The sequence below is a fragment of the Anoxynatronum buryatiense genome, assembly GCF_900182905.1.
In the GTDB taxonomy this organism is placed as follows: domain Bacteria; phylum Bacillota; class Clostridia; order Peptostreptococcales; family Tindalliaceae; genus Anoxynatronum; species Anoxynatronum buryatiense.
Genome location: NZ_FXUF01000004.1, coordinates 173,014 through 288,356, shown reverse-complemented (window position 1 = coordinate 288,356; position 115,343 = coordinate 173,014). Strand labels below are relative to the sequence as shown.

The 115,343-nt window shown below is 50.2% G+C and carries 104 protein-coding genes and 2 riboswitches (2 of these 106 only partly in view); of the genes, 24 read left to right on the top strand and 80 right to left on the bottom strand.

Translation table 11 applies throughout. The features are described 5' to 3' along the window. From QOL74_RS07950 to QOL74_RS07710, 49 genes are all read right to left on the bottom strand, one after another. Window positions 1-665 carry the 5' portion of an LbetaH domain-containing protein gene (locus QOL74_RS07950; protein ID WP_283408924.1) on the bottom strand. 4 nt of this gene lie to the left of the window's left edge, so 665 of the gene's 669 nt are visible here — the first part of the coding sequence; it begins with the start codon at window positions 663-665; its stop codon lies off the left edge, out of view. Window positions 666-677: 12 nt separating this feature from the next. Next, on the bottom strand, window positions 678-1,562 hold the full coding sequence (locus QOL74_RS07945; RefSeq protein WP_283408923.1) for an HpcH/HpaI aldolase/citrate lyase family protein: 885 nt from the start codon (window positions 1,560-1,562) through the stop codon (window positions 678-680). Window positions 1,563-1,564: 2 nt separating this feature from the next. Then, window positions 1,565-2,023, bottom strand: a complete 459-nt coding sequence (locus tag QOL74_RS07940; protein WP_283408922.1) for a MaoC family dehydratase — start codon at window positions 2,021-2,023, stop codon at window positions 1,565-1,567. A 127-nt stretch (window positions 2,024-2,150) separates the two neighbouring features. Beyond that, window positions 2,151-3,176: a hypothetical protein gene (locus QOL74_RS07935; protein WP_283408921.1), complete on the bottom strand. Its 1,026-nt coding sequence runs from the start codon at window positions 3,174-3,176 to the stop codon at window positions 2,151-2,153. Continuing rightward, the gene (locus QOL74_RS07930; RefSeq protein WP_283408920.1) at window positions 3,173-3,871 is read right to left on the bottom strand and encodes a WbqC family protein; all 699 of its coding nucleotides are present in this window, start codon (window positions 3,869-3,871) and stop codon (window positions 3,173-3,175) included. The genes QOL74_RS07935 and QOL74_RS07930 overlap by 4 nt, the downstream gene beginning before the upstream one ends. A gap of 29 nt (window positions 3,872-3,900) precedes the next feature. Further along, on the bottom strand, window positions 3,901-4,953 hold the full coding sequence (gene rfbB, locus QOL74_RS07925) for a dTDP-glucose 4,6-dehydratase (protein WP_283408936.1): 1,053 nt from the start codon (window positions 4,951-4,953) through the stop codon (window positions 3,901-3,903). 21 nt (window positions 4,954-4,974) lie between these two features. Beyond that, on the bottom strand, window positions 4,975-5,844 hold the full coding sequence (rfbA, locus tag QOL74_RS07920; protein WP_283408919.1) for a glucose-1-phosphate thymidylyltransferase RfbA: 870 nt from the start codon (window positions 5,842-5,844) through the stop codon (window positions 4,975-4,977). Between the two features lie 184 nt (window positions 5,845-6,028). Continuing rightward, window positions 6,029-7,027: a class I SAM-dependent methyltransferase gene (locus QOL74_RS07915; RefSeq protein ID WP_283408918.1), complete on the bottom strand. Its 999-nt coding sequence runs from the start codon at window positions 7,025-7,027 to the stop codon at window positions 6,029-6,031. 54 nt (window positions 7,028-7,081) lie between these two features. Further along, window positions 7,082-8,167: a TDP-N-acetylfucosamine:lipid II N-acetylfucosaminyltransferase family protein gene (locus tag QOL74_RS07910; protein WP_283408917.1), complete on the bottom strand. Its 1,086-nt coding sequence runs from the start codon at window positions 8,165-8,167 to the stop codon at window positions 7,082-7,084. Between the two features lie 321 nt (window positions 8,168-8,488). After that, complete coding sequence (locus QOL74_RS07905; RefSeq protein ID WP_283408916.1) at window positions 8,489-8,989, bottom strand: hypothetical protein; 501 nt, start codon at window positions 8,987-8,989, stop codon at window positions 8,489-8,491. A 131-nt stretch (window positions 8,990-9,120) separates the two neighbouring features. Further along, window positions 9,121-10,209: a DegT/DnrJ/EryC1/StrS family aminotransferase gene (locus tag QOL74_RS07900; protein ID WP_283408915.1), complete on the bottom strand. Its 1,089-nt coding sequence runs from the start codon at window positions 10,207-10,209 to the stop codon at window positions 9,121-9,123. A 344-nt stretch (window positions 10,210-10,553) separates the two neighbouring features. Continuing rightward, window positions 10,554-12,461: a hypothetical protein gene (locus QOL74_RS07895; protein WP_283408914.1), complete on the bottom strand. Its 1,908-nt coding sequence runs from the start codon at window positions 12,459-12,461 to the stop codon at window positions 10,554-10,556. A 63-nt stretch (window positions 12,462-12,524) separates the two neighbouring features. After that, window positions 12,525-13,529, bottom strand: a complete 1,005-nt coding sequence (locus QOL74_RS07890; protein ID WP_283408913.1) for a UDP-N-acetylglucosamine 4,6-dehydratase family protein — start codon at window positions 13,527-13,529, stop codon at window positions 12,525-12,527. Between the two features lie 12 nt (window positions 13,530-13,541). Beyond that, window positions 13,542-15,437 (bottom strand): motility associated factor glycosyltransferase family protein, encoded by a 1,896-nt coding sequence (locus QOL74_RS07885; RefSeq protein WP_283408912.1) that lies wholly within the window; start codon window positions 15,435-15,437, stop codon window positions 13,542-13,544. Continuing rightward, window positions 15,424-16,050, bottom strand: a complete 627-nt coding sequence (locus QOL74_RS07880; RefSeq protein ID WP_283408911.1) for a DUF8042 domain-containing protein — start codon at window positions 16,048-16,050, stop codon at window positions 15,424-15,426. Before QOL74_RS07880 ends, QOL74_RS07885 begins: the two co-directional genes overlap by 14 nt. Window positions 16,051-16,085: 35 nt before the next feature. Continuing rightward, a complete protein-coding gene (locus tag QOL74_RS07875; RefSeq protein WP_283408910.1) occupies window positions 16,086-17,585 on the bottom strand; it encodes a motility associated factor glycosyltransferase family protein in 1,500 nt (499 codons plus the stop codon). Between the two features lie 83 nt (window positions 17,586-17,668). Continuing rightward, entirely contained in the window at window positions 17,669-18,496 is an 828-nt protein-coding gene (locus QOL74_RS07870; protein WP_283408909.1) for a flagellin N-terminal helical domain-containing protein, read from the bottom strand. Window positions 18,497-18,743: 247 nt separating this feature from the next. After that, the gene (csrA, locus tag QOL74_RS07865; RefSeq protein ID WP_283408908.1) at window positions 18,744-18,971 is read right to left on the bottom strand and encodes a carbon storage regulator CsrA; all 228 of its coding nucleotides are present in this window, start codon (window positions 18,969-18,971) and stop codon (window positions 18,744-18,746) included. A 2-nt stretch (window positions 18,972-18,973) separates the two neighbouring features. Continuing rightward, the gene (gene fliW / locus QOL74_RS07860) at window positions 18,974-19,507 is read right to left on the bottom strand and encodes a flagellar assembly protein FliW (RefSeq protein WP_283408907.1); all 534 of its coding nucleotides are present in this window, start codon (window positions 19,505-19,507) and stop codon (window positions 18,974-18,976) included. A gap of 78 nt (window positions 19,508-19,585) precedes the next feature. Next, window positions 19,586-21,313 (bottom strand): flagellar hook-associated protein FlgL, encoded by a 1,728-nt coding sequence (flgL, locus tag QOL74_RS07855; protein WP_283408906.1) that lies wholly within the window; start codon window positions 21,311-21,313, stop codon window positions 19,586-19,588. A gap of 12 nt (window positions 21,314-21,325) precedes the next feature. Next, entirely contained in the window at window positions 21,326-22,900 is a 1,575-nt protein-coding gene (gene flgK, locus QOL74_RS07850; RefSeq protein ID WP_283408905.1) for a flagellar hook-associated protein FlgK, read from the bottom strand. A 29-nt stretch (window positions 22,901-22,929) separates the two neighbouring features. Then, window positions 22,930-23,427 carry a flagellar protein FlgN gene (locus tag QOL74_RS07845; RefSeq protein ID WP_283408904.1) on the bottom strand — a complete coding sequence of 166 codons (498 nt, stop codon included), beginning with the start codon at window positions 23,425-23,427 and terminating at the stop codon, window positions 22,930-22,932. Between the two features lie 31 nt (window positions 23,428-23,458). Next, window positions 23,459-23,749 carry a flagellar biosynthesis anti-sigma factor FlgM gene (locus QOL74_RS07840; protein WP_283408903.1) on the bottom strand — a complete coding sequence of 97 codons (291 nt, stop codon included), beginning with the start codon at window positions 23,747-23,749 and terminating at the stop codon, window positions 23,459-23,461. Between the two features lie 119 nt (window positions 23,750-23,868). Beyond that, window positions 23,869-24,291, bottom strand: a complete 423-nt coding sequence (locus QOL74_RS07835) for a TIGR03826 family flagellar region protein (protein ID WP_283408902.1) — start codon at window positions 24,289-24,291, stop codon at window positions 23,869-23,871. Between the two features lie 54 nt (window positions 24,292-24,345). Then, window positions 24,346-25,107 carry a ComF family protein gene (locus tag QOL74_RS07830; RefSeq protein WP_283408901.1) on the bottom strand — a complete coding sequence of 254 codons (762 nt, stop codon included), beginning with the start codon at window positions 25,105-25,107 and terminating at the stop codon, window positions 24,346-24,348. Window positions 25,108-25,136: 29 nt separating this feature from the next. Then, window positions 25,137-27,398, bottom strand: a complete 2,262-nt coding sequence (gene recD2 / locus QOL74_RS07825) for an SF1B family DNA helicase RecD2 (RefSeq protein WP_283408900.1) — start codon at window positions 27,396-27,398, stop codon at window positions 25,137-25,139. A gap of 196 nt (window positions 27,399-27,594) precedes the next feature. Continuing rightward, window positions 27,595-29,991, bottom strand: a complete 2,397-nt coding sequence (locus QOL74_RS07820; protein WP_283408899.1) for a methyl-accepting chemotaxis protein — start codon at window positions 29,989-29,991, stop codon at window positions 27,595-27,597. Window positions 29,992-30,188: 197 nt separating this feature from the next. Then, complete coding sequence (gene metK / locus QOL74_RS07815; protein WP_283408898.1) at window positions 30,189-31,379, bottom strand: methionine adenosyltransferase; 1,191 nt, start codon at window positions 31,377-31,379, stop codon at window positions 30,189-30,191. 179 nt (window positions 31,380-31,558) lie between these two features. Then, a riboswitch (SAM riboswitch) is annotated at window positions 31,559-31,663 on the bottom strand. A 110-nt stretch (window positions 31,664-31,773) separates the two neighbouring features. Then, window positions 31,774-33,573, bottom strand: coding sequence for an S-layer homology domain-containing protein (locus QOL74_RS07810; RefSeq protein WP_283408897.1), 1,800 nt, complete (start codon window positions 33,571-33,573; stop codon window positions 31,774-31,776). A gap of 75 nt (window positions 33,574-33,648) precedes the next feature. After that, complete coding sequence (locus QOL74_RS07805) at window positions 33,649-34,581, bottom strand: AEC family transporter (RefSeq protein WP_283408896.1); 933 nt, start codon at window positions 34,579-34,581, stop codon at window positions 33,649-33,651. A gap of 373 nt (window positions 34,582-34,954) precedes the next feature. Then, a complete protein-coding gene (locus tag QOL74_RS07800) occupies window positions 34,955-36,652 on the bottom strand; it encodes a phospho-sugar mutase (RefSeq protein ID WP_283408895.1) in 1,698 nt (565 codons plus the stop codon). Window positions 36,653-36,981: 329 nt separating this feature from the next. Further along, complete coding sequence (locus QOL74_RS07795) at window positions 36,982-37,338, bottom strand: rod-binding protein (protein ID WP_283408894.1); 357 nt, start codon at window positions 37,336-37,338, stop codon at window positions 36,982-36,984. Between the two features lie 51 nt (window positions 37,339-37,389). Beyond that, on the bottom strand, window positions 37,390-38,184 hold the full coding sequence (gene flgG, locus QOL74_RS07790) for a flagellar basal-body rod protein FlgG (protein ID WP_283408893.1): 795 nt from the start codon (window positions 38,182-38,184) through the stop codon (window positions 37,390-37,392). A 73-nt stretch (window positions 38,185-38,257) separates the two neighbouring features. Continuing rightward, the gene (locus tag QOL74_RS07785; RefSeq protein ID WP_283408892.1) at window positions 38,258-39,343 is read right to left on the bottom strand and encodes a flagellar hook-basal body protein; all 1,086 of its coding nucleotides are present in this window, start codon (window positions 39,341-39,343) and stop codon (window positions 38,258-38,260) included. Window positions 39,344-39,617: 274 nt separating this feature from the next. After that, window positions 39,618-40,643 carry a rod shape-determining protein gene (mreB, locus tag QOL74_RS07780; RefSeq protein WP_283408891.1) on the bottom strand — a complete coding sequence of 342 codons (1,026 nt, stop codon included), beginning with the start codon at window positions 40,641-40,643 and terminating at the stop codon, window positions 39,618-39,620. A 190-nt stretch (window positions 40,644-40,833) separates the two neighbouring features. Continuing rightward, window positions 40,834-41,280, bottom strand: a complete 447-nt coding sequence (locus QOL74_RS07775) for a NusG domain II-containing protein (protein ID WP_283408890.1) — start codon at window positions 41,278-41,280, stop codon at window positions 40,834-40,836. A 163-nt stretch (window positions 41,281-41,443) separates the two neighbouring features. Then, entirely contained in the window at window positions 41,444-41,854 is a 411-nt protein-coding gene (gene atpC / locus QOL74_RS07770; protein WP_283408889.1) for an ATP synthase F1 subunit epsilon, read from the bottom strand. 8 nt (window positions 41,855-41,862) lie between these two features. After that, window positions 41,863-43,260 (bottom strand): F0F1 ATP synthase subunit beta, encoded by a 1,398-nt coding sequence (gene atpD / locus QOL74_RS07765; protein WP_283408888.1) that lies wholly within the window; start codon window positions 43,258-43,260, stop codon window positions 41,863-41,865. A gap of 36 nt (window positions 43,261-43,296) precedes the next feature. Beyond that, entirely contained in the window at window positions 43,297-44,217 is a 921-nt protein-coding gene (atpG, locus tag QOL74_RS07760; protein ID WP_283408887.1) for an ATP synthase F1 subunit gamma, read from the bottom strand. An 18-nt stretch (window positions 44,218-44,235) separates the two neighbouring features. Beyond that, a complete protein-coding gene (gene atpA, locus QOL74_RS07755) occupies window positions 44,236-45,753 on the bottom strand; it encodes a F0F1 ATP synthase subunit alpha (RefSeq protein WP_283408886.1) in 1,518 nt (505 codons plus the stop codon). A gap of 20 nt (window positions 45,754-45,773) precedes the next feature. Next, a complete protein-coding gene (gene atpH, locus QOL74_RS07750) occupies window positions 45,774-46,322 on the bottom strand; it encodes an ATP synthase F1 subunit delta (RefSeq protein ID WP_283408885.1) in 549 nt (182 codons plus the stop codon). Next, entirely contained in the window at window positions 46,310-46,816 is a 507-nt protein-coding gene (gene atpF, locus QOL74_RS07745) for a F0F1 ATP synthase subunit B (RefSeq protein WP_283408884.1), read from the bottom strand. The genes atpH and atpF overlap by 13 nt, the downstream gene beginning before the upstream one ends. A 56-nt stretch (window positions 46,817-46,872) precedes the next feature. Then, window positions 46,873-47,139, bottom strand: coding sequence for an ATP synthase F0 subunit C (atpE, locus tag QOL74_RS07740; protein ID WP_283408883.1), 267 nt, complete (start codon window positions 47,137-47,139; stop codon window positions 46,873-46,875). A gap of 129 nt (window positions 47,140-47,268) precedes the next feature. Continuing rightward, entirely contained in the window at window positions 47,269-47,787 is a 519-nt protein-coding gene (gene atpE / locus QOL74_RS07735; protein ID WP_283408882.1) for an ATP synthase F0 subunit C, read from the bottom strand. A gap of 26 nt (window positions 47,788-47,813) precedes the next feature. Further along, window positions 47,814-48,524, bottom strand: a complete 711-nt coding sequence (gene atpB / locus QOL74_RS07730) for a F0F1 ATP synthase subunit A (RefSeq protein ID WP_283408881.1) — start codon at window positions 48,522-48,524, stop codon at window positions 47,814-47,816. Then, window positions 48,525-48,941 carry an ATP synthase subunit I gene (locus QOL74_RS07725; RefSeq protein WP_283408880.1) on the bottom strand — a complete coding sequence of 139 codons (417 nt, stop codon included), beginning with the start codon at window positions 48,939-48,941 and terminating at the stop codon, window positions 48,525-48,527. A 6-nt stretch (window positions 48,942-48,947) separates the two neighbouring features. Beyond that, window positions 48,948-49,187 carry an AtpZ/AtpI family protein gene (locus tag QOL74_RS07720; protein ID WP_283408879.1) on the bottom strand — a complete coding sequence of 80 codons (240 nt, stop codon included), beginning with the start codon at window positions 49,185-49,187 and terminating at the stop codon, window positions 48,948-48,950. Window positions 49,188-49,270: 83 nt separating this feature from the next. Further along, entirely contained in the window at window positions 49,271-50,440 is a 1,170-nt protein-coding gene (gene wecB / locus QOL74_RS07715; protein ID WP_283408878.1) for a non-hydrolyzing UDP-N-acetylglucosamine 2-epimerase, read from the bottom strand. A gap of 323 nt (window positions 50,441-50,763) precedes the next feature. Further along, window positions 50,764-51,456: a cyclic nucleotide-binding domain-containing protein gene (locus QOL74_RS07710; protein WP_283408877.1), complete on the bottom strand. Its 693-nt coding sequence runs from the start codon at window positions 51,454-51,456 to the stop codon at window positions 50,764-50,766. 341 nt (window positions 51,457-51,797) lie between these two features. On the opposite strand from QOL74_RS07710, the gene QOL74_RS07705 reads away from it, so the two are divergent. The 6 genes from QOL74_RS07705 (at window position 51,798) to QOL74_RS07680 (ending at window position 58,085) form a co-directional block, all read left to right on the top strand. After that, window positions 51,798-52,904 carry a BMP family lipoprotein gene (locus tag QOL74_RS07705; protein WP_283408876.1) on the top strand — a complete coding sequence of 369 codons (1,107 nt, stop codon included), beginning with the start codon at window positions 51,798-51,800 and terminating at the stop codon, window positions 52,902-52,904. Window positions 52,905-52,986: 82 nt separating this feature from the next. Next, a complete protein-coding gene (locus QOL74_RS07700) occupies window positions 52,987-54,510 on the top strand; it encodes an ABC transporter ATP-binding protein (protein WP_283408875.1) in 1,524 nt (507 codons plus the stop codon). Then, window positions 54,485-55,615 carry an ABC transporter permease gene (locus QOL74_RS07695; protein ID WP_283408874.1) on the top strand — a complete coding sequence of 377 codons (1,131 nt, stop codon included), beginning with the start codon at window positions 54,485-54,487 and terminating at the stop codon, window positions 55,613-55,615. Before QOL74_RS07700 ends, QOL74_RS07695 begins: the two co-directional genes overlap by 26 nt. Then, on the top strand, window positions 55,599-56,528 hold the full coding sequence (locus tag QOL74_RS07690; protein WP_283408873.1) for an ABC transporter permease: 930 nt from the start codon (window positions 55,599-55,601) through the stop codon (window positions 56,526-56,528). Before QOL74_RS07695 ends, QOL74_RS07690 begins: the two co-directional genes overlap by 17 nt. Then, window positions 56,525-57,295 (top strand): phosphatase, encoded by a 771-nt coding sequence (locus QOL74_RS07685; RefSeq protein WP_283408872.1) that lies wholly within the window; start codon window positions 56,525-56,527, stop codon window positions 57,293-57,295. Before QOL74_RS07690 ends, QOL74_RS07685 begins: the two co-directional genes overlap by 4 nt. Further along, window positions 57,273-58,085 (top strand): metallophosphoesterase family protein, encoded by an 813-nt coding sequence (locus tag QOL74_RS07680; RefSeq protein ID WP_283408871.1) that lies wholly within the window; start codon window positions 57,273-57,275, stop codon window positions 58,083-58,085. Before QOL74_RS07685 ends, QOL74_RS07680 begins: the two co-directional genes overlap by 23 nt. On the opposite strand, the gene QOL74_RS07675 is transcribed toward QOL74_RS07680, so the two are convergent. The 15 genes from QOL74_RS07675 to QOL74_RS07605 form a co-directional block, all read right to left on the bottom strand. Then, window positions 58,082-59,296, bottom strand: a complete 1,215-nt coding sequence (locus QOL74_RS07675) for an AfsR/SARP family transcriptional regulator (protein WP_283408870.1) — start codon at window positions 59,294-59,296, stop codon at window positions 58,082-58,084. The genes QOL74_RS07680 and QOL74_RS07675 overlap by 4 nt on opposite strands. Window positions 59,297-59,299: 3 nt before the next feature. Continuing rightward, entirely contained in the window at window positions 59,300-60,904 is a 1,605-nt protein-coding gene (locus QOL74_RS07670; protein WP_283408869.1) for an amidohydrolase, read from the bottom strand. Between the two features lie 37 nt (window positions 60,905-60,941). After that, window positions 60,942-62,126 (bottom strand): M20 family metallopeptidase, encoded by a 1,185-nt coding sequence (locus QOL74_RS07665; RefSeq protein WP_283408868.1) that lies wholly within the window; start codon window positions 62,124-62,126, stop codon window positions 60,942-60,944. A gap of 320 nt (window positions 62,127-62,446) precedes the next feature. Next, window positions 62,447-63,886 (bottom strand): Na+/H+ antiporter NhaC, encoded by a 1,440-nt coding sequence (gene nhaC, locus QOL74_RS07660; protein WP_283408867.1) that lies wholly within the window; start codon window positions 63,884-63,886, stop codon window positions 62,447-62,449. 454 nt (window positions 63,887-64,340) lie between these two features. Further along, window positions 64,341-65,546 carry an efflux RND transporter periplasmic adaptor subunit gene (locus QOL74_RS07655; RefSeq protein WP_283408866.1) on the bottom strand — a complete coding sequence of 402 codons (1,206 nt, stop codon included), beginning with the start codon at window positions 65,544-65,546 and terminating at the stop codon, window positions 64,341-64,343. 26 nt (window positions 65,547-65,572) lie between these two features. Next, a complete protein-coding gene (locus tag QOL74_RS07650; RefSeq protein ID WP_283408865.1) occupies window positions 65,573-67,894 on the bottom strand; it encodes an ABC transporter permease in 2,322 nt (773 codons plus the stop codon). Between the two features lie 35 nt (window positions 67,895-67,929). After that, on the bottom strand, window positions 67,930-68,589 hold the full coding sequence (locus tag QOL74_RS07645; protein WP_283408935.1) for an ABC transporter ATP-binding protein: 660 nt from the start codon (window positions 68,587-68,589) through the stop codon (window positions 67,930-67,932). Window positions 68,590-68,717: 128 nt separating this feature from the next. Further along, entirely contained in the window at window positions 68,718-69,392 is a 675-nt protein-coding gene (locus tag QOL74_RS07640; RefSeq protein ID WP_283408864.1) for a TetR/AcrR family transcriptional regulator, read from the bottom strand. A 330-nt stretch (window positions 69,393-69,722) separates the two neighbouring features. Continuing rightward, on the bottom strand, window positions 69,723-70,748 hold the full coding sequence (locus QOL74_RS07635; protein ID WP_283408863.1) for a glycosyltransferase family 4 protein: 1,026 nt from the start codon (window positions 70,746-70,748) through the stop codon (window positions 69,723-69,725). A gap of 10 nt (window positions 70,749-70,758) precedes the next feature. Then, entirely contained in the window at window positions 70,759-71,217 is a 459-nt protein-coding gene (locus QOL74_RS07630; RefSeq protein WP_283408862.1) for a deoxycytidylate deaminase, read from the bottom strand. A 107-nt stretch (window positions 71,218-71,324) separates the two neighbouring features. Further along, entirely contained in the window at window positions 71,325-72,308 is a 984-nt protein-coding gene (locus QOL74_RS07625) for a histidine kinase dimerization/phosphoacceptor domain -containing protein (RefSeq protein WP_283408861.1), read from the bottom strand. Window positions 72,309-72,893: 585 nt separating this feature from the next. Further along, window positions 72,894-77,510 (bottom strand): glutamate synthase large subunit, encoded by a 4,617-nt coding sequence (gene gltB, locus QOL74_RS07620; protein ID WP_283408860.1) that lies wholly within the window; start codon window positions 77,508-77,510, stop codon window positions 72,894-72,896. Between the two features lie 396 nt (window positions 77,511-77,906). Beyond that, the gene (locus tag QOL74_RS07615; protein WP_283408859.1) at window positions 77,907-79,277 is read right to left on the bottom strand and encodes a PFL family protein; all 1,371 of its coding nucleotides are present in this window, start codon (window positions 79,275-79,277) and stop codon (window positions 77,907-77,909) included. A 21-nt stretch (window positions 79,278-79,298) separates the two neighbouring features. After that, entirely contained in the window at window positions 79,299-79,577 is a 279-nt protein-coding gene (locus QOL74_RS07610; protein ID WP_283408858.1) for an ACT domain-containing protein, read from the bottom strand. 534 nt (window positions 79,578-80,111) lie between these two features. Continuing rightward, window positions 80,112-80,240 (bottom strand): hypothetical protein, encoded by a 129-nt coding sequence (locus QOL74_RS07605; protein ID WP_283408857.1) that lies wholly within the window; start codon window positions 80,238-80,240, stop codon window positions 80,112-80,114. 68 nt (window positions 80,241-80,308) lie between these two features. Between QOL74_RS07605 and QOL74_RS07600 the strand changes: the two genes are divergently transcribed. From QOL74_RS07600 to QOL74_RS07585, 4 genes are all read left to right on the top strand, one after another. Further along, entirely contained in the window at window positions 80,309-81,556 is a 1,248-nt protein-coding gene (locus QOL74_RS07600; protein WP_283408856.1) for an ammonium transporter, read from the top strand. A gap of 15 nt (window positions 81,557-81,571) precedes the next feature. Continuing rightward, window positions 81,572-81,934 (top strand): P-II family nitrogen regulator, encoded by a 363-nt coding sequence (locus tag QOL74_RS07595; protein WP_283408855.1) that lies wholly within the window; start codon window positions 81,572-81,574, stop codon window positions 81,932-81,934. Window positions 81,935-82,243: 309 nt separating this feature from the next. After that, a complete protein-coding gene (glnA, locus tag QOL74_RS07590; RefSeq protein WP_283408854.1) occupies window positions 82,244-83,569 on the top strand; it encodes a type I glutamate--ammonia ligase in 1,326 nt (441 codons plus the stop codon). Between the two features lie 154 nt (window positions 83,570-83,723). Further along, window positions 83,724-84,311 carry an ANTAR domain-containing response regulator gene (locus tag QOL74_RS07585; protein ID WP_283408853.1) on the top strand — a complete coding sequence of 196 codons (588 nt, stop codon included), beginning with the start codon at window positions 83,724-83,726 and terminating at the stop codon, window positions 84,309-84,311. 86 nt (window positions 84,312-84,397) lie between these two features. Here QOL74_RS07585 and QOL74_RS07580 read toward each other — a convergent pair whose 3' ends face one another. From QOL74_RS07580 to QOL74_RS07520, 13 genes are all read right to left on the bottom strand, one after another. After that, complete coding sequence (locus QOL74_RS07580) at window positions 84,398-85,537, bottom strand: MFS transporter (RefSeq protein ID WP_283408852.1); 1,140 nt, start codon at window positions 85,535-85,537, stop codon at window positions 84,398-84,400. Beyond that, a complete protein-coding gene (locus tag QOL74_RS07575; RefSeq protein WP_283408851.1) occupies window positions 85,534-86,424 on the bottom strand; it encodes a F0F1 ATP synthase subunit gamma in 891 nt (296 codons plus the stop codon). The genes QOL74_RS07580 and QOL74_RS07575 overlap by 4 nt, the downstream gene beginning before the upstream one ends. Next, window positions 86,402-87,937: an alternate F1F0 ATPase, F1 subunit alpha gene (locus tag QOL74_RS07570; RefSeq protein WP_283408850.1), complete on the bottom strand. Its 1,536-nt coding sequence runs from the start codon at window positions 87,935-87,937 to the stop codon at window positions 86,402-86,404. Before QOL74_RS07570 ends, QOL74_RS07575 begins: the two co-directional genes overlap by 23 nt. 45 nt (window positions 87,938-87,982) lie before the next feature. After that, a complete protein-coding gene (locus QOL74_RS07565) occupies window positions 87,983-88,738 on the bottom strand; it encodes a F0F1 ATP synthase subunit delta (protein WP_283408849.1) in 756 nt (251 codons plus the stop codon). Window positions 88,739-88,744: 6 nt separating this feature from the next. Further along, entirely contained in the window at window positions 88,745-89,011 is a 267-nt protein-coding gene (locus QOL74_RS07560; RefSeq protein ID WP_283408848.1) for a F0F1 ATP synthase subunit C, read from the bottom strand. A 56-nt stretch (window positions 89,012-89,067) separates the two neighbouring features. After that, window positions 89,068-89,763: a F0F1 ATP synthase subunit A gene (locus QOL74_RS07555; RefSeq protein WP_283408847.1), complete on the bottom strand. Its 696-nt coding sequence runs from the start codon at window positions 89,761-89,763 to the stop codon at window positions 89,068-89,070. Between the two features lie 4 nt (window positions 89,764-89,767). Further along, window positions 89,768-90,043: an ATP synthase subunit I gene (locus QOL74_RS07550; RefSeq protein ID WP_283408846.1), complete on the bottom strand. Its 276-nt coding sequence runs from the start codon at window positions 90,041-90,043 to the stop codon at window positions 89,768-89,770. A gap of 50 nt (window positions 90,044-90,093) precedes the next feature. After that, a complete protein-coding gene (locus QOL74_RS07545) occupies window positions 90,094-90,390 on the bottom strand; it encodes an AtpZ/AtpI family protein (protein WP_283408845.1) in 297 nt (98 codons plus the stop codon). Between the two features lie 12 nt (window positions 90,391-90,402). Continuing rightward, window positions 90,403-90,783, bottom strand: coding sequence for a F0F1 ATP synthase subunit epsilon (locus tag QOL74_RS07540; protein ID WP_283408844.1), 381 nt, complete (start codon window positions 90,781-90,783; stop codon window positions 90,403-90,405). Then, on the bottom strand, window positions 90,773-92,182 hold the full coding sequence (gene atpD, locus QOL74_RS07535) for a F0F1 ATP synthase subunit beta (RefSeq protein WP_283408843.1): 1,410 nt from the start codon (window positions 92,180-92,182) through the stop codon (window positions 90,773-90,775). Before atpD (QOL74_RS07535) ends, QOL74_RS07540 begins: the two co-directional genes overlap by 11 nt. A 336-nt stretch (window positions 92,183-92,518) precedes the next feature. Continuing rightward, complete coding sequence (locus QOL74_RS07530; RefSeq protein WP_283408842.1) at window positions 92,519-94,066, bottom strand: glycine betaine uptake BCCT transporter; 1,548 nt, start codon at window positions 94,064-94,066, stop codon at window positions 92,519-92,521. Window positions 94,067-94,198: 132 nt separating this feature from the next. Continuing rightward, window positions 94,199-95,524 (bottom strand): glycine/betaine/sarcosine/D-proline family reductase selenoprotein B, encoded by a 1,326-nt coding sequence (locus QOL74_RS07525; protein ID WP_283408841.1) that lies wholly within the window; start codon window positions 95,522-95,524, stop codon window positions 94,199-94,201. A gap of 14 nt (window positions 95,525-95,538) precedes the next feature. After that, on the bottom strand, window positions 95,539-96,864 hold the full coding sequence (locus QOL74_RS07520; protein ID WP_283408840.1) for a glycine/sarcosine/betaine reductase component B subunit: 1,326 nt from the start codon (window positions 96,862-96,864) through the stop codon (window positions 95,539-95,541). 366 nt (window positions 96,865-97,230) lie between these two features. On the opposite strand from QOL74_RS07520, the gene QOL74_RS07515 reads away from it, so the two are divergent. The 10 genes from QOL74_RS07515 to QOL74_RS07470 all read left to right on the top strand — a co-directional run bounded on the left by QOL74_RS07515 (window position 97,231) and on the right by QOL74_RS07470 (window position 108,163). Next, entirely contained in the window at window positions 97,231-97,872 is a 642-nt protein-coding gene (locus QOL74_RS07515; RefSeq protein WP_283408839.1) for a TetR/AcrR family transcriptional regulator, read from the top strand. A gap of 191 nt (window positions 97,873-98,063) precedes the next feature. Then, window positions 98,064-98,165: riboswitch (glycine riboswitch) on the top strand. A gap of 238 nt (window positions 98,166-98,403) precedes the next feature. Beyond that, window positions 98,404-98,826 carry a GrdX family protein gene (locus QOL74_RS07510; protein WP_283408838.1) on the top strand — a complete coding sequence of 141 codons (423 nt, stop codon included), beginning with the start codon at window positions 98,404-98,406 and terminating at the stop codon, window positions 98,824-98,826. A gap of 115 nt (window positions 98,827-98,941) precedes the next feature. Next, window positions 98,942-100,228 carry a glycine/sarcosine/betaine reductase component B subunit gene (locus tag QOL74_RS07505; RefSeq protein WP_283408837.1) on the top strand — a complete coding sequence of 429 codons (1,287 nt, stop codon included), beginning with the start codon at window positions 98,942-98,944 and terminating at the stop codon, window positions 100,226-100,228. 24 nt (window positions 100,229-100,252) lie between these two features. After that, complete coding sequence (gene grdB, locus QOL74_RS07500) at window positions 100,253-101,560, top strand: glycine reductase complex selenoprotein B (RefSeq protein ID WP_283408836.1); 1,308 nt, start codon at window positions 100,253-100,255, stop codon at window positions 101,558-101,560. 292 nt (window positions 101,561-101,852) lie between these two features. Further along, window positions 101,853-102,800 (top strand): thioredoxin-disulfide reductase, encoded by a 948-nt coding sequence (gene trxB / locus QOL74_RS07495; protein ID WP_283408835.1) that lies wholly within the window; start codon window positions 101,853-101,855, stop codon window positions 102,798-102,800. A gap of 84 nt (window positions 102,801-102,884) precedes the next feature. After that, the gene (trxA, locus tag QOL74_RS07490; protein ID WP_283408834.1) at window positions 102,885-103,205 is read left to right on the top strand and encodes a thioredoxin TrxA; all 321 of its coding nucleotides are present in this window, start codon (window positions 102,885-102,887) and stop codon (window positions 103,203-103,205) included. A 74-nt stretch (window positions 103,206-103,279) separates the two neighbouring features. After that, entirely contained in the window at window positions 103,280-103,750 is a 471-nt protein-coding gene (grdA, locus tag QOL74_RS07485) for a glycine/sarcosine/betaine reductase complex selenoprotein A (protein ID WP_283408833.1), read from the top strand. An 83-nt stretch (window positions 103,751-103,833) separates the two neighbouring features. After that, window positions 103,834-105,372 (top strand): glycine/sarcosine/betaine reductase complex component C subunit beta, encoded by a 1,539-nt coding sequence (grdC, locus tag QOL74_RS07480; RefSeq protein WP_283408832.1) that lies wholly within the window; start codon window positions 103,834-103,836, stop codon window positions 105,370-105,372. Window positions 105,373-105,383: 11 nt separating this feature from the next. Further along, window positions 105,384-106,571, top strand: coding sequence for a glycine/sarcosine/betaine reductase complex component C subunit alpha (gene grdD / locus QOL74_RS07475; RefSeq protein ID WP_283408831.1), 1,188 nt, complete (start codon window positions 105,384-105,386; stop codon window positions 106,569-106,571). A 398-nt stretch (window positions 106,572-106,969) separates the two neighbouring features. Beyond that, the gene (locus QOL74_RS07470) at window positions 106,970-108,163 is read left to right on the top strand and encodes a GAF domain-containing sensor histidine kinase (RefSeq protein WP_283408830.1); all 1,194 of its coding nucleotides are present in this window, start codon (window positions 106,970-106,972) and stop codon (window positions 108,161-108,163) included. 61 nt (window positions 108,164-108,224) lie between these two features. Here the strand turns inward: QOL74_RS07470 and QOL74_RS07465 are convergent, their stop codons facing one another. Both QOL74_RS07465 and yqeB read right to left on the bottom strand, forming a co-directional pair. Then, the gene (locus tag QOL74_RS07465; RefSeq protein ID WP_283408829.1) at window positions 108,225-109,052 is read right to left on the bottom strand and encodes an XdhC family protein; all 828 of its coding nucleotides are present in this window, start codon (window positions 109,050-109,052) and stop codon (window positions 108,225-108,227) included. 143 nt (window positions 109,053-109,195) lie between these two features. Then, entirely contained in the window at window positions 109,196-109,999 is an 804-nt protein-coding gene (gene yqeB / locus QOL74_RS07460) for a selenium-dependent molybdenum cofactor biosynthesis protein YqeB (protein ID WP_283408828.1), read from the bottom strand. A 322-nt stretch (window positions 110,000-110,321) separates the two neighbouring features. On the opposite strand from yqeB, the gene QOL74_RS07455 reads away from it, so the two are divergent. The 4 genes from QOL74_RS07455 (at window position 110,322) to rocF (ending at window position 114,614) form a co-directional block, all read left to right on the top strand. Then, window positions 110,322-111,152, top strand: coding sequence for an epoxyqueuosine reductase (locus QOL74_RS07455; RefSeq protein WP_283408827.1), 831 nt, complete (start codon window positions 110,322-110,324; stop codon window positions 111,150-111,152). Beyond that, window positions 111,142-113,052: a methyl-accepting chemotaxis protein gene (locus QOL74_RS07450; protein ID WP_283408826.1), complete on the top strand. Its 1,911-nt coding sequence runs from the start codon at window positions 111,142-111,144 to the stop codon at window positions 113,050-113,052. Before QOL74_RS07455 ends, QOL74_RS07450 begins: the two co-directional genes overlap by 11 nt. Before the next feature lie 40 nt (window positions 113,053-113,092). Beyond that, window positions 113,093-113,422 carry a cupin domain-containing protein gene (locus QOL74_RS07445; protein WP_283408825.1) on the top strand — a complete coding sequence of 110 codons (330 nt, stop codon included), beginning with the start codon at window positions 113,093-113,095 and terminating at the stop codon, window positions 113,420-113,422. A 286-nt stretch (window positions 113,423-113,708) separates the two neighbouring features. Next, on the top strand, window positions 113,709-114,614 hold the full coding sequence (gene rocF, locus QOL74_RS07440) for an arginase (protein ID WP_283408824.1): 906 nt from the start codon (window positions 113,709-113,711) through the stop codon (window positions 114,612-114,614). Window positions 114,615-114,817: 203 nt separating this feature from the next. On the opposite strand, the gene QOL74_RS07435 is transcribed toward rocF, so the two are convergent. Further along, on the bottom strand, window positions 114,818-115,343 hold the final stretch of the coding sequence (locus QOL74_RS07435; RefSeq protein ID WP_283408823.1) for a hypothetical protein. It continues 1,106 nt past the right edge of the window; only the last 526 of its 1,632 coding nucleotides appear in the window; its start codon lies beyond the right edge, outside the window; its stop codon occupies window positions 114,818-114,820.

Here is a 115,343-nt window from a genome sequence, read left to right as displayed (position 1 = left end):
AGTGGCTTAATCATTTTGCTGAATTCTTTAGCCGGATTTCCATATACCTTTTGACAAGATTCAAGGTTTTTTACAACATTCGATGCCATTCCAGCAAAATTGAAATCTCCTATTTTTAAGTAGTTGTTAAATGTACAGTTCAATCCAAAAAAATTACCATTTCCAATTTCCGATGAGCTCCCTAAAACATTATGTGCTGCAATAAAATTGTAGTCACCCATTTTAGTATCATGTCCTATTAGTGTATTGGAGTGAATTGTGCAGTGATTGCCAACTACAGCGTTGGAGTTGATGACTGTATTTGCCATTATAGCTGTCCCTCTCCCAATTTTTGCAGATCTTGAAACTGTAGCGCTATGATGAATAAATGTACAAAATCGTTCATCTGGAATTTCAAGACGGCCAAGCAATTCAATTCTTTCCCTCATTAGATCAGGACGATATAATTGGAAAAGGAACTTAATCTCTGGATCTAGTTTGAATTTTTCATACGCTTCATAAGTTTTGCATAGTATAGGAAAATCATTTATTGAGTCTCCCATGGTCTTATCATCAAAAGCAAACCCCAGAAACTGAACTTCTCCAGTTTTTATCTGCGTATCATATATCTGTTCCGCTACTACTATTGCAGAGCCTTTTCCTCCAATCATTACAATTCTATCCACTCCACTCCCCCTCTACTTGTCCACTATTCGTTGATGCTTGCGCAATATATGAAATGCATTTTTCACAAGGGGTGGACCAACAAACCTGCCGTTTACAATTGCTACTCCCTCTCCTCTTTTCTCCGATTCCTCAAATGCCTTTACCATTTCTTGCGCGGCTTCAAATTCTTCGTTTGTAGGAGAGTAATATTTATGAACTAAATCCAACTCCTTTGGGTGCAGTACAAGCATCCCTTCAAAACCTAATTTCTTAGCAGTCTTCAGGTTGTTCTCTAAGTCTTCCAAGTCATGCACTTTAATATGTACTGTGTCAATCGGGATCACGCCTTGGCTTCTTGCTGCCATTGCGATTAAGCTTCTTGCCGTGAAAATCGTGGAGGCAGTTTCATCATTTATCCCTTGTATATCTGTTATGTAGTCTTCATTTCCAAAAGCAACGGCAATAACTCTCTTGGATGCCTTGCATATTTCTTCGGCATGCAGAACTGCTGATGCCGTTTCTATGAGTGCAATTATTTTAAATCTACCAACTTCGTAACCTTTTTCATATTCAATCGTTTCTAATAGCTTATCAAAAAAATATATATCTTCTCCAGTTTTTGCCTTAGGATACAAAAAACCATTAATCCCACCTATTGTTAATTGTGTTATATCTTTTAGAAGTTCACCACTCTCACGGTCGTTCACTCGAGGAAAAATAGGATACCTTTTAAGCTTACCCTCAGAAATCAAATCAACAATATTATCTCTGGCAACTTGTTTGTTGCTTTTTGGTTGTACAGAATCTTCAAGATCTATCAATAACACGTCTGCTTCACTTTTTAGAGCACTATTAATTAGCTTAAGATTATGGCCTGGAACAAATAGTAACGACCTCATTGGAAAGCAAACTTCCATAATTATTCGGCCTCCTTCTTTTTTATTAAGACCTTTCTTCTGAAGGATAATACCTCTTTCCCATCCTGATTGTAAACAATTGATTCTACGTATACTACGCCTCTATCTTCCTTGTTCACCGATTCTCTTTTATCCAGTATCGTTGTTTTTACATAAATTGTATCACCAATGAAAACTGGTGCGTGGTGAATTACATTTTCATAAAGTAGGTTCGCTATTGCTTTTTCGCTTATGTCAGGCACAGTAATGCCAACTGCCAAGCTAAAAACCAGTGTTCCTACTACCAATATTTTTCCATGCTGTTGTTTAGATGCATAATCAATATTCGTGTGTACAGGATGATGATTCATAGTAAGTAATGAAAATAAGTTGTTATCACTTTCAAATATCGTTTTTGAAGACTTGTGCTCAATAACTTCTCCGATAACAAAATTCTCATAATACCTGTGCATATGTTCCATTAATAATACTCCTCTTCTGAAATTCTGTACTTATACTGCATAACTTACACACACTGCAATCACAGCTTAAAACTAACTACCATTCAATTTTGCTCCTTACAGTCTGATCTGATTAAAAATATAAACCCTACTTTCTTAACTTTTGATCATCTCCAACAGCATCATCCCCAACTCCAAGTATATTAAAAATAGTATCTGCTATTATTTTCATGTCTTCAACGCAATACCTTTGATCACAGGGCAGTGGTATTATATTTGCAGCATAATAGTACTCCAACGTGTTGGGCTTGTTTTCCCTAGTTACATTTGGCCATAGTGTGGGAACGTATATTCTTTTGTCAATTAACTTTTTCTTAATTCGAGCGCCAGTTTCGAGCAGTAAAGGATATGAAAAAGGGCCTTTGTCTCGTCGCAATTCTATTAACCCGTTTAATTGTCCGAGCCTGCCATGAAGGTAATTAAAATTTTCACACCTTTGACCAGCCACAAAATCGTAATCTATCCCTCTAAGAATGTTCTTAGTCAATCGCGACATGGACTTAAGCGACTCACCACCTAAAGTGCTCTCAACTTTTCTGAACTCATCATAAAAAGCATAAGCACCCCCCTCAAACCTTCCAATAAGATGATTCAACCTATTGCTTGAAACATCCCTCTCTAATTGTTCATCCACTTCTTCTATCGTTGATAGATACGCTCCATCTGGAACTCCAAAGTATTTCCTGCACGAATATATTGTATCTATTCCTTCTATTGGCTCCTGAAAAAATGAATGTGTATTATCCAGAATGATTCGACCATGCGTTATTTTAAGTTCCTCAATACTTTTATTGTTTAGTTGACCGTAATAATTGACTATATAGATACATTCATGTTGGTTTAAGCTTGTACTAAGAATCGGTCTGAAATTCTTGTCTATCGAGTATAACTCGTAGTCAACGCTTATTAATCTTAAAAAAGTTCTGACTGAATCGCATAAATATCGTGGGATGTAGACTTTGCTTATCTTTTTTGCTTTGATAACATAAGCAAGTGCATTTCTTGCAGTGTTTAAAGCGATTAAATTACAGTAAAAGTCATGTTTAGAAAATGATTCCAACTCAAAGTAACCGCCAATTTCTTTTATCATGGCTGCTTTTCTCTCCATTTTCATACTAATAAGCATCTCATAATTTGCTTCTTAACTTCATAAATAGAATTGTTCATCAATACATCAATGATTGAAAGCCATGGCACAAAGCTATTGCTCATTTGATTATATGGGATTTCTTCACTCTTCAGAAAGTTCAGCTTAATGTTGTAGTCATTAAAAAATTTGGCCGAGTAAAGATCTTTACCTCCTATAGCGTTTATATACATTGAAGCGTTGAGGGTGTTACAAATATTCAAAACCCTTTCTTGTCCTTTTAATTCCTGTTCTTGTGCAATATCTGAAGAGTAGATAAAGTTTGTTTCCATATCTAAAAATTTAGATATTACTTCTAATAAAAATCGCAAATATTTTGCTAAGTTCTTTTCATCATACAAAATAACTTGTTCCAGTAATGGGTATACAGCTCTAAAGTAGGGAGTTTTGCTATATGCTTGCTCAATTGTTTTAAGTAGTTTTTTATACCTTATCCTTTCATTTGATATCTCAATTTCACTGATATTTTTATTTGAACTCGCTTTAATGAGTGGTAGATTGATTCTTGTCTTTGTTCCATTCAGTAGAATGTAGTTCCTATTGATCCACCCTCCTTTGATAAATTGCACGTCATCATAAATGACAAACACATCCACCGCATTTATCAATTGCCAATAACCTATGTACGGAAAGAAGTAAGGTTGCATAATGGCTACTTTCACACTACCTCCCCTTTCAGTCAGATTCTTTTTCATTTTGTATACATTTTGCTGTAATATTTTATATAGTCACCAGAAATGACATTTTCAAACCACTGATGGTTATCCATATACCACTGAATGACCTCTTCCATCCCCTGCTCGAAGGTATAGGCTGGTTCCCACCCAAGTTCCGTGGTGATCTTGGAGTTGTCAATTGCATACCTTCTGTCATGACCTGGACGATCCTTGACATGCCTGATCAAGTCTTCTGACTTTCTAAGAGTTTTGATGATCAGCTTCACAATCTCAATATTGGATTTCTCATTGTTGCCACCTATATTATAAACCTCGCCTTTTTTTCCATTGTGAAGCACTATATCAATAGCCTGACAATGGTCCGAAACATGCAGCCAATCCCTTATCTGTAACCCATCCCCATAAACTGGCAAGTCTTTACCCCTCAAGCAGTTGTTGATCATTAGAGGTATCAACTTCTCAGGAAACTGGTAAGGACCATAGTTGTTACTGCACCGGGTAACGTTGACCGGTAGGCCATAGGTCTCGTGATAGGCCCTCACAATAAGATCTGCGCTTGCCTTGGACGCAGAGTAAGGGCTGTTCGGTAAGAGGGGCATAGTTTCCACAAATTTGCCGGTTGTACCCAACGCACCATAAACCTCATCCGTAGACACCTGTAGGAATTTTACCCCTGGTCTGTATGCTTTGCAGTATTTATCCGCCAAGTTTATCTTCCAATACTTCTTGGCAACGTCCAACAATACTTGCGCGCCAATGATGTTGGTGTTTAAAAACACTTCTGGCTCTTCGATGCTTCGATCTACATGAGATTCCGCTGCAAAATTTACAACCATATCTATGTTCTTGGTCTTGAAAAGCTGCTCCACCACGTTACGGTCTCTTATATCGGCTTTTACGAAAAGATAGTTGGTCGATGCATCCACCCCTGAGAGGTTCTCTATATTTCCTGCATATGTCAGCGCATCTATGTTAATGATGGTGTATTTCGGGTACTTCTTCACCATCATTCTCACGAAATTACTGCCAATAAAACCCGCACCGCCTGTTACCAGAATTGTTTTCATATCAGTCATCTCGCGTCTCTCCTATAGTTCCTCCAACAAAGATAAAATATACTGACCATAATCTGTCACCTTCAGGTCTTCACCTATGGCTCTGAGCTGATTATCGTCGATAAAACCTCTTCTCCAGGCAATTTCTTCAAGGCAGGAAATGTAAAACCCTTGGCGCGTCTGAACTGCTTCAACATATTCTGCCGCCTTGAGCATTCCCGCTGGCGTACCTGTATCCAGCCATGCCATTCCCCGACCAAGAAGCACGACATTAAGTTCATTCTTCTCAAGATAAACATTATTGACCGACGTGATTTCTAACTCTCCACGAATTGATGGTGTAATGCTTTTAGCAATTTCAATGACGCTATTATCATAAAAATACAAACCCGGAACTGCATAGTTGGACTTCGGGTGTAGTGGCTTTTCCTCGACGGAAATCGCTTTTCTGTTTTCATCAAACTCCACTACCCCAAATGCTCTGGCATCTCTTACCGGGTAGCCGAAGATGATGGCACCCCGATCTATTCTAGTGGCCAGCTGCAGTTTCCCCACAAAGTCTTGTCCGTAAAATATATTGTCTCCTAAAATCAGACACACATTTTCATTTCCAATAAACGTTTCTCCCAAAATAAAGGCTTCTGCCAAACCCCTTGGTTTTTCCTGGATTACGTACTGAATATCAACGCCTATCGTTGAACCATCACCCAGCAATTTTCTATACAATGGTGCATCCTCGGAAGTTGAAATAATTAGAATTTCTCTGATTCCAGCGAGCAGAAGTATCGAAAGCGGATAATAAACCATCGGTTTGTCATAGATAGGTAACAGTTGTTTTGATACAGCTTGTGTCATGGGATAGAGCCTTGTTCCTTTGCCTCCAGCCAGAATGATACCTTTCATTTAGATTTTCCCTTCCCCGCCATTATTTTATATTGTCGATAATGATCTGGCAGATTCGATCAACATCTTCTATTGCTAAATCTGGGTACCATGGCAATGTTAAAATGCTTCTTGCGATACGTTCTGCAACAGGTGTTTTGTCTATGCTAAACATGATAACTACTGGTGAGGGAATACCTTCCAACTATTTTTTTAGTATTTTACAATCATACTCAAATGTAAAACTGGTTATTTCATTCCTCTTTGGAGCAGTCGGTAAACTCGAAAGATATTTTGAAGGGATGTACGCTCCACACATTGTCATATCGATATAAAAAATATTTTCATGGTACTCGTCTGGCATTGAGTCATAAACAGCTCTAATAGTATCATGCCGATAATGCTTTCTTGCTCCAACAGTAAAATCATGCCATATTATAATTGATCTGTTGAAGTCAATTACTTTTAAAATATTTGCAGTATCAGTTTTAACTCCTTCAAACGAATGGTCACCGTCTATAAACACAACATCTATGCTATCGTTTATTACAGCAAAATCGAATATGCGGGAATCGGAACAATAATGTTCAATATTACTTTTATTTCGAGTGAAAAACCGGCTGAAATTATCTTTGTTATTAATCTCGTCAAAATGTCGAACTATGCTTTCATCATCGTCCGGTAGTGATATACTATAACATTTCTCGCAATATTCCGATGCTATCGCGAGACTTTCACCTGTCCATGTTCCAATTTCAAGATATGTTTTTGCTTCGGTTAGTTCCAGCATCTTGAAAATGCATATGTAGTCCAACAAACTTGATCCCCCTGTTAAGAAAGACAAACCTTCTATTTTTGATTTTGCGCTATTGGATAGATATTTTCCGAAATCTACAATCTTCATTTTGTCAGTTAATTTTTTACTCGAAGGCACTAAATCATAGTTGTAATTAAACACCGAGTAATCAAATCCCATTAAATCCAACAAGCTCTGAATTTCTCGATAATATGATGATGTGATGATAATATCTGCCTCATTGTAGCGAATCAATTCTTTTGGTGAAATAACTTGTACTCCACAAAATTTCTTTCCCCATTTTGTTTTGTCACTATCGCAAAAAGCAATTATTTTGTAGCAACTCTTTAATCTATCATATGCATGTTCGCCTTGTTTTGAAGCTCCAAACAGTATTGCTTTTCTCATCAGTACTCCTCCCTCGTCATCTTGCCTAATTCTATATGCTATGTGGGGTATCATTTAACTTTCAAACACACTTCTCCACATTTTAACCAGACTTGTTTCATCCGCAATTAGATATTTTATTCCCTCACCATTCGTTTTTATTTCTGGTTTTCCATTAAAATCTTCAAAATCCATAGTGATAATTTCTTCCCATGCCACAACATTTTGCTGAAGTGATTTGAAATAGTTAAACATTGCAGAGGTTTTGGGTAAAATCACTTTTTTATTCATGTACAATAGTTGATATATATTCCCAAGTCCAATTTGCCTTTCTGTGTTAAAAATCGCCACATCTATGGTTTGTAATAAAGCCGTATGGTCTTCACGATTCATGTGCTTTTTTATACACTGTACTTTACCTGGAAACAAACGGTTTGCAACTCTTTCTACATGAGCTCCATACTCACTATCGCCATATGTTAGCGGAAGAATTATTTTGATGTTTTGGCTCTTGAATTTTTTTAATTGATTAAGTGTATCTATGTGTTTTAAAATTCTTGTGCTGGAATGGCCTACCATAATTGAAGTGTATTCATTTTTTTTGTTGATTTCTTTAATTAAACTACTGTAATCCTTCTTATAGAGTGGATTTTCTATTGAACCTACATAGGGTGCATGATAAGTGCTTGCAGTGTAGTGTTTGTTAAAGTATTCAATGTCTATCGGTATGATGCCAACAAAGTATTTGATCCTCTTTCGAAAAGCGTCTCCTATATAATTGTCAGCATGCTCTTTAATACTGCTACCTTCTTTTTTCCACTGATATAAGTCGTATCCCCAAGCAACCCAAATCATTTTATCCATTATTATTTTGCTAGTACACATAAGCAATCGGGCCTTTAAAGGAAGCTGTAAGCTATGCAAAACAATTCTGTCATATTGATTTAAAAACCTCAGGCTATCCACACAGTAATTTTCGAAATCTAAAGCTGAAATAATATCCGGATGGTTGTATTGCATGCTACTTACGGTGGATTCGAACTCTGTACCAATTGTTGCAAAGTGATGCTCTTGATTGCAAAAGTGTTTCTTTATGAATGGAATGTACATCCTTGCTGTAAAGAAACCTGAACTCGCAGTGAAAAGATGGATAATCTTCATTTACACACACCCTCAAATTCGTATCTACAGTTAACTTGTATGTTGCATAATGGAAATACCTAAGTTTCAAAGCAAAAATCCCTAATTTTACAAGGGCAAAATCATCAGAATTGCAAGAGACCATTGCTGCGAATCAGATTTTTGTTGTCAACAAAGCGGCTTAGAATGGATTGTCTGCTTCAAGGTGCTATTGGTAAGGGGGTATTTCGCTAAATCTAATCCGCTTGATGAAATTTGTTCTTGTAATCACCAATAATGACGGATCTGGTTGGCATTCGCGTTTTTTCGTCAAGAAAGCGAACTATGCAACACACTCTATTATTAGCTATTCTTTATCTGCCAAATTAAATAGTCTAAAGCTACAATCGGCTGACTTATCCCACTTAATAGTAATTCCTGTTTAATTCTTCTGAAATGATAAACTGGTGTAATAATTATTGCATCAACATCCGAAATTTGGCCATTGTCTATTTTATTGGCAACGCTAGCTAAATCAATAACTTCCGTTCCTGAATCAACTAACTTGCACTTTTGATCAATGTACACCTTGATATTAACCTCACAATTGTTTAGTTCTTTTTCTAATAGACCACCAATCATTCCCGCACCGTAAATTGCAATGTTTGACATTCCATTTTTCAATAAAAATTCGCCCACACTTCGCCCCTCAGCCTGAATTGCTTGCCAATTCAACAACAAGTGGTAGTAAGATTTGTAAACGTTTCTTTCTTCTAATACTTTGAAATATCGCTTCATGTACATCTTAGTATATAACATAGAAATAATAATAAAAACTATAACAACGCCAATAAAATATTTCATTTTAGAACCCTTTCTAAACTTAGTGGTTTCCATTTTTAAGAAAATATTAAAGACTTATCAATCCAAAGTGAATCTGTACGAGGATTTTTCGATTAATATCCAATCAGATGGCAATAGATAAACTCTCTATCTTAGCATTTTATAAAATCGCAAATTCTGTCTACTTGTTTCAAACTTAAGTCTGCGTACAATGGCAATGTTAACACGCGTTTAGCAATATAGTTAGCTACCGGTGTCGTTTCAACAGTAAATAAACCTTTGTAGCATTCGAGGCTATTTGTAGGTGGGTAGAAATATTTTCGAGCACGAATATTGTTCTCATTCAGCTTTTCAAATACTTCATCTCGCGTCATTTTGAACTCGCTAAAAACCACTGGAAAATAGGCGTAATTCTTTCTCACTCCATCTTGTTCATTGGAGAGTCTAATGCCATCAACATTTTCTAGATTGGCAAGATATCTATCAACCACCGCTTTTCTCTTTTCTCTTTCACTATCTATGTGTCTAAGATTGCATATCCCCATCGCTGCTTGGAATTCATTCATCTTAGCATTACCACCTACATACTCGACAGATTCAGAGTTCCGAATACCAAAGTTCTTCAAGCCACTCAGCGCCGCCGCTATCGAAGAGTCATTATATGTAATTGCCCCTCCTTCAATAGTATTGAAAACCTTTGTAGCGTGGAAACTAAACATCGATGCGTCTCCAAAAGATCCTATTCCTTTTCCATATATCTCAACACCGAATGCATGGGCCGCATCATAGATTACTTTAAGATTGTGCTTCTTGGCGATTTCTTCAATCTTTTTCACATCACACACATTCCCATATACGTGGACAGGAAGAATTGCAGAGGTTTTTTCAGAAATAAGGCTTTCAATCATTTCCACGTTAATTGTGTAATCGTTCGGATTAATATCGCAAAAAACCGGTTTCATTCCGCTTCGTACAATCGCGTGAGTTGTTGATGCAAATGTAAAAGGGGTGGTGATCACCTCACCCTTTAGTTCTAATGCAGCAATTATGCATTCAAGTGCTAGGTGTCCATTGACAAATAGGGTTATATTTTGAACTTGAAGAAAGTCTATTAATTTAGATTCTAACGCTTTATGTTTTGAACCCATATTAGTAAGCCACTTGCTTTGCCATAAATCCTTTATTTCCTCAACATATTCTTCAATATTTGGCATTGAAGGTTTGGTTGACTGAATTATCATTTTCACCTTCCTCTGTATGGGTGTGATATTTTCGCTTCTATCCATTTTGATGTTTTTCGCTTATCATATATGTTTCAGCAAACAGAAACCGTCAGCATAACACTCATTTCAGTATCCTTTTAATTCTGAACTAAGATTTCCATCCTATCCAACTTTATCTCCCCCTCTAATCAAACCAAAATGATTATCCTGCAGTACTATAAACATTTTCCCCTAACATCGTCTTTAAATGGTTATGTGCATTAAATCGATAACGCACATGTTAAAACTCTTTATTCAGGCATTTCATGACGATAAGATGTGCAGGTAGTCAATGCAGCATTTTATTTATCATCCGATCCGTTCTATTGAAGACCCATAAAAACACAGAGAAGCCTTTCATGTTCTTTCATTTTAAAAATTTGTTCTTCGCCTTTGAATAGACAAATTGACTTAACTTTGGATTGATTTAACCCATTTTCAGCATCTTTCAAATTGCTTGCGATGGTATAAACCTCTTCTTTTTTGCCATTATCTTTTTTCTGCGATAACACAATTTGTCCTTGCTTTAAAACTTTAGCTGGATTTCCCAATAAAGCGAATTTGCTTTTCTTATTACCTGCATGATTTGAGTAGGTATATGCGTGTATTTCAAAGTAAGTTTCTGTATTCAACTTGATTCTGGGACTGCATCTATTAATATCGAAACAAATGTTATTTTTTATAAAACCACTTTTGCGTTTCCTACTCTTTATACCTTTGCTATTGATATATTGATCATATTCATTGTTATCATTTCTTACGTGTAGTATGGTTTTCAGTCTTTCAAATACACTTCCATTTGTGCTATTTGAAAAAGGTATATTATTTTTGACTGACTCCCAATAATCTTTTTCAACATCTAAGTTATTGTAAACCCTTAATAAAACATTAGAATTAAAGCTTTCTTTAATTGCTATTTTTATTCCGTCGAAGGATATCATCGGATCTTCTATCTTCCACACCTTGCCAAAGCGATATATACCGTCATCTCTTTTCTGGAAACTAGGAACGTACTCGATTCTTCCATTGTCACTCATTTGCTCTTCTCCTAATAGCAAATACGCATCTTCCTCTTTCAGTTCTCCCACTTCATGATAAAGAAACTCCAGATACGCTCTTTTCTTATCGATCAGGTAAACATCTGAGTTTTGATGATCGATAACTTCTTCGAAGTTAAGCCTCTTAATATTTCCACAGAACTCATCATTCATAGAATGTTTTCTTTTAATCATTGAGCAGTCAAACAAGGTGCTAATAGAATTTATGCCTAGTTTAATATGAAGTACCTGTTTTATTTGAACTGGACTGGTTAAATCTACAGGTTTCCAATCTGCTTCCCCATTTGATGAATATTCTAAAGCGACTTCACTTGCAGAAGCTATTTTAACGTCAAAGGTCTTAATGTCTGATTCAATAGGATAAAGGAAAATTTCTCCCTGTTTGTGACCATACCCAATGGTTTCAATTATTTCATCCAATCCATTTTGAAGAAATTCTGATTGTTTGTTCGGCATCACCAATAACCATACAAGGTTATGCTTCTTTAAAAAGTGCTGAAAATCATCTTCCAATAGGACAGTTGTTTGTTCCTGTTCGTAGCTCCATTGAAAAAGTTTGTTTATTTCAAAATCGTACAGTGTCATTGTTCTCTGATCATTACTTATAGAGGATATTTCATCGTCAATATTCACCATACCGTTAGTTACACGAAAGATACTTGTACAGTTGTCTTTAGGCTCTATCAGGTATTTTATATTAAGGTTTTCACTAACTGTGTTATTGTGTGTTGATTCGTCAGAGTCACAAATCTCGCACAACAGCCATTGGTGGTCTGTAAAGTACTCCGGTGCTTCGATTCCAAAAACTTCAACATCTTTCAACCGCTCGTTAACTTCATCGCGCTCTATACAGTAAATATTGTATGTTTCATCATACAGTATTTTTGAAGGCTTCCAGTTGGGACGCTTGGCTGAGTACTTCTGTGGAATCCACTCTTTCAACTGCTCTTCTGTGAGGTTTTCTGCAATAAGACGGCAATCCTCCAGCCTGTAACCCGAGGTTTTTTGATAAAAAAACTGAAGATGCCCCTCATCATTCACGTGATATTTGCAACCTTCGCTTTTATCAATATCTATATCTTGATGAAAATCAACAATATTCAGCAAATAATAGTTTTCTTTTATATCTTCATAGTACTTGTCTAATTGTTCCTGAAGTTTCTTATTTTTCATGACAGCACCTCTTTGCCTTCTTTGCAGGTTGAATAGCATTGTTTCCCTTTACTTCAGCAAAGTTCAAAACAACCTTGATTGCAACAGCAATCGTGAGATTTGATCAATCGATAGATTTTCTTCCAGTTTAGAGGAATAGGGACAAGTTCGAATGCCGTTTTCCTGAGAAATTTGCTTGGTTCTGGGTCGAATACAGAACATATCTTCATGTTCCACAGCATACATGGCTTCATCTTCCGTCATCAGTTCTTCGTACATTTTTTCACCAGGACGAAGGCCGGTGGTTTTAATCGTAATGGTTTGCGGGTCAAGATTCAGTTCCTGGCAATAGTGATGAATGGCTGCTTTTGCCAGATCTCCCAGTTTGACAGAGGGCATTTTTAGCACAAAAATTTCCCCACCCCTGGCTATTTCACAGGCTTTTCGGATGAGGGTGACTGCTTCTTGCAGGTGCATGAAGAACCGGGTCATTTCAGGCTCAGTGACAGTAATGATTCGCTCTCTTTGAATTTGATCTTTCCAGAGGGGCAACACAGACCCCCGGGAGTCAAGGACATTACCAAAGCGAACGGCGGCAAAAATGGTCTGATCCTGACCTTTGGAATAGTCTGCGGAAGAAATGAGTCGCTCTGCCAACAGCTTGGTGGCCCCCATGGTATTGGTGGGGGCGACAGCTTTATCGCTGCTGGTGTAGATCACCCGTTTCACTTTGTTTTTCAGGGCACACTCAATGACGTTTTGGGTGCCCATCACATTGGTTTTGACTGCTTCAAAAGGGTTGTATTCACAGGCGGGCACATGCTTGAGAGCGGCCAGGTCAAAGACGATGTCAATGCCATTCATGGCCCGGTCTAGACGGGCTTCATCCCGCACATCCCCCAACAGAAACCGCAGATTATTATGCGTTTTCATATGATGTGTCAGTTCTTCCTGGAGAAGAAACTGTTTGAATTCATCGCGACTGTAAATACGCACTACTCGTGGGGAATCTTTGAGAATACTGCGGAGGAGCGCTTGCCCCACAGTGCCGGTACCGCCGATGATGAGAATGTTTTTATCTCTAAACATTGCTTCACGTCCTTAATTGAATGATACTGAAAAAGAAAGCACTTGCAGTGTCTCTTGCTTCAAATCTTCCTGTGCAATCTCAAGGTGAGATCCCAGACTGCTTTCTGCCTTCCTCAAGGCTGTTATGTAGTGACCAAAGACATCGTGGGTCGTTTTCACTTTTACAATTAACTCTTCTTCACGACTAATGCGTTTTAACTGCCGTGCAAATTCTTCGTGATGGGTGCGAATGATGGGCAGGAGACAATAAGTGGCATATGGATTCTTGTCAACACTGACCAGCCACCGGTCAATTCGGTTAAAGATGGCTTTTCGACTGTCATCCGATTCCGTTTCTTCGGCCAGCACGCTCATTGTCTCAAGCATATGAGTCATCTCATCCAAAAGTGTGATCAGCCGTTTCCTTTCCTTTTGAATCTTGATGAGTTGTTCCTCAAATCTGTCATGGTCGTAGGAGCTACTTTGATTGGGTAAGAGGCTTCTTTTCGTGATGGGAGCACTTAGTTCTTTTTCCATCAAATCTCGCAGCTGGATGAACGCTGCCCCTTCAATGTGAGCTCCCTGCCGGGTGGTATTGATCACCTGCATACTCTGAAAACGATTGATGAGGATTTCGATATTTTCCTTCATATACAGAAAACCTTCGTTGGTTTCGATGTGGTGACCGTCAACACTAAGCGTCGTCATTTTACCCTCTTTAATGAGCTCTTTCTCTCGAGCTTCCCCCACCGCTCCATCTGCATAAGCCTTTTGATCGCGAAAGGCCAGATTTTGCCCCACTAATATTATCGGCGAAAAACCAAGGTAATTGAGGAGTTGCAACATCACACCCACCACCGTGGCAGAGTCAAGAATAAGGGGAGCATTGCCTAATTCCCGCTGTTTAGGACTCAAAAACCAGGGGCTGGTTTTATCCTGATTCACCAGAAAATGCGCTGCTGGTCCCGGAAAAAGATCGACAGTTTCGTGTCCCACACAGCTGCCAAAAAGAAGGGGAATGTGATTAAGATTCATTTGACGAATAAGATTAAAGACATTGTAATTGGTGCTCTGGGGATCATAGCTGACCACTGCATCCGGTTCAATTCCCTGCATCAAAAGCGTTTTGATGGCTGAACCTGCCGAAAAAAGATAGGCAGTTTCGTTTTTTTTGATACTACGCAGATTTTCAATTTCATCCATCAAAGAAGGGCCTGCTGCCACGATGATGGCTGGCTTATGACTGAATTTGCCCTGATGTTCCAAAACATTGGGTGTATTCAACAGGTGGGGCAGGTTTCGAATGCTGTTAATGGCCCACCTGTCTTTATAGGTATTAATCACCCTGACATCCACACGCTTTGACTGAACGGCTTTTTTAAGAGCTTCCTTAAATTGCTGGTAGACTTCTGGATACACCTGCTGGGCACCTGGCAGCACCACCAGTGAAAAATGTCCGTGGGTTTTTTGCAGCACCTGCGCTGCAAAGGAGGCAATGTGCTGCATATCATTTCCCGCATGAATCAGCTTGATCTGATTGAAATGGATTGATTCCAGCTGAAGATGTTCTGCCGACTTGGCCAGCAACACCGGTGAGGGTTCCAAAATAAGTAGTTGCTTGTGGGGATAGTGTTTCAAAATGACCTTTGCCAGGTGTCCCATACCTAACCCAAAAAGAACGAGGTCATCCTGCGCCTCTATGGCCGCCTGCTCTTTTTCCAGAAGGGTCAGCGCCTCCCGCTCTGGATCATATTTACTATGCAGGTATCGTTTGCGCCCTTCCAGAAGCACATAGCAGGTCTTGCCTCCGCTACGGGCGTCTTCAACAACAATGTCTGAAGCATTCTGTGAACGAAGATGTTGCTTCATCAGTCCCATTAACTCAGGATAGTTTGCCTGGATGTGCTGCCACAAACTAATGGGTTTCATCCCGTCGCACCTCGTTTGGAATTTCTGGCAATATGGCAGGAATTGACTGACTCATGGTTTCAAAAATAGGCTTGATTTCATAAGACAGCAAGTCCCCGATCAGTACCGCATCCTGCACTTCCATGGCCCCTGAAAAGTCATCCAGAATTTCTCGGATTCGATAAGCTTCCGCCAGGTAAGGTTGCCATGTTTGGTCAGAAATAATTGGTTTTTGTGTATTCATATGGTCCATGGTTTGAATGGAGTGAATGATCCACTGAACACTTTCAAAGAGCTGGGACAGCTTTGTCCAGGCTTCTGAATCCGGCTCTTTGTAAAAATCATTGGCCAATGGCTCCAACAACGGAATCGCGCCATCAAGATATTCTGCTGTTGAAACCAGCACGTCGTACATCATGGTTTCGGGAAGCACCAGTACCACCTCAATGGATGAGATGGACGCATGTTTCTCCCTGATTTCCCGCTCCCATTCTACGGCTTCATGACCATCAATCTCCACTCTTCTGAATAAATCCGGTTGTTGGTTGATGAAATCGTTTATTTCCCTGATCAATAGATCCGGATGTTCGATTCTCTCAATTTCTTTTTTGGTATGTCCGAAGCAAATCAGCATGTTTTCCCTCCCCTTCCGCTTATAAACTGATTATATCATATGGTTCTAAATTCAACTGTAAAATGAAGCACCTTTAACTCCACCTTTTCCCTGGCTTTTCGGTGCCCCATGATTTCTCCCAGAAGATAATGGTGATCAGTCATTTCATTGATCCTATTGGATAGCAGCCTCTCCAATTCTTCAGATTTTTCAAGGATGGAAAGCACCTTTTCCAGGGAGCAAACCTGTGTGCCTGCAATGTAGGCACCGCCCTCCGTCGCATTCACTACTGTTGTATCGGGCGCCTGCCGAATGCGCTGTTCCATCCAGACGCGATAGGCATTCAGATTTTTAGTGGTCATCACATACTCCGTGACATTTCCCCGGACTTTCAGCAATGTGGCTTCGTGCCGAACCATACCCCTTCCGGCGGCATTGGCATGGGTTTTTCCTGCCTCCAGGGCAAGATCCTGCCCCACCAGTATGATGGGGTTGCATCCCCACCCAATGGCAATGTCCAACGCGGTCGTGGCAACAGAACCCCCAGTTTTTGTCGTTGGAACTTCTTGCTTCAGCGCTTCCTTTTCGGCTTTTGAAAAGCCTTCCTGAAAGGCGATTCCCCGCAGTCCCTGGTGCCTTGCAAACGCCTTCGGATCGCAGGTTGACAGACCGATGAGGGGAATTTCCAACCCAAGGCCTTCCAGTTGTTGTTGATAGACAAAATACTGCCCATCGGTAATGATTACCATGTCTGGCACAACACCTGCAGCGAGCAACGGCTTTACTGCCCGCCCCACGGCAAGAACAAGGCTGTATGGCTGTAATTCTCGAAGCATATGCACGTTTTTATCCAGGGAAGGCCCCGCAGACACCAATACCAATGGAATCTCTTGAAACACATTGTTGAAGATGGCAGCGAAAAAATCTGCATGTTTGATATTTCGTTGGAAATTTTGATCCAGATGATCGCTGCCTCTTCGGATGCTAAAGGATTGGTGCCTGAAACTTTCAAGCAAGATTTTCAGTTCTTTCATCGAGTCAGGAATCGCCTTGACCGAAGCAGGATACAGAAGTAATGTTGACGTTTCATCCTGCAATAATCGTTGGATGCATGCTGCCACTTCTTGAATGGTGGTTTTAAGATGAACCGTTACTTCCCCTGAGCAAAACAGGTTTTTCAAGTTGCGGTGGAAAAAACAAAGGCTCACCAGTTGGCTGTCGGTTTCAATGACTGTCATTTTGGCCTTTGGAACCAGTTGATGAAGTGCCTCTAAATGATACGCAAAGGCAAAACCGAAAATCACATAGTGGCTGCAGCTTGAGCCAATTTGTTCTTTTGCCCAGGCTTCTGCTTCCCGTTCAGGATCGTAGCGACTGTGATAATAGACGCCCTTTTCATTTTGGGGAACAGGAACCCCAGACTTCTTGGATGGTTGTATGGCATATCGGTGCACTTCAGTTTCGATAAATTGAATGCTTTTCAGAAAATGTTCCTTTTCATCAAATGACAAGAAAGTTGTTGCATGCCCGAGATTTTCAGTGAACAATGGATTCATGACATCGCTTCCTTCTCATGCTTCTATGTATGAAAAGAGCCAGAGAGATTCTCTCTGGCTCTTTATGTGTGCTTTGTTGAATACTATCCGAGCAGTTGCAGCACGTTCTGTGGTGCAAAGTTTGCCTGGGCCAGCATGGATGTAGCTGCCTGTGACAAGATGTTCTGCTTGGTGAATTCCATCATTTCTTTCGCCATATCTACGTCACGGATACGGGATTCTGAAGCTTGCAGGTTCTCAGAGACGTTATCCAAGTTTTTGATGGTGTGCTCAAGACGGTTCTGAACGGCACCAAGCTTGGAACGCTCATCGGAAACACTGGTAATAGCTGTGTTGATAGTTGTAATTGCTGCATCTGCAGATGCCTGTGAGCTGATGGAAATACCGGTAGCAGCCGCTGTTCCGGCAACTCCAAGACCAGATGCAGTCATGTTGCCGATTTGCAGAGAAATATTTTGTCCTTCATTGGCACCAATGTGGAATGTGCCGTCAAATCCACCACTCAACAGTTTCTGGGTGTTGAACTCGGTGTTGTTTGCGATACGGGTTAATTCCTGAGCCAGCTGATCGATCTCATTTTGAAGTGAACCACGGTCAACGGTTACGTTGGTATCATTGGCGGACTGAACAGCCAGTTCGCGCATTCTTTGCAGAATAGCGTGGGATTCGTTCAGGGCACCTTCAGCTGTTTGAATCAATGAAATGGAGTCTTGTGCATTTCTGGAAGCCATGTTCAAACCACGGATCTGGCCTCTCATTTTTTCAGAGATGGAAAGACCGGCGGCGTCGTCACCGGCACGGTTGATTCTGAAACCGGATGACAGTTTTTCAGTAGCTTTTGATACGGCATTGTTGTTCAGGCCCAGTTGTCGGTGGGAGTTCATGGCCATCAAGTTATTATTAATTCTCATTGTTTATTCCTCCTTGAATGTTGGTTCCCGCTGCTGCATCCTTGCAGGTTGCGGTAGATGGGTTGATAAGGTATAATGCATGTTTTCCGGCCGGGAAAACGGGTGTTGCAGTACTGCTGATTTGCTTTTCATAACATTTATCGTCTGGTGTGATAGATACTTTAGAGGCTGTATGAAAAAATTTAGAGAAATTTTAATTGAACACAAAACCACCCGTTGCTGCTGGGTGGCTTTGTCTGAAAAAGAACTATTTGGTTTTCATCATATTTTTCAGGGCGTCGGTATCGGCTGAATAACCGGCTGCTTTTTTATTCTCTTCCTGGATTTCCAGATAAACTTCTTTGCGATAGATGTCCACGTCCCGGGGGGCTTTGATGCCGATTTTCACCTTGCCGTCTTCAATGCCCAGCACTTTGATTTCAATGTTGCCGCCCAGAATAATGCTCTCTTCCGGTTTGCGGGTCAGTACCAGCATGATTATCGACCCCCTTCTGCGGGGGTTCCAGAAGCGGCAGCAGCTTTATCTGGTGACGAAGTATCGGCGGCCTTTGCTGCTTCTTCCATGAGTTGTTTGCTGGCTGCCAGCTCTTCTTGCACCAGGTGGCGGGTATGATAGCGGTCGTCTTCCAGCACTACCTGTTTTCCCATAAGGGTGCGGGTGTTGAGAACAATGGGGGCGGTGAGGTTAATGGTCATTTCCTCCACTTTTTCTGGAATGCGGACAATACAGAAGATCTGTACATCTTCCTGTCCCTGTATCGCCAGCTTTTTCACCACATGCTCCGGCAGATCAAAATCGTAATTAAAACGGATGAGGAAAGGATTGGTCACCACAAAGGTGAGGCCCTCCTCCTCAACGGACTGGAGCCAGTGGAAAGGCACTTCTGGCTCAGGATTCTGAACGAGGGCAAAGCGTGTCTTTTCTTCGAACCCGGGAATGCCGTCGGGAAAAGTGAGGATTTTCGCTTCATCAATGGTGATGGTACCAAAATGTTTGGTTTCCAGTTGCATGGGGTGGCCTCCTTGTTATTCGATTCTAGGTATGGAAAACGCGCTATGAATCATATACCCAGTCTTGTCGAACTCTAACTACCGAAGGAAGTCCAGCAGTGTGGGCTGAATGATTCTGGCACCAACTGCCAAAGCTGAACGATAGACGTTTTCTTCGTTCATCAGTTCAATAATCACTTGGGCCATGTCAGCATCTTCAATTTTGGACATGAGGTCACGATAATTCAGAGTGTCATCCTCGATGCGGTTCACAATGAGTTCGACACGGTTGGTTTTGGCGCCCACTTCGGAGCGCACTGTCAGTATGGCATTGATGTGGGCATCGATTAGGTTCAGCATGTTGCTGATATCTTCCTGCTTGCCATCAAGCAGGTTGGCTTCCAGTTTGTCAAACATCTGGAAAAGACCTGCTTTCTGCCCCGCTTCGATGTATCGAATGACGGATGCCCCTTGAATCGCCAATTGATCAGCTCTGGGAGTCACAGATGGCACTGTTCCCGCAAAGTAAGCCTTGTTATGAACAGTACCCGAACGTTCAGGCGCAACGGCCTGAAGGGTGCCGCCCACTGCATTGAACCGGAAACCTTCGACACCGGATCCGCGAATGTCCGATAGTGCCCTCAATGCTGTTTCCACTGCCGGCAAATAATCTGTCGGCGTCTGATCTGCCAGCGGCGCCGCCCCGCCCAGCGTAATCGTGATGCGATTCTTATCCGTTGGCGGGTCTTCAATCTCATAGCCTGCCGGCGCGCTTTCATCTCTCAGAAAAACCACTTCAACGCCGTTAAAGACAATGGTTGGCGGCGTATTTCCTCCAAAAGATGCCTCGGTAATGTCAGCAGTGTAACTCGCTTCCCAAACAGCCGGAGTCGCATACTCATCCACGATGGTGGCGTTTAATGGGATGGCTTTCAGATATTCCACATTGGCACTGACAGTGGGTGGATCTGTTGATGTATCCAGCTCATTGCGCTGCGTCAGTTCAAACCGGTATTCTCCCAAAACAGGGCCGGTGATTTCGCCAATTTCTTTCATCGCTGTTGTGATCAGTTCATCGGCAGAGAGGGCACCCCAGTTGGCACCAACTGTCCATGTACCGTCTGCCTGCTTCTCCGGGCCGTCCCCGTTGCCGTTGACAACAGTGAGTGAAAGACTGCCACTGCCATCCCGGTAGGGCAGTTCCAGTGTCCAGTCTGCTGCGGCATCTGTTGGTGCATACACCACTTCCCGCTCTTCCGCTTCGAAAATTTCAAATCCCAGACTGTTTACCTGTATTTTTTCCCGGGTGCTCATTTCGAAGTCCCATTTATCATCAAGGACATTTGGATCCTGTGATTTCATCAGGTCAACCAGATAATTACCATACTGATCCAGCAGGGGCTGGTCGGTTTTTTTACCGGAAAAAACATTTTTTCCTGAGTAGGTATAGTTGGCCAGGTCGATGAGCTGTTTTCGGATCTCAGAAATTTCCGCATCAATTTTGATGGTTTCTTCCTGGGTGAGGGTTTCGCTGGAAGCCTGCACTGCCAGTTCCCGAACACGTTGCATGCCTTCCAGCATATTGATGAGGGCAGTTTCGGTATTGTCCATGAATGAGTAGGCATCTTCTGCATTTCGCTTGTACTGGTTCATGACACTTATGTCAGTGCGCAGGCGAAGTGATTTTGAAATGCCCAGGGGATCATCAGAAGGCTTATTGATTCGTTTTCCTGTGGAATGTTGAATTTGTTTGTCATTGAGCCGCAGCATGTTACGATTCAGATTCCGCATCATGGTCTGCACCATCATGTTGTTGGTAATGCGCATGGTTGTCCCTCCTTATCTACCCACTAAGCCCAACCGGTTAATGATCACATCCAGCATTTCGTCCATGGTGGTGATCATACGGGCGGAAGCATTATAGGCGTGTTGAAAGCGAACCATATTGGCCAGCTCTTCGTCTGTTGAAACACCGGAGTACCGGGTGCGCTCATTGTCAATTTGCTCGGTCAATATTTGCTGGTTCGCTGTGTTGCGCATGGCTTCCTGAAGGTCAACCCCCAAATTGGCCACAAGGGATTTAATAAAGTCTTCCGGTTTTCCTTCAGAAAACATGCTGTTTTTATTGCGCAGGGCCAGCATATCCATAATGACAGTGGCATCTCCCGGCAGCAGGTCGATGGTGGCTGATGCGGGGATTTTGTTGAGATCCTGCATGTCAAGGGAAACACCGATGTTCTTTGCAGTGATGAGGTGATGCTGGATATTGCCGTCAGCGTCATACATCTCTTCGGAACTTCTTCCGAAAGCGCTGAACAGCAGGTATCCTGCCCCATAGGTGCCATCGGGATCGCCGATGCCGTCCAGCACTTCGCCTTTAAGGCCGTATCCGGTTTTGGCCACTTCATTCATTTCTTTGGCGAAGGTGCGGGCAAACTCGTTGAGCTTGCTGATGTAGTAGGGCAGCCCCTTATTGGTGGCGGTTGACCCGTCACGCAGATCCAGCAGGCCCCGCAGTTCCCCCTGCAGACTGTTGGGGTTGATATAACTGCCGTCAGCCCACTGAATCTTATTAATTTCCAGGTCCACACCCAGCGCTTCAAAAAAAGGGCTCTTTTCTTTGGTGGAGGCATCCAGATGGTAGGAGCGGTCATGATACACCATGGGCTGACCGTTGATTTGCAGCACCATCTTTTTGGGAAGATTCAGTTTTCCGGAAGGATCGTTGGCATCTGACACTTCGACGATATCCACCTTCACATATTCGGAAAGCTGGTCGATGAGCAGGTTGCGCTGGTCACGCAGGTCATTGGCACTGCTGCCGTCAATTTCAAACATGTAGATCTGCTTATTCAGCCGGGCAATCTGGTCAGACAAGGCATTGACGGTGGTGACAGTATTTTGAACATCAAAATTCAGATCCACCACCATTTTTTCCAGCTGATCATAAAGATGAGAAATGGTGGTGGTAACCCCCACTGCCCGATCCAACACCAGGGCCCGATGGGTGAGTTCGTCGGCATTCTGTTCCTTGCTCAGTTCCTGCAGGGCTGAAAAGAACTGGTCGACCACGGTGTTGATGCCTGTGTTGGAGGGTTCATTGAACATGGCCTCCACAAAAGCCAGCCCATTTTGGCGGGTTTGCCAATAAGCCAGGCTGTTGGCTTCATCACGATATCGAAAATCAAGAAACTCATTACGCAGCTGTTTCACTGCCACCATATCAACACCGGTTCCCAGCATTCCCTGGCCGCCCATAACAGACATTGGGTTGGATTGGGTCTGCTCCAGTCGCTGCCGGGTATAGCCCGGGGTATTCACATTGGAAATATTATGCCCGGTAATGTCCAGCGCCCGTTGTGCGGCAAAAAGACCGGACCGGGCTGTGTTAAATCCCAGAAAGGTTGATCGCATGGTTGTCACTCCTTCATTCTCAGATGCTTTTAGTATTTGGCATCAAAGAGCTGTTTCTTTTGCTTCTTCTCTTCATCTGCTTTTCGGTCGTAGGGTGATGTGGTGCTTTCGGAGCGGGTGAAGAGTTCCATATTCAACTGGATAAAATCCAGACCTTGCTGAATCAGTGTTTGATTCAGCTGATTTTTCTCCCCCACCTGGGTGATGAGCAGCCCCAATTGTTCCTGAAGGTCTTGCAGCTCACGCCGGTCGTTTTCTTCCAAAAAAAGAAGAAGGCCGGAAAGGTTTTGGGGTGCCTCTTCGAGCTCCTTCTCTTGGGCAAAATGGGCCAGCAAAGACTGACGGATCTGTTCAAAGCGACTCATTTCGCGGATGAACTGTCGTTCTTGTTCCGTTAGTTTTTCCAGCTCCTGCACATTATTCTGAATCACCAGGCGGGATTTTGCCTCAGCCAGGTGAATAAGTGCCTCATACAGTTTCTGCTCCTGTCTGAGAGCCACTTTCAGCTGTTCAATGGATCGGTTCATTCCATCACCTCTGGTCACCAGTCAACCGTCTTTAGAACAGGCTGCTTCGGTTGGAATCCTGAATCATTTTGGCGGCCACTTCTTCCGGGGTCGCCATTTGGCCCTGTGCCATTTTTGTCTTCACTTCGGCAATGCGATCTTCCCGCACCTCCGGGAGTTTTTGATACGCCTTCATGGCTGTCTGAAATTCCTTCGCTTTTTCAGAAAGCTCGATTTTATCCTGAACGGAAGAAGCTTCGCCAGTCTGGCGGACAGCACCGGGCCGGTTTTTCTGATAGACCTGCAGGGCTTGGATAATTTGTGGGTGATGCTGAATCTTCATAAAGAACACCTCTCCTTTCCGTTTCATCTCTATAAAGACTATCGGAAAAAAGAGGTGTGACTTTAGCATTTTATGAGGTTTTGCCGTAAGATTTCCTGATGACTTGCTGCAACCGCCCTTTATCTTCTGCGGCGGCTCACATCCACATACATGCGTTCGCCTTTTTTTGTCGTTTTGGCTGCTGGCTCTTCCTTCTTTTTAGGCGTGATGGCCGAGCGGAGTTCTGTGGCCATTTCGTGGGCACACTGTTCACAATACTTGCCCGACCGAATGGGCACACTGCAACGCTGGCAGTCCAGTACAAAATTGTTTTCGTCCACAATCTCCAACCGGCCTTCCCGAAGATAAATCAGGATCTGTTTTTCATTTACCCCCGTGGCCTCATGCACTTCTAAAATAGTCGCTCCCGGGTTGTCATACACATATTCCTTCACAATTTTGTAATCGTCATCAGCATCGGTACGGCAACGTCTGCACAGCGGATTCCCGTCTTCCATAAATGCACGGCCGCACTTGGTACAATTGATTAAGCTATTGCTCATGGCAGTTGGCCCCTTTCTTCTTCAAAATCAGTCATTATTCTCACGCTCCCACAGCTACACCCGGTGACTGTCCAGGTCTGCCAGGGCAAAGGCCGCCACTGTCACCGAAATCGGATTCGCTGCCTGGAGCGCCTGTTCACAGGCGTTAATGGTGGCTCCGGTGGTATAGATGTCATCCACCAGCAGCAGCTGTTTTCCTCTCAGCTTTGGAATGGCTTCAGGGTTCAGGACCATACTCCCGGCCAGAGCCTGCTGTCGTTCGGCCCGGCTCAGGCGGTAAAGGGGTGCTGTGGGGCGGCATCGCTTTAATCCCGCTGATTCATAAGAAAATTCTAACACGAATGCCAAGTGTCTGGCAAGTAGGTCTGACTGGTTATATCCACGTTTGCGCTGACGCTGTCGATGAAGGGGCACCGGAAGAATGACCCAGTTTTCTATCGAAACACCTTCCATCGCAGCAGCGTCTTCCAGCCTTTCCCGGATCTGTGCCGCCATGGCCACTGCCATGAGGGGAACCAGATACTGCGCATCATGATATTTCAGGCGGGTGACCAGCTTGCGGGCGCTGGTTTCATAATGGGCAGGAATCCACACCTTTGGCGGAAGCTGATGGGGTTCTGTCCAGGGAAAAGCAGCATAACAGGCATCGCACAAGCCGATGGTTTCCGGTTTCTGATAAACGTCGGGCAAGCCGCATCCCGGGCAGGGATGCAGGGGCGGATAGATAAAGTCAAGTACTGTTGACATCATTTGCCCGGCTCTGGAAAACCAACGGGGCTTTTGCAGGGCACCAGACGGTTCAGGCAATGGGACCACTACAGACACCTCCTTCACACCTTTGTTGCTTAATCAGGAGTTTCATGGAACAGGGCCACTTGGGCCAGCCGGCTGCCCAAACAACTATGGCGGTATTGAATCCGGTTGTTTTCCACCATGCGGTGGAGCACCGCCCGACTGCCAATGAGCACCACCAACACACGGGCTCTGGTGATGGCGGTATACAGCAGGTTACGGGTCATCAACACCCAGGGGGCAGGAAACAGCGGCAAAATCACCACAGGAAACTCTGATCCCTGGCTTTTGTGCACTGTGATGGCCCAGGCGGGTTCCAGTTCATCCAGCAGGGCGAAAGGATATTCTGCCAGCCGCTGGTCATCAAAGAGAATGGTGAGCAACTCTCTTTGAGAATCAATCTGATGGATTCTTCCCAGATCGCCGTTGAAGACGCCCCGGTTTCCTTCTTCCTGACCCATGGTTTTGATACGGCCTGTGGCAGTGTCTTCCACCACCCGCCGCCATTCCAGGCTGTAGTTGTTGCGAATTTGCATCACCCGGTCGCCTTCACGAAAGACCTTGTCTCCATGATTTTTCTCTTTTCGGTGGGGTGCCGGGGGATTCATCACCTGCTGCAGATGCTCATTTAGTTGCCGGGTGCCTGTATACCCTTTCTTGGTGGGTGTGAGCACCTGTATGTCCCGCTGGGGATCAAAGCCCCGGTAATTGGGGAGACGCTCCATCAGCAGCTCACTGATGGTGGCCAGCGCTTCCCGTGGGCTGTGGGAGGCCATGAAGAAAAAGTCCTTTTCCCGGGTGTTGAGCAGGGGCATTTCTCCCTGGTTGATGCGGTGGGCATTGACCACAATGTGGCTTTCCTGCGCCTGCCGGAAGATTTCAGTTAAGTGGATGCGGGGAAGCAGTCCGCTGGCAGCCATGTCTTTCAGTACCGACCCAGGCCCCACTGAGGGGAGCTGGTCTGCATCGCCGGTCATCACCAGGGTGGTGGCGGGTCCGATGGCTTTCAACAGGTGCTGCATCATGTAAATATCCACCATGGAAACTTCATCGACGATGACCACATCTGTCTCCAGTGGATTGTCTTCATCCCGGTTGAAGAAATGCTCCCGGGTTTCCTCTGAATAAGAGACTTCCAGGAGGCGGTGCAGGGTTTTGGCTTCCCGGCGGGAGGTATCTGTCATGCGTTTCGCCGCCCGGCCCGTGGGGGCAGCCAGCAAGTAGCCCAGTTCTTCCTCTTCCAGCAACTGGATCAGGGTGTTGATAAGGGTTGTTTTCCCCGTTCCCGGCCCACCGGTGATCACCAGCACCCGGTGGGAAAACACTTTTTCAATACCAGCCAGTTGAGCGGCAGCCAGCCTGATGCCCTGGGTCTGCTGCAATCGCTCCAGTCTGTCTGTCAGCCCCCGGGGTGCCGGGGGTGGTGCAGAAACTGCCAGGGTTGCCAGTCTTTTGGCCACTTGTGTTTCTGCCGTATAAGCGTTCATCAGGTAGATCCTCTCGGCGCCGTCCTCCAGCCGGGTCACCTGAAGTACCTGGTCCAACGCCAGGGACTGAATGGCCTCCAGCACCACGCGTTCCCCCGTCTGCAGGAACTCCCGGCTTTGTTCCACCAGCAGTTCACGGGGCAGGCAGGTGTGGCCTTCGCCCTGAGATGCCTGAAGCACTGCCAGCAGACCACTTTCCACCCGACGGGGATCTTCTGTATCAATTCCCAGGGTGCGAGCCACTGCATCCATTTTCACAAATCCTATTTCTGGCAGGACTTCCAGCAACTGATAGGGATTTTCCTGCAGCATGTCTCTGGCCGGTTCTCCAAAAGCTTGGTATATCTTCATGGACAAGCGGGCGTCGATGCCCCGTTGCCCCATCCAGACCAAAAAGCTTCGCAGTGCATTATGCTCTTTAAAGGCGGCAGCAATCTCCGGCCACCGTCGGGCACCAATGCCCTTGACTTCCTGAAGCCGCTGGGGATGGTGCTCCATCACCTCAAAAACTTCCATTCCAAAGGCTTCTGCCAAACGACGGGCCATTTTTTCTCCGATTCCCGGCAACAAGCCAGAGGCCAGGTATTCCATGATTCCTTCCAGGGTTTGGGGCATCAGGGGTTCCCAGGTGTCTGCCTGAAGTTGTTCCCCATATCGGGGATGTACTGTCATTTTCCCGGTGATGCGCAGGCGGTCACCGTCATTAATCCCCGGCAGCACCCCCACCACTGTCAGCATTTCTTCGTCGCATTCCAGCAGGCATACCCGGTAGCCATTGGCTTCGTTATGAAAGATGGTTTCCACTAGTTTTCCTTCCCGCTGAATCATGGTACGCCCCCCGAGTGATTACTGCTATCATTATAGCACAGGAGGGCAGGGAATAAGTGATAAGGAATAGTGAATAGGAAGGGAAGGGAATAAGTGACAAGGAATAGTGAATACACCAAACAAGGAGGGGCAGCGCCGATGATGGCGCTGCCCGAAAGCTTTGTCAAAGCAATGAAAGAGAGGAATGAAACCTTCTTTATATTTTAAACTGACTCATAATGTCATTCAGTTCCTGGGCAATGCCTGCCAGGTCTTGGGCTGACTGACTGGTTTCGGTGGCACCCTTGGCGGTATCGGCGGCAGCGCCGTCAATTTCAAGGATATTATTGCCGATTTCCTGTGTTCCCTGGGCAATTTCGCTGGTGGAGCGTCCCAGATCTGTCATCTGTTCAGAGGCCGCTTCGCTGCTTCGGGCCACTTCATCAGAGGCTTCTGAAAGCTCTGAGGAAGAGCGGGCAATTTCGTTGACACCCTTGGATGCCTCTGTGGAGCTGCGGAGCACCTGAGCAGCATTACTGCTGATATTTTCGATGCGGGAAGTGATCTGACTCACCCTTTCCGCTGCCACCACAATGGTGTCGGAAATCTCGCCGGTGGTGGCACTTTGCTGGGTCACCGCCGCTGCAATGGCATTGGTAATTTCCTGCACCTGGGTGATGACATCGGTGATCAGCTTCACCGAGCTGACGGCATTGCCCATATCCTGCTGCATGGAGGCGATCTGCTGTCCTATTTCGTCGGTGGCTTCTGCCGTTTGTTTAGCCAGTTCTTTCACTTCGTTGGCCACCACAGCAAATCCCTTGCCGGCTTCACCTGCTCCTGCCGCTTCAATGGCAGCGTTGAGGGCCAGCATGTTGGTTTGATCTGCGATATCGTTGATGACTCCTACTATTTTATTAATGGCCTTGGATGACTGGTTTAATTTTTCGATGACTTTGCTGGTGTCGGCAGCCTTACGTCCGGCATCGTCGCTGATATGCATGGATTTTTCGCAGTTATGACTCACTTCAGATAATGACTGATTGATCTCCTTGACAGCAATGGCCACACTGTTGACAGACTCGTTTACATCCTGGGCTGAACTGCTGACTTCATCAATCTCGACGGTGACGCCTTCGATAAGCTGTGTCACATTATTCACTTCTGCAGAAGTTTCTTCAGAAGCCGATGCCAGATTGCGAATGTTTGCCGACATCTCTTCAACAGCCGAGGCAATGGTTTGAATGCTCTGGCTGGTTTCCATCGTGGCTTCAGTGGTGCTCCCGATGCTGGCATTGATCTGTTCGGTGGCGGCACTCACCACGCCGGTTTTAGCACTCATTTCTTCGCTGCCGGCAGCCATGTCGTTGGCGATATCAAGCAGCTGGCTGGCTGACTGGCCGATGGTCGTGGCCTGTCCGGTGATTTTTCCCATGATGGTGCGCAGGGTCGCCAGGGTGCTTTTTAGTCCTGTTGCCATTTGTCCAACTTCATCTTTGCGCTTTTCATATAAATGGAGGGGGTCATCTTCGGCAATGGTGAAATCGTAACTGGCCACCCGTTGAATCGCCTGGGAAATTTCCCTCATGGGGTCTGCCATGATTTTGGCGGCGTAAAGGGCCAGCAACACACTGATGGCAGCCACCACCGCCGTCAGGATGCCCAGTAGGTATACCAGCCGCCGCAGGGGGGCCATTCCCTCTGATTCGTGTAGTTCAATGATCATACCCACCTCGGTGGCTCCCAAAGTGGCTACCTGATAGCTTCCCAAAACAGCATCACCCAGATAGTCAGCGTAAACACCGGTATTACTGTAGGCAACTTGTCTCTGCGTGAGAGGCCCCGCCAGATTGCGGACGGCTTCTGTATCCACCGTTCTGACAAAAGCGGCATTCTCGCTGTATTCACCCAACATGGTGTTGGTGAGCAGCAGCCCTGTCGAATCCACCAGATAAGCGTCTCCCGATTCACCGATTAAGTGAATATTGCTGTGAAGCATGTCTTCGATCACCGGCAGGGGGATCAGCGCGTTCACCGCCCCGATAATTCGGTTGGTTTGGGGGTCCTGCAGGGGTGTGGACAACACGATGGTATAGTCGTCAATCACATCGGAGTAGAACAGTTGTGACCAGTTTTGCCGCCCGCCCATGGAAGCCTGTATGTAGTCCCGGCTGCTGAGATCAACCCCTTCAAGAGATGCCCTGAAAGGTTCAGTGGCATAGAAGGAATTACCCTGGGCATCGGTGACAAACAAGCCTCCCAGGCGAAATCGCTGGAGATTATCGGTCATCAGACCGTCCAACCCGGTGTAGGCTTCCTGCCAGGCTGCTGCCTGCTCCTCGGGCTCTAGATCGGTTGATTGATGGACCTGCAGGGCATTGATCACCAGTGGCAGGTTTGCCAGCACGTCTCCGTAAACTTCTTTTTCTCTGAAATAATCTTCAAACTGAAGCTGGGTCAGTTCCCCAAACTGCTCCATTTGCAGATAGATTTCTTTCTGCAGGGTACTGCTTGATTGCTGATATGCCACCGCGGCAATGATGAGCATGGGAATCAGCCCGGTGACGACAAAAATAATCAGCATTTTCGAGCGCATGTTAAAGTTGTTCAGCATGGAAATGCCTCCTTGTGAATGTTCGAATGATATCGGTGGAATCATACCCCCGGGGCCAGCGCCTTAAACCAGCCTTTTCGGCAAAAAAAGAATCACAGTCTGCCGTCAGGCAAACTGTGATATGGGTTGAAACGTATGAACGGAGTGGCGCCCCCAACGCATCTGATGATTAAAACCGACTCAATGGAAATACCAGTTTACTGAGCGGCAGTATCTTTTTTAAGTGCTTCCACCTTATCTGTTTTTTCCCAGGAAAGCGACACATCTGTGCGGCCAAAGTGCCCATAGGCAGCAATTTGCCGGTAAATGGGCTTGCGCAGGTCGAGATCTCGGATAATGGCCGCAGGGCGCAGATCAAAGTGCTTGTTGATAAGATTCACCAGTACATCGTCACCCACAGCGCCGGTACCAAAGGTGTCCACCAGGATGGACACGGGACGGGCCACACCAATGGCGTAGGCCAGGCCCACTTCGCACCGCTTCGCCAGGCCTGCAGCCACAATGTTTTTGGCCACATATCGGGCAGCATAAGCGGCAGAACGGTCCACCTTTGTTGGATCTTTGCCGGAGAAAGCCCCGCCGCCATGGCGGGAATAGCCGCCATAGGTATCCACAATGATTTTACGGCCGGTGACACCTGCATCACCCTGGGGACCGCCCACCACGAAACGACCGGTGGGATTCACCAGATACCGGGTGTTCTCGTCAATAAAACCGCCGGGAACAATGGGCTTGATCACATGTTCAATCAGGTCTTTTTCGATGGTTTCACGCTTCACATTGGGGCTGTGTTGGGTGGAAATGACAATGGTGTCCACACGAACCGGCTTGTCATCCTCATAGGCCACTGTCACCTGGGTTTTGCCGTCAGGCCGCAGGTAGGAGAGCATGCCGTTTTTGCGTACTTCTGACAGGCGCCGGGATAGCTGGTGAGCCAGTGAAATGGGCAGGGGCATCAACTCAGGGGTTTCATCGCAGGCAAAGCCGAACATGATTCCCTGGTCGCCGGCACCGATGGCTTCCAGTGCATCTTCCATTTCTCCCGATTTACGCTCCAGTGCTTCATCAACCCCCATGGCAATGTCGGCTGACTGTTCATCAATCGCCGTCAGCACAGCGCAGGTATCGCAGTCAAAACCGTACTTGGCGCGGGTATAGCCGATTTCACGGATGGTTTGCCGGGCGATTTTGGGAATATCCACATAGCAGCTGGTGGTGATTTCTCCCGCCACCATGACCATCCCCGTCGTCACCATGGTTTCGCAGGCCACACGGCCGGCAGGGTCTTTTTCAAGAATTGCGTCCAGAATGGCATCAGAAATCTGATCGCAAATTTTATCCGGATGCCCTTCTGTAACCGATTCCGACGTAAAAAGTCGCTTGTTCATGATTGTTCCTCCTCGTATTCTTCTTTTCTTGTTTTTTCTTCCGATTGTGTCACACCAGCTGATGAATCAACCGGTGCTGTTGATGCGGATATTGTTGTTTATACTGGTGTTGCATCACTACTCAAATCAAAAAGCCCCTTCAAAAAGAAGAGGCTTCCACGTTCCGGCCTGCGCCGTTCTCCTCATCTTCCAGAACCTTCGTTCTGCAGGAATTAGCACCATACACCAGTGGCTATGGTTGCCGGACTTCATCGGGCCTGTCCCTCAGTCGCTCTTGATAAGGTCTACATCAAGATTTTCGGTATGCAGTTATGGGCTTACAGCCCTTTTCCCAAGTCGTTGGACGAAAAAAGTATAGCATTGCCCCCGGGCTTTGTCAACGATTATTTTCCGGTTATTCCTCTAATGTTGCCTGATGAAGGCGGTAGAGCACCACCGCCAGTTCCACCCGGGTCATTTCCTGCTGGGGATGAAAGGCGGTGTGATCCAAGCCTTCAAAAATACCACTTTTCAGTAATGTGTTAACGGAAGGCAGTGCCCAGGCATGAATGCTTTTGCCGTCTTCAAAATAATCACTGGCACAACGCTGATCCGGCAGCACCTGATCTTCCATAGCCTTTACCACCATCACCACTCCCTGTTCCCGGGTGGCAGCTTCGTGAGGACGAATGGTGCCGTCGGGATACCCGGTGACGATACGCAGTGCCGCGGCCCGAGCCATGGCATCCTGAGCCCAGGCATCCACAGTCGCCCCGTCCTGATAGGCAGATAACTGCTGATACAGCGCCTCCTGGCTTAACCCGGCATCACCCAGCCGAAAAAAGCGATGAAGCATCAGTGCGATTTCCTGGCGGCTGATGGTCTGGTGCGGGCGGAATTCTGCACTACTGGTACTCACCACGCCAAGCGCTGCCAGTGTTTCCACTGCTTCCCGGGCGGGGTGGTCTTTCATGTCTATAAAATGAAACCCGCTGTCTGACACTTCCGCTTTTTCCTGTCGCTCTTCCTTAAGATCGGCAGGCTGGTCAGCAGCAATCTCTCCGCTTTCTGTTAAACTCATCAACGCCGCTTCTATGGTATCAGGGTCATCCTGTTCTTCAGAAGTTCCATTTTCAGGAGGTACATTTTCAGAAGGTACATTTTCAGAGCTTTGAACAGGATCCACCGCTTCAACAGCTTGAATATCCAGTGCAGCTTCACCATCTTCACCTTCCACATGTTCTGCATGGTCTGCTTCAGCTTCACCATGTGGATCATTTTCATCATGAAGTGGTTCTGGTATTGCCGGCTCCAGCAGCAAACTCCACAAAGCATCATCTGCTGCCTCTTCATGCACAAAGGCCGGTTTCAGGTAAATAGCCGCCACCCAGCCGATTTGGCCGGAAGCAGGATGATTCACCCGGTACCAGTAAAGCCCGTCTGCCAGTTGTGCCTCACCGGCAATCACCAGTTCTGTGCCCCGGGTAACCGTAAACCGCACATCACCACCGGGTCCATCCAGTACATATAGTTCCTGCCGGGCATCTGCCAACGCCCGGTCTTCGGGCTGAAAGAACAGAATACCGCCTTCATGGGTCACCGCCGGTTCCGGCAGGTGAAGGTCTGCCGGGGGTAATCCGCTGGCTGGAATATAGCTCCAGTCCACCATGGAAACTTCCTGCCCATAACGGGTGTGTATCAGGTTATAAAGGCCGTCCTGATAGGTGTTCTCGCCGTGAAGATTGGGATTGTTGCGGGATAACCACCCGTTATAAGCCCAGAGGGCAAAGTACCAGTGCTCCAGCACGTTTGGGTCCCGGTCACCCACCACCGGTGTGCGGGGATCCAGCCATTTGGACAATAAAATGTCTGCCCCTGCCTCGATGTTATATTCCACATCATACAAAATCATCTCGGCATCAAAGCCTGTATGAATTTGATTGATCTGCATGATTCCCCGGTTTCCCCGGGAGACAAAGGGGGCACCCGCACTGGTAAACTGAGTTTTGCGGCTCTCCTTCCAGGCGATGGCCTTTAGGATTACCGGCGGAATGTTCTTGCGCCGGGCCACTTCTTCAATAACTGTTTCAATATCTTCCTGAGTCATGGTCACATCAGACGCCACTGCCGTCACCAGGGAAGACAGTACCATCACCAATACCAACAGTCCGGCAAAACAGCGCCTCATGCCAGTTTTCCATAACCTTTCTTTCATGAAAGCATCCTCCTTCTTCGTCGTTAATCGTTGATCCAATGGATCCATCAAGTAGTGGGCGGCGGTCATTTACCCCTACAGAAACAATGCCCAGAGGGGAATGGTGAGAATGGAGCACAGTGTAGTGAGAAAAACTGCCTTTGAGGCAAAATAGTAGTCAGAATCATAGAGCCGGGCGAAAGCACCGGCATTGGCTGCCACCGGCATGGCAATAATAATGACCGGAATTCCCAGCATAATTCCCGTGAATCCCAGAAGCCGCAGGGGCAGGTACATCATCAGGGGCATGAGCAGCAACCGCACCACCGTCGCCTGATAAAGTGCCCGGTCACCAAATACCGACCGAAAGGGAATATCTGCCAGCATTCCGCCAATGATCATCATGGAAAGGGGCGTGGTGGTTCCCCCGATGAGCTGTAAACTTTCCAGCAGCGGACCAGGGATACTCACCGGCAGCACAAAAAAAGTGAATCCCAGCAGGACAGCAATGACCCCCGGGCTTCGAAAGGCTTTTTTAAAGTTCATTTTACCGCTGCTCTGACCGGTACTTCGGGACATAATGGCCACACCAAGGGTCACCAACAGCAGATTAAAGGGGATGTTGAAAAGAGCGGTGTAAAAAATACCCAAATCGCCATACAACACAGAAACAATGGGAAATCCCATAAAGGCCACATTGGAAAAGACCAGTAAAAACTGAAGCACGTCACCTCTGGGCCCTTCTTCCTTCACCAGACGTACATACAGACGCGAAAAAAGAATGATCACCCCATAAGTAACAATGGAAATGCCCACAATTAACAGGCTGGTGTGCAGCAGCTCCATGCTGAAGGGAAATTGCATGGAACTGACAATCAGCGATGGCAGCGTTACTTGCAAAATAAGCAGGCTGATCCCCTTGATGGTTTCCTGGTTCAACACCTGGGCTTTTCTGGCGGCATAACCGGCGGCCATCATGAAAAACAGTACCAGGATTTGGTTGAGCAGACTGAAAAATGCATCATTCATCGGGTTTGCGCCTCCAGAATTGCTGTGGCACCTGTGCCACAGCCAGTGTTTCATCTCAGATGAGTCTGGCGGGTCTGCCGTCGGTCAACTCACTGGTTGATGGTTGCTATCATAACAAAAAATGCCAAAAAAGACAACAGGCCTTCCATTAAGAGAAGGCCCTATTGAAACAAAGGGGGATGATGATCGTCGGTCGATCACTAAATTCAGTATAGCACTTCTTTTTAATAAATGGTGGTTTGTTATGGGTCCTTAACACAACTGTAATAATTGTCACATTCGTGACATTCAATCGTCATATTGAAGCTTCTGTTGAAGGCTGTACTGTAGCCCCAACCAAAGTAGCTGCCTCATTCTTCAGTGCTGAACAGATTCATTCAACCAGCTGGTTCATGGCTGCCATCCAGGTTTCCAGCTGCTGCCGGGAGGCTTCCAGACTGCCGGTGCAGACACCGGCATAAATCTTCAGTTTAGGCTCAGTGCCTGAAGGTCGAAGCGCCACCCATCCCGCTTCTCCCAGAATCATTTTGATCACGTTGGCCGCGGGAAACCCAGCCATGTTTTCATAGTCTTCCACCTCAGTCACAGAAGTGCCTCCAAGGGAAACCGGGGGATTCTGGCGAAAACGGCTCATGATGGCATCGATTTTTTCCATGCCTTCTTTTCCTTTGAGAGTGATGGACACCAGGTCTTCCATATAATAGCCGTAGGTATCATAAAGCCGGAGCAGTCCTTCATAAAGACTGAGACCTTCCAGCGCATACACCGCTGCCATCTCAGCGATAAGCAGGGCAGCCACCACCGCATCCTTATCCCGGGCATAGGTGCCGGAGAGATACCCGTAACTTTCTTCATACCCAAAAAGAAACTGCTTTTCACCGGTGGTTTCATAATGCTTGATGCGGTCACCGATATACTTGAATCCTGTCAGTGTGTTTTCCATTGAGGCACCCTGGGCTTTGGCAATGACGGCCCCCATTTCGCTGGTAACGATGGTTTTCACCACCAGGCTGTTTGCCGGCAGCATGTCTCTTTCCCGGCGGGTGCGAATGATATAATCCACCAGCAGGGCGCCTGTCTGGTTGCCGGTGAGTACCACATAATTGCCCTCCCGGTCTTTCACCAATGCACCCACACGGTCACCGTCAGGGTCGGTGCCAATGATCAGATCAGCCCCTTCTTTTTCCGCCAGGCGGATCGCCAGCTCGAAGGCGGCTTTTTCTTCAGGGTTGGGAGATTTCACCGTGGAAAAATCCGGATCAGGCACCGCCTGGGAAGGTTCCACCAAAACCCGGCGAAACCCTGCCCGTTTCAAGGCTTCCGGCACCAGCTTGGCGCCTGTGCCATGGAGTGGGGTATACACTACCTTGAAAGTGTCTGCCACCTGCTGGACTGCATCCTGACGGAGGCTTTGGCTGAGAACCGCTTCCAAATAGGCTTCATCCATAGAGGCATCCAGCTCCTTCAGCCGCCCCGATTGCCGGGCCTCAACCTCCGGCATCACTTTCACAGCCTCAAAGCCATCAATGGCCTGAATGGCCGTTGTAATGGCATCGGCAATGGCCGTGGACACCTGGGCGCCATCTTCCCAGTACACTTTGAACCCGTTGTATTCCGGCGGGTTATGACTGGCAGTAACCACGATACCGGCAATGGCACCCTTGTTTCGCACCGCAAAGGATAACTGAGGCGTGGGGCGCAGGTCGTCAAAAATATAGGCGGTGATATGATTGGCCGCCAAAACGCAGGCTGCCTCCAGGCAGAACTCCCGGGACATGCGCCGGCAGTCGTGGGCGATGACCACCCCGCGCCGGGCGGCGGCTTCTCCGTGCTGGAGAATGTAATCGGCCAGTCCCTGGGCAGCCTTGCGTACCATATACACATTCATCCGGTTGGTACCGGCACCCAGAATGCCCCGAAGACCACCAGTGCCAAAGGTGAGCTCCTGAAAAAACCGGTCTTCAATTTCTTTTTCATCACCTTCAATGGCTTCCAGTTCCCGTCGGGTGACCTGGTCAATGGCGGGGCTGGTTAACCATAACTCGTATCGCTGTCGTGTGGATTGATCCATACTGACGCCTCCCATCTTTCATATCTATGGTTATTCTACCACAGGGAGTACTGTTCCACTCACTTTTACAGGCAAAATAAAAACTCCTGACGAATTATCAGGAGTCGAGACTGCAGACAACATATGATGAAGACAAGGGATTTGGTAAAGGGCAGCCTTGGAAATCTTGTCAGTGTTTTTTCGAAAGATGAGAAAACTGCCAGCGCCTGCTGTTTGAGCGCAGCGAGTTCAGGCGCTGTTTTCGAGACTTTCGACTAAAAACACACAAGATTGGAGTCAGCTGGCCGGGCCAAAGCCCTTTGTCTTCAACCTCATCTCCTGAAAAATCATCAGGAGTCTTTTTTAACAGGTGCCACGGTCACGGCTGTCAGCTGCTGATATAATTGCTGCGCCAAACCGACGCCCCGGCCCTGAGCCATGGACTTGGCCAGTTCTTCATCATGCATTTCTTCAAAAATGCCCCTGGCGTGGGACTTCTCCACAAGACCGCTTTCTTCCACCCCACTGCGCATTTGTTTCAGCATGATGTTCAGGAAGATGGCCTCAAATTCGCGACAGGCTTCACGCAGTCGTTCCTGCTCTTCTGGTGTTTCGGCGGCAGTGCCGGCAGTGCCCTGCTGCAGCCGGCTGTTTTCCTGAAGCTGCTGCTGGCGCTGGAGTTGCAGCATGGTTTCATCAATGGTCATTCCATCACCTCATTCCATCAAAAAGAAATGCCCCATTTTCGGTCGCCCGGATTAACGACGCAGGTTATTGGCCATCCCCATCATTTCATCAGAGGTCTGAATGGCCTTTGAATTCATTTCGTAAGCTCGCTGGGCAGTGATCATGCGCACCATTTCATCCACCACCTGCACATTGGAGGTTTCCAGATAGCGCTGGCGAATACGGCTGGTACGCTCATCCCCTTCCATGGGGATTTCTTCACCAGAAGCCACTGTTTGGGCAAAAAGATTCTGTCCCTTTGCTTCCAACCCCTGAGGATTGAGGAACCGGGCCATTTTCAGTGTGCCAATTTCTTCAATTTCACCATCTTCATTGATGGCGGTGATAAGCCCCATTTCTGAAACCGACAGATCCCGCAGGCCTTCACCAATCACAATGATATCATCAAATTCTGACATGACAAAATAGCCGTCGGAAGTGACCAGCGCCGTTTCTTCTCCGTCAACACTGAGTTTGAAAGCACCGTCACGGGTATAGTAAGGCTGGCCGTCAGGGCCTTCCACCACAAAAAAGCCTTCGCCGTCGATGGCCATATCCAACGGATTATCGGTGGCTTCCAGATTGCCCTGAAGAAAGAGACGGGCTGTGGAGGTGGGCATCACGCCGTGGCCCATCTGCAGATGCACCGGGCTCCCCTGGCCTTCTGCCAGGTGATTACGGCGAATATTGGCATACAGCAGGTCTTTGAACTGCATCTGCTGTTTCTTGTAACCGGTGGTATTTACATTGGAAAGATTGTTGGCAATCAGGTCGATGTTCAGCTGCTGGGCTTTCATGCCCGTGGCGGCTGTCCAGAGTGCTCTCATGGGTCATCCTCCATTCTTATTCTATGTTTCATCATATGCTGCCGAATATGTTGCCGACGTCTATTTCAGGCCACTATTTTCCAATTTCGTTGATGGCCTTGCCGATGACTTCGTCATAGGTGCGCACCACCCGGGAACCGGCTTCATAGGAACGCATCAGGTTGATCATTTCCACCATCTGGTCGATGGCATTCACATTGGCACCCTCCAGGAAACCCTGTAACACTTGTCCCTCAAAGGGAATGGGTTCCGGCTCAAGCCCCTCTTCAAACCGGTACAGGCTTTCTCCTATCTTGCGAAGATCTTTCAGGTTGGCAAAATCAACCATCTCCAACTGATCCCGCACTTCGCCATTGACCAGCACCTGGCCTTCGGGGGTGATAGCAAAATCATCACCGTCCACCAGAATGGAGGTACCGTTCACACTTCCCAGAAAATAACCGTCCTGGGTGATGATATCCCCATTTTCATTGAGGGTGAAATGCCCGTCACGGGTGTAGAACATTTCCTCGGGCTGGTCTGGTTTGTAAACCACGAAAAAACCGCTGCCGGAAATCGCCAGATCAAGGGAATTCCAGGTTTGTTCCAGAGATCCCTGGGAGAAATCGGTGGCAAACTTTTCCAACCGCTGGCCGCTGTTCATGGTGCCGATGATGGGACCCGCCGGTCGTCGCAGCAGGGTTGCCATCGGCTCTCCGTCAACCAGCACCCGACCCCGGTTATCCACTTCCAGCTGGCCCTCGGGCACCTGAATTCGGTTGCCTGAAGCGTCCAGTATGTAATTTCCATAGCGGGCCACGATCTGGCCGGTGGCATCCCGCTCATAGGTACGGAGAAACCCTTCTTCATCGGGTGCGAAGGCAATGCTTTTTTGAAAACTGTTCCCCAAACGGGTGGAAACAGCAAAAAAACCGCCGGCTGTGTCCAGTCGAAACCCTTCGCCCTGGCGCGTTACGTTAACCTGCACATTGGCACTGTAGGGTCGGTTGGCTTCGGTTCCGTTCAGTTTTGAGATAAGCACCTCTGGAAAAGCCTCGGTGATCACCAGATCACGCTTATAAGCGGTGGTGTTGGCGTTGGCCATGTTATTGGCTGCCGCATCCATCTGTTTTTGTGCTGTGTTCATGGTTGAAACAGCGTTGTAAAGTCCTCGAAACATGGGAATCCCCCTTTTCGGACAGTGTGTCATTACCGTTTGAATCGTCCATTTGTCTGACTGAACTTCCAAAGAGTGGAGCGTCTGTCAGCGAATGTGAAAAATGCCGATCACATTCCTTCAGGGAATTTATCGGCATTCATCAGGCTATCTTTAATGATTTTTCGGAAAAACCCTTCTCTTAGCTGCATGAACCAACGTCAAAGCGAAGACATGGGAACCGCCGGTAAATCCGCCGGCAGTCATCTGCTAAAGGGCTGTTCAGCGACTGGCTTCCTTAACGGTCGCCATGGCGCCGGGATCCCCGGGCCTGTGCCAGCACATGGATGGAGTTCAGTGCTTTTCCTGTTCCCTTGGCCACACAGCTGATGGCATCTTCTGCCACAGTGACAGGAATGCCCATACGGGCCTGCACGTATTCATCCAACCCGTACAGCAAGGCACCGCCGCCGGTCATGATGATCCCCTGGTCAGCAATGTCGGAGGCCATTTCAGGAGGCGTGCGTTCCAGCACGGAGTGGATGGCATCTGAAATGGAAGCAATGTTCTCTTCCAGGGCATCCATCATTTCTTCGCTGGTGATTTCAATGTTCACCGGAAGACCGGAAACCAGATTTCGGCCCCGAACATGCATGGAAACCCGTTCGGTACGGCTGACGGCTCCGCCGATGTTGATTTTTAGTTCTTCGGCAGTACGTTCACCGATCATAATGTTATGGGTTTTGCGCATGTAACGGATAATCGCCTCGTCGAATTTATCGCCGGCAATTTTAATGGAGTTGCTCACCACGATGCCTCCCAGGGAGATCACCGCCACATCAGTGGTGCCGCCTCCGATGTCCACAATCATGTGACCCACTGGCTGGGTGATATCCAACCCGGCACCAATGGCAGCGGCAATGGGCTCTTCAATAAGGTAGGTGGTGCGGGCACCGGCTTCGTTGGTGGCATCAATGACCGCCCGTTTTTCCACTTCTGTCACCCCACTGGGGACACACACGATGATTTTCGGCTTGAAAAAGAGTTTTTTGCCGACAGTTTTCTGTATAAAGTATTTCAGCATTTTTTCAGTGATTTCGTAATCGGAGATGACGCCATCTTTTAATGGGCGAATGGCCACAATGTTACCCGGTGTGCGCCCCAGCATTCTGCGGGCTTCCCGGCCAACGGCCAGTACCTGGTTGGAGTATTTATCGATGGCCACCACAGAGGGTTCCTGAAGCACAATTCCTTTTCCTTTGACAAACACCAGCACACTGGCCGTTCCCAGATCAATGCCAATATCCGGAGATAATCCTAACATGGTATTCCCACCTTCTGTTTTCTGATTTCTGTTCCTTCTGTTTCCTTAGTTGTTGCCATGCCACGTGATTTCAGTCAGTTTCGGATCATCCGTCACCGTGATTGGATCCTGCACAATCAAACACGATGCTGATTAGCCATCTTTCAGTATAGCAGAAGAAGGCTCCGGGGACAATTCCCAATTCAGCTTTTTAGTAAACAAGGGTGTCAATTTCAGGTGTGTCTTCGGGAATTTCATCAAATTCGATGGTGATATAGAGGCGAATGGGCAGTGAGATGATCATTTGGTAAGGCTCCCGGATCCATCCCATATCTGCATGAATGGACAGGGGTGATATTTCCTGGGGCAGCCGCTGCAGACGCACCGCGCCATCCAACACTTCCAGGGTGGCGATAACGTCACGGCCGCTCACTTCGATGGGAAAGTCGATGGTTTCCAGGGTTTCAGTTTCAGGCATGGGGATTCGGTGAATCACCTGCCCATCCATGGTCACCACAATGGTTTTACCATTGCCCGGCGCCTCTCCCAGCATCAGGGGCACCGCAAAAAGAGCCCCAAGACTCACCAGGGCCACCAGCACAATCAGTATCACATCTCCCGGCTTTACGGGATGCATACGCTTCATCAAGGTCTTCATGGCTTTTTCCTTTCCATTCGGCAGGCGTTTTGATTGCTGCGCAACCCTCCACCGCTTTAACTACCTTCTGATTATATCGAACCCCCCCCTTAAAGACAAGCAGAAAAAGACCACCGCCAGAAAGCGATGGTCTCGGTCTGTATAGTGGGTTTCATCTTTGGATCTACTTTTGATGATGTTCGTATTGCTGTATTCTGTTCAGTGCTTTGGTGAGGGCTGCTTTGGCCCTGTCGATGTCAACCTGGTCCGACTTGGCTTTCAGCCGTTCTTCTGCCCGTTCCCGGGCTTTTCGGGCACGCTGGATGTCAATTTCTTCGATCCACTCCACCGCTTCTGTGATCACCAGTGCGTGGTCACCACGAATTTTCAGCACACCGTCAGCACAGGCGGCTTCTCTCACCTTGCCTTCCTGAACAATTTTGATGCGCCCCACTGCCACCGGCGCCACCATGGGAATGTGTTCATTCATCAACCCCACGTCGCCGGAAGCGGTGCGCACCACTGCCATGTCCACTTCTTCGTCCAGAAACACTCTGTCTGGCGAGACAATTTCAAGATGCAGTTTCGCTGCCACAGGGTCACCTACTTTCCAGCTTTCGCTTTTTCCCGGGCTTCTTCAATGGTGCCCACAAAGAGGAAGGCGGATTCGGGCAGATCATCATGTTGCCCATCCAGGATTTCTTTGAATCCCCGGATGGTGTCTTTCAGCGGCACATACTTACCTTCCATGCCGGTGAACTGTTCTGCCACGTGGAAGGGTTGTGACAGGAATCGCTGTACCTTTCGGGCGCGGGCCACAATGAGCTTATCTTCTTCAGACAACTCGTCCATCCCCAGAATGGCAATGATGTCCTGGAGTTCTTTGTAACGCTGCAACACCGATTCCACGCCACGGGCCACATCATAGTGCTCCTGGCCCACAATCACCGGGTCAAGAATCCGGGAGGTGGAATCAAGCGGATCCACCGCGGGGTAAATGCCCAGCTCTGAGATCTGTCGGGAAAGAACGGTAGTGGCATCCAAATGGGCAAAGGTGGTGGCCGGTGCCGGGTCAGTCAGGTCATCTGCCGGTACGTAGACTGCCTGTACCGAGGTGATGGAGCCCTTCTTGGTGGAAGTGATCCGCTCCTGAAGAACCCCCATTTCTGTGGCCAGGGTGGGCTGGTACCCCACGGCACTGGGCACACGGCCCAACAGTGCCGATACCTCAGAACCTGCCTGGGTGAAACGGAAGATGTTATCGATGAAAAGGAGGACGTCCTGCCCCTCTTCATCACGGAAATATTCGGCCATGGTAAGACCGGTGAGCCCCACCCGCATGCGGGCCCCCGGCGGTTCGTTCATCTGACCATACACCAGGGTGGTTTTGTCGATAACACCGGATTCAATCATTTCGTAGTAGAGGTCGTTGCCTTCACGGGTTCGTTCTCCAACACCGGCAAACACGGACAGTCCGCCGTGCTCTTTGGCAATGTTGTTGATGAGCTCCATGATAATAACGGTTTTGCCAACGCCGGCACCCCCGAAGAGACCGATTTTACCACCCTTGGAGTAGGGGGCGATGAGGTCGACCACTTTGATCCCGGTTTCCAGAATTTCAGTGGCGGTTTCCTGGTCTTCAAAGGCAGGTGATGGCCGGTGAATGGGAAAATGATGCTCTGATTCAACGGCACCCTTTTCATCAACCGGTTCTCCCAGAACGTTCATAATGCGGCCCAGGGTAGCTCTTCCCACTGGCACGGTGATGGGGCCGCCGGTATCAGTGGCGTCCATTCCCCTCACCAGTCCCTCGGTGGAACTCATGGCCACACACCGAACCGTGTCGTCGCCCAGATGCTGGGCCACTTCGGCAATGATTTTTTCATCATCTTTATAAATTTCAATGGCGCTGAGCAGTTCCGGCAGCTGTTCGCTTTCAAACTTAATGTCCAGTACCGGGCCAATAATCTGCACCAGTTTTCCGATGTTTCCTTTCGGCATTGCTTCCCCTCCTTTAGCTTGTCCGTACGGTGACGTTTATTTCAGCGCCTCCGCACCGCCGACAATTTCGGCAATTTCCTGTGTGATCGCAGCCTGACGGGCCCGGTTATACTGAAGCTGCAGCTTATCGATCATATCTTCAGCATTGCTGGTGGCACTTTCCATGGCCACCCGGCGGGCTGCCTGTTCACTCACGGCTGATTCCATTAATCCACCGTAAATCATGCTGTCCAGATAGCCGGGGACCACCCGCCCCAGCACTTCTGCATCTGAGGGCTCGTAGATGGTGAGTTCCCAGTCATCTTTAACCGCAGCTTCGTGGCGCATCTGTTCTTCTTCCATCAGACTTTTATCGGTATGAAAACAGGTTTCCAGCGCTTCCTCATCCAGTGGGATCAGCTTCAGCACCTTGGGTTTGTAACTGATGGTGCTTTCAAAGTTGGTGTATACCAGGTAGATTTCGTCCACTTCTCCTGCCTGGTATTTTTCCAGACAGAACCGGCGGATTTCCTGGGCGTCTATGAAATCCGGCACTTCTGCCAGCCCCAGGAAAGACCGGGGAACTTCCACTTCACGCCGGGAAAAATACTCCCAGGATTTCTGCCCCACCGTCACCACACAGGTGGCTTTTTTTTCCTGCATATGTTCCCAGGCTTGTTTCACCACATTGGTATTGTACCCGCCGCAAAGACCGCGGCTGCCTGCTATAACAATGTATCCGGTTTTCTTGATGGTTTCCCGGGGGGTTACCAGGGGATGTTCTGTCCCCTGAAGCTCGCCCAGAAATCCCAGCACTGCCTGCTTCCATGCCCGGGTAAACGGCCGTGATTCTTCCAGTCTTCCCCGGGTTTTTCGCAGTTTTGCCGAGGCCACCATTTCCATGGCCTTGGTGATTTGTCTGGTACTCTTGACACTTTTGATGCGGCGTTTGATGTCCCGCATTCCTAATCCGGCCAATGGGTCACCTCCTGTTCCTTATTCCTTTTCTTTCAGGAACTCAACCTTGTATTCCTCAATGGCTTTTTTCAGGGTTTCTTCAGTGGTTTCATCCATGGCACCCTGTTCGCGAATGGTTTTGCCAACTTCTGGGAAATGGCTGCGCATGTACGCCATGAGACCGGCTTCGAACTCACGGATGTCTGTGACTTCCACGTCTGCCAGATACTTGTTGGTGACCGCATAAATCATCATGACCTGATCTTCCACCGGTACCGGCTGGTACTGGGGCTGTTTCAGGATTTCGAGGATGCGTTCCCCCTGGGCCAGTCGTTCCTGGGTTTCTTTATCCAGCTCGGAGCCGAATTGGGCAAAGGCTGCCAGTTCCCGATACTGGGCCAGTTCGAGGCGCAGTTTTCCTGCCACTTTCTTCATCGCTTTGATTTGGGCGTTTCCACCCACACGGGAAACAGAAATTCCCGGGTTCACCGCAGGGCGCACCCCAGAGTAGAACAGTTCTGACTCCAGGAAAATCTGACCGTCGGTGATGGAAATCACGTTGGTGGGAATATAGGCTGAGACGTCTCCTGCCTGGGTTTCAATGATAGGCAGTGCTGTCAGTGATCCGGCACCCCGTTCGTCGCTGAGCTTGGCAGCACGTTCCAGCAGTCGGCTATGTAAGTAAAATACATCGCCCGGATACGCTTCACGGCCCGGTGGACGGCGAAGCAGCAGTGACATGGCCCGGTAGGCCACCGCATGTTTTGACAGGTCATCGTAGATCAACAGCACGTGCTTGCCCTGCTCCATGAATTCTTCACCCATGGCACAACCGGCATAGGGAGCAATAAACTGGAGCGGTGCCAGCTCGCTGGCAGTGGCTGCCACAATAATGGTGTAATCCATGGCACCATTACGATTGAGAACATCCTGAATTTGGGCCACCGTGGAGTTCTTTTGGCCAATGGCCACATAGATGCAGATGACATCGGTATCTTTCTGGTTAATGATGGTATCAATGGCGATGGCGGTTTTCCCCGTTTGCCGGTCGCCAATGATCAGTTCCCGCTGGCCGCGGCCGATGGGAATCATGGAGTCGATGGCTTTGATACCGGTCTGCAGCGGCTCATGAACAGATTTTCGGGCAATGATGCCCGGGGCTACCCGTTCCACCACCCGGAAGTTGTCAGTTTGAATGGGACCCTTGCCGTCAATGGGCTGTCCCAGGGCATTGACCACCCGGCCCAAAAGGGCTTCACCTGCGGGGACCTCAACAATTTTCCCCGTCCGTTTCACCATGTCGCCCTCTTTGATGTGTTCATCGGAACCCATGAGCACGCAGCCCACGTTGTCTTCCTCCAGGTTCAGCGTCATCCCGTAAACATCGCCGGGAAAGACCAGCAGTTCACCGGCCATACATTTTTCGAGCCCGTGAATCCGGGCGATACCGTCGCCCACCTGAATAACGGTGCCCACTTCCTGGTAGTCCAGTTGGTTTTCGTATCGTTTGATCTGTTCCTTAATCACCGAACAGATTTCTTCGGGTCTGAGATTCATTGTGCTTTTCACCCCTCACTTTATACAATCATTTGTGTCAGATCCTCTTTCAAGAGGTTCAGACGGTTGCGTACCGTACCGTCGATCACCCGGTCTCCCATCCGCACCATGACTCCCCCGATGATGGATGCATCCACCTGGTTGGTAAGGGTCACTTCCCGCCCCGTCAGGGTACTGAGGGAAGCAGCCATACTGGCCTGAGCGGTTTCGTTCATGGGAACGGCTGTCACGGCAACGGCTTCCATCCGGTTTTCCAGCGCTTCTGTCAACTCTCCAAAAACGTGTACCATGCCTTCAAAGGAAGCTTCCCGGCGCTTGTCCACCAGAATCATGAGAAAATGATACAGCTCTGGGCTGATTTTTTCTTTGAACAGTTCTGTGATAAATTGTTTTTTCTCCCGGTTCCCCACCACAGGGGAGGCGAAAAAACGGGCAAAGGCGGGCACCTCATGAATGGCTTGTCGAATACCCTTCAGTTCCTGGAGCACAGCGGCGGCATCGGTGGTTTCCGATTCCTGTACAGCCTGGAAAAGAGCTGTGGCGTAGCGCTTGGCCACTAATGCTGCCATTTTTCCCGACCTACCTTTTCAATGAACTCCTGAATCATGGCATCATGCTTTTGCTGATCCAGTTCCTGCTCCATAACCTGGGCAGCCGCCAGTACCGCCAGTTCTGAAATCTGATTTTTGAATTCGTTGATGGCTTTTGTTTTTTCCCGTTCCAGATCCAACCGGGAACGTTCTTCCATTTTGCGAATTTCTTCCCGGGCTTCCTGAATGAGAATTTCGCCCCGTTCTTCACCTTTGCGGGCAGCTTCTTTCAGCATTTCATTCCGTTCTTCCCGAATACCTGAAAGTTTTTCCTCATACTGGGCCTTCAGTGCCAGCGCTTCGTCTTCTTTTTCCTGAGCGCCGGCCAGCTGGTCTTCGATGCTCTGTGTCCGCTTGGCCATGTATTCAGTTACCGGCTTAAAGAGGAAATGGCGCAAAAGTAAGAAGATGACGATGGCGTTAATGATTTGAAACGCAAAGGTCCAACTCAGTTCAACCAATCCTTGCTGCATCGTGTTGCCTCCTTTCCGGAAAATCAGTCAGACTGATTCCGCCGATGTATTTTGCTCTACAGCATGCCCACCAGCGGGTTGGCAAACAGCAGAATCAGCGCAATGATCAGACCGTAAATACCGGTGGTTTCAGCAACGGCCGCTCCCAGCAGCATGGTTCTGACGATGTCACCCTGTGCTTCCGGCTGGCGCCCCACACCTTCTGCGCCTTTACCGGCCGCATACCCCTGACCGATCCCGGGGCCGATCCCTGCAATCATGGCCAGTCCTGCGCCAATGGCGGAAGCCGCCAGTACTAATGCTCTACCTGTAATTGGTTCCATATTCATTTTCCTCCTTCTCATTCGTTCAATTTTTCTGAACTTTCATGGTGCTTCTTTTTTGTCATTTCCCTTTTAACAGGGGTCAGAAAGCATCTTGTTGAGATGATGATTAACGGAGCAGCAGTATCTTTACAACAGCCTGATCAGCGGATTGGCAAAGAGCAGTACCAGCGCGATGATCAGTGCGTAGATGCCAGTGGTTTGGGCCACTGCCTGCCCCAAAAACATGGTGCGGATGATGGGACCCTGGAGCGCCGGGCGCTTGCCCACGGTTTCAGTTCCCTTACCCGCTGCATAACCCTGACCAACACCGGGGCCAATGCCCGCGATCATGGCCAGACCTGCACCGATGGCAGAGGCTGCCACCACAATGGTGCCGGTGGTAAAACCCACCAGTGGATTGGCATACAGCATAATCAGCGCCACCACCAGGGCCAGAATTCCCGAGGTTTCTGCCACGGCAGCCCCCAGAAGCATGATCATGGTCACCTGTTTGCCGCTTTTGGGGTTCATGCTGACGGCTTCAGCTCCTTTACCGGCCGCATAACCCTGGCCGATTCCGGGACCAATTCCGGCAATCATGGCAAAACCCACGCCAATGGCAGAGGCGGCCAGGATGATTGCTCTGGCATTAATCGATTGATCCATTGCAATTCCTCCTTACAAGTTGCGCATCAATCCATGGCTATTGAAATAAAGACCATGGTGAGCATGACGAAAATAAAAGATTGCAGTACACCGGCGAAAACATCAAAATACAAATGGAGTACCACCGGTATACCGCCCTGCAGGATGGGGAAGGCCGACAGACCCAGCGAGGTGCTGAGGCTGGTAAGACCGTTGTAGGCCAGTGTCAGAACGATGAGGCCCCCCACAATGTTGCCGAAAAGACGGAAAGACAGGGAAATGGGAGTGGCCAGTTCACCCATGATGTTCATGGGAAGCAGAAGCACAAAGGGTTCGGCGAAACCTTTCAGATAAGTTCCCGTTCCTTTGCTGCGGGCCCCGAAGTAGTGAATCATGCAAAAGGTAATGACGGCGAGGGCCAGGGTGGTGTTCAGATCTGCCGTGGGAGGTCGAAGCCCCAGCAGGCCCAGCAGGTTCATAAAGATCAGAATTAAAAACAGGGTGCCCATATAAGGCGCAAAGCCTGTTTTATCATCGCCCATGGTTTGCCGGGTCAGGTTGTTCAGCACTTCCACCACAGCTTCTGCCACATTTTGCCGGCCCTTTGGAATCAGTTGCAGGGTACGTGTTCCAAGAATGGCCAGCACCACCAGCACCAGCATGATCAACCAGGTGTTCACCACTGTTTCGGTCACCGGAATGCCGTCCAGTATGGGAATTTCAAACATCACTCTTGGACCGAAGGCAATCGGCTGCATTTACTTTTCCTCCTTTCGTGTGAAAATATTCTTGAAATAGCGTTTATCATTCAGCAGATCTCTCTGCAGGATGACGATTTTAATCATTACCATGGCAATGATGGTACCGAGGGCATGAATATCAGGAGAGCGAATGGAGATGAGAATGACCAGTGTTGTCAGCACATAACGAATCATATATCTTGAAACGGTGTATTTTCGGGCTCGTTCCGGATGCATGGTTACTGCCCGCTGAATGGTCAGATAGAGGAGACGGAAGTTCAGCAATGAGACGGCTGTTCCAAAAAAAACACCGGTGAGAAATGCCAGGGGAGGATGAAACACCCACATTCCCAGCAACGCCACCAGGCTGTTGGCCAGAAAAACCCGTTTGGCGATGGATTTTTGGGTGATGCTGATATCTTCCATTTCAGCCATGGCCACTCACTCCCTTCTGCGTGACCGCGGGGGATCAACATCTTTCATGGCCAGCTGGTACACATTGCGGGCACCGATGAGAACACCGGCAACGATGAGAATAAACAAAAAGACGGGCTTGGTGCCGAACCGTTCATCCAGCCATCTTCCCCCGACCACCCCCGCCAGGATGGGAACCACCATGGCAATACCGATATAGCTGATGAGAGACAGATTTTGAAGGGCACTTCCTTTTCGGCGTTTCATTTTTCGCTGATCGCTCCCATTATATCATAGATTCGGAAAATTAATAACGGTATTTGTTAATGTTTTGTCAACAATAATCCCGGTTATTTTTTCCTTTCTCCCTCCCATTTGTCAGGGGGTGCGCTGAGGTGGCCAGCCCCATAGAGCAATGCTTCTCCAATGCGCCGAGAGGCCTGACCGTCCCCGTAGGGGTTCACCGCCCGGGCCATTTTTTCCCAGACAACGGCGTCGTCCAGCAGGCGGACGGCTGCCCGGAAAATGGTTTCTGTTTCCACGCCCGTCACCTGAACTGTTCCGGCAGCCACTGCCTCCGGTCGTTCTGTTTCGGTACGCATCACCAGAATGGGTTTGCCCAAAGCAGGTGCCTCTTCCTGAATACCGCCGGAGTCGGTGAGAATGAGAGTGGCCGCATTCAACAAATTGGCAAAGGGTGCATAGTCAAGGGGTTGAATAAGATGCACATTGGGTTCACGCCCTAAAGTGGTTTCTGCCAGCTTGCCAATGGCTGGATTCAGATGCACCGGGTAGATCAACCGGTAATGGGGATAGCGCCGGGCCAGGCGGCAGACTGCTTCAAAAATCTGCTCCATGGGTGCTCCCCAGTTTTCACGACGGTGGCAGGTCATGACCACCAGCGGGTGGGCTTCCCGTTCACTCACCAGCCGGTTCAGCTTTTCATCCTGAAAATCGTAGTCTGGTTGAATGACAGACAGCAGGGCATCAATCACCGTGTTGCCGGTGATGAAAATCTGGTCTGGTGCCACGTTTTCTTTTAAAAGATGTTCCCGGTTTTGTTGAGTGGGGGCAAAATGAAGGGTGGCCAGCGTTCCCGTCAGCCGTCGGTTCATTTCTTCCGGGTAGGGAGAATAGATGTTGCCGGTGCGCAGGCCGGCTTCCACATGACCCACGGGGATCTTCTCGTAAAAAGCTGCCAGGGAGGCCACAAAGGTGGTGGTGGTATCTCCGTGAACCAGCAGGTAATCCGGCCGGTATTCCTTCAGAACTTCCTGAAGGCCTGTCAGGGTGCGCACGGTGATGTCGGTGATGGACTGGCCGTGTTTCATGATATTCAGATCTTTCCAGGGGGTAATGTCAAAAAGAGTCAGCACACTATCCAGCATTTCCCGGTGCTGGGCAGTGACACAGACTCTTGAATTAAAACGGGGATCTTTTTCCATCATTTTAACCAGGGGAGCCATTTTGATGGCCTCTGGCCGGGTACCAAACACACTGAGCACTTTCAGGGGCTGCATGAAATGCACCGCCTTTCCAAATGATCACACTATTCCAGCGAACGTCATGTTGTATCTCTTTGGTGGCAGATAACGTTCTTCTTAATGTATCTCTTTTCGATCTAAAAATCAAGGCAGAATTTTTGTTTTTGACCCGTCATTATGATGCATGTTAACCCTTGTTTAGTTGCATAATCAAAACCACAGCCCTACTGATGCATCAGGCCGCCCTTCCTTTTTTAAGGCAGGTATTTTCAATCAAGGCATCTTAGAATCCAATGCAACAAAATGATTGTAAGGCAGCTAAATGAACTCGGGATGAACTCGCCGCCACCATTTCTTCTTCATTGTTTGACGTGGGGTTCGGCGCGTCCTTCACCGCTGGCAATCTTTCCCAGCATTACTTCATCTTTCACCCGGTACTGCCGTCCCTGTTTTTCAATGGCACCTTCGGCACACAGGGCACTGAGACTCCGCAGTAAGTGGCGGTAGCTGGTACACAACAGTTCTGCCCATTCTGTCAAAACCGGACGAACCACCTGATTGGCGGCCCGCTGTAAAATCAGCGCTGCCAGTCGATTCTCCAGGGGTTCAAAAATAGTATGGCTGAACACCTGATTATGATCTGTCATCTTTTCAGAGAGACGATGACACACATACCTTAGAAACACCACATCATTCAGCAGCTGCTGACGGTGTTTTTCCAGCGAGAGCGCCAGGCAGTATCCCGGCTTTGTTGCCTGAACATTGGCAGTGGCTTCCCGCTCCCATAACACCGCCATCTCCCCGATCACCTGAAATGCTTCCAGATGAGAAAGCTGCAGCACTTTGCCTGTCGTCGAGTACGTGGCGATCTTCACTGCCCCCGCCACCAGAAAAAACAGGTGTTTTGAGGGCATGCCCTCCTCCAGTAAAATATCTCCTTTTTGAAAAGCGAAGAGCTCCATTTCAGGACACTCTCCCGATGAGAAAAGTGCCTGTACCTGGTATTGCTGCTGAAAATCCGCCAGCAAGTCTTCATTTTCGATTCGCATCATCCTGCATCACCCGCCCGATCGTCGCTTGACTCCATTATAACCGCAGGGAAACCCGGGATGCAAACCTTCTTCTCTTCCCTGGCTGCCCGACAAGGTAAAATCTTTGTAAAGTCCCGGATTTATATGACCCATGTCATATTCTTAAAACAAAGTCGGTGCTACAATACAGGTAACAGGAAGCGGGTTTTCGGCCCTCACCCACCCGGCAAACAACCTGACATGTGCTGATTTAACGAAGAAACAGCTGCCGGACAGGGTGATTTGCCAAAACTAACCCGCCCATATGAACCATCTGCCTGTTGGTAATCGGAAACTGATTGGTCAAAAAAAAGGAGGTCACTATGAAAAAATCACGGTTCTTTGCGCTTTCTCTTCTGTTGGTCTTCAGCATTGTCACCCTTGTCTCCGGGTGTGCCTCACCCGCATCACCGCCGGCACCAGAAGCACCCGCCGCCGAAACCGCCGCCCCACCGGCAACACCTGCTGCATCAGAAGCAGACTTCAGCCATTTGAAGGTGGCCCTGATTTCCGATCCCATCGGTACCGAACAGTTTATTCTTCAGGCGTATCACAAAGTGGAAGAAATGGCTGGCATTCACGGGTTTCAGTGGACTTCCATGGAATGCAGTGACACGGCCCAATGGGAAGAAAACGGACGGGCCGCCGCCAACGAAGGCTACGACCTGGTGATTGGTGTCGGCTGGCAGGCAGCCGAGCCTTTCAGCGCGCTGGCCGATGAGTTTGACCATGTGCATTATGCAGTGATTGATGCCATTGCCGGAAATGATAAAGTCACCAGCATCGGCTTTAATGAAACCGAAGGATGCTACGTATTGGGTGTGATGATCGGCACCGCTTTCCCCGATGAAACCCTCTATGGGTATGTGGGCTCTTTTCAAACCCAGGCCACTTACAAATACCGTTATGGCTTTTCTGAGGGTGTGAAATCTGTGAATCCCGACGCTGAATTCATGTATAACTACACCAATTCTTACAGCGACACCAGCCTGCCCTACGAATACACCACCCAGCAGCAGGCTGCCGGTGCCACCTTTATCTTTGGCGGTGTCGCCGCCAGCGCCAACGCCGGCATCTACCAGGCCGCCCTTGACCTGGCCCAGCGGGGCACTCCCGTATATACCACTGGTTTGAGCGTGGATCAGACCACCCCCGATAACCCTTATATCATCGGTGGTGCTTTGAAAAACACCGGCTCCTGCACCGAAATCATCATCAGCCAGTACCTTGACGGCACCTTATCCGGTGGCGCTCAGATTCTTGGCCTGAAAGAAAATGCCTTCGGCGTGGTGCATGTGACCACCGATACCGCCAACTACCTGAACGAAGAAATGATGCCCCCCGAAGCCATTGAAGCCGCAAAAGCAGTGGCGGCCAAAATCATTGCCGGCGAACTGGAAATCATCGCGCCGGAAGAATCTGCCAACTAACGGTTCGTCAATGACTCCTCTCAGCGGGAATCGCTCCGGCGGCTCCCGCTTGCTTCTTTACTTTTCTGAAGGTGGTGCTCCCATGCTGTTACGTATGCATCAGATATCCAAGTCCTACGGCCCGGTGACCGCCAATGACCAGGTGAGCATTGAACTGCACAAGGGTGAAATTCTGGCCATCGTGGGCGAAAACGGTGCCGGCAAATCCACCCTGATGAAAATACTCTATGGGCTGGAACAGCCAGACAGCGGCACGATCTGTCTCAATGACCGGCAGGTGGTGTTTCATCGCCCGTCAGATGCCATGGCACAGGGCATCGGCATGGTGCAGCAGCATTTCATGCTCTTTGGTTCCATGACCGTTGCCGAAAACGTAGTCTATCGAAAGGAAACCCGTAAAGGGCTGTTCATGGATCACCGCCGGAATCAGGCCCTGGTCAGAGAGCTTTCCCAGCGCTATCACCTCCCCGTTGATCCCCAGGCAGTGGTGGATGACTGCCCTGTAGGTCTTCAGCAACGCATCGAAATCTTAAAAATCCTCTATCAGGATGCCCACATCATCATTTTTGATGAGCCCTCTGCTGTTCTGACACCACTGGAAGTGGAAGACCTGCTGAAAACCATGGATCAACTGAGCCGCCTTGGCAAAAGCATTATTCTCATCACCCACAAGCTTCATGAAGTGATGGCTGTGGCGCACCGAGTGGTGGTGATGCGGGATGGGCGGGTAATTTCCGCATCGGATACATCAGAAACCTCCCTTGAAAAAATGTCCTATGAAATGGTGGGCCGGCAGATTCCCACCCGCCGCATGACGCCCCCCGCCGTGGGCAATCCCTTACTGGAAGTGGCAGGGTTATCTCTGAAAGGCGAACCGGGCACCATCACCCTTCACGACATTCACCTGCAGCTTCGCCAGGGAGAAATCGTTGGCATCGCCGGCGTTTCCGGCAATGGCCAGTCTGAACTGATTCGATGCCTCGCAGGACTTCAGGCTTATGACGCTGGTCAGGTGATGCTGAACGGCACCGATGTGACCCGGGCTTCTGCCGGAACCATTCGGGAAGCCGGCCTCGCCCACATTCCCGAAGACCGTTACGCCTGGGGAAGTGCCCCCGCCGCCACCCTGGCAGAAAATGCCCTGGTGGGGGCCGAAGGCCGCCCCCCCTTCAGCCGCAGGGGCATTTTAAACCTGCGTCAGGTGAACGCCCATGCGGCGCATCTCATTCAAGGATATGGTGTGAAAGCCGCGTCCCTTTTTCAGCAGATGGCTTCTCTATCCGGCGGCAATGCCCAAAAGCTGATTGCCGCCCGTGAAATCGCGCGAAAGACGCCGGTGCTCATTGCCTGCGAACCCACCCGGGGCATTGACATCGGTGCCATGGAGTACATTCATGGGCAATTGATTGAGAAGCGGGACCAGGGAGACGGCGTGCTCCTGGTATCCTCCGAGTTGTCGGAAATCATGGACCTGTGCGATCGGATCTATGTGATGTTTGAAGGCCGCCTGAACGGCGAATTTATCAGGGGCGAAGTCGATGAAAAAACCCTGGGACTCTATATGTTGGGAGGAAACCGCCATGCACCACAAACAGCCCTTGGGTAACGAATCCCTGCGTCACTGGCTGCGCCGCTTTGCCGGCGACTTAAAACAGCCTGCCCTGGCCATTTTTGCAGGCCTGGTCGTTGGCGGCATGGTGATTGCCCTATCCGGTTTTCATCCCCTGACAGCTATCGGCAGCATGCTTAAGGGCGGTTTTGGATCAGCCTATTATCTCACCACCACCCTCACCCGGGCCACGCCCATTATTTTTGCCGGGCTGGCGGCGGCCCTAGCCTGGGGGTCAGGTTACCCCAGCCTGGGGGCTTCCGGTCAAATGATTCTGGGCGCCCTGGTGTGTTCCCAGGCGGCGGTGCGCTTCACAGGGCCGCCTTTGTGGGTCATCACCCTGTCCCTTCTCTGTGGCATGCTGGGCGGCATGCTCTATTCCCTGCTGGCTGCCTGGATCAGTGACCGATTCAAGCTCTACCTGTTGATTGTCACCCTCATGCTGAACTACATTGCCGACTACATTGCCTCTTACACCACCACTTACCTGGTGAAGGATCCCTTTGGTGCCGATGCCTCTGCCATTCAGACCCAGCGAATTGAATCCGGCATTCTCCCCCGCATCTTCACCGGCTATACGGTTCACTGGGGGTTTGTGATTGCCCTGATCACCGTCATCGCCATCCTTTTCATTATGAAAAAAACCACCTTTGGCTATCGCGCCCGCATGGGTGGATTAAATCCCCGTTTCGCTGAGTACGGGGGTATCAACAGCCGGCGCATGATGTACGGCGTTCTGCTGCTCAGCGGGGCGCTGGCAGGGCTGGGAGGCGCCTGCGAAGTGCTGGGAGCCCGCTTTCGGTACGTGGACGGCATGATCACCTCTCCCGGCTACGCCTGGAGCGGCATCATCGCTTCCCTCATGGCCAACAATCATCCCGTGGGCATCTTTTTCAGCAGCATTTTTCTCGCCGGGCTCACCACCGGCGGCGGTGCCATTGAACGGAGTATGGGCGTACCCAGCGAGGTGACCACCATTATTCAAAGTGTGATTACCCTGCTCATCACTGCCCGATTTGTGGTGGCGGTTCGAAAAAGGCATGCGTCACCAGCGCCATACACACCCCCGGAAGGAGGCGATCTCCATGAATCTCAGCCCTGAATACCTGGCCGTACTGGCCAATTCAACCATCCGCATGACCACACCCATTTTACTGGTTACCCTGGCCGCCGCTCTCTGTACCCGGGTGAAGCTCTTTAACATCGCGCTGGAAGGTGCCATGATTGCTGGTGCTTTTTTCAGCATCGTGGCCAACTATTACACCGGCAGTGTTTGGCTGTCGGTGGCGGCCGGAGCTGTGAGCGGCATGGCGGTTTGCGGGCTGGTGGGATTCTGCGTGGTTCACCTGAAAGCGTCTGCCGTGGTGGCAGGCCTGGCGGCCAACACGCTGATGACCGCCGCCACCACCTATCTCCTGTCGATTATTTTCAACACCAAAGGCGTCTTTACCCACCCCAGTCTGGTGAGTCTTCCCAAAATCACCCTTCCCGGTGTGAGCCGCATCCCCTTCATTGGCACGCTTTTTTCGGGCTTAACGCCCCTGGATTATCTGGCCTTTGGACTGGCAGGCCTTTTATATGTCTTTTTGTACAAAACCGTCCCCGGTTTTCGTCTCCGTGCGGTGGGCATTAACCCGGAGGCCGCCCGAAGCCTGGGAACCCCTGTGGAACGCTGGCAGCTTCTCACCATCACCTTTTCCGGTCTTTTGTGCGGTCTTGGCGGGTGTCTCCTTTCCATGGGAACCGTGACCCTCTTTATTCAGAACATCACCTCCGGCAGAGGCTATATTGCCCTGGCCGCCAACACCCTGGGTCAATCCCATCCGCTGGGCGTTCTCCTTTCCTGCGGCTTCTTCGGTTTTAGCCAGGCGGTGGGGAATGCCCTGCAAAATACTGCTCTGAAAACCCAAATGACTTTCTCCATTCCCTATGCTGCCACCATCATTGCCCTCATTGCCTTTCACCTTTACACCCAGCACAAAAAGAAAAAAGCAAAGGAGGCCCTCCTACATTGAAGATTGCCGTGGATACCCACACTCATACCATTGCCAGTTCCCATGCCTACTCCACCGTTGACGAGCTGGCCGCCGCAGCGGCACAGCGGGGATTATCCATGCTGTGCATCACTGACCACGCTCCCGGCCTCATGGATTCTCCCCATTTGCTGCATTTTATGAATTACCATGTGCTTGACCGGGAAATAGCGGGGGTTTCCATGCTTTACGGCGTGGAGCTGAACATCATGGACCGTCACGGAAAACTGGATATGCCTGAAGAAGTGCTGGAAAAGCAGGATCTCTGCATCGCCAGCTATCATGAAATGTGCACCACCCCCGGCACCCGAAAAGACAATACCCGGGCTTACCTGGCTGCCATGAATTGCCCCTATGTGGACATCATCGGCCACCCGGATGACGGCCGGGTACCCGTCGATTTTGAAGCCCTGGTGAAGGAAGCCAAAGAAACCGGAGTGCTGCTGGAAGTGAACAATGCCTCCCTGAAATCAGCCCACTACCGGCTGAACACCCGGGAAAACCTCGTCACCATGCTCACCCTGTGCCAGCAGTACCAGGTACCCGTCGTGCTGGGTTCCGATGCCCATTACCGGTCGGCAGTGGGAGATTTTCAGTGCGTGCTTTCATTACTTGAAGCCATGGACTTTCCCGGGGAACTGGTGGCCAACACCTCTGTTGAAAAATTCAGGCGCTGCCTTCGTCGATTCTCCACAAACGGCGCCGGTCATATAAGGAAGGAATCTCATGCGACTTCTACACCTCTCTGATATTCATTTTCGGCGGCACTACCCCCGGCATCACAGCACCTATCTGGATGCCCTGGCAAAAATGACATCCCCCCTGGATCATTTGGAACACTGCTTTCGTCAGGTTGACCGCAACCTGCTGGACGGGGTGGTGATTTCCGGTGATCTCACTGAAACGGGTGATGCTTCAGACTACCGGCAGCTGAAAACAGCCCTGGCGTCGCTGTTACAGGGTCTTCCCCTCATTGTTACCCTGGGCAATCATGACCATAAGCCGGCTTTTCGCCAGGGGTGGGGATTGCTTGATGCCGGCAGGCCCGGGGCCGATGCCCCCTATCATGATGTGCTGGACCTGAAAGACTTTCGCATTCTGTCACTGGACAACGCAGCCCCCGGCGCTCCCCACGGGCACATTTCGGAATGTCAGGTTTATTGGCTGGAGCAGCAGCTGCGGCATGCAGGCCATCGGCGCCTGCTATTGGTGTGCCATCATCACCTGCTCCCCGAACAAGCCTCCATTCCGCCGGCTTCCTTTGGTAAAACCTTTGAATCACTTGTTGAAAACAGCCGCATCGAAGGCATTCTGTGCGGACACACCCACCATCAGTTTCAGGGTACCTTTGCCGGCAAACCCTACACCACTGCTCCCAGCCTGTCTTTTTGCGGCAAAAATAAAGCTGACGGCCAGGTTCTTTTTGAAGAGAACCCTGGCTATCAGCTCATTGATCTACTTGAAACCGACTTCATGGTGACACCCGTTTACCTTTACTCCCGCCCCCGACATTTGGGCGATGTGATTTTTCCCCTTTAATCACGGGAATCTCGCACCGTCAACCGGCGCTGGTACCATTTCAGAAATTCAGCCGACAGCCTGTCCGACATTTCCAGGCCCTCCAGATTGAGGGGGGCTTCTTTCAGGCAGACTTGATCAAGCAGCTGGGCCACCGCCTTGTAGATGCGCAACCGCTGGATTTCCGGCGACAGGGCAACGCCTGTCACCCGCCGGTTGATGAGCAGCTTGGAAATTTCGTCAAAGCAGGCGGGGGGCAGCGCATCAATAACCTGGGGGTGTTGTCGGTCAATGGTTTCCACCAAAGCAGATAACCCGTCATATGGCAGCCCTTCATAGTCCTCTGCTCCTGCCCTTTCTTCTGCCTCTGCTCTTTCTTCTGCCTCTGACTTTTCTGATTCTCTTGTCTTTTTTTCTGCTCTTGTTTTTTCTTTTTCGTTAGCCTTTGTTGTTTTTTCTGCTTCCCATGCCTTTGTTGCACCGCTCTGCACCCTTAACGTACCGGTGGATTCTTCTTGCAGAATCTGCTGGAAGAAGGCTTTCATTTCTGGCATGGGGCTGATGTTCAGTTCCCGCCGGAGAATATCCCGGCATTTATGATACTGCTGGATGGCCTGCACCCGCTGCTGATTTTTGAAATAGAGTTCCATGAGTTTCAGATGCAAATCCTCCTGCAGTGGATTCATGGCCAGCAGGCTCTCCACACCGCCGATGGCACTGGCATAATCTCCTTTTTCCTGATGTACCTCTGCCTGTTGGCTCACTCTGCCAAAAAAGATCCGCTGCATCCGTTCCCTTTCACAGATAATCCAGTTGTCCAGTTCCGGATTTCCTTTAATGGGGATGTCTTGAAGAAATTCCCCCCGATAGTGAACCGCCCCTTCCCATTGATCTCTGGGGCCGTTTTCCAGCATGATCACATCGCTGTTCCAACAATGGTTTTCCAGCAGCATGCAGTGCTCTTTATCTTCCTGATGCAAAAAATCTGTGACAATTCCCCTGGCTCTGAACTCCCGGTTAATACTCCAGAGGGCATATCGGAGATTGTATTTTGCCGATTTTCGGTCACTGTCGCACCAGAACAAGGATGCCAGGCGTTCCCGGGCAACCTGTTCATTGCGGTTTACCACCAGATAGGCCAGGATTCCAATGGCTTTGCTGCTGAGGGTTCCTGTGATCTCTGTCTCATTGGCAACCACTCTGGGTACTCCCATAAAATGTAGTTCCAGCAAGGCTTATCCCCCCAGCTTCACTTTCAGGCTCCCTTGTGGTGAGTTCAATGGCTCTGAGTTCAATTGAAGGCCGCGCTCAAACAGGATTTTTCCTTTTTTGATGGTGGCTGTCACCTGAATATCTTTGATTTTCTCCGGGTTAACCCTGAGTGGGTTTTCTTCAAGAATGCACAGATCTGCCAGGCGTCCAACTTCCAGGGTTCCTTTTTCCCCTTGCTGACCGATGGCTTTTGCTCCATTAAGGGTAAACATCGCCAGGGCTTCCAGAGGCGCAAGCCGCTCTGATTCCGTGGGATGATTCACCGCCGCATGGATGCCCAGCAGGGGGTCGATGGGGGTCACATCGCTGTCTGATCCGCCCGCTATGATGCAGCCTTGCTTCCATAAGGTTTTCAGCGGATTGGTGCGGCACCGCCGCTGTTCACCCAACCGTTCTTCATACATGCCTCCAGAACCACCCCAGAAGTATTCATAGGCCGGTTGCATGGATAGAATCACCTTTAACAGTACCGCCTGCTCGATGAGATCCTGATTGGGCAGCTCAAAGTGTTCGATACGGAGAATGCTGGTGCTGCAGGGATGCAGCCGTCTTCCTTCCCGATAAGCTTCCAGCACCAGTCGAATGGCTCTGGTGCCAATGGCGTGAAGGGTGACCGTCAAGTTGTGTTTCATGCTTTCGCTCACAAAATCCCGAATTTCTTCAAAATGAAAAAAAAGGGTTCCCATGGATTCTCCCCGGTCGCTGTACGGATAATCAAGGGCAGCGGTATGTGCGCCAAAGGAACCGTCCACAAAAATACATCCGCCGATTTTATCCAGTCCCAGAGCAACCACTTTGGCCACATCGGTGGTCTGATAGAAAAATGCCACGTCAATGGGCATTTTTTCCAAACTGCGAAGCACATAGAGGGCATCCTGATCGTGAAAAAGAAACCCGCCTTCCATGGCATTGATGGTGGTGACGCCTTTTTCAATGGCCCGACTCAACACCTGACGCACGCCTTTTTCCCGGGTTTGATCGGTGGTAAGGCCCAGCAGTTTCTTTCGGGCAAAGAAATTGGCCCGCCCTGTGAGAACACCGGTGGGAACGCCGGCTTCATTCCGCTGAATCCCTTCCAGGTTGAAGGGCAGGTCGAGCCACCGTAACCCCAGAGTATTCACCACACTCACATGATATTCCACGCTGGAGATCCACAGCATTCTGTCTGTAATCACCGTATCCAGTTCGAAGCGGGTGGGCATCCGCTTTTCCTTCAGTTTAACTTCTTCAAGGCCAACGCAGTGAATGAGTTTACCCCAGGCATGCCGCCCCTGATTGTTTCGGATGTGGGCAATGATCTCATCAACGGAGCCGCATGCCCCCACATTGATTCCCACTTCATTCAGGGCCGTTTCCATCAAGTGTACATGGCTGTCAATCAGCCCCGGGATCAGGGTTCGCCCCGCCAGATCCACCGAAGTAGCGCCCGCCTGGTAGCGCTCCCATTCGCTGCCCCTTCCCACTGCTGTAATTTTTCCATCAGCCACCAGCAGCCAGTCTGCCTGAGGCATGGTTTCTGTCAGGGTGAGTATCTCCCCATTGAAGAACAGCAACCGGTCGTTTTTCATCATCACCCCTCCAACCCGACACCCGCCATCTCAACCGTTATGTCAGAATGTCCTTTAAATAAAGATATATGATTTCAGCCGTTTTGACAACCGAACTGATTTCCACATATTCGTCCGGGCCATGAAAATGCTCTCCTGCAGGCCCGATGACGTAGGTGGGAATCTGCCCCCGGTGACCCAGGGTATTGAAATCACCAATGCTGGGGAAGTAGGTGATGGCAGGGGTTTGACCTGTCACCTCATGAATGGTTCCCTTCAGTACTTTTGTATAGGGATTGCTTTCTGAGACAATATAAGGGTGAAATCCCCCGGAATCAGGATGGGGGGCATCCCGGAATTTCATGGTATAGGTGGACTGGATGTTGGCCCGCTTCACCGCTTCGTCCACCTCCCGGCGCAGCCAGGTGAGGTCTTCCCCCCTTACGGTATGACGAAAAACAGTGAATGAAGCTTCATCGGCCACACTGCAGGCCGCCCCGCCCCCGGTGATTTCAATGGGAACCAGGGTCCCTGTTCCCAGTTTCGGATCCTCTTTAAAAGCCGCCTGTTTCAGTTCCATCAACACTTTGGCGACATCGGTGATGGCATCTATCCCTTTTCCCGGGTCAGCTGCATGGGCACTTTGACCCCGAAAGGTGACGGTGTAGTTCCAACCGCCTCTGGCCCCCAGACACAGGGTGGGAAATGGACTGTCGGTGAAACTGCCGCTGGGCTCTGTCACCAGGGCCACATCCACGTGATTAATATGCCCATCCAGCAGCAGGGCATCCGTTCCCAATCCAAAAGGTCCTTCTTCATCAGAAACCATGGTATAGATGATTTCACCATTGAAATCCTTAACGGTTTTTGAGAAGGCTTCCACCGCCAACAGAATGGCCGCACACCCCGCTTTCATATCCAGGGCGCCCACCCCATACAACCTGTCATCCTCCACTGTTGCCCCCAGAGGGTCCCGGGTCCATCCTTTGCAAATTTCCACCGTATCCAGATGGCCGTTCAGCAGCACCTTAGGCCCTTCGTCTTTCCCCTTTAGCTGCCCGATCACATTGGTTCCCTTAAAATTGGTCACCTTTTTCTCGTGATACCGATGGTACTGGGCATCAAGGCCTCGCTCCCTCAACCACTCATACGTATACTTCATCACTTCATCTTCCCTGAAATAGGGGCTGTAGATTTTTACCAGGTCCGATACCAGTGTGACCACGTTTTCCCGACTGATCATCGCGCTTCCCCTTTCTTTTTTAGGTTGGTTTTCGACACTTTTCCCGCTCTTTCCAGAAAGTATCGCGGATGATGATGTTCCCAGTGCCACCCGACTTTCAATGTTTTTGCATCGACCAACTAATGGCTTCATTTCCTTCTGTTTACCTGCTTACTGTTCAACTCTCACTGTTTAGTTTATTACAGTCATTCCGGCTTTTCCAGTTATTTTGCCCTCTATTTTTTAAATCGCTTTCTCACAACTCCTTTTATCATAAAAACCCGCATGACACCAATACTTCTGTTGTTGTCATGCGGGTTTTGTGTCATTTGATTTGGTGCTTATTCTTCGCTCATGGCCGGTTCTTTCACCGGGTTGTAGGTTTTAACCGATTTGATGTCGCCTTCTTTAAACATGGCGAAACCGATAAAGCTGTAAACCACCGCAATGACAGGTGTAATGAAGGAGAGGAAGACATAAGGGAAATATTCCATGGTGGGAACACCCAGTGCCCCGGTGAAGAAAACACCGCACAGCCCCCAGGGTACCAGTGGTGAGACGACCGTTCCCGAATCCTCAGAAGTTCTTGAATTCACCTGAGGCAGCAACCGCTGCTTTTTATAGGCAGGCACAAACATACGGCTGGGAATGAGAATGGCCATGTACTGACTGGCGGAGAAAATATTGACGGCAATGGCTGACACCACATGGGTGGTAATCAGGCCCCTGGTGGTGCTCACCAGACCACCGATTCTTTCCAGCAGCACTTCCAGCACCTTTGTTTTCTCCAGAATACCGCCCATGCTCAGTGCAATGAAGCCCAGAGAAATGGTCCACATCATGCTCTGAAGGCCACCGCGGCTCAGAAGACTGTCCACTTCTTCGATACCGGTGGCTGAAGTGAATCCGTAGTTCATAAAGTTGGCCACATCACCCACGCTGTATCCCTGAAAGGCAATGGCGAAAATACCGCCCAGAATAGCGGCAATCATCATGACTGCCAGCCCTGACATCCGTTTCACAGCCAAAATCACCACCACAATGGGTGGAATCAGCGTGATGGGACTGATGAAAAAGTTTTCACTTAACCCGTTGAGAATCACATCAATTTGAGCTGTGTCAATTTCACCGCCGGCAAAACGCATGCCTAAAATGGCATAGAGCACCAGTGAGATCAGGGCTGCAGGGCCGGTGGTGTAGAACATGCTGCGAATGTGGTCAAAAAGATCGGCTTCAGCAACCCCGGCTGCCAGATTGGTGGAGTCGGACAGGGGTGACATTTTGTCTCCGAAGATAGACCCGGAAATCACGGCACCGGCCGTCATGGCTCCAGGAATTCCCAGTCCCAGTCCAATACCCATAAAAGCTACCCCAAAGGTGGCGCCGGTTGTCCAGGAGCTGCCTGTGGCGACGGAGGCCACCATGCAGACAATGGCCACTGTCAGCAAAAAGACCGACGGCGAAATAAAACTGAGCCCATAGTAAATCAGTGTGGGGATTGTACCTGCAGGAATCCAGGACCCCACCAGAACACCCACCATCATTAGAATCAGCATGGGCAACATGGCAATTTTACAGCCATACAGGATGCCTTCCTGCACTTCGTCGTAGGTAAAGCCGGAAAGGATGGCCACAATGGAAGCCACCACAGCCACAACGATCAGTGTGATGTGGGTAATCCAGTCTTCTCCAATAATAAAGATCTGAGCGTACATGGCAAAACAAAGAAAGAAAATGACAAATGCTGCTGCTGCAAAACTTGGCCGTTTGTTATCACTCATTCTTTTACCCCCTTATGCATTGACTGTCAGCGAACCCGTTCATCATGCTGCTGGCTTTCACCTTTTCAATGAGAATTGATCAACTCCTTTCGTCATCGCGGCGGCTACATGGCAGGTGTTTGTCTATTGAACAGATTATTTCATATTGACTAATCGACTCATTGACGGTGTAACTGGTTGATAGATTGACGGTGTTAGTGATTGACAGATTGATCGATTTGACAAAATCCATCTAATTTTCTGTTTGTTTAACATTTATCATGCCCCTGTTGGGTCTTCCGTTTGATGCATCGTTTGTTTCACCGTTTCTTTTTTGTAAATCCCAAAATCGCCTCTAATCTAATTTCGATCACCGAAGAAACTACCTGCGGAAAAATGGCGCAAGCTTCTGAACATAAAAAGAACCCCAGTAGATGAGGTTCTGCAAAAAGGTTATTTGAATAAATGCTCGACTCTATTGATTTTCAGGCTCAGTCAGCACCAGTTCTCCTTCGCTGAGGCCGGTGATGATTTCAGTGCGGTTTCGTGTGCTGAGGCCGGTGGTCACCTGACGGGGAATCACCTCTTCATTTTCCCAGACAAAAACATGCTCTTCACCTGCCAGCCAGAAAACGGCCCGTTCTGGCACGGTTAAGGCATTTTCACGGGTTTCCCGAATAATTTCCACGTCCACTTCGTAGCCAGGGCGCCACTGGGGATCCACCTGGTCCACTTCCACTTCAATGCGCACCCGCCGCTGTTCAATCCCCAGTTCTGACACTTTGGCAAAGGCGGTGGGGTACACCTTGCGAATATGCCCATTCACCGGGTCTGTTCCCAGATCCCGGTGGATCACCCGCACAGCCATGCCAGGTGCCACGCCGCTCATTTCACGGGCCAGCAGGTCTGCTGTGATGTACAGCTGTTTCAGATCTCCAAGTTCCAGAAGGAGTTCACCCGGCTGCACGTAAGCGCCAGCTTCCACATGCCTTGCCAGAATGGTGCCGCCGACGGGGGCTTCCACAAAATAGGAGTCCTGCTGGGTGCGCAGGTGTTCCCGTTCCCGCTCCAACTGCCTGATACCTGCTTCATAACCGCCCCGGGCTGCGGGGCTGAGCGCGTCTTCAGAAGCTTCGAGACTCAGCGCTGCCTGTTCCACCGCCGATGCCAAATTGGTTTCTTCCAGCTGTGCTGCGATGAGTTCCTGTTGGCTGACAGCACCGGCATCATAAAGGGCCTGCACCCGATCCAGCTGTTTTCGGGATTCTTCCCACTGCTTTTCTGCCAGCTCCAGAGCTGCCTGAGCCTGCTGCGATCCACGATGGGCACTATCCATGGCAACCTGATAGGTACTCCGGGCGGCAGCCAGCTCATCCTCCAACCGGTTCAGGGCAGTGCGCCAGTCGCTGCTGTCGATTTCCACCAGCAGATCCCCCGCGTTTACTTCGTCACCGGGTTCCACTTCCAGGTTTCCGATTCGACCAGGCAGGTGAGCCACCACTTGCCGGTGATTGTCGGTGACAATCTCACCGATTTCTTCCACCATGTCTTCCAGATCCTCCCGTACCACGGGTGCTGTGGGGGGTGCTTCCGCCGGACGATTCATCCAGTAATATCCCCCTGCCGCTGCCACTGCCAGCAGCAGCAGGCCCACCACCAGCTTTTTCGCATGCTTTTTCATGTGATTTCCTCCTCTGACGTTCTTCATCAGGTCATCCGGTTCTTCAGGGCTTCAATAAAGCTGAGATTCCTAATTTTCACAAAGGTGGCCATTTGTGCCACTGCCACAAAGATGATGACTGCCACCACTGTCTGTAGCACCACCCGGTCAGAAACGGTTCCCGGCATGGCGTACACTTCGGTGCTCATGGATTCCATCATACTGGCCATCATCCAGCGTCCCAGTGGAATTCCCATCAGAATTCCGAGAACGCTCACCAGGGTATTTTCCCGGGTGATCATCCGAAAGATTTCTTTTCGGTGAAAGCCCAGCACCCGCAGGGATGAAAACTCCATGATGCGTTCGTTGATACTGATAAGCGTAATGTTGTAGACAATGGCAAAACCGATGATGCCTCCCAGCATGACCATGATCCCGATGGTGACCACAATCATCTCAGAGAACTCTTCAAACATTTCCTGCATTTGTCCCAGGGACTGAACCTGCTGCACATGATGGGCATCTTCCAAAATGGCCCCCAGGTCAGCATCGGTTTTCACCGACAGGCCGGTGATGTGGCCTGGATCCACCACCCACCGTTCCATGGTTTCCAAAGTCATGTACCCGTTCAGACCCAGGTATTGATTCACCGAGCCGCCGTATTCCATCCAAAAGTCATCACGGTCAGGCAGGTAATTTTTCACCAGCACCTGGTCGCCCGGTTCCAGTTCCAGCGACTTGGCAAAACCACTGGTAAGATACAGGCGGTCATGGTGCATCATCAGCGGTACCCCCGGTTCGCTTTCCAGGTGGTACATGTCACTGTCTGCGGGAATGCCCACCACGCTCACTGCTTTGCGGTGCCAGTCTTTTCGGATTTCAAGGGGCATTTCAATCCGGGGCTCAATGGCCTCCACATTTGCCAGCTGCCGGATTTCATGCAGGGTGTTCATCCCTGACATCCCTTTAAAATCGATATTATAGTCCATGGTATACATTTGACCGTACTGAATCTCGAAAATCTGTTGCCAGACGCCCCCCATGTTCATGGCCACCAGCGTGACTCCATAAGTGAGGGCGATGCCCAGGGCCAGGGTGCCGTACCGCCGCTTGTTGCGAAACAGGTTCCTGATCACCATTTTCCAGCTGAAGGCAATGTGCTTCCACAGGAAGGTGATGCGTTCAATCAACAGCCGGTGGCCGTCCGCCGGTGGTTCGGGACGCATGGAATCTGCCGGATGAATCCCGATCACCCGCCGGGCACCCGCCAGACCTGCCAGTACGCAGAAAACAACGGTGATGACCATGGCGGTAACATAGGATTCTGGAATAATGCGGGTTTCCAGTAATGGCACGTTCATGTACTGGATGTAGAGCTGTACATACACATCGGAGACCCAGGTGCCGGTGATGATGCCCAGCAACCCGCCTCCCATACCGATGAGCAGAGAGAACTGAATGTAGTGTGCAAGAATTTGTGCATTGGAATATCCCAGGGCTTTCATCACACCGATGGCCACCCGGTCGTTTTTCACCGTTCGTGACAGGACAATGTAAATGATCAGTGCCGCCACTGACATGAAGAGGGTGGGCAATACCCGGGACATGGCTTTCACCTGGTTCAGCTCTTCTTCCATCATTCGGTAGCTCATGAGATCATCCCGCTGCATGACACGGCGAACGCCGTAACGGTCCAGGGCATCATCCAGGGCATCGGCCACCACGTCGGGGTTGGCACCGGGCGTCAGGGTGATGAGAAGTTCATTGTAGCTGTCCCGGTAACCCAGAAGAGGCCCCAGGAGTTTTTCTGAGACGAACAGCACGCCAAAACCTTCCGGGTCAGGAATCAATGCCTGTTCATTCTCCATCAGGTAAACAAATTCGGGATGTCCTGCAAATCCAATGACTTCCAGGGGCACTTCCCGGCCATTCATGTAGGGTGTAATGATATCTCCCAGCTGAATGCCCCTGGCATCTGAAAACTGTTCCAACACGGTAACTGCCTGGGTTTCGCTTCGCACCATGCGCCCTTCGATGGGATAGAGGGCACTGATGGGGCTATCTGTATCGGGGACAGAAATCACCCGCACCCTTACCCGTTCGTCGGGGTCGTCGGTGACAAAGGGAACATCCACACTGACCCGCCCCTCCACATGGGCGATGCCCTCCATGCGCAGCACGTCGTACAGCGCATTGGCGGGTATGCGGGTGAGCTGCACCTGCATGTCGGCCAGCCGGGTGATGTCATAGAAATCACGGATGGAGTTTTCCAGATTAATGGCGGTCATATGACTGGAGATCAGCGCCATGAGCGCCAGGGTCATCACCACGATAATGGAAATCACCTGACCCCTGATGCTGACCATCATGCGAAAGAGCCGCCTGGTAAGGGGAGACAGTCGCATTACCACTCAATCCTTTCTGGTGGTACCGGGTTCTCGTTGACGGTGATGTCGGTAATTTCGCCGCTGCGCATGCGAATCACCCGGTCACCCATGGCACCCACCGGGGTATTGTGGGTGATGATGACAACGGTTTTGTTGTAGGTCAGATTCACTTCTTTCAGCAACTCCAAAATGCGGATGCCCGTTTCAAAGTCAAGGGCTCCTGTGGGTTCATCACATAACAGCAGCAGGGGGTTTTTCGCCACCGCCCGGGCAATGGCCACCCGTTGCTGTTCGCCGCCGCTGAGCTGAGAGGGAAAATGGTCGGCCCGTTCAGAGAGCCCCACCTTACCCATCACTTCATCCAGGTTCAGAGAGGTGGTGCAGATTTCTGTGGCCAGTTCCACATTCTCACGGGCTGTCAGATTGGCCATCAGGTTATAAAACTGAAAGACAAACCCCACTCCGTTTCGCCGGTACTGGGTCAGTTGGCGATCGGAAAAACTGGTCAACTCTTTTTCCTGTACGTACACCTGACCTGAAGTGGGGGTATCCATCCCTCCCAGAATGTTCAGCAGGGTACTCTTCCCGGAGCCGCTGGGCCCCAGAATCACCACAAACTCGCCTTCATACAGATCAAAGGTGGCGTTTTTCAGGGCGCGCACCTCCACTTCACCCATCTGGTATGTCTTGTTCAGGTTTTCAGACCGGATAAGCACCGGCCGCTGACCGGGCTGTGCCGGAATTTCTTTTGTCGCCGCCTGTTTTGGGGCTTGATTGAATCCAAACATTGAGACCCTCCTTTACCTTAACCTACTGTCGATCCGCCGGCTGAATCATCCGGTGATTTTCCCGGTTTTTTCTGATGCTGATCCGCTGCTTCCGACGGCTCCCAGGGCAACCTGACATCTGCCATGACGCCCCGGCTAATGAACTGAAACAATTTGATGTTGAAGTCCAGCAGTTCCTCATGATTGAAGTCTCCCTGCTTGATCAACCCCATGATCCCTACGGTGAGCACATCCAGCAGCATGGCCACGAAGGCTGGGTCGGCTTCCTGAATTTCTCCCGCCGCTTTTCCCTGCTCCAGAATATTTGTCAACAGCTTAACCGTTGTTTCCCGTTTATAGGCGGCAATTTCCAGAAGCAGGTGGGGTTTATCGTACAAATCCTGGTAAAATTCTGGCGTAACGGTTTTGGAAACGGAAAATCCTTTTTCAAAATATGCTTTCAGACGACTGTAAGTATCCGGCTGACGCTGAAGTTCCAGAGACATCTCTTCGTTAAAACGGCGCACCATTTCCAGGGTGATCTCTTTAAATAAATCTTCTTTGGAATCAAAATGATTGTAAATGGTCATCTTGCTAATGCCGGCCGCTGCTGCAATTTCTTCCATGGTGACGGCTTTCAGTCCTTTTTCAAAGAAAAGCCGTTCTGCCTGTTCCAGCAGGCGCTTGTGTTTCAGTTCCCATTGCGTGGCCATCAGCCACACCCCCTCCTATGATTAACGAGCTTTTTTGATCCCTTCTGATACGACTGTATGAATGTGACAAATGGTGATAATTTATACTTTTGTACTCAAATAGTCCATTAGTTGCTTTTATTGTAAACTTTTTTCGTGATTCGTCAAGGGTTTTTTCGAATTTTCCCGATTAATTTTGAAAACATTTCTCAAAAACACAAAAAACCGCCCGTGGGCAGTTGCAGATTGAAGTCCAAGCTCTTTGTCTTCAGCCTAAAGCCGCCTACGGGCAGTTGAAACAGCAGTTATTATTAAATTGCAGCTGAACTGAAGTTGAGGACGGGGCACATTTTAAGAGGTGCGCTTCAACAGTCCCGCACGAATCATGGCCATCATGAGAATGAGGGTGACCACCAGCAGCATGGCAATGGAGGTGGTACGGCTGGCGCCGGATATAAAGATGGCACTGATCCCCAGAAACAGGCTGAATCCGTAAAGGATCCAGACAGTTTGCCGGTGGGAAAAGCCTTTCGCCAGCAGCCGATGGTGCAAATGCCCTTTGTCGGCTTCCATGATGGGTCTTTTGTTCACCATGCGTCGCAGAATGGCAAAGGCGGTATCAAAAATGGGAACTCCCAGTGCCAGTACAGGAATGGCAACAGCGATGGTGGTGGCACTTTTAATCACCCCTTCAATGGAGATGGAGGCCAGCACAAAACCAATGAGCAGCGAACCTGTATCGCCCATAAAAATGGTGGCCGGGTGAGAGTTGTGGGGTAAGAAACCAAGGGAAGCTCCCGCTAAAATCATCAGCAGCACCGCCACTTCCGGCTGGCCGTTCATATAGGCGACAGCTGCCAAAGACAGGGATGCAATACCAGCCACTCCGGCTGCAAGGCCGTCCAGTCCATCGATGAGATTGACGGTGTTGGTAATCCCCACAATCCAAAACAGGGTGGCAGGAATGGCCAGGGGGCCCAGTGCCACAATGGGTTTGGATGCGGAAAGAAAATTGGTGATGAATTCAATGCGAACACCACCGGCCATCACCATCAGCGCCGCACCGATCTGCAATAGCAGCTTCAGCTTCGCCGGCAGGGGACGGACATCATCCACCATGCCCATACCTGCCATGAGGGTGGCTCCTCCCAGCAGGGTCAGCATTTGCAGGTCAAGGTCCATCATCAGCAGTGATACTGCCAGAAAAGCAGCGTAGATGGCCAGTCCACCCAGCCGCGGAATGGGTTTTCGGTGAACCCGCCGGTTATCTTTGGGTACGTCAATAGCCCCTAACCGATAGGCAGCCCGCCGGGCAAGGGGTGTCGTCAAATAAGCAATCAGCGCCGACAGCGCCAGCGCAATCATTAGTCGATCCATAATGGTCAGGTCACTCCCCGGATTTCAGGTTGTCCAGCAAAGTCAGGGTGATGCCGGCTTCCTGCAGCATCTGTTCCGCCAGGGCATCGGGATAGGCTCCTTTGATCACAACGCTTTTCACACCGGCATTGATCATCATTTTGGCACAGATCACGCATGGCTGATGGGTCACGTACAGCAGGCTGCCGTTGATGGATGTGCCATGAAGAGCCGCCTGGATAATGGCATTCTGTTCTGCATGGAGGCCACGGCACATTTCATGCTGCTGCCCCGATGGAATCCCCAGCTGTTGGCGCAGACATCCCGTTTCCTGACAGTGGGCCATGCCGGAAGGTGCACCGTTGTACCCGCTGGCGAGAATCCTTCGGTCTTTCACCAACACAGCTCCCACCTGACGGCGCAGGCAAGTGGACCGCTTCGCCACCACTTCTGCCATTTCCATAAAATAATGATCCCAATCCGGTCGCATGAAAAGCCTCCTGCCTGCCGACATGTTGACAATCTCAAGAACGCAAAGCCGCTTTCATTATACCCTTCCTGAAGACCGGTGGCAAGGGACAAGTGTTTCTCTGACAATTAGGGTTTACTTCTTTGTATACGCACCACAAAACGAACGCCATTTCCCCTTTCAATGGTCAGTGACCCGCTCATTTGCAGGGCCAGCATTTCCACCATTTCAAGTCCAAAACCTCCAAATCCGGTCTTTTCCATTTTTTCCGGCATGCCTTTTCCAAAGTCCTGCACCACCAATTCAATCATGTCACCCATTTGAAACACCGAAATCACCACACTGCCTTCCTGATCCTCTCCATAGGCATATTTCATGGCATTGGTGAAGAGTTCATTCATCATAATCCCCAAAGGAAACAGGATTCGGCTGTCAAGCATCATGTCATCCACTTCCAGATGCACCCGAATGCGTTCGTGTTTTGAAAAGGTGCCTTTCACTTCATTAACCAGCTCTCGAAGGTAGGTTTTCACCGAGAGGGTGTGGAAGTCTTCTGATCGATACAGTTTATCGTAAATCACCATCATGGCTTGAATCCGGCTTCGGGCATCTTTTAAAGCCTCTTCGGCAGCGGCGTTACCGACAGAATCTGCCTGGAGGGTGAGCATCATCACCATGTTATTCATGTTATTTTTAATGCGATGATGCACTTCCCGCAGCAACAGTTCTTTTTCCAGCAGGAGTGCCTTCAGCTGCCGCTGCGTTGCCAGGCATTTTGACGATGACTGCTTCACCCGGTACCGCCTGACCGTTTTCCTGTTTTCGGGGTTATCTCCATTGTCCACAAGAATGATCAGAAATCCCTTTTTTTGATTGCCCAGTTTGACGGGGATCCGGTAAAAGTGAATATTTTTCCCTTCTTCCCATTCTGATTCATGCCGGCCTATGATCTCTTCTTTTGAGCCTCCAGCCACGGCTAAGCCCGCTTGATTGACATCAACAAAATAACCGGTTTCGTTTATTACAAAAACCGGGCATGAAAATAGTTCCATCAATTGCGGCAGCAGCTTTTCGTTATTCTTTATCATCAACCTATCCAGTTGACCTTCCATGAACAGGACCTCCCAGAAATCTCCCCTTACGACACCACTACCGCCTGCTGTCTCATTCTGAAATATCACTGCGGCGACCATCTGAGATATCATCAGAAATAGGCATTACATATACTACCCTTTTCCAACCCATAATCAACGGTGCCGTCATTTATATCTACATTATATACCAAATATACTGGCACAATATACCAAATATACTAACACCTACTGGAATAGTCCACCTCAAATAAGCAAAATCATCTTCGGCAGGGTTGCTGTTGACAATCCATTTTAGCATTCTATTTTCTTTTCACACAAAAACTGCCGATGAGATATCGGCAGTTGACTGAAGACAAAGTAAGATGAAGACAAGGGGTTTGGTAAAGGACAGCCTTGGAAATCTTGTCAGTGTTTTTTCGAAAAGATGAGAAAACCGCCAGCGCCTGCTGTTTGAGCGCAGCGAGTTCAGGCGCTGTTTTCGAGACTTTCGACTAAAAACACACAAGATTGGAATCAGCTGTTCTGGCCAAATCCCTTTGTCTTCAACCTCAGCTGCCGATGAAAAAACCGACAGCTGCCATCATGTCATGTCATGAAAAAAACTCATTTGTTCGATTCTGTCAGAAGACGTTCCGAAATTTCAAGATAGAGAGGTGAGACCACCAGGTGAAACTGCTTCAAGGCCTTCGGCCACTGTTTCAACAGTGCTGCCGCCTGCTTGCTGCCTGTCAGCTCATGGTGCCGGGTGACCAGCCGGTGCAGCAACTGGCGGTCGGCTTCTTCATTTACAGGCAGAATCGTCACCAGATCCTGGTTCACCTGTTCCGTCAGATATGATGCTTCAGCCATCAGAAAAGCCTTGCCGCCACTCATACCCGCTCCAAAGTTCTGGCCCACCGCTCCCAGCACCACCACCACACCACCGGTCATGTACTCACAGCCATGGCTGCCAATCCCTTCAACCACAGCAGTGGCCCCACTGTTTCGAACGGCAAAGCGATGCCCCACTCTTCCGCTGAAATAGGCTTCGCCCGCTGTTGCCCCATAAAGAAGGGTGTTACCGGCGATCACATTATCAGCGGCATTGAACCTGCTTTTTTCAGGCGGCATCACCACCAGTTTCCCGCCGCTGAGCCCTTTACCCAGATAATCGTTGGCATCTCCCTTCAGGGTCAGTGTCATGCCTGAGGCGGCAAAAGCACCAAAACTCTGCCCTGCTGAGCCTTCAAAAGTAAATTGTATCGTGTCAGGCGCCAGCCCATCCCCGCCATATTGCTGGGCGATTTGGCCGCTAAGGCGGGTTCCCACCGCCCGGTGGGTGTTGGTAATGGGAAAGGTACCCGATACCGGCTGACGACTTTCAAGGCTGGGAGCTGCCACTTTCAGCAGTTGTTGGTCAAGGGCTGTGATTGTCACGCCAGCTGACTTATCGCCGCTTTTCACAGAAATACGCGCCGGTAGTTCCGGTCGGAACAGCAGGCGGTCCACTTTCAGGGCAGCTGCTTTACCGGTGAGTCCGTCCCGGTGGCGCAGGCGGTGTACCTGCCCCACCATGTCATCCACTTTTCGATAGCCCAACCGGGCCATAATTTCACGAATCTCACGGGCCACAAAGGTGAAGTATCGCTGTAGATGCTCCGGTTTGCCGGTGAATTTTTTCCGCAGCGCCGGATCCTGAGTGGCAATCCCCACGGGACAACGGTTCAGATGACATTTGCGGCACATGATACAGCCCAATCCGATCATGGCGGCGGTTGTCATACCCACTTCCTCTGCTCCCAGCAGAACAGCGGTGACCACATCTCTGGCGGTGATGATTTTACCGTCTGCCTGCAGCTTCACCCGCCCCCGCAGCTGGTTCAGCATCAGGGTCTGCTGTACTTCTGCCAGTCCGATTTCCCAGGGAAGCCCGGCATACTTCATGGAACTGAAAGCAGAGGCGCCGGTGCCGCCGTCGTGGCCGCTGATGACAATGACATCGGCATGGGCTTTGGCCACCCCTGCCGCCACTGCACCAATCCCCGTTGACGCCACCAGCTTCACACTCACCCGGGCTTCAGGATTGGCATTTTTCAAATCAACAATCAGTTGTGCCAAGTCTTCAATGGAATAAATGTCGTGGTGAGGCGGCGGTGAAATCAGGTCAATTCCAGGCAGTGAATGGCGTACTTCGCCGATTTCCGGCGTCACTTTTTCGCCGGGCAAGTGGCCGCCTTCTCCCGGTTTGGCTCCCTGGGCCACCTTGATCTGCAGTTCATTGGCATTCACCAGGTACTGAATGGTGACACCAAATCGTCCGGAAGCCACTTGCTTGGCGGCGCTTTTCAGATTGTTCCCGTGAAGATCTGCGTAATAACGGGAAGGGTGTTCGCCACCCTCACCGCTGTTGCTCCTGGCTCCCATCCGATTCATGGCGATGGCCATGGTTTCATGGGCTTCTTTGCTGACGGAACCAAAGGAAACGGCTCCTGTGGTGAATCGGGGGAGAATGGCTTCCACCGGCTCCACTTCATCCAGCGGCACCGGAACCCGCTGGGTGAAATCCAGAAGACCTCGCACCGTCAGCACATCGCCGTCGGCACGGTGAATATCATCAGAAAAAGCCCGGTAGGCATCATAACTGTCGGAACGCCCGGCCCGCTGCAACATGCTCACCCGGTCAGGGCTGAGGAGATGAGGAACGCCGCCTTTCCGGTGAAACAGTTCGCCACCCACCGCCAGCGCTTCCGGCTGCTTGTCGGTGATGCTGAAGGCAGGTTTGTGAAACCGCAGCACTTCTTCTCCGATGGTTTCCAGGCCGATCCCCGACAGACAGGCAGGGGTTCCTGGGAAGTACTGGTCCACCAGTGCTTCATCCAGTCCCACCACCTCAAAAATCTGAGCGCCCTGATAGCTCTGAAGAGTTGAAATTCCCATTTTGGCAATGATTTTCAGCAACCCTTTCACCAGCGCATCCCGGTAATTGCGACGGGATGCCTCCAGCGTGACTGATTCTCCCATTTTTCCTTCGCCGTGGAGTTTTTGAAGGGTTTCAAAGGCCAGATACGGGTTCAGCGCTGTTGCTCCATAACCCAGCAAAAGGGCCAGGTGCATCACATCCCGGGCATCGCCGGCCTCCACAATAAGATCGGCCTGGGTACGCAGCTTACGCCGGATCAAGTGGTGGTGAACCGCACTCACTGCCAGTAAACTGGGAATGGGGGCGTGATAGTAATCAATGCTCCGATCACTGAGAATCAGCAGATTATGCCCCTGCAAAATATTCTCTTCTGCCCGCTTACAAAGATCATAGAGGGCTTTTTCCAGCCGGTTGGGACCGCCATCCATCTGAAAAGTGATGGGCAGGGTGACCGCTTTCAGATCTTTGGTGTACAGATGTTTCAGCTGTTCCATTTCCCGGTTGGTGATCACCGGCTCTTCCAGCCTCATATACGCCCGGTCTTCCTCTGTTTCAATGGCATCCACCAACAGCCCGTGATTCCCCAGATATTGCACCAGTGACATGCCGCTCTTTTCCCGAATGGAATCGATGGCCGGATTGGTTACCTGGGCAAATTTTTGCCGAAAATACTGAAAAAGCCACTGGGGTGTTGCTGAGAGGGCGGCCAGGGGTGTATCCATTCCCATGGCGCCAATGTTCTCTTCTCCATGCAATGCCATGGGCAGGAGAATGTGCTCCAGTTCTTCTGCTGTGTAGCCAAAGCCTTTCTGCTTTTTAGCCAGCACTTCCCGGTTCATGGGCCGTGGTTCGGGCAAGTCTTCCAGGACATCCATCGTCAGACGGTTGCGCTGTACCCATTCCCGATAGGGGTAGGCAGTGGCAATCCCTTCCTTGATGGCATGATTTTCCAGTAGCTGGCCTTTTTGAAGGTCCACCAGCAACATGCTTCCCGGATTCATGTTCCCTTTTTGAACTACTTTTTCAGGAGGAATATCCAGCACACCGGTTTCCGAGGCCATGATGATGAGGTCATCATCGGTGACCCAATAACGGGCAGGGCGCAGGCCGTTCCTGTCCACCATAAGCCCCACCTTCACCCCATCGGAAAAGGCCACCGTCGCCGGGCCGTCCCAGGGCTGCATCAGCCGGCCATGGTACTCGTAGAAGGCCTGCAGTTCCTCTGAAATACCGCTCCCCGCCTGCCAGGCCTCCGGCACCAGCACCATCATAACCTGTTCCATGGGATGGCCGTTGGCCAAAAAGAATTCAAAAATATTATCCAGGCTGGCAGAATCACTGCCTTCCGGTTCGATGACCGGCAGGATTTTTTCAAAATCGCTGCCAAAGACTCTGGAACGCATGACGCCTTCCCGGGCATTCATCCAGTTGATATTTCCCCGTATGGTATTGATTTCACCGTTGTGGGCCAGGTACCGGTAAGGGTGGGCCATTTTCCATGAAGGAAACGTGTTTGTACTGTAGCGTTCATGGACGAGAATCAACGCCGTTTCCAGCTCTGGCTGCTGCAGATCCAGGTAATAGTCTTTCAGGCGGTATCCCAATATCTGCCCCTTATATACCAATGTCTCTGCCGACAGACTGCACACATAAAAGTGGTGGGCCGGCGGGCCGCCTGCCGCCGCAATGATCTGCTGCACACGCTTTCGAACCACCAGCAGCTTTCTGGCGAAGGCTTCCTTCGTCTGTTGTTCCCGCTGAACAAACACCTGGGCCACCACGGGCCGGGTGGCTCTGGCAGAATCACCACAGGCATAGGGATCCACAGGCACGGTGCGCCATCCCAGCAACACCAGCCCCTCTTCCCTCAGCACCCGCTCGAAAACTCCCTGGCAGTAATGCAGGGCATGGGGTTCACGGGGCAAAAAAATCATTCCCACGGCATACTGGCCCGGGGGTGGCAGCTCAAACCCTTCTTTCTGTGTTTCCTGAACCAGAAAACCATGGGGTACCTGAATCAGAATGCCGGCACCGTCTCCTGTCGTCACATCGGCACCCACTGCTCCCCGGTGTTTCATTTGATGCAAAATTTCCAATCCCTGTTCAAGAATCTGGTGGGAAGGCACGCCCTTCACATGGGCCACAAAGCCAACGCCACAGTTGTCTTTTTCATGGATGGGATCATAAAGTCCCTGGCTGGGAGGAATCCCCGGCACCCCCCACCCCCTTGGTCCCATTGATGCCTTCTCACTTCTGTACTGTTCCCACTGCTGTCCATCCCCATTTTGATGGCTTGCCTGATATTGATCTCCTTGTCCCAACAAAACCACTTCCTTTCCCTCAATGCCGCCGGCCAGGAAAACATTTTCATGCATATCCCGCTTGTATTATTCATTTTTATGCCAGCGTAAAAATTATCCACAGTATATGATGATTGCAACACCTTGTCAAGTTGAATCTTGCGAATTGTCGGAATATTAATTTGTATGCATTTTCGTTTCTGCGAGGCATTCGTTTTCCTTATAGTCGATCTCAAAAAAACAGCCCTTCAAATGCGATGTCCGCATTTTCTGGGCTGTTTTTTTATTTTTTACCATTTCACTTCAGGGTCCTTTTTCGCGGAGTATGTGAGTCATCGAAGCATTCAGTTATTAATGCATTCAGTTATTGATGCGTTTTGTCATTGAAGCATCACCGTCATCGCAGGGTTTAAAGGTTTAATTGTTAAACGACTGCAAGGGTGCCGGAATACGCCCGCCCCGCTTCACAAAAACATCTGATGACTGGGTATGAAGCGGCATAATGGGGGCCCGGCCCAAAAGGCCGCCGAACTCCACAAACTCTCCCACGGTTTTTCCTGCCACAGGAATCACCCGCACCGCTGTGGTTTTTCGGTTAATCATCCCAATGGCCATTTCATCGGCGATGATGGCGGCAATGGTTTCTGCGCTGGTTTCTCCCGGAATGGCAATCATGTCCAGCCCCACAGAACAGACAGAGGTCATGGCTTCCAGCTTGTCAAAGGTGAGAATGCCGGCTTCTGCTGCCCGAATCATGCCGGCATCTTCGCTGACGGGAATAAAGGCACCACTGAGCCCGCCCACATGTGAGGACGCCATGATGCCTCCCTTTTTCACGGCGTCATTGAGCATGGCCAGAGCCGCTGTCGTGCCGTGGGTACCGGTGGATTCCAGCCCGATGGCTTCCAGAATATCGGAAACACTGTCTCCCACTGCCGGTGTGGGGGCCAGGGAAAGATCAATAATGCCAAAGGGCACCCCCAGGGCTTCTGAAGCGGTTTTACCCACCAGCTCTCCCATACGGGTGATTTTAAACGCGGTTCTTTTGATCACATTGGCCAGCTCACCCAGATCAGCATCCGGTCGCTTGACCACCGCATTTCGCACCACACCGGGGCCGCTGATGCCCACATTGATCACCGCCTCCGGCTCTCCCACGCCATGAAAAGAACCGGCCATAAAGGGATTATCTTCGGGCACATTGCAAAATACCACCAGTTTGGCACATCCAATACTGTCCCGTTCCCGGGTGGCTTCCGCCGCCGCTTTGATGATATGTCCCATCTGCAACACAGCGTCCATGTTAATGCCCGCCTTTGATGATGCCACATTCACCGAAGAGCAGACCCGCTCTGTCTCAGCCAGGGCAGCCGGGATAGAGGCAATAAGGCGCCGGTCTCCCACCGTCATTCCCTTTTGAACCAGCGCTGTAAAACCGCCAATGAAATTGACGCCCACCGCTGCAGCCGCCTCATCCATGGCTCTGGCAAAAGGGGTGTAGTCTTCTGTCTCAGAAGCTTCTGCCACCATGGCCATGGGTGTCACCGAAATGCGCTTATGCACAATGGGAATGCCAAAATGATCTTCGATCTCTTCTCCCACCTTCACCAGATTTTCCGCCTGGCGGGTAATTTTGTCATAGACCCGGCGACAGGCAGTCACCGGGTCGGGATGCCCACAGTCCCGAAGGCTGATGCCCATGGTGATGGTACGAATATCCAGGTTCTCCATTTGGACCATCTGAATGGTCTCCAGTATTTCCTGCCGTGATACAGATGTGAAATGCATCTTCTTTTCTCCCTTCCCCTCCTAAATACGGTGCATGTAATCAAACGTATCAGTATGCTGAATATTCACCTGCATGCCAATTCCTTCGCCTGTTGTCACCAGCGTTTCTTTCAGTTCCGGGAATGCCAGGTCACAGGCACTCAGATCCACCATCATGATCATGGTGAAATAATCTTCCAGAATGGTCTGGCTGATGTCGAGAATATTCCCCCCATGGGTCGCCAACACTCCTGAGATTGCTGCAATAATCCCCACCCTGTCTTTCCCAAGCACTGATATAATGACTTTACTGCCGTTCATCGAATCGCTCCTCCTTTTTTGAGGCGGATCAATCTGCCCCATTCCCCATCCCAAAACGTTGCGCCAACTGTCTGAATGCTCTGTCTTGAATGTTAGAGAGCATTATATCATGTTTTTTTATACAGTAAAACGCTTCTGTCATATTTTTATCAAATTCTCTTTAGGAAATCCTTTTCCTTCATATTTCAACGTTTTTTTCGAATTTTTTTCAAAAAAACCCTTGCAAAAATACTCAGGCTGTCCTATAATGACTTTCATCATGATGCGCTCATGACATTCTGATCCTCTCCCCTTCCCCCGGTTTCGGCCGGGGAAATATGGATCAGCCACCTTCATCCGGTATCGGGCAACGGCGTCCGCAGACTCAGGAGGAATTATCCTCCCTGTTTGCGGGCGTTTTTTATTTCCCCGACAGGTAAGCGCCCGTTGTTCCGATACCGGCCTCCCCAGGTGATTCAACTTTGTGAAATGTTTTCCCGCATGAACAGCTGCATGACGGGGGCGTTTCCAAAAACGAACCACACCCACATCCTGCTACACTGCCATTTTGCGCTCATACATCAGCATGGCATGACCTGCTGTCATCCACGAACCACTGCTGCATTTTACCTGCCAGGCCTGCCCGGTGACATTCCTGAATGATTCATCTCTGTCGTCATTCATTTGTCCATTTCATCGCATTATATTTCATTTTATCGGTTCATAATCAATGATTGAAGGGAGTTTTAACGATGATCGACTATTCTGCACTTGATACGTTATGGGTACTGCTGGCTGCCGGACTGGTCTTTTTCATGCAGGCCGGGTTCGCCATGGTGGAGGCCGGGTTTACCCGGGCCAAAAATGCCGGCAACATCATCATGAAAAACCTGATGGACTTCACCGTCGGTTCTCTCATTTATTGGATTCTCGGCTTCAGCCTCATGTTTGGCGTCTCCAACGCCGGTCTCATCGGTGGTGTCAACTTTCTCTCCACCGGTCTTTATGAACACCTGGGCCTGACCATTCCAAAAGAAGCTTTCCTCATTTTTCAGACAGTTTTCTGCGCCACTGCTGCCACCATCGTTTCCGGTGCCATGGCTGAGCGCACCAAGTTCAAGTCTTACCTGCTCTACAGCTTTGTGATCAGCGCTGTGATCTACCCCATTGCCGGTCACTGGATCTGGGGCGGCGGCTGGTTGGGTGAACTGGGCTTCCACGATTTTGCCGGCTCGACAGTGGTTCACTCCCTGGGTGGCTGGGCAGCCCTCACCGGTGCCTGGATTCTCGGCCCAAGACTGGGGAAATACGGCAAAGACGGCAGTATTCATCCCATCAAAGGCCACAACCTGACGCTGGGTGCTTTGGGTGTTTTCATCCTCTGGTTTGGATGGTTTGGATTCAATGGCGGTTCCACCCTGGAAGCCGATGCCGTTTCCATGGCCCACATCTTCGTCACCACCAATCTGGCCGCCTCCATGGGTGCCGTGATGGCCATGACCATCTCCTGGACCCGGTACGGCAAACCTGATGTGAGCATCACTCTCAACGGTGCTTTGGCCGGACTGGTGGGCATCACCGCCGGCACTGACATTGTCAGCCCCCTGGGCGCTGCATGTATTGGTGCCATTGCCGGTCTGACGGTGGTACTGGCCATTGAGCTGCTTGATCAAAAACTGAAAGTGGATGACCCCGTGGGTGCAGTGAGTGTGCACGGCATCTGCGGTGCAGTGGGAACCATCGCCGTGGGTATTTTTGCCACCGAGGGCGGTCTTCTCTACGGCGGCGGTGCTCAATTACTGCTGGTGCAGCTCACAGGCGTGGCAGCCATTGCCCTGTGGACTTTTGCCACCACCTTCGTGCTGTTTAAAGCCATCGACTTAACCATTGGCCTGCGTGTCAACAGCGAAGAGGAAGTGCTGGGCCTGGATCTGAAAGAACATGGTACCGAAAGCTACGCTGATTTCGAACCAAAAGTATTGCTGGATACCATTCAATAAGGGAGGTGCTTATCAATGGATCAACCTATTTTTAAAGTGGAAATCATTACGCGTCCCGGCAAATTTGAAGCCCTGAAAGAAGCCCTGAATGAGTTGGGAGTAATGGGTATGACTGTCACCAATGTCATGGGCTGTGGTGTTCAGAAGGGACAGCCGGCCAACTACCGGGGCGTCCCCTACACACCTTCCCTGCTGCCCAAGATTAAAGTGGAGACCGTTATCAGCGAAGTGCCGGTGGAAGCTGTTATTGATGTCGCCAAAAAAGTACTGCGTACCGGCGAAATTGGCGACGGAAAGATTTTTGTCTATCCTGTTTCCAATGTGATTCGCATTCGAAACGGCGACGAAGGTGTCACTGCACTGGATAACCAGCCTTAGAACTGCTCTCATGGTTATTCGTTGATCTTTATGACAGTGGCAGATTCCTTCAGTCTCTGTCCTGACAGAGCGGCCCATCAAATCAAAGGAAACCGGGTCATTTTGCCTCTTTTGTTGAAAAACATCGGGGAATATTGTATCATGGTGACATTCTGTTGCTTTATCGCGCGAAAGTCACCATATTCCCGGTTTCCTTTGCACTTTTTAGATCATGCCTTTTCACCACATCCATTCATGCATCCAGGGAACCGGCGCTGCTGTCAGGCTCCCCTGAGTGCTTGGTAAAAAAACGCAAAGGAGCGTGTTTTAATGAGTCAAAAAGAAGCCCTGCTGAAAAAAGTCAAGGAACTGGAAGTCGGTTTTATCCATCTGCAGTTTACCGATATTATGGGGGTGATGAAAAACGTCTCCATCCTCACTGATCAACTGGATAAGGCCCTGGACAACGAAATGATGTTTGACGGTTCTTCCATTGACGGCTTTGTGCGCATCGAAGAGTCCGACATGTACCTTTGGCCTGATCTGGACACCTTCACCGTTTTTCCCTGGACCAGCCAGCCCAAAGAAGCCCGCATCATCTGTGATGTGTACAAACCCGACGGCACTCCCTTTGTGGGTTGTCCCCGAAACGCTCTGAAAAGCGTTCTGAAGGAAGCCGAAGAAATGGGCTACACCATGAATGTGGGCCCCGAGTGTGAGTTTTTTCTCTTTAACACCGACGAACAGGGAAATCCCACCCTGGACACCCACGACAATGCAGGCTATTTCGATCTGGCACCCATCGACCTGGGAGGCAGTGCCCGTCTGGATATGGTCAACGTGCTCACTGAAATGGGCTTTGAAATTGAGGCGTCTCATCATGAAGTGGCTCCCGGTCAGCATGAAATCGACTTTAAGTATGCCGATGCCCTCACCACCGCAGATAATATCATGACCTTCAAAATGGCTGTTCGCATTGTTGCCCAGCGCCACGGCCTCCACGCCACCTTCATGCCCAAGCCCCGCTTTGGTATCAACGGCTCTGGCATGCACATCAATCTGTCTCTGGCAACACTGGAAGGCAAAAACGCCTTTTATGATGAAGTCGACCCCATGCAGCTTTCTGCAACCACCTATGCTTTTTTAGCCGGGGTGATTAAAAATGCCCGGGGCTTCGCAGCCGTTACCAACCCCACAGTGAACTCATACAAGCGCCTGGTTCCCGGTTATGAAGCACCAGTGATGATCGCCTGGTCTGCCAGTAACCGCAGCCCTCTGATTCGCATTCCCGCTAAACGGGGCAATTCCACCCGCATTGAGCTTCGTAACCCAGACCCCTCTGCCAACCCTTACCTGGCATTGGCAGCCATTCTGCGGGCAGGACTGGACGGCATCAAAAACAAACTGACACCCCCCGACCCAGTGGTGACCAACCTTTACGAAATGAACGACGAGGAACGCAGCCTCAACTGCATCGACTGCCTGCCGGGCAGCCTCTTTGAGGCTGTACAGGAGCTGGCGAAGAACGATGTGATCAAAGGTGCCCTGGGCCCCCACATCACTGAAAAGTTCATGGATGCCGCCCTGTATGAATGGAAAAAATACTCCGCCTATGTGTCCCAGTGGGAGCTGGACCGCTACCTGAGGAAATTCTAAACCCTCACCACGCTGACTGCCATTTGTTTGCCGAAATCAGCGGATCACTCTTGTACAAACAGTTCCCTTTGCCAGAGAAGATTCCAATACAAAAGGATGACACCCGTGAATGCCTGTGTCCAAAAAAGGTTTGTTGGAAGGGAGGGCGACGCTCATGCACCGAGAAAAAATTCTGGTGGCCGACAGCAGTGAAGTCAGCCGAAAAAAAGTCTGTGACATGCTGAATCGACAAGGGTACTGGACCTTTCAGGCCACCGACGGCGCCCACACCCTTCGGGTTGCCCGAAAACTCAAGCCTGATCTGGTGATCATCGATGCCGGCATCTGGGGGATGTCTGCCGCCGAGCTGGGCCGCATCATCGAAACCGACAATCTTTCCACCGTCCTCTATCTCGCCAGTCAGGTAACCCCGGAGTTTTTGGACATGATTCAAAAACGCCATGTGTATGCCTATCTCACCAAACCCCTTCAGTCCCGGCAGATGGGACAGATTCTGGATTTTGCCATGGTGAATGCCCGAAAAATCGCCTCCCTCACCGACAAGGTCACCCGGTTGGAACGTTCACTGGAGGGACGCAAAACCGTTGACCGGGCCAAGGGGTTGCTGATGGATCAAAAACAACTGACAGAGCAGGAGGCTTATGCCTACCTGCGGCGCAAAGCCATGGATAACGGCATTACCCTGGAACAGGCTGCCGAAGCGATTATGCAGCAGCTTCAACCTTCTGGAAATTCTGCGTGATCACATGATTGACCATCATTATCGAAAGGGAGGCAACTGATGAATTCAGCTGCCTCCCTTTCAGTTGAGCCACCAAGAATCATGCCTTAATGGCTGCCACCCGGTTCCATTGAAGCAAAATCATTACCAATATGAGAAAGGGGAACAGCCGAAGCCCCCACTGAGACATGGCAACGCCCATCATGGGTGGAATCACGGCCACTCCCACATAAGCTGCGGCAAGCTGATACCCAATGAGTGTTTGGGAAATCTGTGTCCCAAAACGAATGGGGGTTTCGTGGACCATGGCAGGAAAAACAGGGGCGAATCCAACCCCTATCAGCAAAAATGCCGCCATGGGCAAGATTCCTGATATCAGCATGATCGCGCCACTGCCGGATACGGCAAACCCCCCATTTTATCAGTTGACTGTTGTTCAGTTTAAATGAGATCCCACCTGCCAGTAGTCGGCCAAAGGTGATGCCTCCATAGTAAAGGGCCACCACCTGTGCCGCCCGCTCAAGGGAGATTCCATGGAACTGTAACAAATAGCTGGCACCCCATAATCCCATGGCATATTCCCCGCCACAGTAAAAAAGAAACACCAGCATGGCATTCGGTGCGCCTTTGGTTCTGAAAACCTCCCGGGCCGCAAGAGCTCTGGCAGGTTTTTTATCCTCAAATTCCATTCTGTCCTGGTGTTTTCGCCACAGGGGAAGGGAAACCAGCAACAATGCTGCCAGTGCAAACTGAATGTAGGCAATGGTACGGAAACCGGCCCGCCAGGATTGAGTTTGCATCAGTACCGCTGACATGACAAGGGGACCCGCCGTGGCACCAATGCCCCAGCAGGCATGAAGCCAGTTCATATGATGTGCCCTGAAATGCGTCGCCACAAAATGGTTCAGTGCTGTATCCACAGATCCGGCGCCAAACCCCAGGGGTACTGCCAGAAAAATGATCCACCCATAATGGGGCGCCACACCAAATCCCAAGAGCGCTGCCGCTGTGAGAAAGGTGCTGAAAAAAGCAATTTTTCCTTCGCCAAAAGCAGCAATGAGTCTGCCGCTGAGTAAACTGCTTGCCACAGTTCCAATGGTTGTCACGGTGGCAATCAAACCGCCTGCCTTTAAATCCATCACCCATTCAGTACGAATTAAGGGCCAGGCCACACCAAAAACAGCATCGGGTAATCCCAGAGAAATAAAAGCCATGTAAATGACCATCAATAAGATGACTGTTATCATGTGCCGTTTAACGCCTCCTGCTCCTTGGACTTCTTAATGGCCTTAAAGCCCGAGATCACATCATTGACTTCTTCAGTAATCTGATTCTGACGCTGCCGGCGGTACTTGGCATTTAGTTCCGTCAGCCTTTCATCAATGTTTTTTTCCGCTGCCTGCATGGAAGCTAACCGGCTGGCGTTTTCCGAAGCCAGGGAATAACAAAAGGCCCGGTAAAGGCTGATAAAAAAATACTGATGGATCAAATGAGAAAGCAGATTCTTCTTACTGACAAAATAAGTGGGCAGCGCGTTGGACTGCCAGTCCGCCTTGTTTTTAGCCAGTTCTTCCAGGTCAATGGGAAAAAGCAGTTCCGTTTCTTCGGTAAAGGAGGCGGCATCCTGAGGTTTGTTGTAGTACAGTAAAATGCGGCCAATGGTCTTGCTTTCCCGAATTTCATCAATGGCCAGAAGAAGTCGCTGCACCATGGAAGTAATCCCTTCTTCCGTCTGGGGAACAGGCAAAACCACGTCCACCTTAAACCCTTTTTCCAGCCGGTTAATGACTTGCTGCCCAACCACAAGGATCACATCTTCATTTGCCGGTGTGATCTTTTCCTGTGCAAAGGCAACGATGCGTTCATTAAACCTTCCCACCAACCCATGATCTGACCCAAAAAGAACATGTATGTCACTGCCTTTCACCTCCTGCCGGTGATCTTTTGTTTCTTCGCCGGTGGTGATGACGACGTACAGCGCTCGGTCCAGCACATGCCGATAAGCCATGGAAGCCGCAGCCGCATTCTGAAACTGGGTAATCACAGAAGATGCGTGGGCTTTCATGGTGGAAACAATGGATTGAAGGCTTTCAGCCGAATTGATACTGCGTTTAATCGATTGCAGGTTTTCCATCTGCCTCATCCCACTCCTCTTTCAACCTGTCGCTGACTCGCTGCAGAAAGCTTTCCTTGACATTTTCGTCCAGACGTTCCTCTTCCATCAGCTGTTTGCGAAAGGTTTCATCTTCCCGCACCAGGGTCTGGATCATTCTTTCCGCCTGGCTAATTTTATCCACCGGCACACTGTCCAGGGTGCCGGATGTGACCGCCATGAGAATGCCGATCTGTTCCGTCACCTCAATGGGCTGGTATTGGGGCTGGTTCAGCACCGCCCGGATTCGCTTACCCCTCTCCAGGATTCGCTTGGTGCTTTCGTCCAATCGAGTACCGAAACTGGCAAAAGTTTCCAGCTCTTCAAACTGGGAATAGGTCAACTTCAGGGCACTGGTAATCTGGCGGTAAGCCGGTACCTGGGTCTTGCCACCCACCCGGGAAACAGAAGTGCCAATTTTCACTGCCGGCAGGTTCCCTTTTTGGTACAGCTTGGGAGAAAGTGCAATTTGGCCGTCGGTGATGGAAATCAGGTTGGTGGGAATGTAGGCAGACAGGTTTTCTGCCTGGGTTTCAATGATGGGCAGTGCTGTCAAACTTCCACCGCCAAAGGCTGGTTTTAAATGTGTGGAACGTTCCAACAGCCGGGAATGGATATAGAAGATATCGCCAGGATAAGCTTCCCGGCCGGGAGGCCGTTCCAACAGCAATGACAGTTCCCGGTATGCCCGGGCGTGCCGTGTCAGGTCATCATAAATAATCAGCACATCTCTCCCCTTCTCCATAAAATACTCTCCCAGAGAAGTGGCGGCATACGGAGCAATAAAAGAAACTCCCGGGGCCGATTCTGAACCAGCCACCATAACCACGGTATAGCCCATGGCATCATGTTCTTTCAATACCTCAATCACCTTGGCCACGGCGGTGATTTGCTGCCCGATGGCGCAATAGATGCAAATCACATCTGCCTCACGCTGGTTAATGATAGTGTCAACAGCAATGGCGGTTTTTCCGGTTTGCCGGTCGCCCAGAATCAGTTCCCGCTGGCCTTTCCCGATGGGCACCACCGAATCGATCACCTTCAGGCCGGTTTGCAGGGGCTTGTTCACCGGTGCCCGGTGCATGATGGGAGGCGCCTCCCGTTCGATGGGCATCCGCCGGTCCGTTTCAATGGGGCCCAGATCGTCCAAGGGTTCTCCCAGGGGACTGATGACCCGGCCCAACACGTCCTGTGACGCGGGAATATCTGCCACCTGGTAACTTCGTGTCACCCTGTCGCCTGATTGAATGTGCTTATATTCCCCCAGTAGAATCACACCAACAGAACGGAAATCCAGGTTAAAGGCCATTCCCATGGTATCTCCAGGAAACTTGATAAGCTCCTGGTTTTTCACAGCCTTTAGCCCTTTGATCACGGCAATGCCATTATCAATGGACATCACCGTACCGCTTTCTTCCACATCTTCTTTGCCCAGCTGTTGATCCACAGCTGCGTCGATGGTTTCTTCCAATAGGGAAAGTTGTTTTATCAGCATGGGTTAACCACCTTACCTGTCTAATGAATCTGACGTCAGCCTGGTTTAGGCCGTCCGTTTTTCAATGAGTTGCTGGACGTTCTTTTCTGCTTCCTCCAGATACTTGCGCACATTGGTATGCACTGTCAATGTTTCAAGTTTCAGTTCATACCCCTGAATCAGTGCTTCATCAACTTCATAGGCGATTTCCTTGTAGGTGCCCACTTTCTCTTTAAGCATCTTTTCCAGGGATTCTTTTTGCTGCTCCGACAGCTCTTCTGAACTGATAAGGATGATACACTCTTCTTTGGATGCCATGTCTTCCCTCAGAATGTCTTCGTCCAATGCCGCCACTTTTGCCATAAATGAATCATACACCTTTGCACTGAGTTTTTCTTTTGAAAAGGATCCCAGAATATGTTCAGCAATTTTAACGGCATTATGCCCCAGCGAAGCCCGCAGGTCCTGGATAAACCGTTCCTGCTCTTCTTCCACTTCTTTCATATAGTCGCTGCGTTTTTGCTCCGCTTCTTCCTTGTAGGCAGCAATCAGTTCCTCTTTCTTCTCCTCTGCCTGTTGTTTCGCCATTTCCAACTGTTTGTCTTTCTCTTTTTCCAACTCTGCCAAGTTGTTGTGGTAGGTTTCAATTAATTCATCTGCCTTTTTCATCTTCTCATCAGATTTTGTCTGGTTGTCCCGTATTCGCTGCTGCCGGTCGTCCATGGCTTTGATCACAGGTTTATAGAACAGTTTTTGCAACAAAAAGAGAAGAATGAAAAAGTTGATCATTTGGGCGATGATTTCAAACCAGTTAATATTCATAACGGCCTACCCTGTTATTAAATTCCAGAATGGATTGGCGAAAAGCAAAATCATTGAAACCACAAAGCAGTAAATGGCAGTTGATTCAATCATGGCAAGGCCTACAAAAAGTGTTCTTGAAATGGTATTGGCTTCATCTGGCTGTTGGGCAATTGACGCCAGTGCCTGGGCAACGGCTTTTCCCTGTCCTAAAGCGGGCGCAATTGAACCAATGGCAATGGTCATTCCGGCGATCACAATTGACGTCATTCCGATGACACTCACAGAATCCATTCGACAACCTCCTCGTTTAATGTTCGCTGTTTTTACTTACTGTTCATTGTTCGCTGTTATTGTTCACTGTCGACCTGCTTTTTTCCTTTTTTCTTTTTTGTGGCAGAACCAATGTAGACAATGGCCAGGATGGCAAATATATAGGCTTGTATCACCCCGGTAAGCAGCCCCAGCACCTGCATGACCACGGGAAAGAACAGGGGAATAACCCCCAGCAGAATAACCGCGATGATGCTGGCACTCATCACATTCCCGTAGAGACGAATGGCCAGGGACAGGGTGCGGGTGATTTCACTGATGATATTGAAAGGAAGCATGATCACCGTTGGCTTAATGTATTCCTTCAGATACCCTTTAATCCCCTGGCTGGCAATTCCGAATGTGGGAACTGCCAAAAAGACGCACAGTGCCAGGGCGATGGTGGTGTTAAGGGAACCGGTAGGAGCGATGAACCCCGGCACCACCGACAGGATGTTGGCTGCCAGAATAAAGATGAACAGGGTGCCAATAAAAGGCAGGTACGGCCCCGGGTCCTGGCGACTCACTTCATAGATCTGTTTTTTGATGGTTATGATCAGGGCTTCCAGAATGTTTTGCCCCTGGCTGATTTCCGGGCCAGGCTTCACATTTCGGGTAATCAGGTAAGACCCCACCGCCAATACACACATGGTGATCCAGGTAAACACCAGCGTGGCTGAGATGGTCACAAACCGCCACTGAAAATAAATAATATCGCTGGGATCAAGGTTCATTACATCACTCCCTTTCGGTTGGTGCAGGGGGATTCTGCCGCACCCTGGCAATCATCACAAACTTTACCAGCATAACCCCCACCACCGCCGCCAGCAGGTTTTTAATGTCTCCTGCCATGAGAAAATAAAGGCCAGTCAACAGAACCGCCATACGCACCAACATACTGGCCACCATCAGAAGGCCTGGGTGATTCACTGTTGGCAGTTGATTCACACTCCAATAGAGGCCGCCAAAAAAAATCAGGCCCAGCCCCATACCTCCTAAAAAACCCAGGATCAATTCATCCGCCTCCTCTTACTCTCCAGACGCCCTTTAAGCTGCATCCACCTTTACTCTTCTCCGCTCTTTTCTTTCACCCAGTGCCAGGCATTGAAACAACCGGCCAAAATACCGGCAAACAACAGGGTGAGTGTCCAGGAAAACCCTGTGGGGAAGCGATTGTCCAGGTATGCACCTGCTGCAACCCCCATCAGGGTGGGAATGGCAATGGACCAGCCCACAATACCGAACACGCCCAAGCCAAACATGATGTCGTCTTTTTCTGTTTTGGCTTTTATTTTTTTCGCCGCGTCCGACTGGATCTTGTGCTTCATTTTTTCTTCCGGAGAAAGTTTTTTCTTGTCCAAAGCGCCACCTCTTTATGATTCGATTTCCATAAAACGTCTGATGGTATCGGTTTCCAGTTTAACCAGCGCTTCCCTGGCCTTTTTTTCCTTTTCATCCTGTTTCTGAACGCTTTCCATCAAGGATTCATGCAGTTTTTCAAGAGATTCGCCTTTGACGGCCTGAAAAGTGGAGACAACCACTGCGTCTCCTTCTTTCACCAGGGTTCCCTGTTGAATGGCATAGTATTCATCTTGGTTGTTTTTCGTCAACGTCAGGATGCCAGGCTGCAGACTCCATACCACATCAATGTGTTTGGGTAAAACCTGAAAACTGCCTTCGGTGCCAGGGGCAGTGATTTTATCCACCGGCTGGTCCAACATCGTACGATAAGGCAGCACCAGCTTAATGTTCATGGCCTTTTGTCCGCTCCCTTCGTTTTTCATCTGCCTCATCAATGGTGCCAATCATGTAAAAATCACTTTCAACATAGTCGCTGTATTCATCATTGAGAATCTTTTCGCAGCCCGTCAGGGTATCTTCCAGTTCCACCAGTTTCCCCTTCATTCCGGTAAACTGCTCAGTGGTGAAAAAAGGCTGGGTTAAAAACCGTTCCAGCAGCCTGGCCCGATTCACAATGTTTCGGTCCTCTTGGGACAGTTCTTCGATGCCCAGCATGGCAATGATGTCTTTCAGGTCTTCATAGGAAGCCAGGGTTCGTTTGATTTCCTGTGCAATGAGATAATGCCTTTCTCCCACAATGGACTTGCTCAGCATGGTGGACGATGATTCAAGGGGGCTGATGGCAGGATACAACCCTTCACTGGCTCTTTTTCGGGACAGCACCACCGAAGCGGAAAGATGGGAAAAAGTGTGGGTGGCAGAGGGGTCGGTGAAATCATCTGCCGGTACATACACCGCCTGAATGGAGGTGATGGACCCGGAACGGGTGCTGGAAATCCGTTCCTGAAGTTCCGCCAGTTCAGTGGCCAGGGTTGGCTGATACCCCACCCGTGATGGCATTTTGCCCATGAGACCCGACACTTCAGACCCCGCCTGGACAAACCGGAAAATATTGTCAATGAGCAGGAGAATATCTTTTTTTTCTTCATCCCGCAGGTATTCAGCCATGGTGAGTGCTGCATGACCCACCCGGAAACGGGCGCCGGGGGGTTCGTTCATCTGCCCGAAAATAAGCACCGCATTTTCGTAAACGCCGGCATCGATCATTTCCCGGTACAACTCTTCCGCTTCCCGGGAACGCTCGCCGATACCGCAAAAAACACTGTACCCTTTTGTTTTTTTAGCTGTATTGTTGATCAATTCCGTAATAAGAACGGTTTTGCCCACGCCTGCCCCACCAAAAAGACCGGCTTTGCCGCCTTTGGCCAGGGGGGTCAACAGGTCAATCACCTTGATTCCGGTGAGAAACAGTTCATCTGAAGGAACCCGTTTGGAAAAGGGCACCGGTTTCTGGTGAATGGACCGGCGGGGAATATCATCACCCATCACGTCGTCTCCGTCTAACCGGTTTCCGAACAAGTCAAACATTTTTCCCAGGGTTTCAATACCTACGGGCACAGTGACAGGCCCCTCTGTGTCGATCACCTCATCTCCCCGGGAAATACCGGCTGTAAAGGTGAGGGCAATGGCTTTCACTGTGACATCGTTGACGTATGCGTTTACCTCCATGATGATCTTCTGGTTTTCACCTGTTACCAGCTTGTTGTTCATACCTGGCAAACAGTCTTTGAAGACGACTTCAATCACGCTGCCCCGTATGGATTTAATGGTGCCCACATTTTGTTCCGCCATTAAAAAACGCTCCTATTCCTGTCTTTCGTATCTTTGGTATATTTCATGTGAAGTACTCAGTGACTACCTACCCGATAACCCTATTCCTAATCGAATAAAGCACCCACCCTCTAAATCACAACCTGAGGTGAGTGCTTACTGCGTGGCAAAGATGACCGCGGGACCTTCACCCGGGATGACTGCTGCACATTTCAGCAGCACCCGATAAGACATCAAAAAGAACGGCACCCGTCGCGGGTGCCGTCTGTCTTTATCTTGGTTACATATGTGAAAAGAATGCATCAAATCGAATTCATTCATACCGTCAGTCTGTCACACAGTTATGCTGCTAAACCACTATTCTGCTGTTTGTGGCTCTCCTTCGGCTATTGCCATCTCCGGCTCTAAAATCACCGGTTCTCCTGTCACCATGAGGTCATCTTCCTTCAGGGCTTTCAGCATGGAATAGCAGGCCGCCAGCATCACAAAGCAGAAGGGGAAAGCCGCTGCAATGGAGGCAATTTGCAGGGTTGCCAGACCGCCGGCCACCATGAGGGATACCGCCACACCGGACATGACCAGTCCCCAGAGGATTTTCTTGCTGTTGGATGGGTTCAGGTCTCCGCCGGAGCTGAACATACCCAGTACAAAGGTGGCAGAGTTGGCGGAGGTGATAAAGAAGGTACCCAGCAGGAAGGTGGCCACCAGTGAAACGATGGTTCCCAGCGGGTAATTGCTCAGCACCACAAAGAGAGCCGTTTCCGTCACTGCTGCTGCTTCTGTGGCAATTTCCAGTCCCAGATTCAGACCCATGCCGCCAAACACAGCAAACCAGACAAAGGAGCCCAGGGCCGGTGCCACGATGACACCAAGAACAAATTCACGGATGGTACGGCCCTTGGAAATCCGGGCAATAAAAGTGCCGACAAACGGTGCCCAGGCAATCCACCAAGCCCAGTAAAAGACGGTCCACCAACCGATCCAGGTGTTATCGCCAAAGGGATTCAAGAAAAAGCTGTCGTTGAGAAATCCGCTGAGGTACCGGCCAAAGCCGCCCACCAGGGTGTTGATGATGGCCACGGTTGGTCCAACAATGATGGCCAGCACCAGCATGAGGATGGCGGCCTTCAGGTTAATGTCCCCCAACAGGGCAATGCCTTTTTCAATACCCGCCACAGCTGTCCAGATAAAGATCACTGTCACCACGGCCACAATGATGATTTGAACCATCAATGTGTTGGGAATGCCAAACATGAAGTTCAGTCCGCCGTTGATCTGCATGGCACCCAGACCCAGAGAAGTGGCCACACCGGCCACAGTGGCGAAAATCGCCAGAATATCAATGGTTTTGCCAATGGGCCCCTGCACACCCTTCTCACCGATGAGCGGGGTGAAGATACTGCTGATGAGCCCCGGGGCACCTTTTCGGTACTGGAAATATCCCAGTGCCATGGCCAGCACCGCATAGTTGGCCCAGGGATGGAATCCCCAGTGAAGGAAAGAAATGCGCATGGCAAAGTTGGCTGCCTCTGAGGTTCCTGCTTCCACCCCGATGGGTGAAATGAAATGATTCAGAGGTTCTGCCGCTCCCCAGAAAACCAGTCCGATGCCCATACCGGCACCAAAGAGCATGGCAAACCAGGAAGCAGTTGAAAATTCAGGCTTGGAATCATCCGGCCCCAGTTTGATGGCCCCGTATTTACTGAAGGCCAGGTACACACTGAAGAGCACAAAGATAAACATGGAAATCATGTACAGCCAGCTGAAATTGTTCACCAGGAAGTTAAATGTGCCATTGGCCACGTTTCCGAAATTGCCGGGGGCAAAAATACCCCAGGCAACGATGGCCAGGGAAATGACAAGGGAAATGATAAAGACGTCGTTGGAAACTTTTTTACCGTTCATTGAGCAGACACTCCTTTACACACAGATTCAACAGAGCCGCTAATCAGAAAAACATTGACCCGGCAGCGGGTCACCGTTGGCTTCAGCCGCTGCCATGGTCAATCATCAGGCGGGCAGCAGTCCCGCCCTGATTTAGATCTTGGTTTTAAAAAGGGTTGGCTCGCTGATCTCAGCGGTTAAAGCGTCCAGGGCGACGCCCACCCGGTGGTAACGGAGTTTGTACTGTTCTTCTTTCGGTGTGGCAGGGTCTCCCAGCGGATAAGGAATGGAGATGGTGGGAACCATTTTGTTCACGCCCACACTCTTGGCAACAGGAATCAGGTTGGCCATGAGCACAATGGGAATGCCTGCTTTTTCAATTTCTCTTAGCATCGTTGCACCGCAACGAGTACAAGTACCTCAGGTAGCTACAAGGAGCACGCCGTCAACGCCGGACTCCTTCAGTTCTGCCGCAATTTCACGCCCCATGCGGGCAGCTTCTTTTTGGGTGGTGCCGGTGCCCACAGTGGAGTAGAAATAATGGAACATTTTTTTGATTTTGCCTTCTTTTTCATACTGGCGCATGGCGTCCAGAGGAACAATGACATCCGGGTCGGCATTGGCCGCCATGGGGTCAAAGCCCGCATGAATGGTCTGGTATTCGCCGGCCTTCAGGTCGTCCATGCCGGAAACATCATACTTGCCCCACTTGGTGGCAGAAGCAGATTGAATGCGGTCGGGGTTGCCAACGGGCACAATGCCGCCGGAGGTGACAATGGCAATGGTGGCTTCCGACAGCTTGTCAGGCGCAACCGGGGGTGCCACAGGCACCAGGTCGGTGACAGGCACCGGCAGTTCTGTTTCATAAGCCTCACCATTGATTTTCTTCAACAGCATATCAATGACACGCTCAGTGGCAGGCACCGGTGGGTTGAGGAAGTACTGCTTCCGTTTACCCCGGCCAAAGTAGCCTTCTTCTTTGGCAGAAGTGATTTCTTCTCCCCGGGCCAGCTTTTGGGCAAACTGTGCCATGGCCTTCAGGTCGTTTCTCATGGCAGCCGCACTGGCACCACCCCTGAAAATGAACATGTCTTTACGGAACATTTCCACTCCCGGATTCTCTTCGTCCATGGAGGTGATCACCACAGCGTCGGGAAACATTTGCTGCACGGCACGTCCTGCATGACCGCAGGCTGCCCCGTAACGCCCGGCACGAAAGGCGGGCCCGGCAAAGAAAAAGTCTACTTCTTTATCTTTCAGGAAATCCTTGATCATGTCAATGGCTTCTTCCTGACGGGAACCCATGAAGTTATCGCCGCAGATAATGGTATGCGTGACCTGTATGTCGTCACCCAGCTGTTTGTCCAGTTCCATGGCGGGCCCCACAAGGCCTTCCCGGATTTCAGGGGTGTGGTCGGCCATGTCTTCGCCGCCCACCTGGCCGAAAAACTGATTCAGGTATAAAATCGCTTTTTTCACTGTTGACACACCTCCTAATACTCAACCATTGTTTTGGTTGACCAGCCAACAATCTGGTCCCCGCAGAACATGGCGTTGTTTTCCATGATAATGGATCCGTCTTCCCGTACTGAAGCGCCCAGAATGGCGTCGTTATCCCAGCCGCCGGAGAGACCGTCGCGGGCCAGGGATTCCAGTTCGCCAATAACCACCGGCATGGGGGGCAGCTGAATGAGCTCCGACACATTGCCTGTGGAAACCATGGCAGTTGCCAGGGCATCCATGGAAACCAGGGGCTGTGACGCGCCGTCACGACCGGTACACTCATTGGAGAGGCCAACGGTTTTGATGCCGGCTTTTTCCAGTGCCACCAGGCAGCCGGTGTAGTCGGCATCCGGGTTGCCGTAACCTTCTTCGGCAACAACCGCCGCATCGGCTCCCAGATTCTTGGCCATGGAAGCCACAAAGAGCATGGCCCGTTCTTTTTGTTCCAGTGCCACGTTCAGGTTGGACATGATCACACCCAGGAAGTTGATGGTTTTGCCATGTTCCTGGTAGAGACGCTTGATCATGGGGTAGTTTTGGAAATCATAGGTGGCCCATTTGGAGGAGCAGGGCATGAAGGAACCGGAAATGATGCAGCCGTCCAGCACTTCATTGGGATGCATGAAGGTGGGCAGCATCCGGTTGGCATCCCAGCCATATACCAGATCGTTGTAGCCCAGTTCTTCCATTTGTGACTGGGGCTGAAGCACCATCACCACTTTGGGCAGTTTGTTTTCGCCGTCGGTGCGCTTGGTGACCGGCGCCAGTTCAAAGGTTTCCACTTCTTCAGGTGTCTGGTCGGCCACGGTTTTACCCAGATATTCCGCCAGTTTCATACCGGCCCACCGCAGGGCACGGTTCTTTTTCTGCTGTTCCCGCTGTTCAAGCACTTCATTGGTGTCGGCCACCAGGCAGACATTCATCAACTGGGAGAAGTAGCTGTATTTGGCACCTTCGCCTCCCATGTCAATCAGTCCATCCTGAAAGCCGCCCCAGTGTTTGCCCACTGCCAGCACACTCATGTTTTTCAGTGCCAGGGTGCGACCGTTGCCAGCCTGCATCAGATCGCCGGTGACCCCGGGGAACACCGGACCGCCGCCTACCCGGAAACGAGGTTCGATGGCTTCTTTCACAGGAACAATGCGTACCATGTCACCAGGCTTCACAATCACCAGGTCTGCTTCTGTGATCCGTTCATCTTCCCGCACCATTTCCAGTGCTTCTTCCTTGTTAATGGTCAGCACTCCGTCGGCAAACCGGGTTTCACTGCCAAAAACAATGTCCTTGACGTAAAAATGACCCAACTCCAGTTTCATTGACTTGACACTCCTTCCTTCCGTGAAAACGTTTCGTTTCTCACTTTGATAAAAGAATATCATAACCGTATTGATTTTGTAAATACGTTTATTGATTAATCTTGATTATTTTTTTGAATTTTTCCGTCGATTTCTTTCATCATCTGCAAACAGCGGCTCCATTACTTTCCCGTACATTTTTGAGACCTTCTCATTTCCTGTTTTTTTATCGAAGCATCACGGCGATCCCTTTTTCTCTCTTTCTTGCTTCTTGCAGAATCTGTTGATATAATGAATAAACATTGAGCAAGAAGCACACAAATAAATGAAAACGTGGTGAAAAATGTGATTCGACCTGATAAGAAAACGATACAAAAGCGGCGCATCATGAGCTATTTCATTGAGGCCGCCACCCAAATCATTGATGAAGAAGGGCTGGACGCCGTCACCATCCGAAAGGTCGCCGACATCGCCGGGTATAACAGTGCCACCCTGTACAATTATTTCGATAACCTGGACCACCTCATCTTTTTTGCACTGCTCAAACACTTTAAAATATATGTGATTCATCTGAGTGACTACATTAAGGACGCTGATAACGCACTGAAAAAGTACTTTCTCATCTGGGAGTTCTTCTGTTATCATTCCTTCCAGGATCCACGGGTTTATCACACCCTCTTTTTCAAGCAATTCAACCAGCCTCTGCGGGACATGATGCAGGAATACTACGCCCTCTTCCCCGAAGAACTGGAAGATCTGCCTGAAGAACTGGAACCCATGCTGCTGAACCAGGATCTGACGCTTCGCAACCTGGCCCTTCTCCAAAACTGCGTCAGGGAAGGCTTTTTGCGTGAGGATGATCTGGAAGAATTAAATGAAATGACTCTGCTCATTTATGAAAGCATGCTGCAGCATCTTCTCACCGAACGGGTGGAATACACCCCCAAGGAAGCCACCCGGCGCACACTGAAATACATTCGCATGGCCATGAAGGTATTCAATAACTGTGTGGATACTCTTGGCGTGTAAGCTTCTTTGGTATTGATGACTCCATGTATTGATGACTCCATCAAGCGGTTCTAATCTTCTCTCAGGCTTCTTTTGATATTTTTTTGACAAATTGCTTTATTTGCTATTGTCTTCTATAGAAAAACATAATATAATGATAGCGAAAAGACATCATTCAACCTTAACTGGTTAACAACTTCATCAAAAGCTGGATGACGTATGCGGGAGAGAGTCCGTTCAGGGCCGCCGAAGGTAAAAGCTAACTTCATAAAAGAGTTAGTGAATTTCTCAGGCAAAAGGACCGTATATCGACAGCGCTCTGGAAAGCGCAAGCACCGAAGGAGCAAGTCCTGGCAGCAGCATCGCCGGGAAGAACCTCTCAGGTCCCACAACAGAGATCAACATGACAGCTGTGTTCATGATTGACTCTGTTTTTTTGTTGTCTCATGATTTCTCAGTTAAGGGCTGTCGGATGTTTCAGAAAGATGCTTCATGGTTACAGAACTGCATGACTGCGTGACCGCATGACAGATGTTTAAAGGAGGGAATGCCATGATGGTCGTCACCAACAATCCCCTGGTACGAGAACGTTTGCCTGAAGAAATGAACCTTCTGTGGGTGGATGGCGGCTATGAAGATGTGATTGTGGCCGTTCGCAACCGGGTACACCGGGGTCACCGGCTTCTCACACACCCCCTGGCCGGGAGTGTGAAGCCCTATGAAACCCCCTACCGAACCATCTTTCTCTCTGACGAGGCCACCGACCTGCACCATCCATCACTCAGTGTGCTGGAGCAGGCCATGGCATTACTCAACGCTTTTAAAGGAAAGGCAGGCGGGCTCAATTCATTGCGCACCTACCGTGATGAGCACCTGCCCGACCTGCAGCTGGTGGATTATGGTTTAGTTGAAACGGTGATTCAGCAGCAACCCACCATGCATCAGTCACTTGAGCAGTTACTGCGGGAAGAGTGAAGAAAGCCGGCAGAAACCACCATGAACCAGGCGGAAACACGCAGGAATCAGGCAGGAAAGAAGAAAGTCTCACGAGTTATCAGCGAAAGAAGAATGATGAAAGGGGAGAAACAGTATGAAACTTGAACTTGGCAAGGTATTCATTGAAGATGTCCAGTTTGGAGAAAGCACCCATCTGGACGGCCGCATTCTGGTCATTGACCATGCGGAACTGCTGGAAGCCGTCAGCGGCGACGAGCATCTGTGGAAGATCCGGGTGGATCTGGCTCATCCCGGAGAGTCTGTTCGCATCACCCCGGTGAAAGATGTCATCGAACCCCGGGTAAAGGTGAAAGGTCATGGGGGTATTTTCCCAGGCATGCTGTCGAAAGTTGACACAGTTGGAAACGGCCGTACCCATGCCATGAAAAATGTGGCCGTGGTCACTGCCGGTAAAGTGGTGGGTTTCCAGGAGGGCATCATCGACATGTCAGGCATTGGTGCCGACTATACCCCCTTCTCCAAAACCCATAACGTGGTCATTACCGCCGAACCCAAAGCCGGCATCAAGCCCCATGATCACGAAGCTGCCCTGCGCACCCTTGGCCTGAAAGCCGCCGCCTATCTGGGTCAGGCCGTAAAAGATGTGGAGCCGGATGAGATCAAAACCTACGAAACCCTGGCACCCCGGGAAGCCGCCCAACTGTACCCTGAACTGCCCCGGGTTGGCTATGTGTACATGCTTCAAACCCAGGGACTCCTCCATGACACCTATGTCTATGGTGTGGATGCCAAAAAAATCGTTCCCACCATCATGTACCCCACTGAAATCATGGACGGCGCCATTGTCAGCGGCAACTGCGTTTCTGCCTGCGACAAGAACCCCACCTATGTGCATCTGAACAATCCCATTATCGAAGACCTGTATGAAGAGCATGGCAAAACCCTGAACTTCATGGGTGTCATCATCACCAACGAAAACGTGACCCTGGCCGACAAAGAGCGTTCCTCCAACTGGACAGCCAAACTCACCGAATTTCTCGGCCTTGACGGCGCCATTGTTTCTCAGGAGGGCTTCGGAAATCCGGATACCGACCTGATCATGAACTGCCGGAAGATCGAAGAAAAAGGGATTAAAACCGTTATTGTCACCGACGAATATGCCGGCCGTGACGGTGCATCCCAGTCTTTGGCAGATGCAGACCCCAAAGCCAATGCAGTCATCACCAACGGCAACGCCAACGAAGTGATCGTACTGCCTCCCATGAACCGGCTAATCGGTACCACTGCCTATGTAGATTCATGCGCAGGCGGCTTCGACGGCAGCCTTCGTTCTGACGGCAGTATTGAAGTGGAGATTCAAGCCATCACTGGCGCCACCAACGAAACCGGCTTTGTGCACTTGTCCGCCGACGCTTACTAAACCTTTTGGAAAGGATGGATCAATATGGCAAAGAAAAAAGTCGTGCATTATTTGAACCAGTTTTTTGCCGGCATCGGCGGCGAAGAAAAAGCCGACATGCCGCCTGAATTGCGTGAAGGCGTCATCGGACCCGGAATGGCACTAAACACCGCCCTGGGTGAAGAGGCCGAAATTGTCGCCACCATTGTATGCGGCGACTCCTACTTCAATGAAAACCCGGAGATCTCCAAGCAAAAAATTCTTGAAATGATCAAACCCTTTGAGCCTGACCTGTTTCTGGCTGGCCCCGCTTTCAACGCCGGTCGTTACGGCGTGGCCTGCGCCACAGTGGCCTGGCTGGTGCAGGAGGAACTGAAGATTCCCGCCCTCACCGGTATGTACATTGAAAACCCGGGAGCCGATTTGTTCCGCAAGGCCGTTTACATTGTGGAAACCGGCAACTCTGCTGCCACCATGCGCAAAGCTGTCCCCGGAATGGTGAGCCTGGCAAAGAAACTGCTTCATGGCGAACCCATTGGGCTGCCTGCTGAAGAAGGCTACATTCCCCGAGGCATTCGCCGTAACGTCTTCAAAGAAGAACGCGGTTCCCGCCGGGCTGTGAACATGCTGCTGGCGAAACTGAAGGGAGACGACTATCAGACTGAATATGCCATGCCCGATTTCGACCGGGTACCCCCCGCTGATGCTGTGGGTGACCTGAGTCATCTGAAAATCGCATTGGTGACCTCCGGCGGCATTGTTCCCAAAACCAACCCTGACCGGGTGGAGTCCTCCAGCGCTTCCAAGTTTGGCAAGTATTCCATCGAAGGCGTTGAAGACCTGACCGCCGAAGAATATGAAACTGCCCACGGCGGGTACGACCCGGTATATGCCAACGAAGATCCTGATCGGGTAATGCCTCTGGACGTACTGCGTGACATGGAGCGGGAAGGCATCATCGGCCACATTCATGAGTTTTTCTACAGCACCGTTGGAAATGGAACATCCGTTGGCAACTCTCGTGCCTTCGGTATCAGAATTGGAAAGGAACTGAGGGAAGCCGGTGTGGATGCCGTTCTTCTCACCTCCACCTGAGGTACCTGCACTCGTTGCGGCGCAACGATGGTAAAAGAGATTGAGCGTTTTGGCCTTCCCGTGGTTCATGTATGCACCGTAGTACCCATTTCCATGACAGTGGGCGCCAACCGGATCGTTCCGGCAGTTGCCATTCCCCACCCCTTCGGTAATCCTGCCCTGGATGTCAAGGAAGAAAAAGCCCTGCGACGCAAGCTGGTTGAAAAAGCCATGAAGGCCCTGCAGACAGAAATTGAAACTCAAACTGTTATTGAATAATCTGATGGAATCACACATCTTTGCGTGAATCACGTGATTCTTTGGGTAACATGGAAATAGAGCATCATCGGCGGAAAACAGCCATTTGAAAGCGGCATTCCAAAACAGCATGCCAAAGCATGATACTGTCTTCTTGCCCTTTCCGAAAAGCAATCCAAAAGATTTTGATAAATTAATCACGATTATTTCGTGATTGTGTTTACACCTTTATTGCCCTATGCTATAATGGCATCAAAAGATTCAATGCACGGCTGTTTTCCGCCATCAGAAACCCTTGTAAGGAGGCAAATTCATGGAAAATGTGTATGACGTGGTCATCATCGGTGCCGGCCCAGCCGGTCTTTCGGCAGCTCTCTATGCCGGCCGCGCCAAGATGAAGACCCTTGTGCTGGAAGGCACAAAGGTGGGTGGTCAGATTGCCATCACCAGCGAAGTGGCCAACTACCCCGGTTCCATTCACGATGCCACCGGTCCCACCCTCACCGCCCGTATGGTGGAACAGGCTGACGAGTTCGGTGCAGAACGGGTGAAAGACACCGCCGTATCGGTTGACTTCACAGGTAAAGTCAAGATCATTAAAGGCGAAAAAGGCACTTATCACAGCAAAAGCATCATCATTGCCACCGGAGCCACCCCCCGGGTGATTGGCTGCCCTGGAGAAGTGGAACTCACCGGCAAAGGCGTCTCCTACTGTGCCACCTGTGATGCCGATTTCTTCCAGGATTTGGAAGTGTTCGTGGTGGGAGGCGGCGACACCGCTGTTGAAGAAGCCATTTACCTCACCAAATTTGCTAAAAAAGTCACCATAGTCCATCGCCGGGAAGAGCTCCGGGCTGCCAAATCCATTCAGGAGATGGCTTTCAATAATCCCAAAATCGACTTCATGTGGAACAGTGTGATTGTGGATATTAAAGGAGACGGCATCGTTGAATCCGCCGTTTTTCATAACCGGGTAACCGGTGAAACCACTGAAATTCACGCTGATGAAGAAGACGGCACCTTTGGCATTTTCGTGTTCGTGGGCTACGATCCGGTGAGCCAGGTATTCAAGGGTTGTATCAACACCGACGAATCCGGCTACATCATCACCGATTCTCAGATGAACACCAATGCGGATGGTGTTTTCGCCGCCGGCGATATTCGGGTGAAAACCCTGCGCCAGGTTATCACTGCCGCCGCAGACGGAGCCATTGCCGCCGTCGAAGCTGAAAAATACATTACCCACGCTTTCAAGGAATAGTCGCTGACTCATATTCAAAGACTCCTGTTCAAAATGAGCAACAAACCGATTCAACCCATGTGATTCAACGGAGGAGGTGAAACCATGTTAGCACTTGACAAGGATACGTTTCAGGCAGAAGTGCTGGAAGCCGAAGGTTTTGTACTGGTAGACTACTGGAGCGACGGCTGCGAGCCCTGCAAGGCCCTTTTGCCAGACATTGAAGTATTGGCAGAAGCTTACGGTGACAAAGTGAAGTTCACCAAGCTGAACACCACTGGTGCCCGTCGTCTGGCCATTTCTCAAAAGGTTCTCGGACTGCCCACCATCACCCTTTACAAAGATGGTGCCAAGGTTGCAGAGGTAACCAAGGAAGAAGCCACCAAAGCCAGTATCGAAAAAATGATTCAGGATCATGCCCTGTAACAGCAACGCCAATCCTCATCGGGATTGATGCATAGCAGCAACCAAACCACTAAAAAAAAGAAAGGATGGTCATAATGAGCTTGTTAGATGGTAAAAAAGTCATCATTATTGGTGACCGTGATGGTATTCCCGCACCAGCAATGGTGGAATGCCTGAAAGACACCGGCGCTGAAGTGGTCTTCTCTTCCACTGAATGCTTCGTCTGAACCGCCGCCGGTGCCATGGACCTGGAAAACCAGAATCGTGTGAAAACCCTGACTGAAAAATACGGAGCGGAGAATATGTTAATTCTCCTGGGAGCCGCCGAAGCAGAATCTGCCGGTCTGGCTGCCGAAACCGTTACCAATGGGGATCCCACATTCGCAGGTCCTTTGGCTGGAGTCCAGTTGGGACTCAAGGTATACCACGCAGTAGAACCTGAATTTAAGGACGCTGTCAATCCCGACGTGTATGATGAGCAGGTTGGCATGATGGAAATGGTGCTGGATGTTGACGGCATCGTTGAAGAAATGAACAACATTCGCAGCGAGTTCTGCAAGTACTAGTCACAGGCCTCACAGGCAGTGACACACAACAAGGGTGATGGCAACCATCACCCTTTTTTTTGAAGAAAATGGAGGTGGACAAATTGAGTTTTCCTGTCATCAAAGGAACCGGCTATGTGCTGGTTCATACACCGGATATCATGCATCACCATGGCACCACCCAGAGTCTTGAACGGGCTGCACACCCAGACTCCGAATACCTGAAGTCCCTCAATGATCATACCCGATCCTACGAAGACGTGGTGGCATACGCCCCCAACCAGACCTACATTGGCAACCTGCATCCTGAAGAACTGCGAAATGTTCCCACACCCTGGTTCCAAAACGGCCTGGAGAACGCCCAACGGGTGGGTACTTTCGGTGAAATCATGCCCCAGGACGAGTTTTATGGCCTGATGAAAATTTCTGATGCCTTTGATCTGGTCAGTCTTGAGGAAGGCTTTTTGAAAAAAGCAAAGGAAAAGCTGGAAGCCCATCCCCTTTTCAAAGAAGATGTGGCCAAAATGGGCAGCGGCGACACCCTGGCAGACGTGGAGCGCTTCATTAAAGATCACCATGCCGATCCCCTGTTTCACGAAGGTCACCTGGTGGGCTGCGTGAAGCGGGCCCATGACGTGGATGTCAGCCTGACAGCCCACATCATTTTCGAAAACCTGGTATCCAAGGCATCCGGCGTGTTGGCCATGAAACACCTGGTGGACAAAACCGGTCTTGACGTGAACAGCATCGACTATGTGATTGAATGCTCCGAAGAAGCCTGCGGCGACATGAACCAGCGGGGCGGCGGCAACTTCGCCAAAGCCATTGCCGAAGTGGTGGGGGCTGTCAACGCCACCGGTTCTGACCTACGTGCCTTCTGCGCCGCACCCACCCACGCCCTCATCGAAGCTGCCGCACTGGTAAAGGCAGGGGTTTATGAGAACGTTGTCGTGGTGGCCGGTGGTGCCACAGCCAAGCTGGGTATGAACGGAAAAGACCACGTGAAAAAAGAGATGCCCCTGCTGGAAGATGTGGTGGGTGGTTTTGCCGTGCTGGTTTCCCAGAACGACGGCGTGAACCCGGTGATTCGTACTGATCTCATCGGTCGTCATACCGTGGGCACCGGTTCTTCACCCCAGGCGGTGATCACCAGCCTCATCACTGCTCCCCTTGATAAGGGTGGTCTAAAAATCATCGACATCGACAAATACTCCGTGGAAATGCAGAACCCGGATATCACCAAGCCTGCCGGCGCCGGCGATGTACCGGAAGCCAACTACAAAATGATCGGCGCTTTGGGTGTGAAGCGGGGTGATCTGGAACGGGCAGACCTGGCCGCCTTCGTGACCAAGCACGGCATGCCCGGCTGGGCTCCCACCCAGGGGCATATCCCCTCCGGTATCCCCTATGTGGGCTATGCTCAACAAGACCTGACCACTGGCGACCTGAACAAAACCATGATCGTTGGCAAGGGAAGCCTCTTCCTGGCCCGTATGACCAACCTCTTCGATGGCGTTTCAGTGGTGCTGGAACGCAACTCCGGCGAAGTGGAAGCTCCCGGCACCGGCGTCTCCAAAAACGAAATCAAGGAAATGATCGTCGAAGCCATGAAAGAACTGGCCGCTCAACTGATGAAGGAATAGGAGTGTTAACGATGACAGATCGTACAGCCATTAAGCAGGAAGTCGGCCGCACCCTTCTCTCCTTCGCAGAGGCACTGGACCGGGAAGAGTTCGGCCCCAAAGTACGGGTGGGTCTCACCACCCTGGGCAGCGAGCTGGAACCCATTCATCTGGTTAAGGGAGCCGAGGCTGCCGTACGCCGATCCCCCGGCCTGGAAGTGGTTCTCATCGGCCCCAAGGTGGACACCACCCTGGAAACCGTTGAAGTCAACGATGAAGCCGACATGCACAAAGTCATGGAAAAACTGCTGGACGAAGGCAGTATTCAGGCCTGCGTCACCATGCATTACAACTTCCCCATCGGCGTATCCACCGTGGGACGTGTTGTCACACCCGGTTTTGGCCGGGAAATGTTTGTGGCCACCACCACCGGCACCGCCGCCACCCACCGGGTGGCAGCCATGGTGAAAAATGCCCTCTACGGCATCATCACCGCCAAAGCCATGGGCATTGAAAACCCCACTTTGGGGGTATTGAACCTCGACGGGGCCAAACAGGTGGAACGTGCCCTGAAAACCCTGAAAAGCAACGGGTATGACCTGAACTTCTCAGAGTCAGTGCGCTCAGACGGGGGCAGCATCATGCGGGGCAACGACCTGTTGACCGGGTCTGCCGATGTGATGGTCACCGACACCCTCACCGGAAACATCATGATGAAAGTCTTCTCCTCCTATACCACCGGGGGCAGCTACGAAGCCATGGGTGACGGCTATGGCCCCGGCATTGGGGAAGACCAGAAGCGCATCATTCTCATCCTTTCAAGAGCTTCCGGCACCCCTGTGGTGGCCAACGCCATCCAGTATGCCGCCTCACTGGTGAAGGGCAGCCTGATTCAGGTGATGAAGGATGAATTTGCCAAGGCGAAGAAAGCCGGCCTGGATGACATTCTGGCAGGCCTCACCGCCGAAACGAAAAAAACCGAAGCCACCGAAGAGAAAATCACGGCACCCCCCAAGGAAATTGTCACTGGCAGCATTTCCGGCATCGAAGTCATGGATATTGAAGATGCCGTGCTGGTGCTTTGGAAAGCCGGCATCTATGCCGAAAGCGGCATGGGCTGCACCGGGCCTGTGGTGATGGTGGCAGAAGAAAAAGTGTCTCAGGCTGCCCAGTTGCTGGCCAAAGCCGGTTATGTGGGCATGGAAGGTGACACCTGCTGATGTCATGCAGTTGATCGTGTGCACGGAATAGTGAATCAACCTTTCAACAGTAAAGCCGCTCCTGTAAAAGGGGCGGCTTATGACGTTGTTCCTTAAAAAAAGTAGTCTTTTGTCCTATGTTTTTTCCCAAAGCACCTTCACATATGTTATACTATTGACGTGTTATACTTACCTTATATCTATGACATGCATCTCAACATTCACCGGCCTCACTATTCTCTTATGTTCATTCACTCACCTGATGTTCTTTGCTCCCTTGAGATAATTGTGTTCAACCCCTGTTTTGATGATGCACGCTGATGGATGACACTTAGTGCCCCTTTTCATCTTCTTATTTCTTTTATTGTTAATGCTCTGTCTGAAATCCTGGTTTCGATTAACCACCTGGAGGCGATTCAATGATTTCCACAACCAACCCGACGCAACCGGAACAACCGCAGCATCCCCTGGAAGGTCCATATCTGAAACTGATTGCAAGACTCTCCGCCAGAATGATTCACCTGAACCTTTCCAGCGATTATCTCATTGATGAAAGCTTGGCAGATCTGGGCAGGCAGACAGCTGCTTCAAGGGCTTATGTCTTTCTGTTTCGATGCCAATACACCTATATGGATAACCTGTATGAATGGTGTGCCCCTGGTGTCAGTGCAGAAAAAATGAATTTGCAGAATCTGAAAACCGATGGTTTTCCCTGGTGGATGGCGCAGTTACACCAGAACCAAATCATCACAGTTCCACGAACTGATGAAATGCCCAAGGAAGCCCATTCAGAACAGCAGATGGTATTGGCCCAGGGAATTAAATCGCTGGTGGTATTACCGCTTCACATCAAAGATGAACTCATCGGATACCTTGGATTGGATGACACCACTCAATACCGTCACTGGGATGACAGCAGTCTGTTTTCATTACGGCTCATTGCCGACATTTTTTCCGGCGCCTTTGCCCGCCTGCGTTGTGAAAAGGATTACCTGAATGCCAACGAGGCGCTGGACCGGAAAGATCAAAATATCCGACAGCTCCTTAACCGGATTCAGACTGATGGCGGCTCCTTAAAACCAGTTTCTTCTCTCGATCTTTCTGTTCCTGCCGGCCTTCACAAGGAGTCTTTAAATGAGCTGATTCAGCAGGTGATCTCGCTGCTGCAAACAGATTTAGCCATTTTTGACGAGGTGGACCTGGCTTTGGACAGCCATCTGCCTCTTATGGACTGTAACCGGTTTGATCTGTGTCAGGTGATTCAGGTCATTATTAAAAATGCCATCGATGAAGCCGTCCAGAAAAATGCCGTGCTGGCCGGTCGGGGCGCCAGAGATACCAATCTGCTGAAAGTGGAGACTTTGAAAGAGGGTAACCATCTGATCTGTCACATTTCCGATAATGGCATGGGAGTTCCCGAATGCAACCAAATGAAAATTTTCGAACCCCTCTTTTCCACCAAACCACTCCACAGCGGTTCTGGACTGGGTCTTTCTTTCGCTTATGATGTCATTGTCAACAAGTATCAGGGAGACATCAGCATCTCCACCAACCACTGGGGCGGGGCCACCTTTACCCTACGCCTGCCTTTTCGTCAGGAAAAAATCAAGTGAAGCTGGTCAGCCATCAACCGTTAAGCTGAAGAGCCGCTCCCTTTAACCGGAGCGGCTTTTTTCATAGGTTTGGTGCGGACTCTGATTCAGTTTCCAGCATTTTCAGGTGTCTGGGTGTCGTTCCATATTTCACCGACATAATTTGAGCCATGATGCTCACGGCAATTTCCTCCGGCCTTTGTCCGCCCAGATCAAGGCCAATGGGCATGTACACCTGGCGAATCTGTTCTTCAGACACACCGGTTTCCCGCAGGGATTTGACGGTATGTGCCACCTTGGTTCGGCTTCCGATCATTCCCACATAAGCGGCAGGTTTTCCCAGCACTGCCCGTAAAGCCAGTTCGTCCATCTGATGGCCCCGGCTGACAATCACCACATAACTGCCGTTGTTCAGGGGCATGGAGGCCATCAGCTCTCCCATGTCTCCCAGCAGCAGCTGTTCTGCTTCCGGAAATCGTTCCCGGCTGGCGAATTCTTTTCGGTCTTCCACCACTGTCACACGGAAACCCAGCATCATGCCCAGATGGTACAGGGCCTGGGCGATATGACCTCCCCCCACCAGAATCAGCTGATTTTGAGGCCTGAATACTTTGATGAACACCTGCGCATCACCACCGCACTGCATGCCGATGCCGGCAGCATCATCTTTCAGGTGGTAGTTCAGCAACCGGTCTTCTCCTGTTTTCAGGCATTCCCGGGCAGTTTTGGTGACTTCCCCTTCCAGTTTGCCACCACCCACTGTGCCATAGCTGGTGCCATCGGCCAGTACGGCCATCATGGCACCGGTTTTTCCCGGCGTCGATCCCGTGGCTTCTGTGACAGTAATCAGGGCCACTGACCGGTTTCCTGTCATTTCCTCCGTCACACGTTTCAACACGTTGATTTCCATAAGCAACAAACCCCTTTCGCTCTCAAAAACTTCGATTGTTTATTCGATTATTCGATGGAAGCATTTCATGACAGTTCTCTTGATATGATTTGAAGGTTCCACCAAATAACTCTTTCTTCCACATACCTTGAACTTTTCAGGAACTAACCCTTCCTTTTCCATTGAAGATGCAATAGCGCCTCCAGAACACCGCCGCCAATGGCCCGCGCCTTATCAGAGATCTGGTGGCAATATTCCGGGTAAATGCGGGGATCAACGTCTCCCACCTTAAACCCGGGTGTGACCTGCAGACCATCCGCCAACAAGCCTCTCAGCAGGCCGCCGATGGCCGTTGTGACAGGTATCCCGTCAACCAGCGCCACCGTCTGGCCCGCTTCCACCACATCGCCGATGACTGCCCCAGCTCTGAAAATGCCGCTGGCGGGTGAGCGAAGCACGCGCTCACTGCCAACACCGGCAATGATTCCCGGCACTCCGGTGTTGGGCTGCGCGCTGCCTTCATAAATCACGCGCCCCAGCCAGTGGCCCCGCCGACTCTCCACCACCGCATCCACATCGTCACCGGCAGTGAACCCCGGCCCCACACCAATCACCACTGGTGCCATGCACCGCTGAACACCCGTGTTCTTTTTCGCAAGGGTGGCATCCACGAGAGCTGCAGGTGACAGCTCCCGGCATATTTCTGCGGCCTCTGCCGACATGACAGGGATCACACCCTGCTGCCAAAGAGCGGGTGCCTCTGCCAGAGACCGAATGTACCGGGCTGTAACCCCTTCCACCGCCATCTGATTTTCAAAAACAGCATTGGCAAAGGCCACGGTTCGACGAATCACAGTGGGTTGTTGCTGTTCAGTGATCAGCAGCCGAAAACCACATTGATAAAGCCGGTGTGCCACGCCGGAGGCCAGATCACCACCACCTCTGATGACTATCAGTTGATTTTCCATGACGGACTCCTTCCATACATCAGATAATGCGGGCAGCGGGTTCATCTTGAATTCATCTGTGTCCACTATTCTTGACTGTACCCAGCCCAATCTTTATTGTACCCCATTCACCTCACTTTTGTCGCTGATGATCCTCTTTTATGCCGCCACATTTTACCGGCTTAGCGGGGTAACAGATGCATCTGTTTCAATTTAACAGGAATCTATGGCGTGATGTTTCCATCAACCATGGAATTTTTCTTTCATTTAGGATAGAATAGAAGCATCCAGCTAAATCGACGATTCACACAGCGAAGTCCTGCTTCACGAAAGGCGGTTGGAAATGGAACTCTTAATACGAGAGTGGATTCAACAATATGTGGCAGATTATCCCGGGCAGAAAGCACTGGAAAACTGTTGGCAGTCTCCCTTGACAGCCTTTGCTCCTGCCGAGGATCCCCGATTTCATCACATCAAAAACTGGGGACAGCCGAAACACCAGCTTCCTTCCGATCTTCTACCTGAAGCACGTACCGTTGTGGCCTACTTCCTCCCTTTTCTGCCGGTAATCCCCCACAGCAACCGAAATGGCCGACTGGCCTCCCGGGAGTGGGGAAGAGCGTATCTCCTGACAAATCAGCTCATTGCCGATCTCAATCTTTTTCTGAAAGATCAGCTGGAACAAGCCGGCTTCAAGGCTGCCTTCGCCCAGGCCACTCATAACTTTGATGAAACAACTCTCATGAGTGTATGGTCACATCGCCATGTGGCTTATCTGGCCGGGCTGGGAAATTTTGGCCTGAACAATATGCTCATCACCGAAAAGGGCTGTTGTGGACGGGTGGGCACCCTTGTGACCAGCGCTCTCGTCACCTGTCAGCCCATGACACCTGCGGAAACCTGTCTTTACAGGTATAATGGTTCCTGCGGTTTGTGTGTACAGCGGTGCGTCAACGGATCTTTGACTTTGGATGCTTTTGATCGCCATCGCTGTTATGAGATGTGCCTTGAAAATGCATCTGCCCTGTCGTCCATGGGACTGGCGGATGTCTGCGGCAAATGTACTGTTGGCCTGCCCTGTTCCGGAGTGAATCCGACGAGCAGACTGACCCCATCACCAGCGGGCTCCCCTGATGCCCGCAATCATAAGGAGGGTTCACTGAATGAGCTATGATGAAAGAAAAGCGCATCTTGAGACCAATGAGACACACCTGAATGAGCCGGAGCAGTCAACACTCGAAACATCTGAACTTCATGAAACAAGCACCGCCGAAGGATATTTTCCGGACGACGTTGAAACTACAACCCTTCCGGAAAATACCCTTGACAAACCACCCATGGAAGCCGCCCAAACCCTCACTTCTTCCAGTGAGTCCGCCTCTTCCAACAGAAAATTCACCGGCAGCATCCGCATCAAAATTCTGGCAGGATTCCTCATCATTGTGCTGCTGCTGGTGGCTTCCGCCGGCTACACCCTCACCCAGGTGCGGCGAATGGCGGTCGACACTGCCCATTTGCTGGAGCAGGAAATCATTGTGTACCAGCTCTATCAGGAAATGACCCTGGCTATTTCAGAGCGCAGCAGCCTGATTTCCAATTACGTGCTCACCGGTACCCGCTCATATCTGGATTCATTTTATCAAATTTCGGCTGTCAGTGACGAAATGATCGAACGCCTCAGTGAACTCTCCGACCGGCCGGAAGATATTGAATTTATTGAAAGAAGCCTGACCTGGCGGCGCATTGCAACAGGCGAGGTGATTCCCCTTTACGTGAATGGCCGCCATGAAGAAGCCGCCAAAGTGGTCAGTGAACGAATGGCACCGGAAGGCACCCAGCTGATTCAGCAGGCTAAACTGATCTCCGAATCCCGTCAGAAGGAGTTTTTGGCCACCGGAGAAGCTCTGATGGGAGCTCAAAACCGTGTGGTTAACCTGATTGGTGTTGCCATTGCTGTTGCTGTCCTCGTTGCCGCCGCCCTGGCCCTCATCGTGTCCAGCCGCATTACCAAACCACTAAAGCAGGTTTTGGCTGCTGCCAATGCCGTTGCCGAGGGAGATTTGCGCCAGGAAGTGCCGGTGATGTCCAATGACGAAACCGGTCAGCTGGCAGTGGCGGTGAATCAAATGATCATCAGCCTGAAGGGGCTGATCAAATCCAGTGACTTCATTTCTGAACAGGTGGCGTCCACCAGCGAAGAGCTGGCCGCCACCGCCGAAGAGGCTGCCGCTTCTTCTGAAGAAGTGGCCAAGACCATCCACGAAGTTTCCCGGGCCACGGGAGAACAGGCAACTTCTGTTGAGGAAAGCAACCGGGGAATGAACAGCATCGCAGGCCATTTGCAACAGGTGACTGCCAGCATTGACGAAGTGTTAAGCGGTTCCCGTACCACATTGGCTTCTGCCGAGAGTGGCCGTGGTGCCGCCCGCAAGGCGGTGGATACCATGACCCAGATTCGCACCGCCACCGATGAAACCGCTGTCTCTGTGAAAGCGCTGGATCAGGCTTCACGGGAAATTGTCAAAATTGTTGATTCCATCGGTGCCATTGCCGACCAGACCAATCTTCTGGCGCTGAATGCTGCCATTGAAGCAGCCCGTGCCGGTGATGCCGGTCGTGGTTTTGCCGTGGTGGCTGATGAAATTCGCAAACTGGCAGAACAGTCTTCCCAGTCTTCCAACCAGATTGCCACCATCATCGACGGTATTCAAAAGCAGATTCACGAGGCCGTGGCTTCCATGGAAGCCAACAGCGAGAAAGTCATCAGCGGCACCGGTATTGTCAACGAGGCCAGCAGCCACTTTGAATCCATTCTGCAGGAAATCAACCATATTACCCAGCAGATTGATCAGGTGACTGACCTGGTGAAAGAAGTGAATGCCAACAGTGGCACAGTGGTAGGGCATTTCGAAAGTATGTCGGCTGTATCTGAAGAAACCGCCGCCTCGGCCCAGCAGGTATCTGCCAGCGCCGAGGAACAAACCGCCGCCATCAATGAAATTGCCGAATCGTCCACCGAACTGGCATCTTTGTCTCAGGAACTGCGCAACGCCATTGCTGTTTTCAAATATTAGACACCCGCTGTTACAGGGGCAGGAAAGGAAGGTTGATTGAATGAACTCATTCTCAGTGAATCAGGGAGAAGGCCATTTTGTTGATATGATACCCGGCGTCAAACGGCGCAACCTGGTGGTGGGAAAAGAAACCATGCTCTGTGAGTTTCATCTGAAAGAAGGGGTTGTCTTACCTCTCCACCAGCACCCCCACGAACAGACGGGGTATCTGATCTCCGGGCGAGCTCTTTTTGTAATCGATGGCAGGGAAATCGAGATGAAGCCTGGAGACAGCTGGTCTATTGGCGGCGATGTGCCCCATCAGGTGACCGTTCTCGAAACAGCACAGGTCATTGAAACCTTCACCCCCGTGCGGGAAGACTTTTTATAGAAGCACCTCTCATAACGCCCTCCCTCTGCGGAGAGCGTTGTTGATAGAATCGTTAATTGAAGACAAAAGGATTTGGCCAGGGCAGCTGACTTCCCCTGCGGCAGATTATTTTATGCAATCCTCCGGCTGATTTTGTGCATAATAATTCATCCAACCGTTGAAATATCAATCTTTTCGCCGTTGACAGGCTTTATGCATTCATGTATATTTGAAGAAGAAGTGTGGCTTACCGGTGCTTTTTCGTCGAGGGCTGCCCTGATTCTGAAAAAACGGGAGGATGTGCCGAATGAATGTGAAAAAAGTCTCGATTATTGGTGTCCCCATGGACCTGGGGCAGAACCGCAGGGGTGTGGACATGGGCCCCAGCGCCATTCGATATGCCGGCGTGTTGGAAAAGCTGGAGAGCATTGACCTGGAAGTGGAAGATATGGGAGATATTCAGATTGACATGCCTGAACGGGTTCACAGCGATCCCGCCCACAATCTGCGAAACCTGAAAGCCATCGAGCAGGCCAACACCCGGCTGGCCCAGTTGGTGGATCAGGTGGTACAGGAGGGTCACTTTCCACTGGTGCTGGGTGGTGATCACAGCATTGCCATCGGTACCCTGGCAGGAGTCTCCCGTCACTATGAAGATCTGGGTGTCATCTGGTTCGACGCTCACGGCGACCTGAATACCGCCGACACCTCTCCCTCCGGCAACATTCATGGTATGCCCCTGGCTTCCAGCATGGGTGTGGGGCATCCGGCACTCACCGGCCTGGGAGGCTACGGACCAAAAGTGAAACCGGAAAATCTGGTGATCATTGGTGCCCGCGCGCTGGATCAGGGCGAAAAAGAGCTGATACGTCAAAAGGGCCTGCGGGTATACACCATGCACGAAATTGACCGGATGGGGATGGCTGCCGTGATGCGGGAAGCCATTGATTATCTGAAGGAACGCACCGACGGGGTTCACCTTTCCCTTGACCTTGACGGCGTCGATCCCACAGATGCTCCGGGTGTGGGCACGCCGGTGATGGGGGGTATTTCTTACCGGGAAAGTCATCTGGCCATGGAAATGCTGGCAGAATCGGGCATTGTGGTTTCAGCGGAATTTGTGGAAATCAACCCCATTCTCGATGAAAAAAATCGAACTGCCAAGGTGGCCGTCGCCCTCATGGGCTCTTTGCTGGGTGACCAGTTGAAATGAGCCTTCTGAAATAATTATTAACAGCCGAAAAAAGTCACCCTTGAATGACAGGGGTGACTGAGGTTGAAGACAAAGGACTTTGGTCAGGACAGCTGATTCCAATACCAAATCCCTTGTCTTCATCGTATTTTGTCTGCAGTCTGAGTCACCCTTAAATGACAGGGGTGACTTTTTTTCGGTATGATGATGGGTTTAGAGCGGGTTTACCCCCGGTTCCAGCTGTTCTGGTAACGGTTTCGATGGTAGGCAATGACCTTCTCCAGCTTGGCGATGACCCGCTGCCGGTTTCTGAAGTTTCCAGGAATACTGTCAAGTGCCGTATCCAGAAAACCTTCAAATACCTGTGTCATATTGCCTTCTCCTGTCAGGAGGGTTACCGGGCGTTCTTTTCCCGGCCCGAGACTTCCCGCTAAAGCGGCCTGGTTTTCCTTGTAACCAAGGCTCATGTTTAAATCCTGCCACAAAGGGTTTTTATTGGCCAGGTACACCTCATAATTGGGGTATTTTCGCAGGCGGTCCACCATGGATTCCAGCAGGCTGATCACCTGTTCTTCCTTTAGGCGCAGGGGTTTCGTGGTGAAACTTTCCAGTGGGTTCAACACCGCCTGAGTGCCCCGGGAAAGCTGGTTCAGCAGATTAAGTGGCAGCACTTCCACATAACTGAAGTGGGGAATGTTTTTGCGGAAGGCTTCCAGTCGCTTTTGATGCAACTGCAACCGCCGCCATCGT

Coding starts and splice junctions, on each gene's coding strand:
- QOL74_RS07945 (WP_283408923.1), bottom strand. CDS start 1,562: ATGGAAGTTTGCTTTCCAATGAGGTCGTTACTATTTGTTCCAGGCCAT.
- QOL74_RS07940 (WP_283408922.1), bottom strand. CDS start 2,023: ATGGAACATATGCACAGGTATTATGAGAATTTTGTTATCGGAGAAGTT.
- QOL74_RS07935 (WP_283408921.1), bottom strand. CDS start 3,176: ATGAAAATGGAGAGAAAAGCAGCCATGATAAAAGAAATTGGCGGTTAC.
- rfbB (WP_283408936.1), bottom strand. CDS start 4,953: ATGAAAACAATTCTGGTAACAGGCGGTGCGGGTTTTATTGGCAGTAAT.
- rfbA (WP_283408919.1), bottom strand. CDS start 5,844: ATGAAAGGTATCATTCTGGCTGGAGGCAAAGGAACAAGGCTCTATCCC.
- QOL74_RS07915 (WP_283408918.1), bottom strand. CDS start 7,027: ATGAGAAAAGCAATACTGTTTGGAGCTTCAAAACAAGGCGAACATGCA.
- QOL74_RS07910 (WP_283408917.1), bottom strand. CDS start 8,167: ATGAAGATTATCCATCTTTTCACTGCGAGTTCAGGTTTCTTTACAGCA.
- QOL74_RS07905 (WP_283408916.1), bottom strand. CDS start 8,989: ATGAAATATTTTATTGGCGTTGTTATAGTTTTTATTATTATTTCTATG.
- QOL74_RS07900 (WP_283408915.1), bottom strand. CDS start 10,209: ATGATAATTCAGTCAACCAAACCTTCAATGCCAAATATTGAAGAATAT.
- QOL74_RS07895 (WP_283408914.1), bottom strand. CDS start 12,461: ATGAAAAATAAGAAACTTCAGGAACAATTAGACAAGTACTATGAAGAT.
- QOL74_RS07890 (WP_283408913.1), bottom strand. CDS start 13,529: ATGTTTAGAGATAAAAACATTCTCATCATCGGCGGTACCGGCACTGTG.
- QOL74_RS07885 (WP_283408912.1), bottom strand. CDS start 15,437: ATGAAACCCATTAGTTTGTGGCAGCACATCCAGGCAAACTATCCTGAG.
- QOL74_RS07880 (WP_283408911.1), bottom strand. CDS start 16,050: ATGCTGATTTGCTTCGGACATACCAAAAAAGAAATTGAGAGAATCGAA.
- QOL74_RS07875 (WP_283408910.1), bottom strand. CDS start 17,585: ATGAATCCATTGTTCACTGAAAATCTCGGGCATGCAACAACTTTCTTG.
- QOL74_RS07870 (WP_283408909.1), bottom strand. CDS start 18,496: ATGAGAATTAATAATAACTTGATGGCCATGAACTCCCACCGACAACTG.
- csrA (WP_283408908.1), bottom strand. CDS start 18,971: ATGCTGGTACTGACCCGCAAACCGGAAGAGAGCATTATTCTGGGCGGC.
- fliW (WP_283408907.1), bottom strand. CDS start 19,507: ATGCAACTGGAAACCAAACATTTTGGTACCATCACCATTGATGAAGCG.
- flgL (WP_283408906.1), bottom strand. CDS start 21,313: ATGCGCATTACCAACAACATGATGGTGCAGACCATGATGCGGAATCTG.
- flgK (WP_283408905.1), bottom strand. CDS start 22,900: ATGCGATCAACCTTTCTGGGATTTAACACAGCCCGGTCCGGTCTTTTT.
- QOL74_RS07845 (WP_283408904.1), bottom strand. CDS start 23,427: ATGAACCGATCCATTGAACAGCTGAAAGTGGCTCTCAGACAGGAGCAG.
- QOL74_RS07840 (WP_283408903.1), bottom strand. CDS start 23,749: ATGAAGATTCAGCATCACCCACAAATTATCCAAGCCCTGCAGGTCTAT.
- QOL74_RS07835 (WP_283408902.1), bottom strand. CDS start 24,291: ATGAGCAATAGCTTAATCAATTGTACCAAGTGCGGCCGTGCATTTATG.
- recD2 (WP_283408900.1), bottom strand. CDS start 27,398: ATGATTCAGCGGGAAGGAAAACTAGTGGAAACCATCTTTCATAACGAA.
- QOL74_RS07820 (WP_283408899.1), bottom strand. CDS start 29,991: ATGCTGAACAACTTTAACATGCGCTCGAAAATGCTGATTATTTTTGTC.
- metK (WP_283408898.1), bottom strand. CDS start 31,379: ATGAACAAGCGACTTTTTACGTCGGAATCGGTTACAGAAGGGCATCCG.
- QOL74_RS07810 (WP_283408897.1), bottom strand. CDS start 33,573: ATGAAAGAAAGGTTATGGAAAACTGGCATGAGGCGCTGTTTTGCCGGA.
- QOL74_RS07805 (WP_283408896.1), bottom strand. CDS start 34,581: ATGAATGATGCATTTTTCAGTCTGCTCAACCAAATCCTGGTACTGTTT.
- QOL74_RS07800 (WP_283408895.1), bottom strand. CDS start 36,652: ATGGATCAATCCACACGACAGCGATACGAGTTATGGTTAACCAGCCCC.
- QOL74_RS07795 (WP_283408894.1), bottom strand. CDS start 37,338: ATGACCATTGATGAAACCATGCTGCAACTCCAGCGCCAGCAGCAGCTT.
- flgG (WP_283408893.1), bottom strand. CDS start 38,184: ATGAGAGCACTCTGGACAGCCGCCACGGGCATGAAAGCCCAGCAGCTG.
- QOL74_RS07785 (WP_283408892.1), bottom strand. CDS start 39,343: ATGTTTCGAGGACTTTACAACGCTGTTTCAACCATGAACACAGCACAA.
- mreB (WP_283408891.1), bottom strand. CDS start 40,643: ATGTTAGGATTATCTCCGGATATTGGCATTGATCTGGGAACGGCCAGT.
- QOL74_RS07775 (WP_283408890.1), bottom strand. CDS start 41,280: ATGAAGACCTTGATGAAGCGTATGCATCCCGTAAAGCCGGGAGATGTG.
- atpD (WP_283408888.1), bottom strand. CDS start 43,260: ATGCCGAAAGGAAACATCGGAAAACTGGTGCAGATTATTGGCCCGGTA.
- atpA (WP_283408886.1), bottom strand. CDS start 45,753: ATGAATCTCAGACCCGAAGAAATCTGTTCGGTGATTAAGGAACAGATC.
- atpH (WP_283408885.1), bottom strand. CDS start 46,322: ATGGCAGCATTAGTGGCCAAGCGCTACGCCACAGCTCTTTTCCAGGCT.
- atpF (WP_283408884.1), bottom strand. CDS start 46,816: ATGCAGCAAGGATTGGTTGAACTGAGTTGGACCTTTGCGTTTCAAATC.
- atpE (WP_283408883.1), bottom strand. CDS start 47,139: ATGGAACCAATTACAGGTAGAGCATTAGTACTGGCGGCTTCCGCCATT.
- atpE (WP_283408882.1), bottom strand. CDS start 47,787: ATGGATCAATCGATTAATGCCAGAGCAATCATCCTGGCCGCCTCTGCC.
- atpB (WP_283408881.1), bottom strand. CDS start 48,524: ATGCAGCCGATTGCCTTCGGTCCAAGAGTGATGTTTGAAATTCCCATA.
- QOL74_RS07725 (WP_283408880.1), bottom strand. CDS start 48,941: ATGGCTGAAATGGAAGATATCAGCATCACCCAAAAATCCATCGCCAAA.
- QOL74_RS07720 (WP_283408879.1), bottom strand. CDS start 49,187: ATGAAACGCCGAAAAGGAAGTGCCCTTCAAAATCTGTCTCTCATCAGC.
- wecB (WP_283408878.1), bottom strand. CDS start 50,440: ATGCAGCCCCTGAAAGTGCTCAGTGTGTTTGGTACCCGGCCAGAGGCC.
- QOL74_RS07710 (WP_283408877.1), bottom strand. CDS start 51,456: ATGATGCGAATCGAAAATGAAGACTTGCTGGCGGATTTTCAGCAGCAA.
- QOL74_RS07705 (WP_283408876.1), top strand. CDS start 51,798: ATGAAAAAATCACGGTTCTTTGCGCTTTCTCTTCTGTTGGTCTTCAGC.
- QOL74_RS07700 (WP_283408875.1), top strand. CDS start 52,987: ATGCTGTTACGTATGCATCAGATATCCAAGTCCTACGGCCCGGTGACC.
- QOL74_RS07695 (WP_283408874.1), top strand. CDS start 54,485: ATGCACCACAAACAGCCCTTGGGTAACGAATCCCTGCGTCACTGGCTG.
- QOL74_RS07690 (WP_283408873.1), top strand. CDS start 55,599: ATGAATCTCAGCCCTGAATACCTGGCCGTACTGGCCAATTCAACCATC.
- QOL74_RS07680 (WP_283408871.1), top strand. CDS start 57,273: ATGCGACTTCTACACCTCTCTGATATTCATTTTCGGCGGCACTACCCC.
- QOL74_RS07670 (WP_283408869.1), bottom strand. CDS start 60,904: ATGAAAAACGACCGGTTGCTGTTCTTCAATGGGGAGATACTCACCCTG.
- QOL74_RS07665 (WP_283408868.1), bottom strand. CDS start 62,126: ATGATCAGTCGGGAAAACGTGGTCACACTGGTATCGGACCTGGTAAAA.
- nhaC (WP_283408867.1), bottom strand. CDS start 63,886: ATGAGTGATAACAAACGGCCAAGTTTTGCAGCAGCAGCATTTGTCATT.
- QOL74_RS07655 (WP_283408866.1), bottom strand. CDS start 65,546: ATGAAAAAGCATGCGAAAAAGCTGGTGGTGGGCCTGCTGCTGCTGGCA.
- QOL74_RS07650 (WP_283408865.1), bottom strand. CDS start 67,894: ATGATGGTCAGCATCAGGGGTCAGGTGATTTCCATTATCGTGGTGATG.
- QOL74_RS07645 (WP_283408935.1), bottom strand. CDS start 68,589: ATGGGTGAAGTGGAGGTGCGCGCCCTGAAAAACGCCACCTTTGATCTG.
- QOL74_RS07640 (WP_283408864.1), bottom strand. CDS start 69,392: ATGGCCACGCAATGGGAACTGAAACACAAGCGCCTGCTGGAACAGGCA.
- QOL74_RS07635 (WP_283408863.1), bottom strand. CDS start 70,748: ATGGATCGACTAATGATTGCGCTGGCGCTGTCGGCGCTGATTGCTTAT.
- QOL74_RS07630 (WP_283408862.1), bottom strand. CDS start 71,217: ATGCGACCGGATTGGGATCATTATTTTATGGAAATGGCAGAAGTGGTG.
- QOL74_RS07625 (WP_283408861.1), bottom strand. CDS start 72,308: ATGGAAGGTCAACTGGATAGGTTGATGATAAAGAATAACGAAAAGCTG.
- QOL74_RS07615 (WP_283408859.1), bottom strand. CDS start 79,277: ATGCATTTCACATCTGTATCACGGCAGGAAATACTGGAGACCATTCAG.
- QOL74_RS07610 (WP_283408858.1), bottom strand. CDS start 79,577: ATGAACGGCAGTAAAGTCATTATATCAGTGCTTGGGAAAGACAGGGTG.
- QOL74_RS07605 (WP_283408857.1), bottom strand. CDS start 80,240: ATGAATGACGACAGAGATGAATCATTCAGGAATGTCACCGGGCAGGCC.
- QOL74_RS07600 (WP_283408856.1), top strand. CDS start 80,309: ATGATCGACTATTCTGCACTTGATACGTTATGGGTACTGCTGGCTGCC.
- QOL74_RS07595 (WP_283408855.1), top strand. CDS start 81,572: ATGGATCAACCTATTTTTAAAGTGGAAATCATTACGCGTCCCGGCAAA.
- glnA (WP_283408854.1), top strand. CDS start 82,244: ATGAGTCAAAAAGAAGCCCTGCTGAAAAAAGTCAAGGAACTGGAAGTC.
- QOL74_RS07585 (WP_283408853.1), top strand. CDS start 83,724: ATGCACCGAGAAAAAATTCTGGTGGCCGACAGCAGTGAAGTCAGCCGA.
- QOL74_RS07580 (WP_283408852.1), bottom strand. CDS start 85,537: ATGATAACAGTCATCTTATTGATGGTCATTTACATGGCTTTTATTTCT.
- QOL74_RS07575 (WP_283408851.1), bottom strand. CDS start 86,424: ATGGAAAACCTGCAATCGATTAAACGCAGTATCAATTCGGCTGAAAGC.
- QOL74_RS07570 (WP_283408850.1), bottom strand. CDS start 87,937: ATGCTGATAAAACAACTTTCCCTATTGGAAGAAACCATCGACGCAGCT.
- QOL74_RS07565 (WP_283408849.1), bottom strand. CDS start 88,738: ATGAATATTAACTGGTTTGAAATCATCGCCCAAATGATCAACTTTTTC.
- QOL74_RS07560 (WP_283408848.1), bottom strand. CDS start 89,011: ATGGATTCTGTGAGTGTCATCGGAATGACGTCAATTGTGATCGCCGGA.
- QOL74_RS07555 (WP_283408847.1), bottom strand. CDS start 89,763: ATGAACCTTGATCCCAGCGATATTATTTATTTTCAGTGGCGGTTTGTG.
- QOL74_RS07540 (WP_283408844.1), bottom strand. CDS start 90,783: ATGAACATTAAGCTGGTGCTGCCTTATCGTACGATGTTGGACCAGCCG.
- atpD (WP_283408843.1), bottom strand. CDS start 92,182: ATGGCGGAACAAAATGTGGGCACCATTAAATCCATACGGGGCAGCGTG.
- QOL74_RS07530 (WP_283408842.1), bottom strand. CDS start 94,066: ATGAACGGTAAAAAAGTTTCCAACGACGTCTTTATCATTTCCCTTGTC.
- QOL74_RS07520 (WP_283408840.1), bottom strand. CDS start 96,864: ATGAAACTGGAGTTGGGTCATTTTTACGTCAAGGACATTGTTTTTGGC.
- QOL74_RS07515 (WP_283408839.1), top strand. CDS start 97,231: ATGAGCTATTTCATTGAGGCCGCCACCCAAATCATTGATGAAGAAGGG.
- QOL74_RS07510 (WP_283408838.1), top strand. CDS start 98,404: ATGATGGTCGTCACCAACAATCCCCTGGTACGAGAACGTTTGCCTGAA.
- QOL74_RS07505 (WP_283408837.1), top strand. CDS start 98,942: ATGAAACTTGAACTTGGCAAGGTATTCATTGAAGATGTCCAGTTTGGA.
- trxB (WP_283408835.1), top strand. CDS start 101,853: ATGGAAAATGTGTATGACGTGGTCATCATCGGTGCCGGCCCAGCCGGT.
- trxA (WP_283408834.1), top strand. CDS start 102,885: ATGTTAGCACTTGACAAGGATACGTTTCAGGCAGAAGTGCTGGAAGCC.
- grdD (WP_283408831.1), top strand. CDS start 105,384: ATGACAGATCGTACAGCCATTAAGCAGGAAGTCGGCCGCACCCTTCTC.
- QOL74_RS07470 (WP_283408830.1), top strand. CDS start 106,970: ATGATTTCCACAACCAACCCGACGCAACCGGAACAACCGCAGCATCCC.
- QOL74_RS07465 (WP_283408829.1), bottom strand. CDS start 109,052: ATGGAAATCAACGTGTTGAAACGTGTGACGGAGGAAATGACAGGAAAC.
- yqeB (WP_283408828.1), bottom strand. CDS start 109,999: ATGGAAAATCAACTGATAGTCATCAGAGGTGGTGGTGATCTGGCCTCC.
- QOL74_RS07455 (WP_283408827.1), top strand. CDS start 110,322: ATGGAACTCTTAATACGAGAGTGGATTCAACAATATGTGGCAGATTAT.
- QOL74_RS07450 (WP_283408826.1), top strand. CDS start 111,142: ATGAGCTATGATGAAAGAAAAGCGCATCTTGAGACCAATGAGACACAC.
- QOL74_RS07445 (WP_283408825.1), top strand. CDS start 113,093: ATGAACTCATTCTCAGTGAATCAGGGAGAAGGCCATTTTGTTGATATG.
- rocF (WP_283408824.1), top strand. CDS start 113,709: ATGAATGTGAAAAAAGTCTCGATTATTGGTGTCCCCATGGACCTGGGG.